The organism is Stenotrophomonas sp. PAMC25021, from assembly GCF_004795795.1.
In the GTDB taxonomy this organism is placed as follows: Bacteria; Pseudomonadota; Gammaproteobacteria; order Xanthomonadales; family Xanthomonadaceae; genus Stenotrophomonas; species Stenotrophomonas muris.
This window is the reverse complement of sequence record NZ_CP039255.1, coordinates 1126975-1238966: the sequence shown is the minus strand read 5'-3', so window position 1 is coordinate 1238966 and position 111992 is coordinate 1126975. Positions and strand designations below refer to the sequence as shown.

General features: G+C 66.1%; 110 protein-coding genes and 5 tRNA genes (2 of these 115 only partly in view). 87 read left to right on the top strand and 28 right to left on the bottom strand.

The window, feature by feature from the left end; genetic code table 11:
- Both prmC and pip read left to right on the top strand, forming a co-directional pair.
- A protein-coding gene (gene prmC / locus E5790_RS06020) for a peptide chain release factor N(5)-glutamine methyltransferase (protein ID WP_111206813.1) crosses the window boundary here: on the top strand, positions 1–266 show its end. It extends 592 nt beyond the left edge of the window; 266 of the gene's 858 nt are visible here — the last part of the coding sequence; the start codon falls outside the window, past its left edge; it ends in the stop codon at positions 264–266.
- 48 nt (positions 267–314) lie between these two features.
- Positions 315–1256 carry a prolyl aminopeptidase gene (pip, locus tag E5790_RS06015; RefSeq protein ID WP_111206814.1) on the top strand — a complete coding sequence of 314 codons (942 nt, stop codon included), beginning with the start codon at positions 315–317 and terminating at the stop codon, positions 1254–1256.
- Positions 1257–1571: 315 nt separating this feature from the next.
- Here pip and E5790_RS06010 read toward each other — a convergent pair whose 3' ends face one another.
- Positions 1572–2456 carry a LysR family transcriptional regulator gene (locus E5790_RS06010; protein ID WP_014646007.1) on the bottom strand — a complete coding sequence of 295 codons (885 nt, stop codon included), beginning with the start codon at positions 2454–2456 and terminating at the stop codon, positions 1572–1574.
- Between the two features lie 105 nt (positions 2457–2561).
- Here E5790_RS06010 and E5790_RS06005 point away from each other — a divergent pair, with 105 nt between their 5' ends.
- Positions 2562–3980, top strand: coding sequence for an MFS transporter (locus tag E5790_RS06005; RefSeq protein WP_032956978.1), 1419 nt, complete (start codon positions 2562–2564; stop codon positions 3978–3980).
- 136 nt (positions 3981–4116) lie between these two features.
- On the opposite strand, the gene E5790_RS06000 is transcribed toward E5790_RS06005, so the two are convergent.
- Genes E5790_RS06000 through E5790_RS05985 form a run of 4 tightly spaced genes read right to left on the bottom strand, consistent with a single transcriptional unit; the run spans position 4117 to position 6971 of the window.
- Positions 4117–4914, bottom strand: a complete 798-nt coding sequence (locus tag E5790_RS06000) for an N-formylglutamate amidohydrolase (protein WP_014646009.1) — start codon at positions 4912–4914, stop codon at positions 4117–4119.
- Complete coding sequence (locus E5790_RS05995; RefSeq protein ID WP_049408489.1) at positions 4907–5461, bottom strand: NUDIX hydrolase; 555 nt, start codon at positions 5459–5461, stop codon at positions 4907–4909. Before E5790_RS05995 ends, E5790_RS06000 begins: the two co-directional genes overlap by 8 nt.
- Positions 5458–6393 carry a 5'-3' exonuclease H3TH domain-containing protein gene (locus E5790_RS05990; RefSeq protein WP_014646011.1) on the bottom strand — a complete coding sequence of 312 codons (936 nt, stop codon included), beginning with the start codon at positions 6391–6393 and terminating at the stop codon, positions 5458–5460. The genes E5790_RS05995 and E5790_RS05990 overlap by 4 nt, the downstream gene beginning before the upstream one ends.
- Positions 6390–6971, bottom strand: a complete 582-nt coding sequence (locus tag E5790_RS05985; RefSeq protein WP_014646012.1) for a nitroreductase — start codon at positions 6969–6971, stop codon at positions 6390–6392. Before E5790_RS05985 ends, E5790_RS05990 begins: the two co-directional genes overlap by 4 nt.
- A 331-nt stretch (positions 6972–7302) precedes the next feature.
- Here E5790_RS05985 and E5790_RS05980 point away from each other — a divergent pair, with 331 nt between their 5' ends.
- Complete coding sequence (locus tag E5790_RS05980) at positions 7303–9624, top strand: DUF1631 domain-containing protein (RefSeq protein WP_041863077.1); 2322 nt, start codon at positions 7303–7305, stop codon at positions 9622–9624.
- Between the two features lie 52 nt (positions 9625–9676).
- Positions 9677–10756, top strand: coding sequence for an NAD(P) transhydrogenase subunit alpha (locus tag E5790_RS05975; RefSeq protein ID WP_014646014.1), 1080 nt, complete (start codon positions 9677–9679; stop codon positions 10754–10756).
- Positions 10757–10876: 120 nt separating this feature from the next.
- On the opposite strand, the gene E5790_RS05970 is transcribed toward E5790_RS05975, so the two are convergent.
- Genes E5790_RS05970 through E5790_RS05960 form a run of 3 tightly spaced genes read right to left on the bottom strand, consistent with a single transcriptional unit; the run spans position 10877 to position 12243 of the window.
- Complete coding sequence (locus E5790_RS05970; RefSeq protein WP_014646015.1) at positions 10877–11329, bottom strand: DUF3106 domain-containing protein; 453 nt, start codon at positions 11327–11329, stop codon at positions 10877–10879.
- Between the two features lie 3 nt (positions 11330–11332).
- Positions 11333–11662 carry a membrane protein gene (locus E5790_RS05965; RefSeq protein WP_032956964.1) on the bottom strand — a complete coding sequence of 110 codons (330 nt, stop codon included), beginning with the start codon at positions 11660–11662 and terminating at the stop codon, positions 11333–11335.
- Positions 11659–12243, bottom strand: a complete 585-nt coding sequence (locus E5790_RS05960) for an RNA polymerase sigma factor (RefSeq protein WP_080052964.1) — start codon at positions 12241–12243, stop codon at positions 11659–11661. Before E5790_RS05960 ends, E5790_RS05965 begins: the two co-directional genes overlap by 4 nt.
- A 98-nt stretch (positions 12244–12341) precedes the next feature.
- On the opposite strand from E5790_RS05960, the gene E5790_RS05955 reads away from it, so the two are divergent.
- Complete coding sequence (locus tag E5790_RS05955; RefSeq protein WP_111206815.1) at positions 12342–12662, top strand: NAD(P) transhydrogenase subunit alpha; 321 nt, start codon at positions 12342–12344, stop codon at positions 12660–12662.
- Entirely contained in the window at positions 12659–14119 is a 1461-nt protein-coding gene (locus E5790_RS05950) for an NAD(P)(+) transhydrogenase (Re/Si-specific) subunit beta (RefSeq protein ID WP_111206816.1), read from the top strand. Before E5790_RS05955 ends, E5790_RS05950 begins: the two co-directional genes overlap by 4 nt.
- 180 nt (positions 14120–14299) lie before the next feature.
- Here E5790_RS05950 and E5790_RS05945 read toward each other — a convergent pair whose 3' ends face one another.
- A complete protein-coding gene (locus E5790_RS05945) occupies positions 14300–14719 on the bottom strand; it encodes a hypothetical protein (RefSeq protein ID WP_046429036.1) in 420 nt (139 codons plus the stop codon).
- Positions 14720–14841: 122 nt separating this feature from the next.
- Here E5790_RS05945 and sufT point away from each other — a divergent pair, with 122 nt between their 5' ends.
- From sufT to E5790_RS05930, 3 genes are all read left to right on the top strand, one after another.
- Positions 14842–15393, top strand: a complete 552-nt coding sequence (gene sufT, locus E5790_RS05940; RefSeq protein ID WP_005415385.1) for a putative Fe-S cluster assembly protein SufT — start codon at positions 14842–14844, stop codon at positions 15391–15393.
- Between the two features lie 59 nt (positions 15394–15452).
- Positions 15453–16547, top strand: a complete 1095-nt coding sequence (locus tag E5790_RS05935) for a branched-chain amino acid aminotransferase (protein WP_014646022.1) — start codon at positions 15453–15455, stop codon at positions 16545–16547.
- A gap of 470 nt (positions 16548–17017) precedes the next feature.
- Entirely contained in the window at positions 17018–18760 is a 1743-nt protein-coding gene (locus E5790_RS05930) for a S8 family peptidase (protein WP_049440131.1), read from the top strand.
- A gap of 88 nt (positions 18761–18848) precedes the next feature.
- On the opposite strand, the gene E5790_RS05925 is transcribed toward E5790_RS05930, so the two are convergent.
- From E5790_RS05925 to wrbA, 3 genes are all read right to left on the bottom strand, one after another.
- Positions 18849–19334 carry an asparaginase domain-containing protein gene (locus E5790_RS05925; RefSeq protein WP_010481766.1) on the bottom strand — a complete coding sequence of 162 codons (486 nt, stop codon included), beginning with the start codon at positions 19332–19334 and terminating at the stop codon, positions 18849–18851.
- A 79-nt stretch (positions 19335–19413) separates the two neighbouring features.
- On the bottom strand, positions 19414–19749 hold the full coding sequence (locus E5790_RS05920) for a DUF2069 domain-containing protein (protein WP_014646024.1): 336 nt from the start codon (positions 19747–19749) through the stop codon (positions 19414–19416).
- Positions 19746–20339 (bottom strand): NAD(P)H:quinone oxidoreductase, encoded by a 594-nt coding sequence (gene wrbA, locus E5790_RS05915; protein ID WP_069118531.1) that lies wholly within the window; start codon positions 20337–20339, stop codon positions 19746–19748. Before wrbA ends, E5790_RS05920 begins: the two co-directional genes overlap by 4 nt.
- A 77-nt stretch (positions 20340–20416) precedes the next feature.
- Between wrbA and E5790_RS05910 the strand changes: the two genes are divergently transcribed.
- The gene (locus E5790_RS05910; RefSeq protein ID WP_032956948.1) at positions 20417–21691 is read left to right on the top strand and encodes a YihY family inner membrane protein; all 1275 of its coding nucleotides are present in this window, start codon (positions 20417–20419) and stop codon (positions 21689–21691) included.
- Positions 21688–22263: a TlpA disulfide reductase family protein gene (locus tag E5790_RS05905; RefSeq protein WP_014646027.1), complete on the top strand. Its 576-nt coding sequence runs from the start codon at positions 21688–21690 to the stop codon at positions 22261–22263. The genes E5790_RS05910 and E5790_RS05905 overlap by 4 nt, the downstream gene beginning before the upstream one ends.
- 492 nt (positions 22264–22755) lie before the next feature.
- On the opposite strand, the gene ppk2 is transcribed toward E5790_RS05905, so the two are convergent.
- From ppk2 to hemA, 4 genes are read right to left on the bottom strand one after another with little or no spacing between them, the layout of a single operon-like run.
- Positions 22756–23538 (bottom strand): polyphosphate kinase 2, encoded by a 783-nt coding sequence (gene ppk2, locus E5790_RS05900; RefSeq protein ID WP_049406807.1) that lies wholly within the window; start codon positions 23536–23538, stop codon positions 22756–22758.
- Positions 23539–23584: 46 nt separating this feature from the next.
- Positions 23585–25291: a tetratricopeptide repeat protein gene (locus tag E5790_RS05895; RefSeq protein WP_111206817.1), complete on the bottom strand. Its 1707-nt coding sequence runs from the start codon at positions 25289–25291 to the stop codon at positions 23585–23587.
- A gap of 5 nt (positions 25292–25296) precedes the next feature.
- Positions 25297–26379: a peptide chain release factor 1 gene (gene prfA, locus E5790_RS05890; RefSeq protein ID WP_014646030.1), complete on the bottom strand. Its 1083-nt coding sequence runs from the start codon at positions 26377–26379 to the stop codon at positions 25297–25299.
- Entirely contained in the window at positions 26357–27640 is a 1284-nt protein-coding gene (gene hemA, locus E5790_RS05885) for a glutamyl-tRNA reductase (protein ID WP_014646031.1), read from the bottom strand. The genes prfA and hemA overlap by 23 nt, the downstream gene beginning before the upstream one ends.
- 63 nt (positions 27641–27703) lie before the next feature.
- Between hemA and E5790_RS05880 the strand changes: the two genes are divergently transcribed.
- The 9 genes from E5790_RS05880 (at position 27704) to ychF (ending at position 35265) form a co-directional block, all read left to right on the top strand.
- Positions 27704–29389, top strand: coding sequence for a tetratricopeptide repeat protein (locus E5790_RS05880; protein WP_181454205.1), 1686 nt, complete (start codon positions 27704–27706; stop codon positions 29387–29389).
- Positions 29386–30045, top strand: coding sequence for a lipoprotein insertase outer membrane protein LolB (gene lolB / locus E5790_RS05875; protein ID WP_014646033.1), 660 nt, complete (start codon positions 29386–29388; stop codon positions 30043–30045). The genes E5790_RS05880 and lolB overlap by 4 nt, the downstream gene beginning before the upstream one ends.
- Positions 30042–30911, top strand: coding sequence for a 4-(cytidine 5'-diphospho)-2-C-methyl-D-erythritol kinase (ispE, locus tag E5790_RS05870; protein WP_111206819.1), 870 nt, complete (start codon positions 30042–30044; stop codon positions 30909–30911). Before lolB ends, ispE begins: the two co-directional genes overlap by 4 nt.
- An 11-nt stretch (positions 30912–30922) precedes the next feature.
- Positions 30923–30999 (top strand) — tRNA-Gln (locus tag E5790_RS05865).
- Between the two features lie 140 nt (positions 31000–31139).
- On the top strand, positions 31140–32099 hold the full coding sequence (locus E5790_RS05860; RefSeq protein WP_005415400.1) for a ribose-phosphate diphosphokinase: 960 nt from the start codon (positions 31140–31142) through the stop codon (positions 32097–32099).
- A 108-nt stretch (positions 32100–32207) separates the two neighbouring features.
- Positions 32208–32825 carry a 50S ribosomal protein L25/general stress protein Ctc gene (locus tag E5790_RS05855; protein ID WP_010481743.1) on the top strand — a complete coding sequence of 206 codons (618 nt, stop codon included), beginning with the start codon at positions 32208–32210 and terminating at the stop codon, positions 32823–32825.
- A 48-nt stretch (positions 32826–32873) separates the two neighbouring features.
- The gene (pth, locus tag E5790_RS05850) at positions 32874–33452 is read left to right on the top strand and encodes an aminoacyl-tRNA hydrolase (RefSeq protein ID WP_032956928.1); all 579 of its coding nucleotides are present in this window, start codon (positions 32874–32876) and stop codon (positions 33450–33452) included.
- Between the two features lie 2 nt (positions 33453–33454).
- Entirely contained in the window at positions 33455–34075 is a 621-nt protein-coding gene (locus tag E5790_RS22055; RefSeq protein WP_032956927.1) for a DUF4375 domain-containing protein, read from the top strand.
- 98 nt (positions 34076–34173) lie between these two features.
- The gene (ychF, locus tag E5790_RS05840) at positions 34174–35265 is read left to right on the top strand and encodes a redox-regulated ATPase YchF (protein WP_014646036.1); all 1092 of its coding nucleotides are present in this window, start codon (positions 34174–34176) and stop codon (positions 35263–35265) included.
- A 614-nt stretch (positions 35266–35879) separates the two neighbouring features.
- On the opposite strand, the gene E5790_RS05835 is transcribed toward ychF, so the two are convergent.
- Positions 35880–38618 carry a TonB-dependent receptor gene (locus E5790_RS05835; protein WP_046429053.1) on the bottom strand — a complete coding sequence of 913 codons (2739 nt, stop codon included), beginning with the start codon at positions 38616–38618 and terminating at the stop codon, positions 35880–35882.
- Between the two features lie 169 nt (positions 38619–38787).
- Here E5790_RS05835 and E5790_RS05830 point away from each other — a divergent pair, with 169 nt between their 5' ends.
- From E5790_RS05830 to E5790_RS05595, 47 genes are all read left to right on the top strand, one after another.
- Positions 38788–39807, top strand: a complete 1020-nt coding sequence (locus tag E5790_RS05830) for a cyanophycinase (RefSeq protein WP_111206825.1) — start codon at positions 38788–38790, stop codon at positions 39805–39807.
- 109 nt (positions 39808–39916) lie between these two features.
- Entirely contained in the window at positions 39917–40933 is a 1017-nt protein-coding gene (locus tag E5790_RS05825; protein WP_111206820.1) for an isoaspartyl peptidase/L-asparaginase, read from the top strand.
- A 137-nt stretch (positions 40934–41070) separates the two neighbouring features.
- Positions 41071–41156, top strand: a tRNA-Tyr gene (locus E5790_RS05820).
- A gap of 24 nt (positions 41157–41180) precedes the next feature.
- Positions 41181–41254, top strand: a tRNA-Gly gene (locus E5790_RS05815).
- Positions 41255–41303: 49 nt separating this feature from the next.
- Positions 41304–41379: transfer RNA gene (locus E5790_RS05810), tRNA-Thr, on the top strand.
- 41 nt (positions 41380–41420) lie between these two features.
- Positions 41421–42611 carry an elongation factor Tu gene (gene tuf / locus E5790_RS05805; protein ID WP_014036096.1) on the top strand — a complete coding sequence of 397 codons (1191 nt, stop codon included), beginning with the start codon at positions 41421–41423 and terminating at the stop codon, positions 42609–42611.
- Positions 42612–42713: 102 nt separating this feature from the next.
- Positions 42714–42789: transfer RNA gene (locus E5790_RS05800), tRNA-Trp, on the top strand.
- Positions 42790–42838: 49 nt separating this feature from the next.
- Complete coding sequence (gene secE / locus E5790_RS05795) at positions 42839–43252, top strand: preprotein translocase subunit SecE (RefSeq protein WP_014646044.1); 414 nt, start codon at positions 42839–42841, stop codon at positions 43250–43252.
- 10 nt (positions 43253–43262) lie between these two features.
- A complete protein-coding gene (gene nusG / locus E5790_RS05790; protein ID WP_004154362.1) occupies positions 43263–43823 on the top strand; it encodes a transcription termination/antitermination protein NusG in 561 nt (186 codons plus the stop codon).
- Positions 43824–44081: 258 nt separating this feature from the next.
- The gene (gene rplK / locus E5790_RS05785; RefSeq protein WP_004145248.1) at positions 44082–44510 is read left to right on the top strand and encodes a 50S ribosomal protein L11; all 429 of its coding nucleotides are present in this window, start codon (positions 44082–44084) and stop codon (positions 44508–44510) included.
- Positions 44511–44514: 4 nt separating this feature from the next.
- Entirely contained in the window at positions 44515–45213 is a 699-nt protein-coding gene (rplA, locus tag E5790_RS05780; protein WP_014646045.1) for a 50S ribosomal protein L1, read from the top strand.
- A gap of 386 nt (positions 45214–45599) precedes the next feature.
- Positions 45600–46136 (top strand): 50S ribosomal protein L10, encoded by a 537-nt coding sequence (gene rplJ, locus E5790_RS05770; RefSeq protein WP_010480377.1) that lies wholly within the window; start codon positions 45600–45602, stop codon positions 46134–46136.
- 63 nt (positions 46137–46199) lie between these two features.
- Complete coding sequence (gene rplL / locus E5790_RS05765) at positions 46200–46568, top strand: 50S ribosomal protein L7/L12 (RefSeq protein ID WP_014646047.1); 369 nt, start codon at positions 46200–46202, stop codon at positions 46566–46568.
- 329 nt (positions 46569–46897) lie between these two features.
- The gene (gene rpoB, locus E5790_RS05760; protein WP_014646048.1) at positions 46898–51052 is read left to right on the top strand and encodes a DNA-directed RNA polymerase subunit beta; all 4155 of its coding nucleotides are present in this window, start codon (positions 46898–46900) and stop codon (positions 51050–51052) included.
- 89 nt (positions 51053–51141) lie between these two features.
- Positions 51142–55365: a DNA-directed RNA polymerase subunit beta' gene (gene rpoC / locus E5790_RS05755; RefSeq protein ID WP_053495944.1), complete on the top strand. Its 4224-nt coding sequence runs from the start codon at positions 51142–51144 to the stop codon at positions 55363–55365.
- A 284-nt stretch (positions 55366–55649) separates the two neighbouring features.
- Positions 55650–56024 carry a 30S ribosomal protein S12 gene (rpsL, locus tag E5790_RS05750; protein ID WP_004145320.1) on the top strand — a complete coding sequence of 125 codons (375 nt, stop codon included), beginning with the start codon at positions 55650–55652 and terminating at the stop codon, positions 56022–56024.
- 12 nt (positions 56025–56036) lie between these two features.
- Entirely contained in the window at positions 56037–56510 is a 474-nt protein-coding gene (gene rpsG / locus E5790_RS05745) for a 30S ribosomal protein S7 (RefSeq protein WP_004145321.1), read from the top strand.
- A gap of 141 nt (positions 56511–56651) precedes the next feature.
- Positions 56652–58793 carry an elongation factor G gene (gene fusA, locus E5790_RS05740; RefSeq protein WP_014646050.1) on the top strand — a complete coding sequence of 714 codons (2142 nt, stop codon included), beginning with the start codon at positions 56652–56654 and terminating at the stop codon, positions 58791–58793.
- A 52-nt stretch (positions 58794–58845) separates the two neighbouring features.
- Positions 58846–60036: an elongation factor Tu gene (gene tuf / locus E5790_RS05735; protein ID WP_014036096.1), complete on the top strand. Its 1191-nt coding sequence runs from the start codon at positions 58846–58848 to the stop codon at positions 60034–60036.
- Positions 60037–60368: 332 nt separating this feature from the next.
- Positions 60369–60680, top strand: a complete 312-nt coding sequence (gene rpsJ, locus E5790_RS05730; protein ID WP_005408208.1) for a 30S ribosomal protein S10 — start codon at positions 60369–60371, stop codon at positions 60678–60680.
- An 11-nt stretch (positions 60681–60691) separates the two neighbouring features.
- Positions 60692–61342 (top strand): 50S ribosomal protein L3, encoded by a 651-nt coding sequence (gene rplC, locus E5790_RS05725; protein ID WP_004145336.1) that lies wholly within the window; start codon positions 60692–60694, stop codon positions 61340–61342.
- Positions 61343–61354: 12 nt separating this feature from the next.
- Positions 61355–61960: a 50S ribosomal protein L4 gene (gene rplD, locus E5790_RS05720; RefSeq protein WP_004145337.1), complete on the top strand. Its 606-nt coding sequence runs from the start codon at positions 61355–61357 to the stop codon at positions 61958–61960.
- Positions 61957–62256 carry a 50S ribosomal protein L23 gene (gene rplW, locus E5790_RS05715; RefSeq protein WP_004145338.1) on the top strand — a complete coding sequence of 100 codons (300 nt, stop codon included), beginning with the start codon at positions 61957–61959 and terminating at the stop codon, positions 62254–62256. Before rplD ends, rplW begins: the two co-directional genes overlap by 4 nt.
- Positions 62257–62266: 10 nt before the next feature.
- Positions 62267–63094, top strand: a complete 828-nt coding sequence (rplB, locus tag E5790_RS05710) for a 50S ribosomal protein L2 (RefSeq protein WP_004145339.1) — start codon at positions 62267–62269, stop codon at positions 63092–63094.
- A gap of 6 nt (positions 63095–63100) precedes the next feature.
- Complete coding sequence (gene rpsS / locus E5790_RS05705) at positions 63101–63370, top strand: 30S ribosomal protein S19 (protein WP_005415413.1); 270 nt, start codon at positions 63101–63103, stop codon at positions 63368–63370.
- Between the two features lie 12 nt (positions 63371–63382).
- On the top strand, positions 63383–63718 hold the full coding sequence (rplV, locus tag E5790_RS05700; RefSeq protein ID WP_004145348.1) for a 50S ribosomal protein L22: 336 nt from the start codon (positions 63383–63385) through the stop codon (positions 63716–63718).
- 18 nt (positions 63719–63736) lie between these two features.
- On the top strand, positions 63737–64471 hold the full coding sequence (gene rpsC / locus E5790_RS05695) for a 30S ribosomal protein S3 (protein ID WP_004145350.1): 735 nt from the start codon (positions 63737–63739) through the stop codon (positions 64469–64471).
- A gap of 5 nt (positions 64472–64476) precedes the next feature.
- A complete protein-coding gene (gene rplP, locus E5790_RS05690) occupies positions 64477–64890 on the top strand; it encodes a 50S ribosomal protein L16 (RefSeq protein ID WP_004154486.1) in 414 nt (137 codons plus the stop codon).
- Positions 64890–65075, top strand: coding sequence for a 50S ribosomal protein L29 (gene rpmC / locus E5790_RS05685; RefSeq protein ID WP_004154487.1), 186 nt, complete (start codon positions 64890–64892; stop codon positions 65073–65075). Before rplP ends, rpmC begins: the two co-directional genes overlap by 1 nt.
- Positions 65076–65086: 11 nt before the next feature.
- Entirely contained in the window at positions 65087–65356 is a 270-nt protein-coding gene (gene rpsQ, locus E5790_RS05680) for a 30S ribosomal protein S17 (protein WP_004154489.1), read from the top strand.
- A gap of 12 nt (positions 65357–65368) precedes the next feature.
- Positions 65369–65737, top strand: a complete 369-nt coding sequence (rplN, locus tag E5790_RS05675; RefSeq protein ID WP_010483978.1) for a 50S ribosomal protein L14 — start codon at positions 65369–65371, stop codon at positions 65735–65737.
- Between the two features lie 16 nt (positions 65738–65753).
- The gene (rplX, locus tag E5790_RS05670) at positions 65754–66071 is read left to right on the top strand and encodes a 50S ribosomal protein L24 (protein ID WP_004154490.1); all 318 of its coding nucleotides are present in this window, start codon (positions 65754–65756) and stop codon (positions 66069–66071) included.
- A gap of 11 nt (positions 66072–66082) precedes the next feature.
- A complete protein-coding gene (rplE, locus tag E5790_RS05665) occupies positions 66083–66625 on the top strand; it encodes a 50S ribosomal protein L5 (RefSeq protein WP_005415416.1) in 543 nt (180 codons plus the stop codon).
- Between the two features lie 18 nt (positions 66626–66643).
- Complete coding sequence (gene rpsN / locus E5790_RS05660; protein WP_005408209.1) at positions 66644–66949, top strand: 30S ribosomal protein S14; 306 nt, start codon at positions 66644–66646, stop codon at positions 66947–66949.
- 258 nt (positions 66950–67207) lie between these two features.
- On the top strand, positions 67208–67606 hold the full coding sequence (gene rpsH / locus E5790_RS05655) for a 30S ribosomal protein S8 (protein ID WP_005408210.1): 399 nt from the start codon (positions 67208–67210) through the stop codon (positions 67604–67606).
- Positions 67607–67624: 18 nt separating this feature from the next.
- The gene (rplF, locus tag E5790_RS05650) at positions 67625–68149 is read left to right on the top strand and encodes a 50S ribosomal protein L6 (protein WP_014646052.1); all 525 of its coding nucleotides are present in this window, start codon (positions 67625–67627) and stop codon (positions 68147–68149) included.
- An 80-nt stretch (positions 68150–68229) separates the two neighbouring features.
- Positions 68230–68589, top strand: a complete 360-nt coding sequence (gene rplR / locus E5790_RS05645; protein WP_181454206.1) for a 50S ribosomal protein L18 — start codon at positions 68230–68232, stop codon at positions 68587–68589.
- A gap of 161 nt (positions 68590–68750) precedes the next feature.
- Positions 68751–69293: a 30S ribosomal protein S5 gene (rpsE, locus tag E5790_RS05640; protein WP_005408213.1), complete on the top strand. Its 543-nt coding sequence runs from the start codon at positions 68751–68753 to the stop codon at positions 69291–69293.
- Positions 69286–69477 (top strand): 50S ribosomal protein L30, encoded by a 192-nt coding sequence (gene rpmD / locus E5790_RS05635; RefSeq protein WP_005408214.1) that lies wholly within the window; start codon positions 69286–69288, stop codon positions 69475–69477. The genes rpsE and rpmD overlap by 8 nt, the downstream gene beginning before the upstream one ends.
- A gap of 6 nt (positions 69478–69483) precedes the next feature.
- Entirely contained in the window at positions 69484–69927 is a 444-nt protein-coding gene (gene rplO / locus E5790_RS05630; RefSeq protein ID WP_004154498.1) for a 50S ribosomal protein L15, read from the top strand.
- 7 nt (positions 69928–69934) lie between these two features.
- Positions 69935–71302: a preprotein translocase subunit SecY gene (secY, locus tag E5790_RS05625; RefSeq protein WP_005415420.1), complete on the top strand. Its 1368-nt coding sequence runs from the start codon at positions 69935–69937 to the stop codon at positions 71300–71302.
- A gap of 347 nt (positions 71303–71649) precedes the next feature.
- Positions 71650–72006: a 30S ribosomal protein S13 gene (rpsM, locus tag E5790_RS05620; protein ID WP_004154500.1), complete on the top strand. Its 357-nt coding sequence runs from the start codon at positions 71650–71652 to the stop codon at positions 72004–72006.
- Between the two features lie 11 nt (positions 72007–72017).
- Positions 72018–72407: a 30S ribosomal protein S11 gene (gene rpsK / locus E5790_RS05615; RefSeq protein ID WP_004145443.1), complete on the top strand. Its 390-nt coding sequence runs from the start codon at positions 72018–72020 to the stop codon at positions 72405–72407.
- Positions 72408–72422: 15 nt separating this feature from the next.
- Positions 72423–73052, top strand: a complete 630-nt coding sequence (gene rpsD / locus E5790_RS05610; protein ID WP_004145446.1) for a 30S ribosomal protein S4 — start codon at positions 72423–72425, stop codon at positions 73050–73052.
- A 55-nt stretch (positions 73053–73107) separates the two neighbouring features.
- A complete protein-coding gene (rpoA, locus tag E5790_RS05605) occupies positions 73108–74106 on the top strand; it encodes a DNA-directed RNA polymerase subunit alpha (protein ID WP_005408216.1) in 999 nt (332 codons plus the stop codon).
- A gap of 190 nt (positions 74107–74296) precedes the next feature.
- Positions 74297–74680, top strand: a complete 384-nt coding sequence (rplQ, locus tag E5790_RS05600) for a 50S ribosomal protein L17 (RefSeq protein WP_005408217.1) — start codon at positions 74297–74299, stop codon at positions 74678–74680.
- Positions 74681–74922: 242 nt separating this feature from the next.
- A complete protein-coding gene (locus tag E5790_RS05595) occupies positions 74923–75429 on the top strand; it encodes a disulfide bond formation protein B (RefSeq protein WP_005415421.1) in 507 nt (168 codons plus the stop codon).
- 104 nt (positions 75430–75533) lie between these two features.
- On the opposite strand, the gene E5790_RS05590 is transcribed toward E5790_RS05595, so the two are convergent.
- A complete protein-coding gene (locus E5790_RS05590) occupies positions 75534–77657 on the bottom strand; it encodes a TonB-dependent receptor (protein ID WP_111206822.1) in 2124 nt (707 codons plus the stop codon).
- 216 nt (positions 77658–77873) lie between these two features.
- Here E5790_RS05590 and E5790_RS05585 point away from each other — a divergent pair, with 216 nt between their 5' ends.
- Both E5790_RS05585 and E5790_RS05580 read left to right on the top strand, forming a co-directional pair.
- On the top strand, positions 77874–79265 hold the full coding sequence (locus E5790_RS05585; protein WP_046429066.1) for a 3-deoxy-7-phosphoheptulonate synthase class II: 1392 nt from the start codon (positions 77874–77876) through the stop codon (positions 79263–79265).
- A gap of 270 nt (positions 79266–79535) precedes the next feature.
- On the top strand, positions 79536–80723 hold the full coding sequence (locus E5790_RS05580) for a mechanosensitive ion channel family protein (RefSeq protein ID WP_169411760.1): 1188 nt from the start codon (positions 79536–79538) through the stop codon (positions 80721–80723).
- A gap of 72 nt (positions 80724–80795) precedes the next feature.
- Here the strand turns inward: E5790_RS05580 and E5790_RS05575 are convergent, their stop codons facing one another.
- Genes E5790_RS05575 through typA form a run of 3 tightly spaced genes read right to left on the bottom strand, consistent with a single transcriptional unit; the run spans position 80796 to position 84786 of the window.
- Positions 80796–82418, bottom strand: a complete 1623-nt coding sequence (locus tag E5790_RS05575; RefSeq protein ID WP_032955869.1) for an amidase — start codon at positions 82416–82418, stop codon at positions 80796–80798.
- A 41-nt stretch (positions 82419–82459) separates the two neighbouring features.
- Positions 82460–82927, bottom strand: a complete 468-nt coding sequence (locus tag E5790_RS05570; RefSeq protein ID WP_032955872.1) for a DUF2127 domain-containing protein — start codon at positions 82925–82927, stop codon at positions 82460–82462.
- A gap of 11 nt (positions 82928–82938) precedes the next feature.
- Positions 82939–84786 carry a translational GTPase TypA gene (gene typA / locus E5790_RS05565; protein WP_046429077.1) on the bottom strand — a complete coding sequence of 616 codons (1848 nt, stop codon included), beginning with the start codon at positions 84784–84786 and terminating at the stop codon, positions 82939–82941.
- Between the two features lie 273 nt (positions 84787–85059).
- Between typA and E5790_RS05560 the strand changes: the two genes are divergently transcribed.
- The 6 genes from E5790_RS05560 (at position 85060) to E5790_RS05535 (ending at position 91879) form a co-directional block, all read left to right on the top strand.
- Positions 85060–85551, top strand: a complete 492-nt coding sequence (locus tag E5790_RS05560; protein ID WP_005408225.1) for a peptidylprolyl isomerase — start codon at positions 85060–85062, stop codon at positions 85549–85551.
- Positions 85552–85669: 118 nt separating this feature from the next.
- A complete protein-coding gene (locus tag E5790_RS05555) occupies positions 85670–86656 on the top strand; it encodes a malate dehydrogenase (RefSeq protein WP_004153634.1) in 987 nt (328 codons plus the stop codon).
- A 195-nt stretch (positions 86657–86851) separates the two neighbouring features.
- Positions 86852–87466, top strand: coding sequence for an RluA family pseudouridine synthase (locus tag E5790_RS05550; RefSeq protein WP_111206824.1), 615 nt, complete (start codon positions 86852–86854; stop codon positions 87464–87466).
- 710 nt (positions 87467–88176) lie between these two features.
- Complete coding sequence (gene prpE, locus E5790_RS05545; protein ID WP_111205345.1) at positions 88177–90057, top strand: propionate--CoA ligase; 1881 nt, start codon at positions 88177–88179, stop codon at positions 90055–90057.
- Between the two features lie 216 nt (positions 90058–90273).
- Positions 90274–90777, top strand: a complete 504-nt coding sequence (locus E5790_RS05540; RefSeq protein ID WP_014646066.1) for a hypothetical protein — start codon at positions 90274–90276, stop codon at positions 90775–90777.
- A 46-nt stretch (positions 90778–90823) separates the two neighbouring features.
- Positions 90824–91879 (top strand): suppressor of fused domain protein, encoded by a 1056-nt coding sequence (locus E5790_RS05535; protein ID WP_111205346.1) that lies wholly within the window; start codon positions 90824–90826, stop codon positions 91877–91879.
- A gap of 119 nt (positions 91880–91998) precedes the next feature.
- On the opposite strand, the gene E5790_RS05530 is transcribed toward E5790_RS05535, so the two are convergent.
- From E5790_RS05530 to E5790_RS05510, 5 genes are all read right to left on the bottom strand, one after another.
- Positions 91999–92610, bottom strand: coding sequence for a glutathione S-transferase N-terminal domain-containing protein (locus tag E5790_RS05530; RefSeq protein ID WP_014646068.1), 612 nt, complete (start codon positions 92608–92610; stop codon positions 91999–92001).
- An 84-nt stretch (positions 92611–92694) separates the two neighbouring features.
- On the bottom strand, positions 92695–93153 hold the full coding sequence (locus E5790_RS05525) for a cell wall hydrolase (RefSeq protein WP_004154513.1): 459 nt from the start codon (positions 93151–93153) through the stop codon (positions 92695–92697).
- A 296-nt stretch (positions 93154–93449) separates the two neighbouring features.
- Positions 93450–95480 carry an NADPH-dependent 2,4-dienoyl-CoA reductase gene (locus E5790_RS05520; protein WP_111205347.1) on the bottom strand — a complete coding sequence of 677 codons (2031 nt, stop codon included), beginning with the start codon at positions 95478–95480 and terminating at the stop codon, positions 93450–93452.
- Between the two features lie 220 nt (positions 95481–95700).
- Positions 95701–96330: a membrane protein gene (locus E5790_RS05515; RefSeq protein WP_014646070.1), complete on the bottom strand. Its 630-nt coding sequence runs from the start codon at positions 96328–96330 to the stop codon at positions 95701–95703.
- Between the two features lie 195 nt (positions 96331–96525).
- Positions 96526–97545 carry a zinc-binding alcohol dehydrogenase family protein gene (locus E5790_RS05510; protein ID WP_049408097.1) on the bottom strand — a complete coding sequence of 340 codons (1020 nt, stop codon included), beginning with the start codon at positions 97543–97545 and terminating at the stop codon, positions 96526–96528.
- A 357-nt stretch (positions 97546–97902) separates the two neighbouring features.
- On the opposite strand from E5790_RS05510, the gene E5790_RS05505 reads away from it, so the two are divergent.
- The 4 genes from E5790_RS05505 (at position 97903) to E5790_RS05490 (ending at position 100967) form a co-directional block, all read left to right on the top strand.
- Complete coding sequence (locus E5790_RS05505; RefSeq protein WP_014646072.1) at positions 97903–98994, top strand: OmpA family protein; 1092 nt, start codon at positions 97903–97905, stop codon at positions 98992–98994.
- Positions 98995–99212: 218 nt separating this feature from the next.
- Positions 99213–99719, top strand: coding sequence for a hypothetical protein (locus E5790_RS05500; protein WP_136191708.1), 507 nt, complete (start codon positions 99213–99215; stop codon positions 99717–99719).
- Between the two features lie 104 nt (positions 99720–99823).
- Complete coding sequence (locus tag E5790_RS05495) at positions 99824–100546, top strand: pseudouridine synthase (RefSeq protein WP_046429097.1); 723 nt, start codon at positions 99824–99826, stop codon at positions 100544–100546.
- 85 nt (positions 100547–100631) lie between these two features.
- Positions 100632–100967 carry a hypothetical protein gene (locus E5790_RS05490; RefSeq protein ID WP_005415439.1) on the top strand — a complete coding sequence of 112 codons (336 nt, stop codon included), beginning with the start codon at positions 100632–100634 and terminating at the stop codon, positions 100965–100967.
- 161 nt (positions 100968–101128) lie between these two features.
- Here the strand turns inward: E5790_RS05490 and kbl are convergent, their stop codons facing one another.
- A complete protein-coding gene (gene kbl, locus E5790_RS05485) occupies positions 101129–102337 on the bottom strand; it encodes a glycine C-acetyltransferase (RefSeq protein WP_041863091.1) in 1209 nt (402 codons plus the stop codon).
- A 201-nt stretch (positions 102338–102538) separates the two neighbouring features.
- Between kbl and E5790_RS05480 the strand changes: the two genes are divergently transcribed.
- Positions 102539–103234, top strand: a complete 696-nt coding sequence (locus E5790_RS05480; protein WP_014646076.1) for a TorF family putative porin — start codon at positions 102539–102541, stop codon at positions 103232–103234.
- A gap of 185 nt (positions 103235–103419) precedes the next feature.
- Here E5790_RS05480 and tdh read toward each other — a convergent pair whose 3' ends face one another.
- The gene (gene tdh / locus E5790_RS05475; RefSeq protein ID WP_032955954.1) at positions 103420–104442 is read right to left on the bottom strand and encodes an L-threonine 3-dehydrogenase; all 1023 of its coding nucleotides are present in this window, start codon (positions 104440–104442) and stop codon (positions 103420–103422) included.
- Between the two features lie 478 nt (positions 104443–104920).
- Here tdh and E5790_RS05470 point away from each other — a divergent pair, with 478 nt between their 5' ends.
- From E5790_RS05470 to purF, 6 genes are all read left to right on the top strand, one after another.
- Positions 104921–107086: a S46 family peptidase gene (locus E5790_RS05470; protein ID WP_046429104.1), complete on the top strand. Its 2166-nt coding sequence runs from the start codon at positions 104921–104923 to the stop codon at positions 107084–107086.
- Positions 107087–107285: 199 nt separating this feature from the next.
- Positions 107286–107930, top strand: a complete 645-nt coding sequence (locus E5790_RS05465; protein WP_014646078.1) for a histidine phosphatase family protein — start codon at positions 107286–107288, stop codon at positions 107928–107930.
- 41 nt (positions 107931–107971) lie between these two features.
- Positions 107972–109243, top strand: a complete 1272-nt coding sequence (gene folC / locus E5790_RS05460; RefSeq protein ID WP_111205348.1) for a bifunctional tetrahydrofolate synthase/dihydrofolate synthase — start codon at positions 107972–107974, stop codon at positions 109241–109243.
- 80 nt (positions 109244–109323) lie between these two features.
- On the top strand, positions 109324–110352 hold the full coding sequence (locus E5790_RS05455; protein ID WP_111205349.1) for an SPOR domain-containing protein: 1029 nt from the start codon (positions 109324–109326) through the stop codon (positions 110350–110352).
- A 46-nt stretch (positions 110353–110398) separates the two neighbouring features.
- Positions 110399–111178, top strand: a complete 780-nt coding sequence (locus tag E5790_RS05450; RefSeq protein WP_014036126.1) for a CvpA family protein — start codon at positions 110399–110401, stop codon at positions 111176–111178.
- Between the two features lie 30 nt (positions 111179–111208).
- Positions 111209–111992: the 5' portion of an amidophosphoribosyltransferase gene (gene purF, locus E5790_RS05445; protein ID WP_111205350.1), read on the top strand. It continues 683 nt past the right edge of the window; the window shows 784 of its 1467 coding nt (coding positions 1–784); its start codon is at positions 111209–111211; the stop codon falls past the right edge of the window.

Genomic DNA, 111992 nt, shown 5'->3' with positions numbered 1-111992 from the left:
ACGACCCGCACCTGCGACAGGGCGACTTGCGCTTCGAACCGGCCTCCGCGCTGGCGTCCGGTGTGGACGGCCTGGATGACATCCGCCGCATCATCGACGGCGGCCAGGCGCATCTGCTGCCCGGTGGCTGGTTGCTGATCGAGCACGGATGGGACCAGGGCGCGGCGATCCGCGCGCTGTTCGACGCCGCCGGTTTTGCCGAGGTGCAGACCGTGCAGGACCTGGAGCAGCGCGACCGCATCACCCTGGGCCGGCGACCGGCCTAGAATGGGGGTTCTCCTGCCCCGGCAGGGCATCACCCTGGAGCTGCAAGCATGCGTACGCTGTACCCCGCCATCACCCCCTACGACGTCGGCACCCTGAAGGTCGACGACCGCCACACGCTGTATTTCGAACAGTGCGGCAACCCGGACGGCAAGCCGGTGGTGATGCTGCACGGTGGCCCGGGCGGTGGTTGCAGCGACAAGATGCGCCAGTTCCACGACCCGTCCAAGTACCGCATCATCCTGTTCGACCAGCGTGGTGCGGGTCGATCCACCCCGCACGCGGACCTGGTGGACAACACCACCTGGGACCTGGTCGCCGATATCGAGAAGCTGCGCGAGCACCTGAAGGTCGATCGCTGGCAGGTGTTCGGTGGCAGCTGGGGCTCGACCCTGGCCCTGGCCTATGCCGAGACCCATCCGCAGCGCGTGACCGAACTGGTCCTGCGCGGCATCTTCATGCTGCGCCGCTGGGAGCTGGAATGGTTCTACCAGGAAGGCGCCAACCGCCTGTTCCCGGATGCGTGGGAGCATTACCTGAAGCCGATCCCGTCGGTGGAGCGGCATGACCTGATCTCGGCCTTCCACCGCCGCCTGACCAGCGACGACGAAACCACCCGCCTGGAAGCCGCCAAGGCGTGGGCGGTGTGGGAAGGCGCGACCAGTTTCCTGCACGTCGATGATGACTTCATCAACAGCCACGAAGACCCGCACTTCGCCCTGGCCTTCGCCCGCATCGAGAACCACTACTTCGTCAACGGTGGCTTCTTCGAGGTGGAAGACCAGCTGCTGCGCGACGCGCACCGCATCGCCGACATCCCGGGCGTGATCGTGCATGGCCGCTACGACGTGGTCTGCCCGCTGGCCAACGCCTGGGACCTGACCAAGGTGTGGCCGAAGGCGAAGCTGGAAATCACCCCGGCCGCGGGCCATTCGGCGTTCGAAGCCGAGAACGTGGACGCGCTGGTGCGCGCCACCGATGGCTTCGCCTGATCGGTAGTGCCGGCCGCTGGCCGGCAATGCCTTACCGGTCCGTTTCGCCGCCGCCCGATGTGGCTCGCCGGCCAGCGGCCGGCGCTACCGGATAGCCAAGGCCTCGGGCCATTCGGCGTTCGAAGCCGAGAACGTGGACGCGCTGGTGCGCGCCACCGATGGCTTCGCCTGATCGGTAGTGCCGGCCGCTGGCCGGCAATGCCTTGCCGGTCCGTTTCGCCGCCGGCCGATGTGGCTCGCCGGCCAGCGGCCGGCGCTACCGGATACCCAAGGGTTCTGACCCCGCCGAAACCTTCATCCACGCATGGCGTGGATTTACCAATCCCCGGCCAGCAACGCGTCGGCCAGCACCTGCAGCTTTGGCGAGTGCTGGCGCGACGGTGGGTAGATCAGCGACAGCGCGCGGCTGCGGCCTTCAAGCGGCTGCAGCACGCGTTGCAGGCGGCCGTCAGCCAGCGCGTCGGCCACCGCGAAATCCATCACCTGCACGATGCCGATGCCGGCGATGGCCGCTTCCACCAGCGGATCGCCACTGTCGAACACCATCCGCGTCGGTGGGGTGAAGTCGCGCAGTTGGCCCTCCTGCAGGAACTGCCAGTCCACCAGCCGGCCACTGCGCAGGTTGCGCACCGCCAGGCACGCGTGATCCCGCAGCGCGGCCACATCGTCCGGTGCGCCACAGCGGGCCAGATACGCGGGGCTGGCCACCGTCACCCAGCGCAGCGGACGCAGCGGGCGCGCGACGATGCGCTGGTCGGCGATGACGCCGGTGCGCAGGGCGGCATCGAAACCTTCCTCGACCAGATCGACCAGACGGTCACTGAGCACGGCCTCCACCTGCAGTTGCGGGTGCTGTTGCAGCAACGGCGCCAGCAGCGGTACCAGCACCTTGCGCCCGAACATCGAGGGCGCGCTGATCTTCAGGGTGCCCGCGGGCGTGCAGGGACGGTCGGCCAACTGGCGTTCGGCATCCTCCAGGCCACACAGCAGCGGTGCCACCTGATCGACGAACTGGCGGCCATCCGGGGTCAGCGCCACGTTGCGGGTGTTCCGCTGCAGCAGCTTCACCCCCAGCGTGGCCTCCAGCCGGCCGATCGCGCGCGACAGGCCGGACTGGCTCAGGCCCAGCTGCCCGGCGGCGACGGTGAAACTGCGGGCTTCGGCCACCTGCACCAGCATGCGCACTGCATTGAGGTCCATCGAAGTTCCATTCATGATGAAAATCATGACAGATATGGCTGGCAGGGGGTTTATTGATTCGGTCGCATCAATGAGACTGCGCTCCCCCACCGCGCCAGACCGCCGATGCCTCCCCTCAAGTACCCGCGCTGGGCGCTGACCCTGCTGGCCACTGCCCAGCTGATCATCGCCCTGGATGCCACCATCATCTTCGTCGCCCTGCACGACATGGGCCGCGCGCTGCAGATCAACGCGCAGCAGCTGCAATGGGTAGTCAGTGCCTACACCGTGGCGTTCGGCGGCAGCCTGCTGCTGGGCGGGCGCGCCGCCGACCTGATCGGCCGCCGCCGCTTCTACCGGCTGGGCATGCTGCTGTTCGCGCTGGCGTCGCTGTTCGGCGCGCTGGCGCCGAATGCCACCCTGTTGATCATCGCGCGCGCGGCGCAGGGCATCGGTGCCGCGTTGCTGTTCCCGGCCACGCTGGCGCTGATCAACACGTTGTATGCGGAAGGCCCGGTGCGCAACCGCGCACTGGCGATCTGGAGCATGGCCAGTGCGGTCGGCCTGGCGCTGGGCACGCTGCTCGGTGGCGTGCTGACCCAGGCGTTCGGCTGGCCGGCGGTGCTGGCGGTGATCGTTCCGCTGGCCACCGCCTGTGCAGTCGCGGCCGGCGCGTGGTTGCCGGCCGATGGCCCGCGTGTGCAGGGCCGTTCCTTCGATCTGGCCGGTTGCCTCACCGTCACCGCCGGCGGCAGCCTGCTGGTCACCACCCTGGTGCAAGGGCCGGAGTGGGGCTGGACGGCACGGGCCACGCTCATCTGCCTGCTGCTTTCAGCCGTGCTGTTGACGGTGTTCGTACAGATCGAAAAGCGCAGCCGTGACCCGCTGATGCAGTTTGCGCTGCTGCGCCTGCCCGGCCTGCGCGCGGCACTCGGCCTGACCTTCGCCTTCATGAGCAGCTATGGCGTGCAGTACTACTTCCTGGCGCTCTACTTCCAGGATGGTTACGGCTGGAGCCCGCTGCAGGCCGGCATGGCCTTCCTGCTGCCGACCGTGGTGTGCACCTTCGGCATCCGCATTGCCGAACGCATGCTGCGGCGCCGTTCGCCACGGCAGGTGCTGGCCTGGGGCTTCGCGGCCGGTGCCATCGGCATCACTGCGGTGGCGCTGGCGATGCCGCATGGCGCCGGTTACTGGCCGCTGCTGCCGGGCATCGTGGTGCTCAGCGTGGGCCAGGGCATGAGCTGGACGGCGATGTGGATCGTGGCCGGGCAGGGCGTGCCGGGGCCGCAGCAGGGTGTGGCGTCCGGCATGGCCGCCACCGCACAGCAGATCGGCGGCGCGTTGGGACTGGCGGTACTGGTGATGGTGGCCAACGCCGCGCGCGGCACGCAGGAGGCAACCAGCCCTGATGCGCTGCAGGGCATGGTCAATGCGCAGTACGGCGCCGCGCTGTTCGCCGCGCTCGGCGTGGTGATCGCGCTGGGCCTGCGCCCGGCGCCGGTCGAATCGGCTGCTGCCGTCTGCCCGGTCAACGAGGCATGATTGAAGGCGCTGCCGTAGGTGGATGTGCCACGCCTGCGGTGGTGCCGGCCGCTGGCCGGCAACCTCGGGGTGGTTGGATCATTGAGGTTGCCGGCCAGCGGCCGGCACTACCGATACGGGATGGGTCCAAGAGCGTTCAACCGAACGCCAGCAACTGTGGCTGCAAGGCGCTGAAGATCCGCGCCAGCCGCTCCGCCCACGCCTGCTGCCCGGCGGCATCGGCGATCAGGTCCTGGCGGATCTCCAGTTCCACGTGCACCAGGCCGCGCCCTTCGCCGTGCACCGGTACCGCGTAGTCGCTGGTGCTGCTGACCGAATACGGTTCGTTGTCACCCACCACCAGGTCGCCTTCATCGCGCAGTGCCTGCAGCAGTGCATGCGCAAAGCGCGTGTCCTGGTGGTACAGCACGCCGGCGTGCCACGGCCGCTGCGTGCCGTTCATCACTGGCGTGAAGCTGTGCATCATCACCAGCAGGGTGGGGCGGCCGGCATCGCGGCGTGCATCCAGTTCCGCGTCGATGCGCGCATGGTAGGGCGCGTGGATCGCATCGATGCGCTGCTGCCGCTGTGCAGCCGACAGCCTGGCATTGCCCGGGACCACGGTGTGGTCGCTCACTTCCGGAATCAGCGTCGGCGAGGCCAGTGGGCGGTTGCAGTCGATCAGCAGCCGCGAATAGGTCTGTTCGATCGCCCATGCATCCAGCCGTTCGGCCAGTGCGCGGGTGGTGCCGGCGATGCCGATGTCCCAGCCGATATGGCGGTCCAGCTCGGCCTGGGCCAGGCCGAGCCCGGTCAGCGCGCGTGGCACCTGCTGGCCGGCGTGATCGGCCAGCAGCAGGTACGGCGAGGCGCCCTGCGGCCGGTGGAGGGTATAGATCGCCGGGTCGTCGGCGCCCAGCAGCGCCGGCAGTACGTGCAGATCGGCGTCAGCCACGCGGGCGCCCGTCCAGGTGGTGCTCGATCATCCACAGGCCCGCCCACAGCTTGGCATCCAGCTCATAGCCTTCGCCCATCTTCTGCACCAGCCAGGCCGCCGCCTGCGCGCGCGGAATCTCGTGCACGGTGATGTCTTCGCTGTCATCGCCGCCACCGTCGCCGATCCGGCGCAGGCCGGTGGCGCGTACGAAGGCGATCTTCTCGCTGCTGGCGCCGGAGGACGTCGGGCCGATCATCAGCACTTCGGCGTGATCGGCGGTCCAGCCGGTTTCTTCTTCCAGCTCGCGCACGGCCGAGACTTCGATCGATTCGCCGGCGTGGATGTCGCCGACCAGGCCGGCCGGCATCTCGATGGTGGGGGCCTGCAGCGGCACGCGGAACTGTTCGACGAACAGCACCTTGTCCTCCGGGGTCACCGCGATGATGATCGCGGCCAGGCCACCGGCATGGGTACGTTCGCTGTATTCCCAGGTGCCGCGTACCAGCATGCGCTGGTACTTGCCTTCATAGACGACACGCGGGGCTTCGGTGTTGCGCTGGCTCATGCGGGCTCGCTGTGGGTGGGAAGAATATCGGGTACGCCGGCGGCATCGAACAGCCGGCGGCGGGTCATCGGGCCGAAGCGCAGGGTCTGGCACAGGCCGCCGAGCAGCTCGGGGTCGGCGGTCTGGCGCAGCAGGCCGGGTTGGCTGCCTTCAAGCGGCGCGTCCAGCGCGATGGTGGTCAGCTGGCGCCAGAGCAGGGCGTGCTCGCGCTGCTCGCGCAGGCGCACCGCCATCTGGGCGGCACCGCGCAGGCGCAGGAACGGCACTTCGTCCAGGCGTTCGTACAGCGCATCCAAGCTGCCGAAATGGGCCAGCAGCACGGCGGCGGACTTGCTGCCGACACCACTGACACCGGGAATGTTGTCCACCGCATCGCCGCACAGCGCCAGGTAATCGGCAATCTGGTGCGCGTGCACGCCGTGCCGTGCCTTCACGCCGGCCACGTCCCAGCGCTGGTTGCGGGCGTAGTCCCACTGTTCGTCGTGATCCAGCAGCAGCTGCGACAGGTCCTTGTCGGCGGAGATGATCACCCCGCGATGGCTGCCGCGGTGCACGTGCAGTGCGCTGCCGATCAGGTCGTCGGCTTCGTAGTCGTGGTGGGCGAGGACGGCAAGGCCCAACGCCGCGCACAGCGCCTTGCAGTGCACGAACTGGCGCTTGAGCGCTTCCGGTGCCGGATCACGGTTGGCCTTGTAGGCCGGATACAGGCGGTGGCGGAAGCCGCTGTCGAGCGCTTCGTCGAAGGCAATGGCGATGTGCCGCGGGCGCTCGCGCTCCAGCAGGTCCAGCAGGAAGCGGGCGAAGCCGTGCACAGCATTGGTCGGCCAGCCCTGCGCGTCCTGGAACTGGTCCGGCAGCGAGTGCCAGGCGCGGAACACGTAGATGCTGGCATCGACCAGGTACAGCGACGGCGGCGGTGCCGGCAGGGTCATGCCGGCGGCGTCCAGTCCTGCAGCAGGGTCGCTGGGTCGGGGCGCTCGCGCTCGGGCACGTCGGCCTTGGCGGTGCCGATGTGGATGAAGCCGGCGATGCGTTCACCCTCGACCAGGCCCAGGTGGGCCTGCACGACCGGATCGAAGGCCATCCAGGCCGTCAGCCACTGTGCGCCGAAGCCAAGCGCCTGCGCGGCCTGCAGCAGGGCGAAGCAGACGCAGCCGGCGGTCATCAGCTGTTCCTGTTCCGGCACCTTCGGGTCCGGGCGCGGGCTGGCGACCACCACGATCACCAGCGGGGCGTGGCTGAAACGCTGGCGGTCCTTCTCGAACACGGCCTCGCCGGCATGCGGGTCGCGCTGGCGGCTGCGCTTGGCCAGGAAGTCGCCCAGAGTGTGACGTGCATCGCCGGCGATCTTCAGGAAGCGGAACGGCACGCGCTTGCCGTGGTCGGGCACGCGCACGGCCGACGCCAGCATCCGCTGCAGGGTGGCCGGGTCCGGGCCGGGCTCGCCCAGTTGCCGCGAAGGCACTGAGCGGCGGGCATCCAGGGCGAGCAGGGCAGCGGGGTCGGGCATGGAGTCTGAACCGGTCATCACGGGTGTTTGATTATAGTCGGGGTGGTCAATGACGCCGTCTGTGTCGCGTCCGGCCCCTGAATACCAAACTGTGATGAACATCATGCCACTGGCGGGAAACGGACAGCCGCTTCCCCTCGCCTCGTGGGCCTTGCACGGCTTACGATACCCCTCTTGCCGGGCCGCCGGTCATGAGGTTTGAAGTGAGGACTGTTTCACTGTCCGTGACGGGCTGGCCGGCCTACCATCGACGTTCCGGTACATGGGGTGTGCCGGTCGTCGCGATGTCCATGCTGTCTGTCGTACCAGAGAAGGTGGGGAGCCTTCCCGAATGATGAGCGTGCCCACACCGATGGGATCGCCGGGCCGTGACCCGGCCCAGCTCCAGCTTGCCCGGGACATGGTCCTGCCCGCGCTGTGCCAGGCCTTCGGGGCCGCACTGGCGCGATTCGACGATGCCCTGTTCGACCGCGCCGGCAATGCCGGCTCGTCGCAGTTGCTGTTCCTGGACGCGATGCGCGAACTGCGCCGCCGCCGTGAGGAGATCGCTGCCGCCTTCGCCGGCCACCTGCAGCAGGCGTGGGCCGCATTGGCGGCCGGTGAGCCGCTGTCGGCCGAGGCGACCCTGTCGGGGCCGGCCGAGGATGGCCTGAGCCTGCTGGCCGAACACGTACTGGAATCGCGGTTGGCGGTGCGCAATTTCGCCACTGTATTGCTGCGTGACTTCAAGCCGGTGCTGGCGCGGCTGGACCGCCGCCTGGGCCGGTTGATCGGCGGCGTGGAACTGGACGCCGACCACAATCCCATCAGCCCCGAACATCTGGGCGTGGCCATCCACGAGGCCTTTGCCGGCTGCGAACTGGCCCCGGAAGTGCATCTGGTGCTGATCAAGCTGTGCGAGCGCGACCTGCGTGCACCGGTCGGCCGCATCTACGAGAAGCTGGACGAGCAGCTGGCCGCAGCCGGCGTGATGTCGCAGATGGGGGCTCCGCAGCGCCCACAACCGCCGGCACCGGATCCGCGCATGACCGGGATGCTGGATGACCTGGTCGAGCATCGCCACGGCGCGGGCGTCGATCCGGGGTTCAGCGATGACGAGCAGGCCGCACCGGCTTGGGCGCAGCGCTTTGCCGCCCGCTGGTCCGAGCGCCGCGGGCATATGCAGCAGCACCTGGGCGGCGATGATGGCGCCGCCGGCGAGGCCTACGCCGGCCAGCAAGGCATGCTGCTGGAAGCGTTGCACGAACTGCTGCAGCAGACCCGCCATGTGCGTGAGGACGCCACGTCTGCGGCACAGGTGGCGGTCGGCCAGCAGCGCCCGCTCAGCCAGCGCGAAATGATGTCGGTGCTGTCGCTGCTGCAGGCCACGCCGAGCGCGACGCTGCGTGCAGCCATCGGCGAGGACGGCGAATCGCTGGCGCAGCGGCTGAAGAGCGAAGTGCTGTCCAGCGCCACCCAGCTCGGCGTCGATCCGGGCCAGACCCGGCTGGACCCGCAGGATGAGGATGCCATCGACCTGGTCGGCATGCTGTTCGACGTGATGCTGGACGAGCGTGAACTGGAAGGCCGCTCGCGCGAACTGATCGGCCGCCTGGTCGTGCCTTTCGTCAAGGTCGCCATGCTCGACCGCCGCATGTTCGTGCAGAAGACCCATCCGGCGCGAAAGCTGCTCAATTCGCTGGCCGAGGCCTGTGAGGGCAACACCGGCGAGAGCCAGGCCGAGCGCATGCTGATGGCCAAGGTCGAGGAGATCATCGAGCGCCTGGTGGCCGAGTTCAACGAGAACCTGGCGATCTTCCTGACCCTGGAAGAAGAATTCCGCGAGTTCTTGGTGCAGCATCGCCGCCGCGTGGAAATCGCCGAGCGTCGCGCCGCAGAAACGCAGCGCGGCCAGGAAAAGCTGGAAATGGCCCGCACCCGGGCCGGTGCGGAACTGGATCGTCGCATCGGTGATGCCACCCTTCCGCCGGCCATTGCCGAGTTCCTGCGCCAGCCCTGGCAGCACCACCTGACCCTGGCGCTGCTGCGCGAGGGCGAAGAAGGCGCGTCGGTGGCCGAGGCACTGAGCCTCGGCGACGGCCTGCTGGAGGAAGTGGCCGAGGCACGCCGGCAGATTGTCGGCAAGCCATGGCTGCAGGCCTGGCAGCCGGTGCTGGCCAAGGTGTTTGCCAGCGTCGGTGTGCACGGCGATGCGGCTACCGGTGCGATCGACGCCCTGCACGACACGTTGCAGGGCATCGCCGAGTCGCGGCCGGAACTGCAGCGCGCGCTGCCCGAGCTGCCGCAGGTCGCGCTGCCGGCACCGCCGGTGGCCGAATCGCCAGCGGTGGAACTCAGCGGGCAGATCGATGCCGACGATTTCGACAACGCCGATGCCGACCGCTTCCGACGCATGGAAATCGGCAACTGGTTGGACTTCGTCGACAAGGACGGCAAGGTCCAGGCGGGCAAGCTGTCCTGGGTCAGCCCGATTTCCTCGCGCCTGCTGTTCGTCAACCGTCGCGGCGTGCGCTTCTGCGTGGCCTCGCCAGAAGAGCTGGCGGTGATGGTGCGGCTCGGCCGCCTGCGTGCCCACGTTGACGATGGCGCCTTCGACAGCGCCATGCAGGGCGTGATCGACCGCCTTGACCCGGGCAGCACCACCCTGCACTGAGTGCTGGCTGCCTGCTAGGATCGGGAAAACTCACCGATCAGCGGGGACCTGCATGGCCGTGGCGTTGCTGGGGATCAAGGAGACCGCGCCGGGTGAACGGCGCGTGGCGTTGACACCGGAAACCGCGCGCAAGCTCGGTGCCCTCGGCATTACGGTCTGGTACGAGGCCGGCGCCGGGCTGGCCGCCGGCTTCACCGATGCCGCCTATGACGACGCCGGCGCACGTGTCTTCGACGCGGGCCGCTGGGCCGAGATCGATATCCTGCTGTGCGTGCAGGCGCCTCCTGCGACGGTGCTGGAGCAGCTCAGGCCCGGTGCCAGCGTGGTTGGCCTGCTGGCACCGGCCAACGATCCGGCGCTGGCCGCGCTGGCGGCCGATGATCGCCTGCAGCTGTTCCCGCTGCAGCAGCTGCCGCGCACCACCCGCGCGCAGGCGATGGATGTACTCAGTTCGCAGGCCGGCATGGCCGGCTACAAGGCAGCGCTGATTGCCGCCGAACGCGCGCCGCGCTTCTTCCCGATGCTGACCACCGCCGCTGGCACCGTGCGGCCGGCCAAGGTGCTGGTGATCGGTGCCGGCGTGGCGGGCCTGCAGGCCATCGCCACCGCGCGGCGCCTCGGTGCACAGGTGGAAGGTTTCGATGTGCGCCCGGAAACCCGCGAGCAGATCCAGTCACTGGGTGCGCGCTTCCTCGATCTTGGCGTGAGCGCGGCCGGTGAAGGCGGCTACGCGCGTGCGTTGACCGACGAGGAGCGCGCCGAGCAGCAGCGTCGGCTGGCCGACCACCTGCGCGGCGTGGACGTGGTGATCTGCACGGCTGCCGTACCCGGTCGGCCGGCGCCGACCATCGTGACCGCCGCGATGGTGGAGGGCATGGCCACCGGCAGCGTCATTGTCGATCTGGCGGCCGAGAGCGGCGGCAACTGTGCACTGACCCAGCCGGGGCACTGCATCGAACACCAGGGCGTGACCATCGATGGTCCGCTGGGCCTGGCCAGTCGCGGCGCGACCCAGGCCAGTGAGATGTATGCGCGCAACCTGCTCAACTTCGTTGCGCTGTTCGTGCGCGAGGGGCGGCTCGGTTTCGACTGGGACGACGAGCTGCTGGCAAAGACGCGCTGGCAGGCATGAATGACGTGGGGTCAGATCCCTTTGCCTCTGGCAAAGGGATCTGACCCCGATCTCCCGCAATCTGCCAGGGGTCGGATCCCTTTGCGTCAGCAAAGGGCTCTGACCCAGTTCCCCGGGGCCTTACCGCGGCTTCGCCGGCGGCGGGTTGTCGCGCACCCAGTCCCGGCGCTGCTCCGGCGTCATCTGCGACCAGCGCTCGCGCAGCGCGTCGCGCTGTGCCGGCGGCATGTTGCGCATCTGCCCGAACAGGGCGCGTGCCTGTTCACGCTGTTCCGGGCTCATGTGCTCGAAGCGGCGCAGGCCGCGGCGGGCCTTGTCGCGCTCCTCCGGGCTCATCGATTGCCAGCGCTGGCCGTGCGAGAGCATGCGCTGGCGCTGGCCGGCATCAGCGCTGTTCCAACGGTCGCGCAGCGGCGCCAGCAGGGACTCTCGCTGGGATTCGCTCAATTGCTCCCACGCAGGCAATGGCGCGACCGGTGCGGCAGGGGCGGGCGTGGCGTTCTGCGCCAGCGCCGGAACGGCCGGCAGCAGCGCCAGGGTCAACAGCAGTGGCAGGGCAAGCAGTCGGGACATGATTTACTCCATCGCCAGGTCGGTATCGCCCAGCCACAGGTACAGATCGGGATTCTCGTCGTAGAGCGCGCCGTTGTCTTCCACTGAAGCAAGCACGGGGTCCGGCGGCGGACCCGCAAGCGTGCCATGGCCGGTGAACTGCAGGCCGATGCCCAGTGCAACCACCAGTGAGCAGGCGCTGGCCAGCCACCAGCGCCAGCGCCCACGATGGGTGGTGGCCGTGGCGCCGTGGCGAGCTTGGCGCAGCCGGGCCAGCGTTGCCGGCGACAGCGCCTGCAGCGACTGCGCGTGCAGGCGGCGCAGGGTGTCATCGGAAGGCAGGGAGCGGTTCACGGGTGGGTCTCCAGGTAGTCCTGCAGCGCCTGCCGGGCGCGTGCCAGATGGGTTTTTACCGCGCCTTCGCTGCAGCCCATGGCGCGGGCGGTGGTGGCCCCGTCCAGGTCCTGCAGCACGCGCAGGGTGAAGGCCTCGCGCTGGCGGGCGGGCAGGGTGCGCAACGCGTCCACCAGCTGCTGGTACTGCTGGCGCTGCTCATGTGCCTGTGCCGGGTCCGGGCCGGGATCGGCCCAGTCGATCTCGCCGCCTTCCGCGTCCTGGTTGTCGCGCCAGAACGGCAGGCGGAAGCGGCGCCGGCGCTGCAGGTCGATCACCCGGCGGCGCAGGATGCTCCAGAACAGCGGCGCCCATTCGGCGGCCGGCTTGTCGGTGTAATCCAGCATGCGCAGCAGCGCGTCCTGCACCGCATCCATGGCGTCTTCGCGCTGGCGCAGGCCGGCCTCGGCGAAGCGGAACGCACGCGGGCCGACGCTGGCCAGGAATGCCTCCAGCGATGCCGGCAGGGCATCGGTCTCGGCGCTCGGGGGGGCGGGGCTGCTCACCAGCACAGGGTACGGTTCCTCGCTCGGGGTCACCATCGACAACGCGTGAGCGGCGCTCCGGTTGACACCGGGTGCGCGCCGGGTTCAGCCCATGGTTATGATGGGCCGACGAAGACAGAGCAGGAGCGTTGCCGGTGAGTGACGGGTTCGTAGCGCTGTACATCTTCATGCTGGCAGCCATCGCCGGCCACGTGATCATTTCGCGGGTGCCGGTGATCCTGCATACCCCGCTGATGTCGGGCTCCAACTTCATCCACGGCATCGTGCTGATCGGCGCGATGGTGGTACTGGGGCATGCGCAGACGCCGCTGGAGAAGGTACTGGGCTTCCTGGCCGTGGTGCTCGGTGCCGGCAATGCCGCCGGTGGCTACGTGGTCACCGCGCGCATGCTGGAAATGTTCAAGCCGAGCGCGCCCAGGGGCGGCAAGGACGAACCGAAGGAGCCGCAGGCTTGAACATCAGCACCGTCGAACTGCTCGACTGGCTGGTCAAGGCCAGCTACCTGGTCGCCGCCACGCTGTTCCTGCTCGGCCTGCAGCGCATGGCCTCGCCGCTGACCGCGCGCAGCGGCATCCGCTGGGCCGGGCTGGGCATGCTGCTGGCCACCGCGGCCACCTTCTTCCTGCCCGAACTGCACAACGTGCCGTTGATCCTGGTGGCACTGCTGCTGGGTGCGGGCCTGGCCTGGTGGTCGGCCGGCAAGGTTGCCATCACCGACATGCCGCAGATGGTGGCGCTGTACAACGGCATGGGCGGCGGCTCGGCGGCGGCGATCGGCGCGGTGGAACTGCTGCGCTATGCCTTCCTGGCCCACCGCAATACCAGCCACTGGAGCGCGCAGGCGCTGGCCGACCTGGCCGCGCGCCAGCCGTCCGGCACGATGCTGCTGCTGGCGGTGGTCGGCGCGGCGATCGGCGCGGTGTCGCTGTCCGGCTCGGTGATCGCCTGGGCCAAGCTGGATGGACGGCTGGACAAGCGCGTGACCTGGCCCGGCCAGCAGGTGATGAACCTGCTGGTGGCGCTGGCGGTGGTGGTGCTGGCGATCATCGCGGCCAGTACGCTCAGTGCCTGGGCGATCGTCGCCTTCTTCGTGCTGGCACTGGCGCTGGGCGTGCTGATGACGCTGCCGATCGGCGGTGCCGACATGCCGGTGGTGATCTCGCTGTACAACGCGTTCACCGGCCTGGCAGTGTCGTTCGAAGGTTATGTGCTGGGCAACGAGGCGCTGATCATCGCCGGCATGATGGTCGGCGCGGCCGGCATCCTGCTGACCCGGCTGATGGCCAAGGCGATGAACCGGCCGATCCGCAACGTGCTGTTCTCCAACTTCGGCGGCGGTGCTGGTGGCGAAGCGCAGGCGATCAGCGGCGCGCAGAAGCCGATCGAAGCCCCGGATGTCGCGGCGATGATGGCCTACGCCGAACGCGTGGTGATCGTGCCTGGATACGGCATGGCCGTGGCCCAGGCCCAGCACAAGATCTGGGAACTGGCGCAGCGGCTGGGCCAGCGCGGGGTGAAGGTGAAGTTCGCCATCCACCCGGTCGCCGGGCGCATGCCCGGGCACATGAACGTACTGCTGGCCGAAGCGGGCGTGCCCTACGACCTGATCGCCGACATGGATGACATCAATCCGGAGTTTGCCAACACCGACGTGGTACTGGTGATCGGTGCCAACGACGTGGTCAATCCGGTCGCGCGTACTGATCCGGCCAGCCCGATCTACGGCATGCCGGTGCTGGACGTGGTCAACGCGCGCAACGTGGTGGTGATCAAGCGCGGCAAGGGCACCGGCTTCGCCGGTATCGAGAATGCGCTGTTCTACGCTGACAATACCCGCATGCTCTATGGCGACGGCGCCGAAGCGGCCGCCTCGCTGGTGAGCGAGCTGAAGGCGCTCGACGGCGGGCATTGAAGACCGGGGTCGGATCCCTTTCCGCAGGACAGGGCTCTGATCCCTTTCCCGGCCAGCGGCCGGCACTACCGGATCCGCGCGTGGTGGTTGCATCTGGTAGGTGCGGGCCTTGGTCCGCACGCTTTTGCCGGCCAGCGGCCGGCACTACCCCCCATCCGCGCGTGGCGTGGATCTACGCGCTCAGCGCGCCAGCCAGGCGCCGACGACCACGGCCACGGCCAGCCACAGCCATTCCATCGCGCCATTGGCCAGGTTGATCAGGGTCCAGGCCAGGTGCGGGCCCATCCGCGTGGTGGCGTCCCACAGGTCCAGACCGATCGAGCCGCCCATCCAGGCGCTGGCGATGGCCCAGTTGGCCACGGCGGCCACCAGCAGAGTGCCGAGCACGACCAGGGCGATGCGCAACCGGCCCGGGCCCAGTGTGCCCAGGCGCAGCATGAACACCAGTTCCAGGGCGGACACTACCGCCATCCAGCCGACCTGTCGGCCGGTCATCAGCGCCAGGACCATCCAGGCGAGGGGAGCAACAAGCAGACCCAGCAACAGCATGAGGGACCAGAGCCAGGTGACGGTCCTGGCACGCGTGGCAATGGAGGACATCGAAGCTCCCTGAAGATCACCCACAGGATACTGTGGTTTGCCGCAGTGCACCGGCGGTGCCGGGGCGGCTGGGCTAGAATGCCGTCTTGCGTGGCCCCGGCCACGGCCCCATATCGGTCCCCATGTATTCCCGTAGCAGCGAACCTGTCCACTTCGAACGCGATTGCGAGGCCGTGATGGTCCCGCAGGGCGATACCGTGACCCTGCCTGCCGGCAGCTATGGGTACATCACCCAGGCGCTGGGCGGCAGCTATTCGGTGTTCGTCGAGGGCAACCTGTTCCGCATCGCCGGCAAGGACGGCGACGCCATCGGCAAGGAGGCGCCGGCACCGCTCGAGCTGCCGGCCGACGCCACCGATGAGCAGGTGGAACAACTGGTGTGGCAGCAGCTGCGCACCTGCTTCGACCCGGAGATTCCGGTCAACATCGTTGAACTGGGCCTGGTCTATGAAGTCGAGATCAAGCATCTGGACGAAGGCAAGCGCGAGATCGACGTGAAGATGACCCTGACCGCACCGGGCTGTGGCATGGGCGAGATCCTGGTCGACGACGTGCGCAGCAAGCTTGAAATGATCCCGACGGTGGCCGAGGCCGACGTCGACCTGGTATTCGACCCGCCGTGGAACCAGCACATGATGTCCGAGGCGGCGCGGCTCGAGACCGGCATGCTTTGACCCAGGGCCCGCAGTGACGCGGGCCCGGCACTACCCGCAACCAGAACAGGAATCCTCCGGTGTCCCAGTCCATTCCCAGCTTCGCCGTCACCCGTTCGGACCACCCGCGCAGCGCTGAAGAGCGCGCCAAGATCCTGGAGAAGCCGGGCTTCGGCCTGCACTTCACCGATCACATGGTGGAAGTGCGCTGGGACAAGGATGCCGGCTGGCACAACGCCAGCGTGCGTGCCTACGGCCCGCTGCAGCTGGACCCGGCCGCGGCCGTGCTGCACTACGGCCAGGAGATCTTCGAAGGCATCAAGGCCTACCGCCATGCTGACGGCTCGATCTGGACCTTCCGCCCGGATGCCAACGGCCGTCGCCTGCAGCGTTCGGCGCAGCGCCTGGCGCTGCCGGAACTGCCGGTGGAGATCTTCGTCGAATCGCTGAAGCAGCTGATCGCCGTCGACAGCGAGTGGGTGCCGTCGGCCGACGAGTCGAGCCTGTACTTCCGCCCGTTCATGATCGGCGACGAAGCCTTCCTCGGCGTGCGCGGCGCGCACAAGGCCGGCTACTACGTCATCGCCAGCCCGGCCGGCCCGTACTTTGCCAAGGGCGTGGCCCCGGTGTCGATCTGGCTGTCCACCGAATACGCGCGCGCGGCCAAGGGCGGCACCGGCGCCGCCAAGTGCGGTGGCAACTACGCCGCCTCGCTGCTGCCGCAGCAGAAGGCGCAGGCGCAGGGCTGCTCGCAGGTGCTGTTCCTGGACCCGGTCGAAGGCAAGTACCTGGAAGAACTGGGCGGCATGAACGTGTTCCTGGTCTACAAGGACGGCACGCTGGTCACCCCGGAACTGTCCGGCAGCATCCTCGAGGGCATCACCCGCGAGAGCATCCTGCAGCTGGCGCGCGACCGTGGCATGAAGGTCGAAGAGCGCAAGGTCAGCATCGACGAGTGGAAGGACGGCGTGGCCTCCGGTGCGATCAGCGAAGTGTTTGCCTGTGGCACTGCGGCGGTGGTCACCCCGATCGGCCAGCTGAAGGGCGAGGGTTTCTCGGTGGGCGACATCAACGCGCCGGCCGGCGAAGTGACCATGTCGCTGCGCAAGGAACTGACCGACATCCAGTACGGCCGCCTGCCGGACCGGCACAACTGGCTGGTCAAGCTGGGCTGATCGCTCACGCTGAACTGTAGAGCCGAGCCCACGCCCGGCTGCGTTTCTGGAAAGCCCGTCCCTGTGACGGGCTTTCTGCGTTGTGGACAGGTGGGTGGGGTCAGATCCCTTTTCCGTGGGAAAAGGGATCTGACCCCCCACTCCGACCCCGAATCGGCGGATGCCGATGTCGGCAAAGTCATCGCAGGATAGGTGATGACCCAGTCAGGTGTGTGCAGAAGATGAGAAAGTTCCTTCACCTTCACAAACCCTCGACCCGGGAAGTCTCAGAACGAACATTTCATCTTGCTGAAAAGACGCTGAAAATCTTGTGGTGTCCGGTTTTGGTCATTAGCGTCATCTGCACGGCGGATCGATAGGGGGATCCGCTGACTCGCCGGACTTCGAACCTCGCCAACGCAAGCCAGCCCATGGTTCGGGCCGGTGCTTCTGCCGATTCCGGCATTCACACCACTAGAAAGGGAAATACGATGTCCCAGGTAACGCAACCGCGTGTGCGTCGAGTGTGGGTGGTCCTTGGTGCGTCCGTTCTGTCATCGCTGCTGCTGGCCACGCCTGCGCTGGCCGGTGACGTCCAGCTCAGCGGCCTGCAGTCTGCGCCGACGCACCAGCGCTTCATCGTGAAGTACCGCGACGGCAGTGCGCCGGTGGCCAACACCACCGCACTGGCCTCTTCGCTGAAGAGTGCCGCCGCCGGCCTGGCCAGCAGCCAGGGCCGTGCGCTGGGCCTGCAGCAGGTCCGCAAGCTGGCCGTCGGCCCGACCTTGGTCAGGACCGACCGCCCGCTTGACCAGGCTGAATCCGAGCTGCTGATGCGCAAGCTGGCCGCCGACCCGAACGTGGAATACGTCGAAGTCGACCAGATCATGCGTGCGACGCTGACCCCGAATGACACCCGCTTCAGCGAACAGTGGGGCTTTGGTACCTCCAACGCGTCGATCAACGTGCGGCCGGCCTGGGACAAGGCCACCGGCACCGGCGTGGTGGTGGCCGTGATCGATACCGGCATCACCAACCATCCCGATCTCAACGCCAACATCCTGCCCGGCTATGACTTCATCAGCGATGCCGCGATGGCGCGCGATGGCGGTGGCCGCGACAGCAACCCGAACGACGAGGGCGACTGGTATGGCGCCAACGAGTGCGGCTCGGGCATCCCGGCGTCCAACTCCAGCTGGCACGGCACCCACGTCGCCGGCACCGTGGCGGCGGTGACCAACAACAGCACCGGCGTGGCCGGCACGGCGTTCAACGCCAAGGTCGTCCCGGTGCGCGTGCTCGGCAAGTGCGGCGGCTATACCTCCGACATCGCCGATGCGATCGTGTGGGCCTCCGGCGGCACCGTCAGTGGCGTGCCGGCCAATGCCAATCCGGCGGAAGTCATCAACATGTCGCTGGGCGGGGGCGGCACCTGCTCGGCCACCTACCAGAACGCGATCAACGGCGCGGTCAGCCGCGGCACCACCGTGGTGGTCGCCGCTGGCAACAGCAACACCAACGTGTCCTCGTCGGTGCCGGCCAACTGCGCCAATGTGATCGCAGTGGCGGCCACGACCTCGGCCGGTGCGCGGGCCAGCTTCTCCAACTATGGTGCCGGCATCGACATTTCCGGCCCGGGCCAGAGCATCCTGTCCACCCTCAACACCGGCACCACCACGCCGGGCAGCGCCAGCTACGCGTCCTACAACGGCACCTCGATGGCGGCCCCGCATGTGGCCGGTGTGGTGGCCCTGATGCAGTCGGTGGCGCCGAGCCCGCTGAGCCCGGCGCAGGTCGAGAGCATCATCAAGAGCACCGCACGCCCGCTGCCGGGCGCCTGCTCGGGGGGCTGCGGCGCCGGCATCATCGACGCCAACGCGGCGGTCACCGCAGCGATCAACGGCGGTGGCAACCCGAACCCGGGTGGCAACGTGCTGCAGAACAATGTGCCGGTGACCGGCCTGGGCGCCGCGACCGGTGCCGAGCTGAACTACACCGTCGCCGTCCCGGCCGGCAGCACCCAGCTGCGCGTGGCAATCAGTGGCGGCAGCGGTGATGCCGACCTGTACGTGCGCCAGGGCAGTGCCCCGACCGATACCACCTACACCTGCCGTCCGTACCTGAGCGGCAACAGCGAGACCTGCACCATCAACAGCCCTGCCGCCGGCACCTGGTATGTGCGGGTGAAGGCGTACAGCACCTTCTCGGGCCTGACCCTCAGCGCCCAGTACTGAGCCCAAGTCCCTCTCCAAGGGCACGCCCTGGCTTCGGCCGGGGCGTTTTTGTCCGGGTGGGTGCCGACCTCGGCCGGCACGCTGTTCCTCAGACCGACTCGAAACGGTTCGCCGCCACGTTCTTGCGCACATGCTGCGGGTCGAAGATCCGCCCGTTCATCGCGATGTACACGCCGCTCGGCAGCGACTGCACCGCACCGATCGCACAACCGATGTTGAACTCCGCATCCGAGCCGCGGAAGCGTGCCGGGCTCAGCGCACCGGTCATCACGATGGTCTTGTCCGGGATCGTCGCCAGCACCTTGCCGGTCTGCACCATCGAATCGGTGCCGTGGGTCACCAGCACGTGCCGGGTGGGCTGCGCGGCGATGGTGGCGCGGATCAGCTCGCGGTCTTCGTCGTTGATGTGCAGCGAATCCTTGCGCAGGATCGGAATCACGTTGAAGCGGAACGTCACGCCCAGCTCGCGCAGGATCATGCCGATCTGCGGATCGCCGATCTGGTAGTCCGACTTGTCGTCGAAGTAGATCTTGTCGATCGTGCCACCGGTGGTGACGACCAGGAGCTCTTCCATCATGTGCATGCGCGAAACCAGGACAGGGACTGCGGCGCGGGGCCAGGAAGGCAGATGATAAGGCCCTGGGCGCGCAGCGTCAGCGCCGCTTGCCGAAGCGGGCGCGCAGGCCGGGCAGGCTGGCGCTGAAGATCACCAGCAGCGCCAGCGCGATCTCGATCAGCGCCAGCCAGCGCGTCTCCGGGTGGCTCCAGGCGCTCATCACGCCGTGGCTGAACCAGCCCAGCGCCAGCACCGAGGCCCAGAAGCCGGCCTTGCGCCAGCCCAGGCGCACGGCGATGGCCAGCGCCAGCGGTGGCGCGGTGAACACCAGCTGGGTGGCCAGCCAGTGCCTGTCATTGATGAACCAGCCTGCGAACAGCGCGGCCAGCCCCATCAGGGCCAACAGCAGGACCGTGCGCGGCGCGCGGTTCATCGGGCCAACCGCTGCGCGATGTCGGCCACCCGGCGCCCCAGCGCGCGCGCCAGAACCGCTTCGTCGTCGGTCGGCTGCGGATCGTCGGCGGCACCGGCCACGTGGCTGGCGCCATAGGGCGTGCCGCCACTGATGGTGTGGCTCAGCGCCGGTTCGGTGAACGGGATGCCGACGATCACGCAGCCGTGGTGCAGCAGTGGCACCTGCATCGACAGCAGGGTCGATTCCTGGCCGCCGTGCATCGAGGCGGTGGACGTGAACACGCCGGCCGGCTTGCCGGACAGGGTGCCATTGACCCATTCGGCGCCCAGCCCATCCAGGAAGTGCTTGACCGGCGCGGCCATGTTGCCGAAGCGGGTGGGGCTGCCGAGCAGCAGGCCCTGGCAGTCGACCAAGTCCTGCACGCTCACGTAGGGGGCGCCATCGTCGGGTACCGGTGGCTGCGCGGTCTGGGTCACGGCGGCCACCGGCGGCACCGTGCGCAGGCGCGCGGTCATGCCCGGCACTTCGCCGATGCCCCGCGCGATCTGGCGCGCCAGCCGTGCCACCGAACCGCCCCGGCTGTAGTACAGCACCAGAATCTCGCCCATCGTGCCCGCTTCTCCTCGTCGTGTGGCTACCAGTATGGCTATCCTGCCAGCATTCCGCATCGGGTACCCTTCCACCGATGGAACCTTTGGATACGCTCAACCTGTGGATGGAGCGCGCGCGGGATCGCGCACGGGCCATCAGTTTCGGCCGCTTCCTGTGGCATCGCTTCCTCGACGACCGCCTGTTCCAGGCAGCGGCGGCGCTGGCCTACACCACGGTGTTCGCGCTGGTACCGCTGGCGATCGTGGTATTCGGTGTGCTGTCGGCCTTCCCCGTCTTCGACCGCTGGAGCGATCAGCTCAGCGACTACGTATTCTCCAACTTCGTGCCCTCCGCGGCGCGTGCGGCCGAGGGCTACCTGCGGCAGTTCTCGGCCAGTGCCGGCCAGCTGACGGCGGCCGGCTTCATCGCACTGGTGGCCTCACTGCTGATCACGCTCAACAGTGTGGAAGAGACCTTCAACCAGATCTGGCGGGTCGGCTCGACCCGGCCCAAGCTGACCCGCTTCCTGGTCTACTGGACCGTGCTGACCTTGGGCGCGATGCTCGCCGCCGCATCGCTTGCGGTATCGGCGCGGGTGTTCGCGATGCCGTTGTTCGGTACCCAGGAGGGCCGTTGGTTGGCCGAGCTGGCGCTGCGGCTGGCGCCGATCCTGATCGAGTTCGTCTGCATCACGCTGATGTTCCGGGTGGTGCCGCACCACACGGTGAAATGGCGGCATGCCGTGCCCGGCGCGATCCTGGCGGCGGTCATCCTGGAACTGGTGAAGTGGGGCATCGGTGCCTATCTGGGCAGCTTCCAGTCCTACCAGAAACTGTATGGCACGGTGGCGTTCGTGCCGATCCTGCTGCTGTGGATCTACCTGTGCTGGGTGGCGGTGCTGCTGGGGGCGTCGCTGGCTTCTTCGATGGCCGCCTTCCGCTACCAGCCGGTGGAACTGCGCCTGCCGCAGGGGTATGAGTTCTATGGACTGCTGCGGCTGCTTGGCCGCTTCCAGCATGCACGGGCCAAGGGCAAGGGCCTGGCCGATGACGAGATCCTGCGGCTGGAGCCGATGCTGACCGATTCACTGCTGCAGGACCTGATCTGCAACCTGCAGGAGATCGACCTGCTGCGCCGCGACGAGCGGGGCGAGTGGCTGCTGTCGCGTGACCTGGACCAGGTCAGCCTGGCCGATCTGTACGAATGCACCCAGCTGCGCATCCCGGTGGCCGAGCAGCACCTGCCGTACCGTGATGACAGCCTGGGCCGTGCCGCACTGGCGGCGCTGGACGATCTGCGGCTGCCCCTGCGCGAACGCCTGAAGCGCAAGGTCAGTGATATCTATACCGACTCTGGAGACATGCCATGACCCGCAAGACGCCGTTGCCGCTGCTGCTCCCGTTGACCCTGCTGCTGGCCCTGGCGGCCTGCAAGCCGGCCCAGGAGCCGACACCGGCCAGCAGCCAGCCGCCGGCACAGGCGCCGACGCCGACCACTCCGGCACCGGTCGATGAAACCCCGGCCGAGCGCACCACTGCCGAATTCCCGACCTTGAAGATGAAGGCGGTGGATGGCAGCGACTACGATCTGGCCGCGCATCGTGGCAAGTGGGTGGTGGTGAACTTCTGGGCGACCTGGTGCGCCCCGTGCCGCAAGGAGATGCCCGAGCTGTCGGCGCTGCATGCGATGCGCAGCAACATCGAGGTGGTCGGCCTGGCCTACGAGGACATCGAAGTGCCGGAAATGCAGTCGTTCCTGACCAAGCATCCGGTGACCTATCCGATCGTGATCGTGGACCCGTTCGATCCGCCGGCCGACTTCGCCACGCCGCGAGGCCTACCGTTGACGCATCTGCTGGATCCGCAGGGCAAGCTGGCCCACACTTTCCTTGGCCCGGTGACCGCCGCCGACATCGAAAAGCAGATCGCGGCCGCCAAGTAGTGGGTGGGTCGGCAGGGCCTGCGGCCCTGCACCTCGGTACGCGCCATCGCATGCGCGCTGCCGCTCCCACGCTTCGCTGCGCGAACCGCGGGCCCCACTTACCAACACCCAAACCCCCGCCGCTTCGCGGCCGCCCCCTGACTCAGGGGGCTCTGCCCCAGACACGATCCGACGCCCGCCAGGCCAATGGGATTGCCGATGGGGTCAGATCCGCTTTCCGCAGGAAAACGGATCTGACCCCGGTTCCATTTCGATATCTGACAGATGTGTCGACCAAGGTCGACACCTACCAACAGCCGCAGGGATCTGTCAGAGGCGGGGCGGTTGGGTGGGTAGGACACGCCGTAGACCCGTCCATGGGGCTCGATGTCGCCATCCATGGCGCCAACGGTCGTGCCCACCCACCGCGCGGCCATCCCGCGGATGCCCGCTGTTGCTGTTGCCGTTGCCGTTGCGTTGAGCAGGTGCAGGGTGCAACCCTGCCGACCCACCCTATTCTTCGACCGGGAAATCCTCGATCGGCTTCAGCACATCGTAGTGCTCGCGATGCAGCTTGCCCTTCAGCTTCGGCAGCTCCGGCAACGGCGCATCCACCCGTGTGTCCGGCAACCGGTCCAGCAGGTTGCGCACCAGGGTCAGTCGCCCCAGCCGCTGGTCGTTGAAATCCACCAGCGTCCACGGCGCAGCCTCGCGATGCGTCGCGCGCAGCATCGCCTCGCGGGCTTCGGTATAGGCGCTGTACTTGCTGCGCGATTTCAGGTCGACCGGGGACAGCTTCCAGCCCTTCAGCGGATCGAGGTGGCGTTCGGCGAAGCGCTTCTCCTGCTGCTCCTGGTCCACGCACAGCCAGTACTTGAACAGCAGGATGCCGTCATCCACCAGCAGCTGCTCGAACACCGGTGCCTGGCGCAGGAACTGCTGGTACTCGGTTTCGCTGCAATAGCCCATCACCCGCTCGACGCCTGCGCGGTTGTACCAGCTGCGGTCCATCAGCACGATCTCGCCGGCGGCGGGAAGATGCGAGGCATAGCGCTGGAAATACCACTGCGTGGCTTCGCGGTCGGTAGGCTTGGGCAGTGCTACCACCCGGCATTGGCGTGGATTGAGATGCTGGCTGATGGCCTGGATCGCGCCGCCCTTGCCTGCCGTATCCCGTCCCTCGAACAGCACCAGCAGGCGTTGCCCGCTGAGCTGCACCCAGCGCGCCATCGCGGTCAGTTCCAGCTGCAGCGGCAGCAGCAGTTCGTCGTAGTCCTTGCGCTTGAGCTTGGCCATCGTCACACCACGCGGGGAGGAAGCCCGAGCGTAACGCAGGGGTCGCTCAGGTGCTGTCGACGCCCTGCCAGCCGTGTTCACCGGCAAGCCGCTGCAGCAGGGCCGACAGGTCGCGGGCAAACCCGGCCATGTCGAACAGGCCACTGCGGTCGCGCGCCTGCGCCAGCTCGGCGCGAAGCGAGGCCAGTGCTGCGGGGTCATTGCCCAGTGCGCTGGCGGTGGCGATGAACGCCGCATCATCGGCGACATTCATCCGGGCCAGCCCCAGATGGTGGTTGAGGCTGCCGGCCACGCGCGCGGCGAAGGTGTCGCCCGGGCAGGTCAGCACCGGGCAGCCGGCCCACAGTGCATCGGAGGCGGTGGTGTGCGCGTTGTACGGATGCGTGTCGAGGAACAGGTCGGCCAGTGGGTAGCGGGCCAGGTACTGCGGATGCGGCAGCTTGGCCATGAACACCAGCCGCGCCGGGTCCAGGCCGGCAGCCTGCGCGGCGGTGCGCAGGCGGGCGTCGGCCTGGCCGGGGCCGGACAGCAGCCACAGCACGCTGCCGGGCACGGCCTGCAACACTGCGAAGGCGCGGCCCATGCTGCGCGGGTTGAGCTTGTAGCTGTTGTTGAAGCAGCAGAACACCACGCCGTGCTCGGGCAGCCCGCACTCGGCGCGGGACGGCGACGGCTCCAGCGTGCGGGTGTTGTCCGAGGGCTGGAAGGCCCGCGGAAGGCGCAGGACGCGTTCGCTGAAGTGCGGTTCCAGCGCTGCCGGCAGTACGAATTCGTCGGCGACCACGGCGTCCAGCCAGCGCGCGCCCGAGGTGCCGGGGTAGGCCAGCCAGTTCAGCTGCAGCGGGGCCGGGCGCATCGCCAGCACTTCGGGCGTGCCGCCGCCGCCCCAGCCGCGCAGGTCGAACAGCAGGTCGATGCCCTGTGCGCGGATGCGGGCCGCGATGTCGGCATGCCGCAGTGCGGCCACCTCATGCAGCCGGGTCGCGGACTGCAGGCGTTCGCGGATGCCGCTGCCATCGGCGCGGTTCAGCGCGAACAGGTGCAGCTGCAACGCCGGGTCATGACGCAGGTGTTCGAGCAGGGCCACGGTCAGCAGCCCGGTGGGATGGGCGCCGAAGCCATTGGAAAGGAAGCCGACGCGCAACGGGCCGCGCGCGCGTACCGTCACTGCCGGCAAGGGCCGGACCGAGGCGGCGATCAGTGCGGCGCGCGCACGTGCACAGGCCAACTGCTCGCCCGCGCTGGCGTCTTCGCTGAGGAAGGCGAAGGGTTCCACCGCACCGTGGCCGGCGGCGAGCGCGGCGCGTACCTGCGCAGCCAGCGTGTCCACGTCCTGCCAGTCGCACAGGCGGCGCTGCCATGCCAGGCGCTGCGCGGCGATGTAGGGTTCATCCGGCATCAGCGCATGCGCGCGGCGATAGGCCGCTGCTGCGCCTTCGGCATCGTCGGCGTCTTCCAGCGCATGGCCCAGCCACAGCGCGATGCCCGGGTGCTGCGGGGCCAATGCCGAGGCCTGGCCAAGCAGCTTCGCCGCGTCGGCGTGCGCGCCGGCCATCCAGGCCACGCGGCCCAGGCGCGCCAGGGCCTCGGGGTGGTTCGGGCGCAGCTGCAGCGCGCGTCGTGCCGCCTGCTCGCCGGCGGCGATGTCGCCGGCTTCCAGTTCCAGGTCGGCCAGCATCACCCAGGCGACGAAATCGCCGGGCTGGCGTGCGATCGCCTGCTGCAGGTGCTGTCGCTGCTGCCAGGCCGACATCGTGCTCAGCCCGCCGACAGCTGGGCCAGGGCATCGACCTGGTGTTCGTGGCTGAGCCGCTGCAGCAGCGGGTCGAGGTCGCCGGCGAGGATGTTGGGCAGGTCGTACAGGGTCAGGCCTTCCACGCGGTGGTCGGTGATCCGGCCCTGCGGGAAGTTGTAGGTGCGGATGCGCTGGCTGCGGTCGCCGCTGCCGACCTGCAGGCGCCGCGATTCGGCCTGCGCGGCGTCCTGGCGCTGGCGCTCGGCATCAAGCAGCTGCGCCTTCAGGCGCTTCATCGCCTTGTCGCGGTTGGCGTGCTGGCTGCGCTCGGTCTGGCACTCCACCACTACGCCGGTCGGCACGTGGGTGATGCGGATGGCCGATTCGGTCTTGTTGACGTGCTGGCCGCCGGCACCGGACGAGCGGAACGTATCCACCTTCAGGTCGGCCGGGTTGATGACGATGTCATCGACCTCGTCGGCCTCGGGAATGATCGCCACGGTGGCCGCCGAGGTGTGGATGCGGCCCTGCGATTCGGTGGCCGGCACGCGCTGCACGCGATGCGTGCCCGATTCGAACTTCAGGCGCGAGAACGCACCACGGCCGACCACGCGCGCCACCACTTCCTTGTAGCCGCCATGCTCACCGGGATTGTCCGATTCGATCTCGACCTTCCAGCCCTGGCGCTCGGCATAGCGGGCGTACATGCGGAACAGATCGCCGGCGAAGATCGCGGCTTCATCGCCGCCGGTGCCGGCGCGTACTTCCAGGAACAGGTTGCCTTCGTCGCGCGGATCGCGTGGTACCAGCAGCAGGGCCAGTTCTTGTTCCAGTTCCTGCAGGCGCGCCTGCGCCGCAGCGATTTCCTCGTCTGCCAGTTCACGCAGGTCGGGGTCGGCGCGCATGCCTTCGGCGGCGGCCAGGTCGGCCTTGGCACGGGCTTCCTCGGCGAGCGCGGCAGCGACCGGTTCAAGTTGGGCGAATTCGCGCGAAAGGTCGCGGAAACGGGTGTTGTCGGCGACCACATCGGGTTCGGCGAGCAGGCGTTCCAGTTCTTCGCGGCGCTCGGCCAGCGCTTCCAGCTTACGGCGCAGGGTCGGCGTCATCGGGTCTCACGGGTGGGTGGCGGTAACCCGGCGTGGCCGGGAACAGGCGCTCGGCGGCGCGGGTCAGGTCGGCATCGCCACTCAGCGCGGCCGCGCGCAGAGCGGCGGTCGGCGGATGCAGCAGGCGGTTGGTCAGGCCATGGGCCAGCAGTTCCAGCACTTCGTCGGCGGGCTTGCCGTTGGCCAGCTGCTGCCGTGCGCGCTCCAGCAGTTCGGCGCGGGTCGCTTCGCCGAACGCACGCAGCTGCCGCAGCGGTGCCTGGTGGGCGCTGGCCTGCTGGGTCTCGATGAAACGCGACACCTGCAGGTCGATGATCGCCTCGGCCTCGGCGGCGGCCTCGCGGCGGCCACGACGGTTGTCTTCCACCGCGCGTTCCAGGTCATCGACGGTGTAGAGGAAGGCGTCGTTGAGCGTGCCGACCTCGGCTTCGATGTCGCGCGGCACGGCCAGGTCGAACAGCAGCATCGGCTTGTGCCGGCGCGCGCGCAGTGCCTTGGCCACCATCTCGCGATGGATCACAGGTTCGCGCGCGGCGGTGGCCGAGAACACGATGTCGGCCTCGCCGAGATGGCGGTCCAGTTCGGTCAGCGGCAGGGCCACGCCGCCATGGCGGCTGGCCAGTTCCTGCGCGTGGGCGAGGGTGCGGTTGGCGATCAGCAGCCGCCGCACCTTGCCCTCACTCAGGTGGCGTGCAGCCAGCTCGATGGTCTCGCCGGCACCGACCAGCAGCACGGTGGAGTCATCCAGGCGCGCGAAGGCGTTCTGCGCCAGGCGCACCGCCGCCGAGGCCACCGACACCGGGTTGGCGCCGACCTGGGTATCGGTGCGCGCACGCTTGGCTACCGAGAAGGTCTGCTGGAACAGGCGGTCCAGGCGCTGGCCGAGCAGGCCGTGGTCACGCGCGGTCGACCAGGCATCCTTTACCTGGCCGAGGATCTGCGGTTCGCCCAGCACCATCGAGTCCAGCCCGGTGGCGACCCGGAACAGGTGGCGCACGGCCTCGGCATCGGCATGCTGGTACAGGTAGCCCTGCAGGTCGCCTGCCTGGCTGTGCAGCCACTGGTCCAGCGCCTGTGCCGACTCGGCCACGGCATACAGTTCGGTGCGGTTGCAGGTGGACAGCAGCACTGCCTCGGCGATCTGCGGGGTATCGCGCAGCGAGCCCAGCGCACGCGGCAACGCCTCACCGGCGAAGGCCGCGCGCTCGCGCAGCTCCACCGGTGCGGTCTGGTGATTCAGTCCGAGCACCCACAGGGTCATTGTTCAGTTGCTTGCGATAAGCTGCTGGCCATTGGACGACATTTTAAGGCCCCGATGCCGACGATGCCCGCATTGATTCGCATCCCCAGTGTTCTGCTGCTGTCCCTGGCCTGCACCCAGGCCCTGGCGGCGGTGCCGGCCAAGGCCCCCGTGCGGGCCGCGGCCACTGAGGAACTGGCGCTGGAACCGGTGATGGCCGGTGAGTTCGCCCTGCAGGCCGGCAAGCTGGCCGAGGCCGCGCGCTGGTACCTGCAGGCCGCGCAGCAGACCGACGGCGACGCCGGCCTGGCCGAGCGCGCGACCCGTATCTCCATGCTGGCCAACGATGATGCCAGCGCCGCCAAGGGCCTGGCCCTGTGGCAGCAGCGCGCCCCGCGCTCGTTGACCATGCGCAGCGCCGCCGGTGCGCTGGCCATGCGCCAGGGCGATGTGAAGGCTGCCCGCACCGAGCTGCAGGCGCTGCTGGCCGACCCCGACGAGCGCGGCTGGAAGTTCGCCCTGGCCGCGCTGATCGGCGGTGGCCGCGACCCGGCGGTGCCGGCGCAGGTGCTCGGCGAGCTGGTCGATGCCAATGCGATTCCGCCGAAGATCGAGGCCTGGCAGGAGTTCGGTCGCCTGGCCCTCCGCATGGACAAGCCCGAGTTGGCGCGGCGCATGATCGATGAAGTGGTCAAGCGCTTCCCGGAAGAGCCGCGCGTAGCGTTGCTGCGTGCCAGCCAGCTGCAGCAGGCGGGCGAGACCGACAAGGCATTGTCGCTGCTGCACGACGTCGAGCCGAAGACCCGCCAGGACCCCGAGCTGCGCAATGCGGTGGCCATCGCCTACGACAGCCTGGGCCAGCCGGCTGCGGCCGAGCGCGTGTTGGCGTTCGGCCCGCAGGACGTACAGACCTGGGGCATGCGCGCCTCGCTGCTGGCCAAGCAGGGCGACAAGGCGGCGCTGTCCAACCTCTACAACGAGCTGTCGCGGCAGGCGGCCAAGCCGGATCCGGCGCAGCGCCTGTTGCTGGGCAGGATCGCCGAATACCTGAAGCGTTACCCCGAGGCGGTGCAGTGGTACCACAGCGTGCCCGGTGGCGATGAGCTGAGCGAAGCGCGCCTGCGCGCGGCCAATGCCCAGGCCCTGGCCGGGCGCCTGCCGCTGGCGCTGGAGGAAGTGCACGCGATCCAGTCCGACGCGGTGGTCGACGACGATGTGCGCCGTGACGCCTACCTGCTGGAAGCTGAACTGCGCCAGCGTGGTGACGACAGCGCCGGTGAACTGGATGCGCTGGCCCGCGGCCTGGCCGCCTACCCGGACGACAACGGCCTGCTGTACGCACGTGCGCTTACCTGGGAGCGCCGCGACGACATCCCGCGCGCCGAGGCCGACCTGCGCAAGATCCTGGTGACCGACCCGGAAAACGTGCCGGCGCTGAACGCGCTGGGCTACACCCTGGCCGATCGCACCGGCCGCCTGCAGGAAGCGCTGGAGCTGATCGACCGCGCCCGCGTGGCCGAGCCGGACAACGCCGCCATCGTCGACAGCTATGGCTGGGTGCTGTATCGCCTGGGCCGCAAGGAAGAGGCACTGGTACAGCTGCGCCGGGCCTGGACCCTGGCCAAGGACCCGGAGATCGCTTCCCACGTCGGCGAAGTGCTGTGGGTGCTGGGCAAGCATGACGAGGCCCGCCACTTCTTCGACGAAGCGGCCAAGCTCGACCCTGAAAACCGAGCGCTGCTGCGCGCCCGTGAGAAATTCAATCCATGAGTGGTTCCCTGATCCGGCCGCTGCTGTTGGCGACCGTGACCCTGGCGGTGAGCGCCTGTACCAGTGTCGGCACGCAGAAGACCCCGGCGCCAGCGGTGGTCGAGATTGTTTCGGCTGAAGCGGCGCAGGCCGAGGCAGCGCGCGTGGCCGCGCTGCAGGCACAGCCGGACTGGGCCTTCCAGGGGCGGGTGGCGGTCAGCAAGGGCAAGGACGGCGGCAGCGGTCGCATCGACTGGAAGCAGGACGGCCGCCGCTACGTGGTCGAACTGAGCGCGCCGGTGACCCGGCAGAGCTGGAAGCTGACCGGCGACACCCATTCCGAAGCCGGTCGCCTGGAAGGGCTGTCCGGCGGTCCTCGCGATGGCGAGGACGCCCAGCAGCTGCTGCTGGAAGCGACTGGCTGGGACATCCCGGTCAATCAGCTGCCGGAGTGGATCCGCGGCCTGGTGGCCGGGGATGCTGCCGGTCCGGAAAAGGTCGAGCGCGACGGTGAAGGCCGGCCGCGCCGCATGCAGCAGATGGGCTGGCAGGTGCAGTACCTGGACTGGTACCCGGCCGACGCCGGACGACCGGCGCTGCCGCGACGGATCGAGGCCAGCAATGGCGACGCCAAGGTGCGCCTGCTGGTGGACCAGTGGGGGCAGGGCACGCCATGAGCGCCGGGCGCGACGACGCGGGCTGGTCCTGGTGGCCGGCCCCGGCCAAGCTGAACCTGTTCCTGCACATCACTGGCCGCCGGGCCGACGGCTACCACGAGCTGCAGACCGTATTCCGCCTGCTGGACTGGGGGGACCGCATCGGCCTGCGCCTGCGTGAAGACGGTCAGGTGCGTCGGCAGGGCGAGGGCCTGGCCGGCGTGGCCGAGGCCGATGACCTGGCGGTGCGGGCCGCGCGCCTGCTCCAGGATGAGGCGAAGGGCGCGCAAGGTGCTGACATCATCGTCGAAAAGCACGTTCCTGCCGGTGGTGGCTTTGGCGGCGGTTCGTCCGATGCGGCCACCGTGCTGGTGGTGCTGAATCGGCTCTGGCGCGCCAGCCTGGACGAGGATGCCCTGGCCGCGCTGGCCCTGCGCCTGGGCGCCGACGTGCCGGTGTTCGTGCGTGGCCACAACGCCTGGGCCGAAGGGGTGGGCGAGCGCCTGCAGCCGATCACGCTGGCGCCGGCCTGGTATGTGGTGGTTGAACCGGGTGTTCATGTTCCTACGCCGGTCCTGTTTGCAGACCCGGATTTGACGCGCGACAGCCCAGTGGCGAAAATAGAGGACTTCGCTTCCGGGACCCTGGTCGGGAACGCGTTCGAACCGGTGCTGCGCCGCCGTGAGCCTGCCGTCGAGGCAGCGCTTGCCGCGTTGAGCGACATCGGCGCGGCGCGGCTGACCGGTTCGGGAAGTGGTTGTTTCGTCGAGTTCGCATCGCAGGCTGCTGCAGAGCAGGGGCGGTCGAAGTTGCCGAAGGAGTTGCGGGCAAGGGTGGCAGCGGGCGTTGCGCGTTCGCCACTGCTGGATGCACTCGAGCAACACTGATTTATCAATGCAGGGGCGTCGCCAAGAGGCCCAAGGCACCAGGTTTTGATCCTGGCATTCGTAGGTTCGAATCCTACCGCCCCTGCCAATAGCGGCTGTGTCCGCGCCTTCCAGCGCATCGCCCGCGCGGGACGTGGAAACAACCGCGGTGTTGTCAGCAGCAAGGGTCCATCGGGGTCCTTGCCGACTCCGGATCCCCGCCACTCGTCCCCGCCCGAGACAATCATGATGCAAGAGTCCCCGAACCTGCTGGTCTTTTCCGGCAACGCCAACAAACGTCTGGCGCAGAACATCTGCAAGGAACTGGGGGTCCGCCCGGGCAAGGCGTTGGTGTCGCACTTCTCCGATGGTGAAGTGCAGGTGGAAATCGAAGAGAACGTCCGCAAGCAGGACGTGTTCGTGATCCAGCCGACCTGCGCGCCGAGCGCAGAAAACCTGATGGAACTGCTGGTGCTGATCGACGCGCTCAAGCGCGCATCGGTGGCCAGCGTGACCGCCGTGGTGCCGTACTTCGGCTACTCGCGCCAGGACCGCCGCATGCGTTCCTCGCGCGTGCCGATCACCGCCAAGCTGGCGGCCAAGATGTTCAGCACCGCTGGCGCTGATCGCGTGCTGACCGTCGACCTGCACGCCGACCAGATCCAGGGCTTCTTCGATATTCCGGTGGACAACGTGTATGCGTCCCCGCTGCTGCTGGCCGACATCTGGCGCGCCTACGGCACCGAGAACCTGATTGTTGTCTCGCCGGACGTGGGCGGCGTGGTCCGCGCCCGTGCGGTGGCCAAGCGCCTGGATGACGCCGACCTGGCGATCATCGACAAGCGCCGCCCGCGCGCCAACGTCTCCACCGTGATGAACATCATCGGTGACGTCGAAGGCAAGACCTGCGTGATGGTCGATGACATCGTCGATACCGCCGGCACCCTGTGCGCCGCTGCCGCTGCCCTGAAGGCGCGCGGTGCGCTCAAGGTCGCCGCCTACTGCACCCACGCGGTGCTGTCGGGCCCGGCGGTGGACAACATCACCAATTCCCAGCTCGACGAGCTGGTGGTGACCGACACCATCCCGCTGAAGGACGCAGCGCGGGTGTGCAGCAAGATCCGCCAGCTGAGCGTGGCGGAAATGCTGGCCGAAACGATGCGCCGCATCGCCTTCGGCGAGTCGGTCAGCTCGCTGTACGTCGACTGAGTTTTCGTCCCTGCCGGCAACGGCGGGGACATACCCGGATGCTTCTGGTCGCGGAAGCATCTTCAACCGCCACGCCGCAGGGCGCGGCAACAACCTGAGTAGTCGAAAATGTCGAAGACCCATGAAATCAAGGTCACCAAGCGTGAACTGCAGCGTAAGGGTGCGAGCCGCCGCCTGCGTCACGCTGGTGTGATCCCGGCTATCGTGTACGGCGGCAACGCCGAGCCGGTCGCCATCAGCCTGGACCACAACGAAATCTGGCTGGCCCAGCAGAACGAGTGGTTCTATGCCTCGATCCTGGACCTGAACCTGGATGGCCAGGTGCAGAAGGTCCTGCTGCGTGACATGCAGCGCCACCCGTACAAGCAGCTGATCATGCACCTGGACTTCCAGCGCGTGAACGAGAACGAAGCCCTGACCGCTTCGGTCCCGCTGCACTTCGTCAACGAAGACACCTCGCCGGCCGGCAAGGCTGCCGACGTCGTGGTCACCCACGAACTGAAGGAAGTGACCATCACCTGCCTGCCGAAGGACCTGCCGGAGTCGATCGAAGTCGACCTGGGCGAGCTGAAGGCCGGTGACGTCGTGTACCTGTCCAACATCAAGCTGCCGAAGGGCGTGGAAATCCCGGCGCTGGCGCTGGGCAAGGACCACGACGACGCCATCGTCACCGCCAAGGCCGGCAAGGCCGACGAGGCTGACGAAGAAGCGGCTGCCGCCGAGTAATACCGTTACGGTGCCTGCCTCCGGGCAGGCACCGTACTGGAAGGAACCATGGCAGGACTGCGACTGATCGTCGGTCTGGGCAATCCCGGATCGGAGCACGCCCGGACCCGGCACAATGCCGGGTTTCATTTCGTTGAGGCCCTGGCGGAAAAAGCCGGTGCGCGATGGAATGTGGACAGCAAGCTGTTCGGCGAGACCGCCAAGGTCGAGATCGCCGGGCAGACGGTATGGCTGCTCAAGCCCGCCACCTTCATGAACCTCAGCGGCAAGTCGGTCACCGCCGCGCAGCGGTTCTGGAAGATCGAGCCGGAGGAAACCCTGCTGGCCCACGACGAGCTGGACCTTCCGCCCGGTGCGGCGCGACTGAAGTTCGACGGTGGCCACGGCGGCCAGAACGGCCTGCGCGATACCATCCGCCTGCTGGGTCATGGCAAATTCCACCGCCTGCGCGTGGGCATCGGCCATCCCGGCCACAAGGACCGCGTGGTGGGTTGGGTGCTGGGGCGCCCGTCCAAGGAGGATGACGTGCTGATCGCACGCGCCATCGACGATGCGATCGACGTGCTGCCGCTGGCGGTGCAGGGCGATTTCAACGAAGCGATGAAGCGGCTGCACACCCCGCGCTGACCATGACCGACCCGCGTACTCCCTGCACCGTGTGTGGCGCCATGATCCTGCTGGCGACGGCGGCCCGGAACGATGGGCTCTGCATGCCGTGCCGGAATGGCACGCGGCAAAGCATGGAAATGGCGAAGACGCGAGATCGGGAGGTTCGCGAGGAGCGCAAGCGCTTCGAGGAATCAGCAGAGGGGCGGCATTGGCATTGGTTGATCGAACAAGTCCACGGGAACGGTTGTGGATTTTCCGGATTGTCAGTGCAGGATCAGCGCTACTTTGCGATCAACGCGCTCATCAATGATGTCTATCGTGGAGGGCTTGATGCCTATTTCCAAAATTCTGCTGGCGGCTACATCGCGGAAGCGCTTGCAGGGCTTGGGGAGATGCAGCAGCTTGACGTGCGAGACATCGTGCTCGCGGCCCAGCAGCTACTGTTTGGCAATGAGGCCATGGAAGATCATCATGCGCAGAGACGCCTGCAGATCTATCGTGCCGACGGGTATCTCGACGATGAAGTCGAAACAGCACTTGATGCGCTGGATGGGCGATTCTATGCACTGGTCGACGACGGCCAGCTTGAAGAACTGCTGAAAGCGTACGCAGAACGTCACAGGTTGTACGCCGCGTTCTAGCGCGGGCTACTGGAAGGACGATTGGGGATTGAGGGCATGCCCGCAGGCGAGCCTTGAATCCCGAATCATCCACTTACACTCAAACCCGGATTCAACCCATGGGTATCAAATGCGGCATCGTCGGCCTGCCCAACGTCGGCAAGTCGACCCTGTTCAATGCGCTGACCAAGGCGGGCATCGCCGCGGCGAACTTCCCGTTCTGCACCATCGAACCGAACGTCGGCATCGTGCCGGTGCCGGATCCGCGCCTGAACGAGCTGGCGGGCATCATCAACCCGCAGAAGGTCATCCCGACCGCGGTCGAGTTCGTCGACATCGCCGGCCTGGTCGCCGGTGCCGCCAGCGGTGAGGGCCTGGGCAACAAGTTCCTGGCGCACATCCGCGAAGTCGATGCGATCACCCACGTGGTGCGCTGCTTCGAGCACGGTGACATCGTGCACGTGGCCGGCAAGGTCGACCCGATCTCGGACATCGAAACCATCGACACCGAACTGGCGCTGGCCGACCTGGACAGTGTCGAGAAGGCGCTGAACCGTGCCGAGCGTGCGGCCAAGGGTGGCGACAAGGATGCGGCGGCGCGCAAGCCGGTGCTGGCCAAGTTGCAGGCTGCACTGTCGGAGGGCAAGGCTGGGCGCTCGGCCGGGCTGGACGAGGAAGAGAAGGCGCTGGTGCGCGACCTGTTCCTGCTGACCCTGAAGCCGGTGATGTACATCGCCAACGTGCTGGAAGACGGTTTCGACAACAACCCGCACCTGGAAGCCGTGCGTGCGCATGCTGCCGCCGAAGGCGCGCAGGTGGTGCCGGTGTCGGCCGCGATCGAAGAAGAGCTGTCCCAGCTCGACGACGAAGACCGCGATACCTTCCTGGCGGACCTGGGCCTGAGCGAGCCGGGCCTGAACCGCGTGATCAACGCGGCCTACAGCCTGCTCGGCCTGCAGACCTACTTCACCGCCGGCGTGAAGGAAGTCCGTGCGTGGACCGTGCGCAAGGGCGCCACCGCCCCGCAGGCCGCGGCGGTCATCCACACCGACTTCGAGAAGGGCTTCATCCGCGCTGAAACCATCGCGTATGACGACTTCATCAAGTACAAGGGCGAAGCCGGCGCGAAGGAAGCCGGCCGCCTGCGCCTGGAAGGCAAGGAGTACCGCGTGCAGGAAGGCGACATCCTGCACTTCCGCTTCAACGTCTGATCCAGCGGCATTGGATCAACCCCGGACGCCCCGCCCTGTGCGGGGCGTTCGCGTTTCCGGTGATGGACAAAAAAACACCAGGCTGCGAAACGCTTGCGGTGTGACGTTCGCCGGTACTTGTCCACAGCAAACTCCCATCGCTTTCCACGCGTGGTGTGGAAAACCGACGAACCTGATGTAGAGCCGAGCCCATGCTCGGCTGATGCCAGCCGGAGCCGAGCGTGGGCTCGGCTCTACAAGGGGCTCGCCCGCGCGACCTGGACAAATTTTCACCGCGCTTCGAAACGCCTGCGCTGCAATGCTCGCACCCACTTGTCCACACCAAGTTCCCATTGCTCTCCACGTACCGTGTGGAAAACAATCGGGGCCGTGGACAAAGAATCACCACGTCCGGAAACGCCTGCACCGCAACGCTCGAACCCACTTGTCCACACCAAGTTCCCATTGCTTTCCACGTGCGGTGTGGAAAACCCCAGATGGCCCGCTCTGGCAGTCGCCCACCTTGGTGGGCGGGGCGAAACAGTGCCCACCAGGGTGGGCATCTACCAGAACCGCAAACAACAAGGCCCGCCAATGGCGGGCCTTGTCGTCCACGTTCTGCAATGCGGCGTGCCTTACAGCGCGCTGCCACCGAACTTGTGGGTGTACTGCAGGTTGATCGTGCGCCCCACGCTGTCGAACCAGGACACGTCGTAGTACGGGTATGCAGTGTAGGTACGGTCCGTCGGCGGCATCTTGTTGAACACATTGACCACCGACAGCGACAGGCGCGAGTGGTCGTCGAAGCGGTACTGCAGCGAGGCGTTGTAGCGATAGGTCGCCTTCACGTACGGGCTGTCGCCGCTGTCCCAGTCGAACACCTGGTCGTAGCTGTCCGAGGTCGGCAGCTTGCCCAGGCGCGAACCGTACACCGTTGCCGACCACGCATCCTTTTCCCAGGTCACGCTCAGGCTGGTCTTGGTGCGTGGGATGTCGAAGCCGCTGTTCACTGCGAACTGGTCTTCGGTACGGTCGCCCGGGTAGCGCTGGAAGTCATGCTTCTTCACCCAGGTGTGGGTGCCGTTGAAGATGAAGTCGCCGATGCCCGTCTGCAGGCGGTAGCGCAGGCCGACGTCGATGCCGGAGGTGGATTCGCGGGCGACGTTGATCGGCGCCACGCGCACGCCATACAGGCGCCCGTCGTTGCTGCGGGTGATGCGGGCGAGTGCATCCACGCAGGTCGGCGAGGTGATGTCGGCGCTGCCCAGGCGGCAGTTCGCTTCGTTGGCCAGGATCGTGCGCACGTCCATGTCCTGCACCTGGTCGCGCATGTCGATGTCGAACCAGTCCACCGACAGGTCCAGGCCGACGGCCGGCGACCAGACGAAGCCGGCACTCCACGAGGTGCTGGTTTCCGGGTCGAGCTGGCGGTTGCCGGTGCGGCTGCGGATCAGGTTGCGCTCGTAGTCGGCGCAGTCGGTGGCGCCGTCGGCGCGGCAGCTGTACAGGTCTTCGGCGGTGGTCTCATCGTTGCCCGGGCCGGCGAATACATAGTGCAGGTCCGGCGCACGGAACGCGGTGCCATACGAACCGCGCACCAGCAGCGTGTCGATCGGGCGCCATTCCAGGCCACCGCTCCAGGTCGCCTTGCCGATGGTGTGGCCGGAATAGCGGTACTGGTCGTAGCGGCCGGCCACGCTCAGGTTGACCGTTTCGTGCAGCGGCATGCGCAGCTCGGCCGCCGTAGCCCAGCGGTTGCGCGAACCTTGGCCGTCCGAATCCTTCCAGCTGTAATAGTAGTACTGGGTCGCCAGCGGATCAGGATTGAGCGAGTACGCCTGCTGGCCCACTTCCACGGTCGCGGCGAAACCGGCGTCACCGCCGGGCAGGCCGAACAGCGCGGAATTGGTCAGAGTGAATGCCGCCGTCTCCGTGCGCGACTTCGGCGTGTAGGTGGTACGCGCGGCGATCGAATCGTACTCGGCGCGGGTCAGCGGCCGGTACAGGCGTGACGGGTCGGCGTTGTAGATCGGGAAACCGTCGTCATCCACGCCCAGCTGCGGGCCGAGGAACAGGTCATTGGCCTTGGCGGCGATGATCTGCGCCCAGCTGATCCGCGACTGGTACTGCGAATGGCTCAATGCCGCTTCGTAGTCCCAGTTGCCGGCCAGGTTGCCCTTGAAGCCGGTGGTCACGCTGAAGGTCTTCTGCGTGCTGCGCACCATGGCATTGCGCAGGCCACCCATTTCCTCGGGCGAGAACTGGCGCTGCCAGAACTCGATCTCGCCGGTGGCTTCGTTGTTGAAGTAGCCCGACTCATCGCCGTTGGCGTCCATGCGGCCCCACTTGGTGACGTCGCGCATCAGCGACATCGTGTGATAGCCCAGCTGCACATCGGCGAACCACTGCTGGCCATTGTCGAAGTCGTAGCTCAGCGAGGCGTAGCCATTGGCACCACGGCGCTTGCTGAGGATGGTGCCGTAGCCGATCGAGCTGTCGCTTCCGCAGTAATAGCCATAGCGCGGGCGGTAGGCGCGGTAGGTGCTGCCCTGGTTCTGGCCGGACAGCGCTTCGCAGGTGGCCGCGCCCGGGTCCAGGTAGTCATCGTTGTAGTCGGTGCGCAGGTAGGCGCGGCGGGCGATGCGCGAACCCTCGGTGGGGCCGTCCTGGGTCGAGTCCTGGATGTCGCGCTCATAGGCCCACAGCGGCGTCTGCGACTGCAGTTCCACGCTGTACACCGCGTTGAAGTTGCCACGGCTGAAACCGCTGGCGATGCTCATGTCGAACGACTCGCCACCGCCTTCAGTGGTGGTGCCCATGCGCATGTCGATCGTGGTGCCGTCGGCCTTCTTCTTCAGGATGAAGTTGACCACGCCGGCGATCGCGTCCGATCCATAGATGGCCGAGGCGCTGCCGGTCAGTACTTCAATGCGCTCGATCATCCCCAGCGGAATGTTGGAGACATCGGTGAAGTTGCTGCGGCCCTTGAACGGCATCGGGAAGTCGGCGATACGGCGGCCATTGACCAGCACCAGCGTGTGGTTCGGGCCCAGGCCGCGCAGGTCCACCTGCTGGGCACCCGGCGAGAAGTCTGCGCCGCTGGAAGACTGCTGGCTCTGCGTCTCACCGCCGTTCTGGGTCATCGCACGCAGCACGTCCGGCACGCTGGTGAAGCCACTGGAGCGGATCTGTTCGGCGTTGATCACCGTGATCGGGGCGGGGCCTTCCACCTGGGCGCGCGGAATGCGCGAACCGGTGACCTGCACCGCGTCCAGTTGTTGTACCGGAGAGGACGCCGGAGCCTGGGCGGCCGCGGAAGCAGCCACACCCATCAACGCTAGCTGGATCGACCACGCCATCGCCTTTCTACGCATGAGGAATTCTCGGAAATGAAGCCGGCCCGCAGAGGAGGGGCCTGTCCCCCATTCAGATTTCCGGAATGGGCGCGCGCATTTAACGCTTTTTTTATGTCCTTGACTACTGGGTCCCTATCTGGCAAAGAGTGAAAACGCTTGCAAGTCGATTTTGTTCAGGGAGATCAAGATGCGACGCGTTCACCGGACCCTGCGTACCCCTGTTGCCTGGCTGGCGCTGCTCATGCTGGCCTGGCCGTCGGCCGCGCCCGCGCAGGATCTGCAGGGCCCGGGCTTTTCCTATTACGAGGTCGGCGACCTTGAGGCCCCACGTCCCGGGCCGCGTGCATCCGCGATGATGCTGATGGGCGGTGGCGAGTGGGTGCCGGATGCCTTCCAGTGGTGGTTGAAGCAGGCCGGCAATGGCCGTGTACTGATCCTGCGTGCCTCCGGTGGCGATGAACTGCAGGACCGCCTGTACCGCGAGATCGGCGGCACCACCGCGGTACAGACGCTGGTCTTCGACAGCCGCCGCGGTGCCGATGATCCAGCCGTGCTGCGCGTGGTCGCTGCGGCCGATGCCATCTTCATTGCCGGCGGCGACCAGTCGCGCTACATCCGCTTCTGGAAGGGCACCGCACTCAACCGCGCGCTCAACGCCCATGTACGCGCCGGCAAGCCGATTGCCGGTACCAGCGCTGGCCTGGCCATCCTCGGCGGCTATGCCTATGGCGCCATGGATGGCGGCAGCATCAGCTCGGCCGGTGCGCTGGCCGATCCGATGGGCAGCGCAGTCACCATGGACAGTGGCTTCCTGCAGATGCCCTACCTGCAGCGCGTGGTCACCGACACCCATTTCGACAAGCGTGACCGCCTTGGCCGCCTCATCGTGTTCGTGGCACGCGCCGCGCAGGACAGCGGCGACCCTGACATCGTCGGCATCGGCGTTGATGAGGACACCGCCCTGTGCGTGGAGCCCGATGGCCAGGCCCAGGTCTACAGCGCTGATGGCGAGGGCAAGGTCTGGGTGGTCAGCCCCGGTCGTGATGCCGATCGCCTGGTCGAGGGCGAACCATTGCGCTTCCATGCCGTTCCGGTGACCGTGGTCGCCAGTGGCAGCCGCATGCGCCTGGACGATTTCCAGGCCGAGGCCGACTACCAGGCCGTGGCCGACATCAGCGACGGCCAGATCGAGTTCACGCTTCGGTAGCGCCGGCCGCTGGCCGGCAACTCACTTTCCCTGAGCTGATGCGCCCCTTGCGGCCAGCGGCCGGCGCTACCCTGCAATCCATTCCCTTGTCCTGCTGGAGACGTACCTGATGAAACTGCGCCTGGCGCTGTCCGCGCTGCTGTCCTTGCCATTGATCGCCCAGGCCGCCCCGGCTGCGTCGCCATTGCTGGTCATCCATGGCGGCGCCGGCGTCGAACGCAAGGACCTGTCGCCGGCCGAAGAGAAGGCTGCGCGCGATGCGTTGCGCGCCGCACTGCTGAAAGGCCATGCCGAACTGGCGGCCGGTCGTCCGGCGCTTGCAGCGGTCACTGCGGCAATCACCGTGCTGGAGGACGATCCGACCTTCAACGCTGGCAAGGGCGCAGTGTTCACCCATGACGGCCACAACGAGCTGGATGCGGCGGTGATGGACGGTGCCACCCAGGCAGCAGGTGCGGTGGCCGGCGTGCAGCGGGTGCGTAACCCGATCCTGCTGGCGCAGACCGTGATGCAGAAGTCCAGGCACGTGATGATGGTAGGGCAGGGTGCCGAAGCCTTCGCGGTGGAGCAGGGCGTTGCTCTGGTTGATCCCTCCTACTTCCGCACGGAGAAGCGTTGGCAGCAGCTGCAGCGCGCGCTTAAGGAAGAGGTCAATGGCCAGGCCCATGCCGACCTGGAGACCGCAAAGCACTTCGGTACCGTCGGTGCGGTCGCGCTGGATGCGCAGGGGCAGCTGGCCGCGGGCACCTCCACGGGCGGCATGACCAACAAGCGCTATGGCCGGGTGGGGGACTCGCCGATCATCGGCGCCGGCACCTGGGCCGATGCGCGCTGTGCGGTGTCGGGCACCGGCTGGGGCGAGTACTACATCCGCACCGCGGCCGCGCACGAGATCTGTGCGCGCATGCGCTACCAGGGGCAGAGCCCGGAGCAGGCCGGCAAGGGCGTGATCAACGAGACGATTCCGCAGATGGGCGGCGACGGTGGTGCGATCGTGCTTGCCGCGGACGGCAGAATGGCCACGCCGTTCAACACCCAGGGCATGTATCGGGGCTGGATCGGCGCCGACGGAGTCCCCCATGTCGCAATTTTCGCCAGCGAGACCCTGCCGGTCCCCGGTCAATAACCTTGCGTATCAATGGGTTTGCGACAACGTGTGAAAAAGATGGAAAAAAGCGTTGACAGCCCCCCGTCCCATCAGCAGAATAAGCGGCTCACCACCACACACCGCAACGCTTCGGCGGCAACGGAATGGGGTGGTAAGGAGGGATACCCAAGCGGCCAACGGGGGCAGACTGTAAATCTGCTGGCTTACGCCTTCGGTGGTTCGAATCCACCTCCCTCCACCAGTTTCACGTTGTGACATTCCCGGCGCGGGAGTAGTTCAATGGTAGAACCTCAGTCTTCCAAGCTGATGGTGCGGGTTCGATTCCCGTCTCCCGCTCCATTGAATGAACTTTGAATCTTATCGAGTTCATGTCATAATGCAAAACTCGGCTCACGTAGCTCAGTCGGTAGAGCACTTCCTTGGTAAGGAAGAGGTCGAAGGTTCGATTCCTTTCGTGAGCACCATCTTAAGCATCACCTCTCAGACGAATTCGAGATAAGCAGCCATGGCCAAGGGTAAGTTCGAGCGCACCAAGCCGCACGTCAATGTCGGCACCATCGGTCACGTCGACCACGGCAAGACCACGCTGACCGCCGCACTGACCAAGATCGGTGCCGAGCGCTTCGGTGGCGAGTTCAAGGACTACTCCTCGATCGACGCCGCGCCGGAAGAAAAGGCTCGTGGTATCACGATCTCGACCGCGCACGTCGAATACGAATCCCCGATCCGTCACTACGCCCACGTTGACTGCCCGGGCCACGCTGACTACGTCAAGAACATGATCACCGGTGCCGCCCAGATGGACGGCGCGATCCTGGTGTGCTCGGCCGCTGACGGCCCGATGCCGCAGACCCGTGAGCACATCCTGCTGTCGCGCCAGGTCGGCGTGCCGTACATCGTCGTGTTCCTGAACAAGGCCGACATGGTCGACGACGCCGAGCTGCTCGAGCTGGTCGAGATGGAAGTGCGCGAACTGCTGAGCAAGTACGAGTTCCCGGGCGACGACACTCCGATCATCGCCGGTTCGGCCCGCCTGGCGCTGGAAGGCGACCAGAGCGATATCGGCGTGCCGGCCATCCTGAAGCTGGTCGATGCGCTGGACAGCTGGATTCCGGAGCCGGAGCGTGCGATCGACAAGCCGTTCCTGATGCCGGTGGAAGACGTGTTCTCGATCTCGGGCCGCGGCACCGTGGTGACCGGTCGTATCGAGCGCGGCGTGATCAAGGTTGGCGACGAAATCGAAATCGTCGGCATCCGTCCGGTGCAGAAGACCACCGTAACCGGCGTTGAAATGTTCCGCAAGCTGCTGGACCAGGGTCAGGCAGGCGACAACGCTGGCCTGCTGCTGCGCGGCACCAAGCGTGACGACGTCGAGCGTGGCCAGGTGCTGGCCAAGCCGGGCACGATCAAGCCGCACACTAAGTTCGAAGGCGAAGTGTACGTCCTGTCGAAGGACGAGGGCGGCCGCCACACCCCGTTCTTCAACGGCTACCGTCCGCAGTTCTACTTCCGCACCACCGACATCACCGGCGCAGCTGCTCTGCCGGAAGGCGTCGAAATGGTGATGCCGGGTGACAACGTCAAGATGGTCGTCACCCTGATCAACCCGGTGGCAATGGACGAAGGCCTGCGCTTCGCCATCCGCGAAGGCGGCCGTACCGTCGGCGCCGGCGTGGTCTCGAAGATCATCGAGTAAGCCTGCAGTACCGGTGGTTGCATAGCGCCGCCGGTTACGCGAATGGCGGGCCGGGAACCTCGGTCCGCCTTCGCCGTCTAAGGGAAGGCAAGTTTTCAACGTACGCCAGTAGCTCAATTGGCAGAGCAGCGGTCTCCAAAACCGCAGGTTGGGGGTTCGAGTCCCTCCTGGCGTGCCATCTGCCCACCTTACCCAGCGGCCTGCGCCGCTAAAGCAGACACAGCCGGATGAATAGCAAGATCGAACACTCCAAGGACAACTCCGCCAATGGTGGAGATATCGTCAAGTATGTCGCCGCATCGTTGCTGGTGCTGGCCGGTCTGTTCGTCTGGTTCTGGTTCTCCGCCGACTCCGGTCGCGCCGCCCAGCTGGGTGCGTGGGCGGGTCAGGTGCGTGCGTTGGCGGTCGTGGTCGGTCTGGTTGGCGGTATCGGCGTGTTCATGCTGACCGGCAAGGGGCGCGACACCCGCGAATTCCTCTCCGAGTCGCGCTTCGAACTGCGCAAGGTGGTCTGGCCGACGCGCCAGGAAGCCATCCGCATGACCTGGGTCGTGATCGTCGTGGTGCTCATCCTCAGCCTGCTGCTGGGTGGCTTCGACTTCCTGATCCAGAAACTGACTCAGTGGTTCCTGAGCCGCTAAGGAGAATTGCATGAAGCGTTGGTACGTCGTTCACGCCTATTCGGGCTTCGAGAAGTCGGTGGCGCAGGCCCTGCGCGATCGCATCGTCCGTGATGGCATGGAAGAGCGCTTCGGCGACGTCCTGGTTCCAACCGAAGAAGTGGTCGAGATGCGCGCTGGCCAGAAGCGCCGCTCCGAGCGCAAGTTCTTCCCGGGCTATGTGCTGGTCCAGATCGAGACCCACGAAGAAGCCGGCATTCCGCGCATCGACAACGAAAGCTGGCATCTGGTCAAGGAAACCCCGCGCGTGATGGGCTTCATCGGCGGTACCGCTGATCGCCCGCTGCCGATCGCCGATTCCGAGGCCGAGGCCATCCTGAACCGCGTTCAGGAAGGTGTCGAGAAGCCGCGTCCCAAGGTGCTGTTCGAGCCGGGCCAGATGGTCCGTGTCACCGATGGCCCGTTCAACGATTTCAATGGCGTCGTCGAAGAGGTCAACTACGAGAAGAGCCGTCTGCGCGTCTCGGTGCTGATCTTCGGTCGTGCGACCCCGGTCGAGCTCGAGTTCGGCCAGGTCGAAAAGGCCGTCTGACCTGCCTGTAGCGTCGAGCCATGCTCGGCGTCGGACCAGAAACCGGGCCTGGCCCGGTTTCGTTCGTTTACCTGCTGCTTCAGGCATGTGAAGAAAAAACCTGTTATAGTGCGCGGCTCCCTGCTGGGAAAGCCAGCAGGACGAGGCCGCCGCAAGGTGGCCTTCAGCATGATTTCAAAACGCGATGCCGGGACGCGTGATTCCCGGTCCGATGGGGAGCCTGTTGTCGAAAGGCGCTAGCACCCGGAGAGCACTCACATGGCAAAGAAAGTTGTCGGTTACATCAAGCTGCAGGTGAAGGCCGGTCAGGCCAACCCCTCGCCGCCGGTCGGTCCTGCGCTGGGTCAGCGTGGTCTGAACATCATGGAATTCTGCAAGGCGTTCAACGCTGCCACGCAGAAGCTCGAGCCGGGTCTGCCGGTTCCGGTGATCATTACGGCCTACTCGGACCGTACGTTCACCTTCATCACCAAGAGCACCCCGGCTACCACCCTGCTGAAGAAGGCCGCTGGCATCTCGTCGGGCTCCAAGCGCCCGAACACCGAGAAGGTCGGCAAGGTCACCCGTAAGCAGCTGGAAGAGATCGCCAAGGCGAAGGAACCGGATCTGACTGCCGCCGACCTGGACGCCGCCGTGCGTACCATCGCTGGCTCTGCCCGTTCCATGGGCCTCGTGGTGGAGGGTTAATAAGATGGCACAGACCAAGCGTGAGAAGGCCATCAAGGCCGCCGTCGTTCCGGGCAAGGCGTACGCCTTCGAGGACGCGATCAACATCCTGAAGACCGCCACCAAGGCCAAGTTCGTCGAGTCGATCGACGTTGCCGTGCGCCTGGGCGTCGATGCGAAGAAGTCCGACCAGCAGGTCCGTGGCTCCACCGTGCTGCCGGCCGGTACCGGCAAGTCGGTCCGCGTCGCCGTGTTCGCTCCGGCCGGTGCCAAGGCTGATGAAGCCCTGGCCGCTGGCGCCGAAGCCGTCGGTATGGACGATCTGGCCGAGAAGATGCAGGCCGGTGATCTGAACTATGACGTCGTCATCGCGACCCCGGACGCCATGCGTGTCGTCGGTAAGCTGGGCACCGTGCTGGGCCCGCGCGGCCTGATGCCGAACCCGAAGGTCGGCACCGTTTCCCCGAACCCGGGTGAAGCCGTGAAGAACGCCAAGTCGGGTCAGGTCCGTTACCGCACCGACAAGGCCGGCATCATCCACTGCACCATCGGCAAGGCCGACTTCGCCGAAGATGCGCTGAAGTCGAACCTGACCGCGCTGCTGCTGGACCTGATCAAGGCCAAGCCGGCCACCTCGAAGGGCACCTACCTGCAGAAGGTTTCGGTCAGCTCGACGATGGGCCCGGGCGTCACCGTCGACCAGTCGTCGCTGACCCTGAAGTAATTGTTTCAAGCGGTCACGGTACCTTCGGTGCCGTGACCGTGACATTTGAAGGCATCGCTGGCAGTGCATCGCCTGCGGTAGCCGTCAAAGACCGCAGGCGCGGTCGTGGCAATACCGGCGACGGGCACGGAAGCTCGATCTGGCAAGGAGTCGCCGCCGGAGCAGTCATGAGCGCTTAATCGATTCCCCGGAATCACCCTGCGTAGATGGTGCCCTTCTGGAGTTTTTCTGGTTCACGCACGTCTGGGTTTCCCAGGTTGGCCCACTCCAGGTCTAGAACGGCCCACCCCCGGAACATCATCCCGATGTTCCCGGCGTCCAGGACGGATGCCGCACAGGACCGCACACGGCAGGAGCCGTAAGCGGAGTTCAATAGGAGGAGTGCAATGGCTCTCAATCTGTCCCAGAAGCAAGAAGTAGTCGCCGAGCTGGCAGACGTCGCCGCCAAGGCCCACTCCTTGATCGCAGCCGAATACGCTGGCACCACGGTCGCCCAGATGACCGCGATGCGCAAGCAGGCTCGTGAAACCGGTGTTTTCTTGAAGGTTGTCAAGAACACCCTGGCTTCGCGCGCCGTTGAAGGCACCGAGTTCGCAGTCGCACAGGACCAGATGGTTGGTCCGCTGCTGTACGCGTTCTCGCTCGAGGAGCCCGGCGCTGCCGGTCGCCTGATCAAGGAAGCCGCCAAGGGCAACGACAAGCTGAAGGCTAAGGTCGTCGCCATCGGTGGCGAAGTGTTCCCGGCAAGCCACGTCGAAGTGCTGGCCTCGCTGCCGACCCGCGACCAGGCCCTGGCCATGCTGGCCCGCGTCCTGACCGAGCCGGTCACGATGTTTGCCCGCGCCATCAAGGCCGTTGGCGAGAAGCAGGGGGGGGGCGATGTCGCCGCCGACGCTGCCGAGCCGGCCGCCGAGACCGCCTGAGTTTCGACTTACCGTGGTTCCTGACGGAACCTCAACCCAGAAAATCATCCAAAGGTATTAATCATGTCCCTTACCAACGAACAGATCGTCGACGCCATCGCCGAGAAGTCCCTGATGGAAGTGATGGAGCTGGTCAAGGCCATCGAAGAGAAGTTCGGCGTCTCCGCCGCTGCTCCGGTTGCCGTGGCTGCTGCCGCTGGCCCGGCCGCTGCTGTTGAAGAGCAGACCGAGTTCACCGTCACCCTGAAGACCGCCGGCGAGAAGAAGGTCGAGGTCATCAAGGCCGTCCGCGCCATCACCGGCCTGGGCCTGAAGGAAGCGAAGGACCTGGCCGAAGCCGGTGGCGTCCTGAAGGAAGGCGCTTCGAAGGAAGACGCCGAGAAGATGAAGAAGGACCTGGAAGCTGCTGGCGCGACTGTCGAAGTCAAGTAAGCAGTTACCTTGCATCGTCACCGATTCACGGCGATGCAGCCAAGGCTGGGGGCGTAAGCCCCCGGCCTTTGGTCGTTGTTGCGGTACCGGTAGGGTCGACTGTTAGTCGACTGTTTCAAAAGCAGGAAAAAGCCCAACACGGGCTGCAGTCAAACCCCGGCAGGCCAGCGCACGGCGCGGCAGCGGGGGAGTGGTAGCAGACGAGTTGGCAGTTGGAAGTAGCGGGAGAAGGCGTGCTGGTGCCGGCAATACCAGCGACTTCCAACTGACAATTTCAAGTTCCCTTCGGATCGTGGGCGCACGATCCGCACAACAAGGTGGAAGACCTCATGACGTCCTATTCGTTCACCGAAAAAAAGCGTATCCGCAAGGATTTCGGCAAGCAGCGCTCGATTCTCGAAGTGCCGTTCCTGCTCGCCATCCAGGTGGATTCCTATCGTGAATTCCTGCAGGAAAACGTCGATCCGGCCAAGCGCACGGACCACGGCCTGCACGCTGCGCTGAAGTCGGTCTTCCCGATCGCCAGCTACAGCGGCAATGCTGCCCTGGAATACGTCGGCTACAAGCTGGGCGAACCGGTCTTCGACGAGCGTGAGTGCCGCCAGCGCGGCATGAGCTACGGCGCCCCGCTGCGCGTGACCGTGCGCCTGGTGATCTACGACCGTGAGTCGTCGACCAAGGCCATCAAGTACGTGAAGGAGCAGGAGGTCTATCTGGGCGAAATCCCGCTGATGACCGAGAACGGCACCTTCATCGTCAACGGCACCGAGCGCGTCATCGTCTCGCAGCTGCACCGCTCGCCGGGCGTGTTCTTCGACCACGACCGTGGCAAGACCCACAGCTCGGGCAAGCTGCTGTACAGCGCCCGCATCATTCCTTACCGCGGCTCCTGGCTGGACTTCGAGTTCGACCCGAAGGACGCGCTGTTCACCCGTATCGACCGCCGCCGCAAGCTGCCGGTGTCGATCCTGCTGCGCGCGCTTGGTTACAGCAACGAGGAGATGCTGGCCGAGTTCTTCGAGATCAACACCTTCCACATCAACCCGGATGAAGGCGTCCAGCTGGAGCTGGTGCCGGAGCGCCTGCGTGGCGAAACCCTGGGCTTCGACCTCGCCGACGGCGACAAGGTCATCGTGGAAGCCGGCAAGCGCATCACCGCGCGCCACATCAAGCAGCTGGAAGCCTCGGGCATCGCCGCCCTGGCCGTGCCGGACGACTACATCGTCGGCCGGATCCTGTCGCACGACGTGGTCGATGCCTCCACCGGCGAGCTGCTGGCCCAGGCCAACGACGAGATCACCGACGAGCAGCTGCAGGCCTTCCGCAAGGCCGGCGTTGACGCGGTCGGCACCCTGTGGGTGAACGACCTGGATCGTGGTCCGTACCTGTCCAACACCCTGCGCATCGACCCGACCAAGACCCAGCTGGAAGCCCTGGTCGAGATCTACCGCATGATGCGTCCGGGCGAGCCGCCGACCAAGGATGCCGCGCAGAACCTGTTCCACAACCTGTTCTTCACCTTCGAGCGCTACGACCTGTCCGCGGTCGGCCGCATGAAGTTCAACCGTCGCGTGGGCCGCAAGGAAACCACCGGCGAAGCCGTGCTGTACGACAGCAAGTACTTCGGTGAGCGCAACGACGAAGAGTCCAAGCGCCTGGTCGCTGCCCACGGCGACAGCTCCGACATCCTGGACGTGATCAAGGTCCTGACCGAGATCCGCAACGGTCGCGGCGTGGTCGATGACATCGATCACCTGGGCAACCGTCGCGTGCGTTCGGTCGGTGAAATGGCCGAGAACGTGTTCCGCGTCGGCCTGGTCCGCGTCGAGCGCGCGGTCAAGGAGCGCCTGTCGATGGCCGAGTCGGAAGGCCTGACCCCGCAGGAACTGATCAACGCCAAGCCGGTCGCCGCTGCCATCAAGGAGTTCTTCGGCTCCTCGCAGCTGTCGCAGTTCATGGACCAGAACAACCCGCTGTCGGAAGTGACTCACAAGCGTCGCGTCTCGGCCCTGGGTCCGGGCGGTCTGACCCGCGAGCGCGCCGGCTTCGAAGTGCGCGACGTGCACCCGACCCATTACGGCCGCGTCTGCACCATCGAAACCCCGGAAGGCCCGAACATCGGCCTGATCAACTCGCTGGCCGTGTACGCCCGCACCAACCAGTACGGTTTCCTCGAGACCCCGTACCGCAAGGTCGTGGACGGCAAGGTCTATGACGAAGTCGAGTTCCTGTCGGCGATCGAAGAAAACGAGTACGTCATTGCGCAGGCCAACGCGCTGACCGACGCCAAGGGCACCCTGACCGAGCAGTTCGTCCCGTGCCGCTTCCAGGGCGAATCGCTGCTGAAGCCGCCGGCGGAAGTCCACTTCATGGACGTCTCGCCGATGCAGACCGTGTCGATCGCGGCCGCGCTGGTTCCGTTCCTGGAGCACGATGACGCCAACCGCGCACTGATGGGCGCCAACATGCAGCGTCAGGCCGTGCCGACCCTGCGTGCGCAGAAGCCGCTGGTGGGTACCGGCATCGAGCGCGCCGTGGCGCGCGACTCGGGCGTGACCGTGAACGCCCGCCGTGGCGGCGAGATCGTGCAGATCGACGCGGCCCGCATCGTGGTCAAGGTCAACGAGGAAGAGATCGTTGGCGCCACCGACGCAGGCGTGGACATCTACAACCTGGTCAAGTACACCCGTTCGAACCAGAACACCTGCATCAACCAGCGTCCGCTGGTCCAGGTCGGTGACGTCATCGCCCGCGGCGACGTGCTGGCCGACGGTCCGTCCACCGACATCGGCGAACTGGCCCTCGGCCAGAACATGCTGATCGCGTTCATGCCGTGGAACGGCTACAACTTCGAAGACTCCATCCTGCTCTCCGAGCGCGTGGTGGAAGAGGATCGTTACACCACGATCCACATCGAAGAGCTGACCTGCGTCGCGCGTGACACCAAGCTGGGGCCGGAGGAAATCTCCGCCGACATCCCGAACGTCTCCGAGCAGGCGCTGAACCGCCTGGACGAGAGCGGCGTGGTGTACATCGGCGCGGAAGTCCGTGCCGGCGACATCCTGGTCGGCAAGGTCACCCCGAAGGGCGAAAGCCAGCTGACCCCGGAAGAGAAGCTGCTGCGCGCGATCTTCGGCGAGAAGGCTTCGGACGTGAAGGACAGCTCGCTGCGCGTTCCGCCGGGCATGGACGGCACCGTCATCGACGTGCAGGTCTTCACCCGCGACGGCATCGAGAAGGACAAGCGCGCCCGCCAGATCGAAGAGTCTGAAATCAAGCGCGTCAAGAAGGACTTCGACGACCAGTTCCGCATCCTGGAAGCCGCCATCTACATGCGTCTGCGTTCGCAGATCGTGGGCAAGGTGGTCAACGGTGGCGCTGGCCTGAAGAAGGGTGACGTGATCACCGACGCCTTCCTGGACGGCCTGAAGAAGGCTGACTGGTTCGCCCTGCGCATGAAGGACGAGGACGCTTCGGAAGCCATCGAGCGCGCGCAGAAGCAGATCCAGGCGCACGAGAAGGAGTTCGAGCGTCGCTTCGCCGACAAGCGCGGCAAGATCACCGCCGGTGACGACCTCGCTCCGGGCGTTCTGAAGATGGTCAAGGTGTTCCTGGCCGTGAAGCGCCGCATCCAGCCGGGCGACAAGATGGCTGGCCGCCACGGCAACAAGGGTGTGGTCTCCAACGTGGTGCCGGTCGAGGACATGCCATACATGGCCTCGGGCGAAACCGTGGACATCGTGCTGAACCCGCTGGGCGTGCCGTCGCGCATGAACATCGGCCAGATCCTGGAAGTGCACCTGGGCTGGGCCGCCAAGGGTCTGGGTCGCAAGATCCAGGCGATGATGGAAGCCCAGGCGGCGGTCGCCGACCTGCGCAAGTTCCTGGACGACATCTACAACCACGACGACACCAACGTGGCCAACCGTGTCGACCTGTCGCAGTTCAGCGACGAGGAACTGCTGCGCCTGGCCCGCAACCTGACCGACGGCGTGCCGATGGCTACCCCGGTGTTCGACGGCGCCACCGAAGCGGAAATCAAGCGCATGCTGGAACTGGCCGACCTGCCGAGCAGCGGCCAGACCCAGCTGTACGACGGCCGCACCGGTGAAGCCTTCGATCGCCACACCACCGTTGGCTACATGCACTACCTGAAGCTGAACCACCTGGTCGACGACAAGATGCACGCCCGTTCGACCGGTCCGTACTCGCTCGTCACCCAGCAGCCGCTGGGCGGCAAGGCGCAGTTCGGCGGCCAGCGCTTCGGTGAAATGGAAGTCTGGGCGCTGGAAGCCTACGGCGCGGCCTACACCCTGCAGGAAATGCTGACGGTGAAGTCCGATGACGTGCAGGGCCGCAACCAGATGTACAAGAACATTGTCGACGGTGAGCACGAGATGGTCGCGGGCATGCCGGAATCCTTCAACGTGCTCGTGAAGGAAATCCGCTCGCTGGCCATCAACATGGAACTGGAAGACAACTGATCCATGCCGGCGCGGCGGCCTCCGCCGCCGCGCCGCTGGCAGTCAACTGAAAGCCCATCGACACAGCATTCCTCCTTCTGGAGAACACCATGAAAGACCTGCTCAACCTCTTCAACCAGCAGCGCCAGACGCTGGACTTCGACGCGATCAAGATCGCGCTGGCCTCGCCGGACCTGATCCGTTCGTGGTCCTTCGGCGAAGTGAAGAAGCCGGAAACCATCAACTACCGTACCTTCAAGCCGGAACGCGACGGCCTGTTCTGCGCCGCCATCTTCGGCCCGGTGAAGGACTACGAGTGCCTGTGCGGCAAGTACAAGCGCATGAAGCACCGCGGCGTGGTCTGCGAAAAGTGCGGCACCGAAGTGACCCTGGCCAAGGTGCGCCGTGAGCGCATGGGCCACATCGACCTGGCGTCGCCGGTCGCGCACATCTGGTTCCTGAAGTCGCTGCCGTCGCGCATCGGCCTGATGCTGGACATGACCCTGCGCGATATCGAGCGCGTGCTGTACTTCGAAGCGTACGTGGTGACCGAGCCGGGCCTGACCGCCCTGGAGCGCCGCCAGCTGCTGACCGAAGAACAGTACCTGCAGGCCCGCCAGGAGCACGGTGACGACTTCGACGCCGCCATGGGCGCCGAGGCCGTGTACGAACTGCTGCGCACGATCGACCTGCAGTCGGAAATGACCCGCCTGCGCGAGGAAATCGCCGCTACCGGTTCGGAAACCAAGCTCAAGCGCCTCACCAAGCGCATCAAGCTGATCGAGGCCTTCCTGGAATCGGGCAACCGTCCGGAATGGATGGTCATGACCGTGCTGCCGGTGCTGCCGCCGGACCTGCGCCCGCTGGTCCCGCTGGATGGCGGCCGCTTCGCGACCTCCGACCTGAACGACCTGTACCGCCGCGTCATCAACCGCAACAACCGCCTGCGCCGCCTGCTCGAACTGAGCGCGCCGGACATCATCGTGCGCAATGAAAAGCGCATGCTGCAGGAATCGGTCGATGCGCTGCTGGACAACGGCCGTCGCGGTCGTGCCATCACCGGCACCAACAAGCGCCCGCTGAAGTCGCTGGCCGACATGATCAAGGGCAAGCAGGGTCGCTTCCGCCAGAACCTGCTCGGCAAGCGCGTCGACTACTCGGGCCGTTCGGTCATCGTGGTCGGTCCGTACCTGCGCCTGCACCAGTGCGGCCTGCCGAAGAAGATGGCGCTGGAGCTGTTCAAGCCGTTCGTCTTCGCCAAGCTGCAGCGTCGTGGCCTGGCCACCACCATCAAGGCCGCCAAGAAGCTGGTCGAGCGCGAAGAAGCCGAAGTCTGGGACATCCTGGAAGAGGTCATCCGCGAGCATCCGGTGATGCTGAACCGTGCGCCGACCCTGCACCGGCTGGGCATCCAGGCGTTCGAGCCGGTGCTGATCGAAGGCAAGGCCATCCAGCTGCACCCGCTGGTCTGCACCGCGTTCAACGCCGACTTCGACGGTGACCAGATGGCCGTCCACGTGCCGCTCTCGCTGGAAGCCCAGCTGGAAGCGCGTGCGCTGATGATGTCGACCAACAACATCCTGTCGCCGGCCAACGGCGAGCCGATCATCGTGCCGTCGCAGGACGTCGTGCTGGGTCTGTACTACATGACCCGCTCGCTGGAAAACAAGAAGGGCGAGGGCATGGCCTTCGCCAACATCGCCGAAGTGAAGCGTGCCTACGACAACCGCGTGGTGGAACTGCACGCCAAGGTCAAGGTCCGCATCACCGAGGTGGTGACCGACGAAGACGGCAACAAGCAGAACAAGACCTCGATCGTGGACACCACGATCGGTCGCGCCCTGCTGGCTGAAATCCTGCCGGAAGGCCTGCCGTTCGCGCTGGCCAACACCGAGCTGACCAAGAAGAACATCAGCCGCCTGATCAACTCCAGCTACCGCCAGCTGGGCCTGAAGGACACGGTCGTGTTCGCCGACAAGCTGATGTACACCGGCTTCGCCTACGCGACCCGCGCCGGCGTCTCGATCGGCATCGACGACATGCTGATCCCGGACGAGAAGAAGGGCATCCTCACCGAGGCCGAAGCCGAAGTGCTGGAAATCCAGGAGCAGTACCAGTCGGGCCTGGTCACCGCCGGCGAGCGCTACAACAAGGTGGTCGACATCTGGTCGCGCACCAACGAGCGCATCGCCAAGGCGATGATGGACACCATCGGTACCGAGAAGGTGGTCAATGCCAAGGGCGAGACCATCGACCAGAAGTCGATGAACTCGCTGTACATCATGGCCGACTCCGGTGCGCGTGGTTCGCAGGCGCAGATCCGTCAGCTGGCCGGCATGCGCGGCCTGATGGCCCGCCCGGACGGCTCGATCATCGAGACGCCCATCAAGGCGAACTTCCGCGAAGGCCTGAACGTGCAGGAGTACTTCAACTCCACCCACGGTGCCCGTAAGGGTCTGGCCGATACCGCACTGAAGACCGCGAACTCGGGTTACCTGACCCGTCGTCTGGTCGACGTCGCGCAGGACGTGGTGATCACCGAGGTGGATTGCGGTACCACCGAAGGCCTGATCATGACCCCGATCGTGGAAGGCGGCGACGTGGTCGAGCCGCTGAAGGACCGCGTGCTGGGCCGCGTGGTCGCCGAGGACGTGTTCCTGCCGGGCAACGACGAGGATCCGATCGTCACCCGCAACACCCTGCTCGACGAAGCCTGGGTCGCCAAGCTGGAAGATGCCGGCGTGCAGACCATCAAGGTCCGCTCGACCATCTCCTGCGAATCGGCGTTCGGTGTCTGCTCGCGCTGCTACGGCCGCGACCTGGCCCGTGGCCACCTGGTCAACATCGGTGAAGCAGTCGGCGTCATCGCCGCGCAGTCCATCGGTGAGCCGGGTACCCAGCTGACCATGCGTACGTTCCACATCGGTGGTGCGGCGTCGCGAGCTGCAGCGGTCGACAACATCACCGTCAAGACCACCGGCTCGGTCAAGTTCAGCAACCTCAAGTCGGTCGAGCATGCCAACGGCTCGCTGGTCGCAGTGTCGCGCTCGGGCGAAATCTCGGTGCTCGATGCCCACGGCCGTGAGCGTGAGCGTTACAAGCTGCCGTACGGTGCGACCATCACGTCCAAGGACGGTGATGCGATCAAGGCTGGCCAGACCGTGGCCAACTGGGATCCGCATAACCACCCGATCGTGTCGGAAGTGGCCGGCTTCATCCGCTTCATCGACTTCGTTGATGGCATCACCGTCATCGAGAAGACCGACGAGCTGACCGGCCTGGCTTCGCGCGAAATCACCGATCCGAAGCGTCGTGGTACCCAGGCCAAGGACCTGCGCCCGATCGTGCGCATCGTCGACGCCAAGGGCAACGACCTGTCGATTCCGGGCACCGACCTGCCGGCGCAGTACCTGCTGCCGCCGCGTTCGATCGTCAACCTGCAGGACGGCGCCCCGGTGGGCGTGGGCGACGTCGTCGCCAAGATCCCGCAGGAAGCGTCGAAGACCCGCGACATCACCGGTGGTCTGCCGCGCGTGGCCGACCTGTTCGAAGCGCGCAAGCCGAAGGATCCGGCGGTGCTGGCCGAGCGTTCGGGCATCATCAGCTTCGGCAAGGACACCAAGGGCAAGCAGCGCCTGATCATCAAGGACACCGATGGTTCGGAGCACGAAGAGCTGATCCCGAAGTACCGCCAGGTCATCGTGTTCGAAGGCGAGCATGTCACCAAGGGTGAAACCATCGTGGACGGCGAGCCGAGCCCGCAGGACATCCTGCGCCTGCTGGGCGTCGAGCCGCTGGCGGCCTACCTGGTGAAGGAAATCCAGGACGTGTACCGCCTGCAGGGCGTGAAGATCAACGACAAGCACATCGAGGTGATCACCCGCCAGATGCTGCGCAAGGTCGAGATCACCGATCAGGGCAGCAGCAAGTTCCTGAACGGCGAACAGGTGGAGCGTCAGCGCGTTATCGAGGAAAATGCGCGCCTGTCGGCCCGCAACGAGCTGCCGGCGCACTTCGATCCGGTCCTGCTGGGTATCACCAAGGCGTCGCTGGCGACCGAATCGTTCATCTCGGCCGCTTCGTTCCAGGAAACCACCCGCGTGCTGACCGAAGCGGCCGTCCGCGGCACCTCGGACAACCTGCGTGGCCTGAAGGAAAACGTCATCGTGGGTCGCCTGATTCCGGCCGGTACCGGCCTGGCGTACCACAGCAACCGCCGTCGCGGCGCTTCCGGTCTCACCGAGTCGGAAATGCAGACCCTGGCCGGTACCCCGGTCGCGGTCGAGGCGCCGGTGGTTGAAGCCGAAGCTGAACAGGCGTCGGGCGAAGAATGAGGTAGCCGGTCCGGCCGCAAGGCCGGACCACCCCATCGGTCCATCGATGGGATTGGGAAAGGGCAGGGGAGATCGTCCGCGATCGACCCTGTCAACCTGAACGGGGTACATGGAGGCCCCCCAGTAACGTCCCGGGATCAGGGACGGGCTTGACAGGAGGCGTTTGACTGCTTTCCTGGCAGGTTGCTACAATCGTCTGTCTCAGCAGGCCAGAATTTCGGCCTGCTTTAACATTTCCGCATCTCTGGTCGGATTTTCCGGCCACCAATCAGAAGAACCTACTGATGGCGACGATCAACCAGCTGGTCCGCAAGCCGCGGCAAGCGACCACCTACAAGAGTGCCTCGCCGGCGCTCGACAAGTGCCCGCAGCGCCGTGGCGTCTGCACCCGTGTCTACACCACCACTCCGAAGAAGCCGAACTCGGCTCTGCGCAAGGTTGCCAAGGTCCGCCTGACCAACCAGGAAGAAGTGATTTCCTACATCGGTGGTGAAGGCCACAACCTGCAGGAGCACTCCGTGGTCCTGATCCGCGGCGGTCGCGTCAAGGACCTGCCGGGTGTGCGTTACCACACCGTTCGTGGCTCGCTCGACGCCGCCGGCGTTGCCAAGCGTCGCCAGGCCCGTTCCAAGTACGGCGCCAAGCGTCCGAAGGCATAAGGAGAGAGCACTATGTCGCGTAAGGGTAATACTCCGCAGCGTTCCGTCCTGCCCGATCCGAAGCACGGAAGCGAAACCATCGCCCGCTTCATCAACATGGTCATGCAGAGCGGCAAGAAGTCCGTCGCCGAAAAGATCGTGTACGGCGCCATGGACGTGATCACCGAGAAGAACAGCAGCGCCAACGCCATTGAACTGGTGCAGAAGGCTCTGGACAACGTCGCTCCGGCGGTCGAAGTCAAGTCGCGTCGCGTCGGTGGTGCCACCTACCAGGTGCCGGTCGAAGTGCGTTCGTCGCGCAAGATGGCCCTGGCCATGCGCTGGCTGATCGACTCCGCGCGCAAGCGTGGTGAGAACACCATGCCGAAGAAGCTGGCTGCTGAACTGATCGACGCCTCGGAAAACCGTGGCGGCGCCATCAAGAAGCGCGAAGAAACCCACCGCATGGCCGAAGCCAACAAGGCATTCGCCCACTACCGCTGGTGAGTTTGACGGCCTTGTAAAACAGGCAGGGCAGCACCACTTCGGTGCGTGCTGCCTCGCGGTCCCAGAAGGGCTGCGCCAATCCGAAGGCCGCCGAAAGGCGGCGTTCGGCCATCCGAAATCCAAGAAATCTGAGAGGCTCCCGTGGCCCGTTCCACTCCCATCGAGCGTTACCGTAACTTCGGCATCATGGCTCACATCGATGCCGGCAAGACCACCACGTCCGAGCGCATCCTGTTCTACACCGGCAAGAGCCACAAGATCGGTGAAGTGCACGACGGCGCCGCCACCATGGACTGGATGGAGCAGGAGCAGGAGCGTGGCATCACGATCCAGTCCGCTGCCACCACCGCGTTCTGGAAGGGCATGGACAAGTCCCTGCCGGAGCACCGCTTCAACATCATCGACACCCCCGGGCACGTCGACTTCACCATCGAAGTGGAGCGCTCGCTGCGCGTGCTCGACGGTGCCGTCTTCGTCCTGTGTGCCGTCGGTGGCGTGCAGCCGCAGTCGGAAACCGTGTGGCGCCAGGCCAACAAGTACCACGTGCCGCGCATCGCGTTCGTCAACAAGATGGACCGCACCGGTGCCAACTTCCAGAAGGTCGTCGGCCAGCTGAAGGCCAAGCTGGGCGCGGTCGCCGTGCCGATGCAGCTGCCGATCGGCGCTGAAGACAACTTCAAGGGCGTTGTCGACCTGCTGAAGATGAAGGCCATCCATTGGGATGAGGCTTCGCAGGGCATGAAGTTCGAATACAGCGACATCCCGGCCGATCTGCAGGCGGCTGCCGAAGAGGCTCGCCAGTTCATGGTCGAGACCGCTGCCGAAGCCAGCGAAGAGCTGATGGAAAAGTACCTGGGCGGCGAAGAGCTGGCCGAGGCTGAAATCATCAACGCGCTGCGTACCCGCACCCTGGCCACCGAGATCGTGCCGATGTACTGCGGCTCGGCCTTCAAGAACAAGGGCGTGCAGGCCATGCTGGACGGCGTGATCCAGCTGCTGCCGTCGCCGGTCGACGTGCCGGACGTGAAGGGCGTGGACGTTGACGACGACACCGTCGAGATGACCCGCAAGTCGGACGACAAGGCTCCGTTCTCGTCGCTGGCCTTCAAGATCATCACCGACCCGTTCGTCGGCGCGCTGACCTTCTTCCGCGTCTACTCGGGCACCCTGAACGGTGGCGACACCGTGCTGAACTCGGTGAAGGGCAAGAAGGAGCGCATCGGTCGCATCCTGCAGATGCACTCGAACAACCGCGAGGAAATCAAGGAAGTTCTGGCTGGTGACATCGCTGCTGCCGTGGGCCTGAAGGACACCACCACCGGTGACACCCTGTGCGCCGTGGACGCGCCGATCATCCTGGAGCGCATGACCTTCCCGGAGCCGGTGATCTCGATGGCCGTCGAGCCGAAGACCAAGTCGGACCAGGAAAAGATGGGTCTGGCCCTGGGCCGTCTGGCGCAGGAAGATCCGTCGTTCCGCGTCAAGACCGACGAAGAATCCGGCCAGACCATCATCTCGGGCATGGGCGAGCTGCACCTGGACATCATCGTCGACCGCCTGAAGCGCGAGTTCAACGTTGAAGCCAACGTCGGCGCGCCGCAGGTGGCCTACCGCGAAACCATCACCCTGGCCGACGTCAAGTCGGACTACAAGCACGCCAAGCAGTCCGGTGGTAAGGGTCAGTACGGTCACGTCGTGATCGAGCTGTCGCCGATCACCGCTGAAGACCGTGCCGATCCGAAGCTGGCTCCGGCCATCAAGGACGACTTCCTGTTCATCAACGACATCACCGGCGGCGTGATCCCGAAGGAATTCATTCCGTCGGTTGAAAAGGGCCTGCGCGAAACCATCACCAGCGGTCCGCTGGCTGGCTTCCCGGTCGTGGACGTCAAGGTGAAGCTGGTGTTCGGTTCGTACCACGACGTCGACTCCTCGGAAATGGCGTTCAAGCTGGCTTCGTCGATGGCCTTCAAGCAGGGCTTCGCCAAGGCCAAGCCGGTGCTGCTGGAGCCGATCATGAAGGTCGAGATCGTGACCCCGGAGGATTACCAGGGTGACGTGATGGGCGACGTCAGCCGTCGTCGCGGCGTGCTGCAGGGTTCCGACACCACCGGTGACGGTTCGGCCAGCATCATCAACGCGATGATCCCGCTGGGTGAAATGTTCGGCTACGCCACTGCGCTGCGTTCGCAGACCCAGGGCCGCGCCACCTTCACCATGGAATTCGATCACTACGAGCCGGCTCCGACCAACATCGCCGAAGCCGTCATGAAGAAGGGCTGAGCCTCGCTCAGCCTCTCTTGAAACCACTTACGAACAATCAAGGTATAGAACAATGGCAAAGGGTAAGTTCGAGCGCACCAAGCCGCACGTCAACGTCGGCACCATCGGTCACGTCGATCACGGCAAGACCACGCTGACCGCCGCACTGACCAAGATCGGTGCCGAGCGCTTCGGTGGCGAGTTCAAGGATTACTCCTCGATCGACGCCGCGCCGGAAGAAAAGGCTCGTGGTATCACGATCTCGACCGCGCACGTCGAATACGAATCCCCGATCCGTCACTACGCCCACGTTGACTGCCCGGGCCACGCTGACTACGTCAAGAACATGATCACCGGTGCCGCCCAGATGGACGGCGCGATCCTGGTGTGCTCGGCCGCTGACGGCCCGATGCCGCAGACCCGTGAGCACATCCTGCTGTCGCGCCAGGTCGGCGTGCCGTACATCGTCGTGTTCCTGAACAAGGCCGACATGGTCGACGACGCCGAGCTGCTCGAGCTGGTCGAGATGGAAGTGCGCGAACTGCTGAGCAAGTACGAGTTCCCGGGCGACGACACCCCGATCATCGCCGGTTCGGCCCGCCTGGCGCTGGAAGGCGACCAGAGCGACATCGGCGTGCCGGCCATCCTGAAGCTGGTCGACGCGCTGGACAGCTGGATTCCGGAGCCGGAGCGTGCGATCGACAAGCCGTTCCTGATGCCGGTGGAAGACGTGTTCTCGATCTCGGGCCGCGGCACCGTGGTGACCGGTCGTATCGAGCGCGGCGTGATCAAGGTTGGCGACGAAATCGAAATCGTCGGCATCCGTCCGGTGCAGAAGACCACCGTGACCGGCGTTGAAATGTTCCGCAAGCTGCTGGACCAGGGTCAGGCAGGCGACAACGCTGGCCTGCTGCTGCGCGGCACCAAGCGTGACGACGTCGAGCGTGGCCAGGTGCTGGCCAAGCCGGGCACGATCAAGCCGCACACCAAGTTCGAAGGCGAAGTGTACGTCCTGTCGAAGGACGAGGGCGGCCGCCACACCCCGTTCTTCAACGGCTACCGTCCGCAGTTCTACTTCCGCACCACCGACATCACCGGCGCAGCTGCGCTGCCGGAAGGCGTCGAAATGGTGATGCCGGGTGACAACGTCAAGATGGTCGTCACCCTGATCAACCCGGTGGCAATGGACGAAGGCCTGCGCTTCGCCATCCGCGAAGGCGGCCGTACCGTCGGCGCCGGCGTGGTCTCGAAGATCATCGAGTAATCTGGTAGTATCTGCGCCCCGATGTTGCCTGGGTAGGGCATCGGGGCGTATCAAATGGGAAAGCAGGCACAGGATGTGCCTTGTGTTCCCCGGACCAGGAAGGGTCAATGCCATTCAGGCGGCGTCAACAGGCGACTGTTGACAGCTGCCTTGCGTGCCATTATGCTTCTACGTCTGGGCAGGCCGGGAAACTGGTCTGCCTACGTTTTTGAGGTCCATGGAGTGACCTTGTCGGCCTGCAGGACTGCGGGCCGTCCGTATTCAGGAATTTCATGGGGCAAAGCAACCCAGAGGCTTTGTCTGTCGCTCTTTTAACGAAGGAACCTACCGCCATGGCGGACCAAAAGATCCGGATCCGGCTGAAAGCGTTCGATCATCGTCTGATCGACCGTTCGGCCAGCGAGATCGTTGAAACGGCAAAGCGGACCGGCGCGCAAGTGCGTGGCCCGATCCCGCTGCCGACCAAGATCGAGCGTTACACCGTTCTCGTCTCCCCGCACGTCGACAAGGACGCGCGTGACCAGTACGAGACCCGCACGCACAAGCGCGTGCTCGATATCGTTGACCCGAATGACAAGACCGTGGACGCGCTGATGAAGCTCGAACTGGCTGCCGGCGTCGACGTTCAGATCAAGCTGACCTGAGGACTACGACCATGACGAAGAAGTATTCGTTGGGCTTCGTGGGCCGCAAGGCCGGCATGAGCCGCGTGTTCACCGAAGATGGCCGTTCCATCCCGGTGACCCTGATCGAAGCAACCCCGAACCGCATCGCGCAGATCAAGACCGTCGAAACCGACGGCTACAGCGCCGTGCAGGTGACCGTCGGCGCGCGTCGCGCTGCCCTGGTCAACAAGCCGGAAGCCGGCCACTTCGCCAAGGCGAAGGTGGAAGCGGGTCGTGGCCTGTGGGAGTTCCGCGTTGAAGACGCGCAGCTCGGCGATTTCGCCGTTGGCGGCGAAGTCAAGGCGGACATCTTCGAAGTCGGCCAGATCGTCGACGTCCAGGGTGTCACCAAGGGCAAGGGCTTCCAGGGCACCATCAAGCGCCACAACTTCCGTATGGGCGATGCAACCCACGGTAACTCGCTGTCGCATCGCGCGCCGGGTTCGCTGGGTCAGCGCCAGACCCCGGGTCGCGTTTTCCCGGGCAAGAAGATGTCGGGCCACATGGGCGCGGTGCAGCAGAGCACCCAGAACCTGGAAGTGGTCAAGGTCGACGTCGAGCGCGGTCTGATCGCCGTTCGCGGCGCCGTTCCGGGCGCGGCGGGTGGCGATGTGATCGTCCGTCCGGCGAGCAAGGCATAAGGAGAGATGACGATGGAACTCGTTATCACGGGTAGCAACAACAAGGTCTCGGTCTCCGACGCCGTGTTCGGTCGCGATTTCAGCGAAGATCTGGTCCACCAGGTCGTCGTTGCCTACCGCAACGCCGGTCGCGCCGGCACCAAGGCACAGAAGACTCGCTCCGAAGTGGCTGGTACCACCAAGAAGTCGAAGAAGCAGAAGGGCGGCGGCGCGCGTCATGGCGCACTGACGGCTCCGATCTTCGTCGGCGGCGGTGTCACCTTCGCGGCCAAGCCGCGCAGCTTCGAGCAGAAGGTCAATCGTAAGCAGTACCGTGCCGCCATGTGCGCGATCCTGTCCGAGCTGAACCGTCAGGGCCGTCTGACCATCGTGGAGTCCTTCGATGTCGAAGTGACCAACACGAAGGGTCTGATCGCCAAGCTGGCCGGCCTGGAAGTGGGCAAGCGCCCGCTGATCGTCACCGAAGAAGCGTCCGAGCACCTGTACCTGTCCGCCCGCAATCTGCCGTACGTGCAGGTGCGTGACGTCCAGGGTCTGGATCCGGTCTCGCTGGTGGGTGCCGACACGGTCGTCATCACCGCTGACGCGGTCAAGAAGGTCGAGGAGTGGCTGGCATGAACAGCAACGAAAAAATCTTCAGCGTGCTGCGTGCCCCGCGTGTCTCCGAAAAGACCGCGCGCCTGCAGGAACTCTCCAACCAGTATGTCTTCGAAGTTTCGAACGAAGCCACCAAGGCCGATGTAAAGGCCGCGGTTGAGCAGCTGTTCGACGTCAAGGTCGAAGCCGTCAACGTGGTCAACGTCAAGGGCAAGAACAAGTCCTTCCGTAACCGTGCTGGCCGCCGCGGCGATTGGCGCAAGGCGTACGTTCGCCTGGCCGACGGCCAGTCGATCGATGTAACGGCCAAGGCCTGAGGTACATCCCATGCCATTGATGAAATTCAAGCCCACTTCCCCCGGCCGCCGTTCGGCCGTGCGCGTGGTTACGCCCGACCTGCACAAGGGTGCTCCGCACGCCGCACTGGTCGAGTCGCAGAGCCGCTCGGGTGGCCGCAACCACCACGGCCGCATCACCGTGCGTCACGTCGGTGGTGGTGCCAAGCAGCACTACCGCATCATCGACTTCAAGCGCAACAAGCTGGGCATCCCGGCGCGCGTGGAACGCATCGAATACGATCCGAACCGCACCGCCCACATCGCCCTGCTGTGCTACGTCGATGGTGAGCGTCGCTACATCATCGCCCCGAAGGGCCTGAAGGCCGGTGATCAGGTGATCGCTGGTTCGGACGCCCCGATCAAGGCCGGCAACACCCTGCCGCTGCGCAACATCCCGGTCGGCACCACCATCCACTGCATCGAGCTGAAGCCGGGCAAGGGCGCTCAGATCGCTCGCGCCGCTGGTGCGGCCGTGCAGCTGGTGGCTCGCGAAGGCATCTACGCCACCCTGCGCCTGCGCTCGGGTGAAATGCGCAAGGTTCCGGTCGAGTGCTGCGCCACCATCGGCGAAGTCGGCAACGACGAGCACAGCCTGGAAAAGCTGGGCAAGGCCGGTGCCAAGCGTTGGCGCGGCGTCCGCCCGACCGTTCGTGGTGCTGCCATGAACCCGGTTGACCACCCGCACGGTGGTGGTGAGGCCAAGGCCGGCCAGGGTAACCCGCATCCGGTCACCCCGTGGGGTGTTCCGACCAAGGGTTACAAGACGCGCCATAACAAGCGCACTCAGCAGTTCATCGTCCGCGATCGTAGGGGCTAATCGACCATGGCACGTTCACTCAAGAAGGGCCCGTTCGTCGATCACCACCTCGTCAAGAAGGTGGAGGCCGCTGCGGGCAGCAAGAAGCCGATCAAGACCTGGTCGCGCCGTTCGATGATCCTGCCTGACATGGTAGGCATCACCATTGCCGTGCATAACGGCAAGAACCACATCCCGGTTCTCGTCAACGAGAACATGGTCGGCCACAAGCTCGGCGAATTTGCCATCACCCGGACCTTCAAGGGTCACGGTGGTGACAAGAAGTCGGGCAAGTAAGGAGAGATGACAATGGAAGCGAAAGCCATCCTGCGCACTGCGCGCATCTCCCCGCAGAAGGCTCGTCTGGTCGCTGACCAGGTGCGCGGTCTGCCGGCCGAACGTGCGGTCAACCTGCTGAAGTTCTCGGACAAGAAGGCTGCCCACCTGATCAAGAAGGTGGTGGAGTCGGCAATTGCCAACGCCGAGAACAACCAGGGCGCCGACGTCGACGAGCTGAAGGTTCAGACCATCATGGTTGATGAAGGTCCGACCCTGAAGCGTTTCATGGCGCGGGCGAAAGGCCGCGGTACCCGCATCCTCAAGCGCACCAGCCACATCACTGTGGTTGTGGGCGCCGCCAAGTAAGCGGATAAGGAAAAGACCATGGGTCATAAAGTTCATCCGATTGGTATCCGCCTCGGCATTTCCAAGGACTGGAACTCCAAGTGGTACGCCAACAAGGCCGAGTTCGCCGGTTACCTGGCAGCCGACCTGAAAGTGCGCGAAATGCTGCGCAAGAAGCTGGCTCAGGCCGGCATCAGCAAGATCCTGATCGAGCGTCCGGCCAAGACCGCTCGCGTGACGATCCACACCGCCCGTCCGGGCGTGGTGATCGGCAAGCGCGGTGAGGACATCGAGAAGCTGCGCAAGGAAGTGAGCGAGATGATGGGCGTCCCGGCGCACATCAACGTCACCGAAGTGCGCAAGCCGGAACTGGACGCGCAGCTCGTTGCCGAGTCGATCGCCCAGCAGCTGGAGCGTCGCATCATGTTCCGCCGTGCAATGAAGCGCTCGGTCGGCAACGCGATGCGCCTGGGTGCCCTGGGCATCAAGGTCAACGTTGGTGGCCGCCTCAACGGTGCTGAAATCGCCCGTTCGGAGTGGTACCGCGAAGGCCGCGTGCCGCTGCACACCCTGCGTGCCGACATCGACTATGGCTTCGCTGAAGCCAAGACGACCTACGGCATCATCGGCATCAAGGTCTGGATCTACAAGGGCGAGGTCTTCGATTTCTCCCAGGTTGGCCAGGAAAAGCAGGACGACACCCCGTCGCGCAACGATCGTCACGATCGCGGCGACCGTGGTGACCGTCAGCGCCCGGCCCGTGAAGCGAGGTAACGACAATGTTGCAACCCAAGCGAACCAAGTACCGCAAGGTACACAAGGGCCGTAACGATGGCCTGAGCTGGAGCGCCAACGCTGTCAGCTTCGGCGAATACGGCCTGAAGGCAACCGCACACGGTCAGCTGACCGCGCGTCAGATCGAAGCGGCCCGCCGCTCGATCAGCCGCTACGTCAAGCGCGGCGGCAAGATGTGGATCCGCGTGTTCCCCGATAAGCCCATCACCAAGAAGCCCATCGAAGTTCGAATGGGTTCGGGTAAGGGTAACGTGGAATACTGGGTGGCCCAGATCCAGCCCGGCCGCATGATCTATGAAATCGAGGGTGTTTCCGAGGAAGTGGCTCGCGAGGCGTTCCGCCTGGCCGCCGCCAAGCTCTCGGTCACCACCACTTTCGTGACCCGTACGGTGCGCTGATGGATATCAAAACTCTCCGTGAAAAGTCGGCTGACGAACTCAAGGCCCACCTGATCGACCTGCGTAAGGAACAGTTCTCTGTCCGTATGCAGCAGGTCACCGGCCAGCTGCCGAAGACCCACGACATTCGCCGGGTCCGTCGCGAGATTGCTCGCGTCAAGACCCTGCTCGGCAGCACGAAGTAAGGATGGCCGCTATGAGCGACAATACTGAAAAGAAGACGCTGCGCACGGTCGAAGGCCGTGTCGTCAGCAACAAGATGGACAAGACGGTTACCGTCCTGGTTGAGCGTCAGGTCAAGCACGCGCTGTACGGCAAGTACATCAAGCGCTCGACCAAGCTGCACGCCCACGATGCCGACAACGCCTGCAAGGAAGGCGATGTCGTCCGCGTGACCGAGATTGCTCCGATGTCCAAGACCAAGAACTGGCGCGTGGTGGAAGTCATCACGCGTGCGGCTGAATAAGGAGTCTGAATCATGATCCAGATGCAGAGCTACCTTGACGTCGCGGACAATTCGGGTGCCAAGCAGGTGATGTGCTTCAAGGTGCTGGGTGGTTCCAAGCGCCGTTACGCCGGCATCGGCGACATCATCAAGGTCACCGTGAAGGATGCGATTCCGCGCGGCAAGGTCAAGAAGGGTGAAGTGTATGACGCCGTCGTGGTGCGTACCCGCAAGGGTGTGCGTCGCGCCGACGGTTCGCTGATCCGCTTCGACGGCAACGCTGCCGTCCTGCTGAACAACAAGCAGGAGCCGATCGGTACCCGTATCTTCGGGCCGGTGACCCGTGAACTTCGTTCGGAGAAGTTCATGAAGATCGTCTCGCTCGCTCCCGAAGTGCTGTGAGCGACAGGAGATAATCATGGCTAACCGTATCAAGAAGGGCGACCAGGTTGTCGTCAACGCTGGCAAGGACAAGGGCAAGCAGGGCGAAGTCGTCCGCGTCGACGGCGACCGTGTGGTCGTCGCCAACGTGAACATCGTCAAGCGCCACACCAAGCCGAACCCGCAGGCAGGTGTTGCCGGCGGCGTGGTCGAGCGCGAAGCTTCGATCCATATCTCCAACGTGAACGTGCTGAACCCGGCTTCGGGCAAGGGCGAACGCGTTGGCTTCAAGGTGCTGGAGGATGGACGCAAACTGCGTGTGTTCCGCTCCAGCGGTGAGGCGCTCGACGCCTGAGGAATGTGAAGATGACTTCCCGTCTCGAAAAGATCTACAAGGAAGAAGTGGTGCCGGCGCTGATGAAGCAGTTCGGCTACACCAATCCGATGGAAGTACCGAAGCTCGTCAAGGTCACCCTGAACATGGGTGTCGGCGAGGCTGCCACCAACAAGAAGATCCTGGAAAACGCCGTCGCGGACATGACCAAGATTTCCGGCCAGAAGCCGGTTGTCACCAAGTCGCGTATCTCGGTTGCGTCGTTCAAGATCCGTGATGGTTGGCCGATCGGCTGCAAGACCACGCTGCGTCGCCACAAGATGTACGAGTTCCTGGACCGCCTGATCAACATCTCGCTGCCGCGCGTGCGCGACTTCCGTGGTGTTTCCGGTCGTTCCTTCGACGGCCGCGGCAACTTCAACATGGGTGTGAAGGAACAGATCATCTTCCCGGAAATCGACTTCGACGCCGTCGACGCGATCCGCGGTATGGATATCGCCATCACCACCACTGCGAAGACCGACGCGGAAGCGAAGGCGCTGCTGGCAGCGTTCAAGTTCCCGTTCCGTAACTGATCTGTCGAGGAAACCGAAATGGCAAAGACCTCCATGGTCAACCGCGACATCAAGCGGGAAAAGCTGGCCAAGAAGTACGCTGAGAAGCGTGCGGCTCTGAAGAAGATCGTGTCCTCCGTGGACGCGACCTACGAAGAGAAGATCGACGCCGCAACCAAGCTGGCCAAGCTGCCGCGCGATTCGTCGCCGAGCCGTCAGCGCAACCGTTGCGAGCTGTCGGGTCGTCCGCGTGGCGTGTACAGCAAGTTCGGCCTCGGCCGCAACAAGCTGCGCGAAGCCACCATGCGTGGCGACGTCCCGGGCCTGCGCAAGGCCAGCTGGTAATCCCAGCCGGCCCTGCGATCAGCAGCCCCTGCGGGGGCCGCTGAACCGGGGAGGGGAGGCGTTCAGCTTCCTTTCTGCGAAAAAACCCGAAGAGCCCGACGCAAGTCGGGCTCTTTTGGCGTATACTCCCGCGTCTTGCCCTGTGCAGACGGGGTTGTAGGAGTGGGCCCCGGCCCGCTGCATCAAGGGACCTGGCCCGTTTCCAGGAGACAACAGATTTTCGCGAAAGCGGATATCGGTGCACTCAAAGGTACTCATATGAGCATGACTGATCCCATCGCCGACCTGCTGGTCCGCATCAAGAATGCGGCCGCAGTTGGCAAGCAGACGGTGAAAGCCCCGTCGTCCAAGATCAAGGTTGCGATCGCCCAGGTCCTGAAGGACGAGGGTTACATCACCGACCTGCGCGTGACCCAGCTGGAAAACAACAAGTCCGAGCTGGAAATCGTGCTGAAGTATTTCGAAGGCAAGCCGGTCATCGCGACCCTGAAGCGCTTCTCGCGTTCGGGCCTGCGCCAGTACCGCGGCAAGAGCGAGCTGCCGAAGGTCATGAACGGCCTGGGTATCTCCATCATTTCCACCTCCAAGGGCATCATGACTGATGCGCAGGCGCGCCAGCTGGGCGTCGGCGGCGAAGTCCTGTGCTTCGTGGCCTAAGGCGAAAGGAGTAGAACTATGTCCCGCGTAGCCAAGAAGCCGATCACCCTGGGTAAGGTTGAACTGAACGTCCAGTCGGACAGCGTCACCGCCAAGGGCCCGAAGGGCACCCTGTCGCTGGCCAAGCCGGCCGGCATTGCCATCAACGTCGACAATGGCGTTGCCACCCTGAGCACCGAGAACGCCGAGCTGGTCGCACTGACCGGCACCGTGCGTGCGATCCTGTCCAACATGGTCAAGGGCGTGTCCGAAGGCTTCGAGCGCAAGCTGGAGCTGGTTGGCGTGGGTTACCGCGCTGCCATGCAGGGCAAGGACCTGAGCCTGTCGCTGGGCTTCTCGCACCCGGTCGTGTTCGTGGCGCCGGAAGGCATCACCATCACCACCCCGACCCAGACCGAGATCCTGGTCCAGGGCGCTGACAAGCAGGTCGTCGGTGAAGTCGCCGCCAAGATCCGTGCGTTCCGCAAGCCGGAGCCGTACAAGGGCAAGGGCGTGAAGTACTCCGACGAAGTCATCATCCGTAAGGAAGCCAAGAAGGCGTAAGTGCGAGTCCCTCGCAAGAGCCCGCACATCCATGTGCGGACTCCTCAGGGAGAAGCCCATCCTTCAGCTTTCAAGGAATAATCAAAATGAACAAGAACATCGCCCGCCTGCGTCGCGCCAAGTCGACCCGCGCCCACATCCGTGAGCTCGGCGTCGCCCGCCTGTCGGTGCTGCGCACCGGCCAGCACCTGTACGCCCAGGTCTTCACCGCTGACGGTTCGAGGGTGCTGGCTGCCGCCAACACCACCCAGACCGACGTCAAGGAAGGCCTGAAGAACGGCAAGAACGCCGATGCCGCTGCCAAGGTTGGCCGCATCGTCGCCGAGCGCGCCAAGGCCGCCGGCGTCGAGAAGGTTGCCTTCGATCGTTCGGGCTACCGCTACCACGGCCGCATCAAGGCCCTGGCAGAAGCGGCCCGCGAAGCCGGCCTGCAGTTCTAAGGGACAAGGGCAGGGGGCCGATGGCCTCCTGCCTGCCTGCTCGCCAGCCTGAGCGAGGCTGGACGGCGCCGCTCTTCTGCAGTGGCCCACCGGAACAACGCGTCACTCCACAACCATAAGCGGCCTCGAGCCGTACATACCCAAACAACCAAGGAATCAACATGGCAGAAGAGCGTCAGCAGCGGGGTCGCGATCGCGACCGTAACCGCGAAGAGAAGATCGACGACGGCATGATCGAAAAGCTGGTCGCGGTCAACCGCGTCAGCAAGACCGTCAAGGGTGGCCGCCAGTTCACCTTCACCGCCCTGACCGTTGTCGGCGACGGCGAAGGCAAGGTCGGTTTCGGTTATGGCAAGGCCCGCGAAGTGCCGGTCGCCATCCAGAAGTCGATGGAACAGGCCCGCAAGAACCTGGTCAGCGTTGACCTGAACAACGGCACCCTGTGGCACACCATCAAGGATGGTCACGGCGCAGCCCGCGTGTTCATGCAGCCGGCTTCGGAAGGTACCGGCGTGATCGCCGGCGGTGCCATGCGCGCCGTGCTGGAAGCCGTTGGCGTGAAGAACGTGCTGGCCAAGGCCACCGGTTCGCGTAACCCGATCAACCTGGTGCGTGCCACCGTGAAGGGCCTGTCTGCTGCGCAGTCGCCGGCTCGCATCGCGGCCAAGCGCGGCAAGAAGGTGGAGGAACTCAACCATGGCTAATGAGTCCAACAAGACTGTGAAGGTCCGCCTGGTGCGTGGCCTGCGTGGTACCCAGTCGCGTCACCGCCTGTCGGTGCGTGCCCTGGGCCTGAACAAGCTCAACGATGTGCGTGAACTGAAGGACAGCCCGCAGGTACGCGGCCTGATCAACAAGGTTCAGTACCTCGTCCAGGTTGAGGAGTAATCGACCATGACTCTGCGTCTCAATGAACTGAGCCCGGCACCGGGCGCCCGCACCGAGCGCACCCGCGTCGGCCGCGGTATCGGCTCGGGCCTGGGCAAGACTGCCGGCCGCGGCCACAAGGGTTCGTTCGCCCGTAAGGGTGGCGGCAAGATCAAGGCTGGCTTCGAAGGCGGCCAGACCCCCATGCAGCGTCGTCTGCCGAAGATCGGCTTCCGTTCGCCGATCGCCAAGGACACCGCTGAAGTGCTGCTGTACGCGCTGGACAAGCTGCCGGCCGGTGAGATCGATTTCGCTGCCCTGCGTGCTGCCAAGCTGGTCCCGAGCACCGCAAAGAAGGCCAAGGTCGTCGTCAAGGGCGAAGTGACCAAGGCGTTCACCCTGAAGGGTATTGCTGCCACGGCGGGTGCCAAGGCTGCAATCGAAGCTGCCGGCGGCAGCGTAACGGAGTAAGAAAATCATGGCGCAAGCTGGCATCGGTAACCTCGCGGGCGGAATGGGCAAGTTCACTGAACTTCGCCAACGTTTGCTGTTCGTCGTCGGGGCTTTGATCGTCTATCGCATCGGCTGCTACGTGCCGGTGCCGGGCGTCAATCCCGATGCCATGCTTGCCATGATGCAACAGCAGGGCGGCGGCATCGTGGACATGTTCAACATGTTCTCGGGCGGCGCCCTGCACCGTTTCAGCATCTTCGCGCTGAACGTGATGCCGTACATCTCGGCATCGATCGTGATGCAGCTGGCCGTGCACATCTTCCCCGCCCTGAAGGCGATGCAGAAGGAAGGTGAGTCCGGCCGCCGCAAGATCACCCAGTATTCGCGCATCGGCGCCGTGCTGCTGGCAGTGGTGCAGGGCGGCTCGATCGCGCTGGCCCTGCAGGGCCAGGTCTCGCCGTCGGGCGCTCCGGTCGTCTATGCGCCGGGCATGGGCTTCGTGCTCACTGCCGTGGTCGCACTGACCGCCGGCACCATGTTCCTGATGTGGGTCGGTGAGCAGGTCACCGAGCGCGGCATCGGCAACGGCGTGTCGCTGATCATCTTCGCCGGTATCGTGGCGGGCCTGCCGGGTGCGGTCATCCACACCTTCGATGCCTACCGCGACGGCAACATCCAGTTCATCCAGCTGCTGCTGATCGCCATCGTCGTGCTCGCCTTCACCTTCTTCGTGGTGTTCGTCGAGCGTGGCCAGCGCCGGATCACGGTCAATTACGCGCGCCGCCAGGGTGGTCGCAACGCGTACATGAACCAGACCTCGTTCCTGCCGCTGAAGCTCAACATGGCCGGCGTCATCCCGGCGATCTTTGCCTCGAGCCTGCTGGCCTTCCCGGCCACCCTGGCCATGTGGTCCGGCCAGGCCGCCAACCAGAGCAGCTTCGGCCAGGTCCTGCAGAAGGTCGCCAACGCCCTGGGCCCGGGCGAGCCGCTGCACATGATCGTGTTCGCTGCGCTGATCACCGGTTTCGCGTTCTTCTATACCGCGCTGGTGTTCAACTCGCAGGAAACCGCCGACAACCTGAAGAAGTCCGGTGCGCTGATTCCGGGCATCCGTCCGGGCAAGGCGACCGCCGACTACATCGACGGCGTGCTGACCCGCCTGACCGCGGCCGGCTCGGCGTACCTGGTGATCGTCTGCCTGCTGCCGGAACTGATGCGCACGCAGCTGAACGCCTCGTTCTACTTCGGTGGTACTTCGCTGCTGATCGTGGTGGTGGTGGTGATGGACTTCATCGCCCAGGTGCAGGCGCACCTGATGTCCCACCAGTACGAGAGCCTGCTGAAGAAGGCCAACCTGAAGGGTGGCAACCGCGGCGGTTTTGCCCGCGGCTGATAGGCCTGTTATACTTTCGTCTTCCTGACGTGATGGTCCCTCCGCTTCGCGGACTCTGGCCACACAAACGAAGGGCGGCCCCCGCAGCGGTTCCGGGTGGGGGTGTGATGAGGTGGTCCCGCGCTGGAGTAGCGCGGGCGGCCCCGGGGGAAACCCCAGGTCCAACCCCATCCGGCGCCGGAGCCTGGGCACACTCCCCAGGCCGGGTTCATGAAACCAATGGTTTCACGGGCTTCCATGTAAACCGGAACCTTGTTAGTATCGCTAGTTCACTTTTTTGATCCATCCTGCCGGATTGGCGTGCCCGAGGCGCGCTGTCGGCCATCACTCAGCTGGAGAACCGCGTCATGGCGCGTATTGCAGGCGTCAACCTGCCAGCCCAGAAGCATGTCTGGGTCGGGTTGCAAAGCATTTACGGCATCGGCCGTACCCGTTCGAAGAAGGTCTGCGAAGTCGCAGGCGTTGCTTCGACCACCAAGATCCGCGATCTGTCGGAGCCGGAAATCGAGCGCCTGCGCGCCGAAGTCGGCAAGTACATCGTGGAAGGCGATCTGCGCCGTGAAATCGGTATCGCGATCAAGCGCCTGATGGACCTGGGCTGCTACCGCGGCCTGCGTCACCGTCGTGGCCTCCCGCTGCGTGGCCAGCGCACCCGTACCAACGCCCGCACCCGCAAGGGTCCGCGCAAGGCGATCAAGAAGTAAGGGACTGAGAAATGGCTAAGCCCGCTGCTAAGACCAAGAAGAAGATCAAGCGCGTCGTCACCGACGGCGTTGCCCACGTCCACGCTTCGTTCAACAACACCATCGTCACCATCACCGACCGCCAGGGCAATGCTCTGTCGTGGGCGACCTCCGGTGGCGCTGGCTTCCGCGGTTCGCGCAAGTCGACCCCGTTCGCTGCCCAGGTGGCTGCTGAAAAGGCCGGTCGTGCTGCGCTGGACTACGGCGTGAAGTCGCTGGAAGTCCGCATCAAGGGCCCGGGTCCGGGCCGTGAGTCGGCCGTGCGTTCGTTGAACAACGTCGGCTACAAGATCACCAACATCATCGACGTGACGCCTATCCCGCACAACGGGTGCCGTCCGCCGAAGAAGCGTCGCGTCTAAAGGGAGCGATAAGAAATGGCTCGTTATATCGGTCCTACCTGTAAGCTCGCCCGCCGCGAAGGCGCCGACCTGTCCCTGAAGAGCCCGGCGCGTGCGCTGGACTCGAAGTGCAAGCTGGAGCAGAAGCCCGGCCAGCACGGCGCCACTGCCCGCAAGGGCAAGCTGTCCGACTACGCCACCCAGCTGCGTGAAAAGCAGAAGGTCAAGCGTATCTACGGCCTGCTGGAGCGTCAGTTCCGCAACTACTACAAGAAGGCCTCGACCAAGAAGGGCAACACCGGCGAGAACCTGCTGCAGCTGCTGGAAACCCGCCTGGACAACGTCGTCTACCGCATGGGCTTCGCCGTGACCCGTCCGGCTGCCCGTCAGCTGGTGTCGCACCGCGGCGTCACCGTGAATGGCAAGTCGGTCAACCTGGCTTCGTACCAGGTCAAGGCTGGCGACGCCATCGCCCTGTCTGAAAAGGCTGCCAAGCAGCTGCGCGTCCAGGAAGCCCTGACCGTCGCCGCCCAGCATGACCTGAGCCCGTCGTGGGTTGAAGTGGATTCCGGCAAGTTCACCGGCATCTTCAAGGCTGTTCCGGATCGTTCGGATCTGCCTGCGGACATCAACGAAGCGCTGATCGTCGAGCTGTATTCGAAGTAATTCACATTGGAGAGCCCCCGGCGACGGCCGGGGGTTCACTAGGAGAACCCGCAACATGACGGTTACCGCCAACCAGGTTCTGCGTCCTCGCGGTCCGCAGATCGAACGCCTTACCGACACCCGTGCAAAGGTCGTTATCGAACCTTTGGAGCGGGGTTACGGGCATACGCTGGGTAATGCCCTGCGTCGCGTGCTGCTGTCGTCCATCCCGGGCTTCGCCATCACGGAAGTCGAAATCGACGGCGTGTTGCATGAGTACACCACGGTCGAAGGTCTGCAGGAGGACGTGCTCGAAGTCCTGCTGAACCTGAAGGACGTGGCCATCCGTATGCACTCCGGCGACAGCGCCACCCTGTCCCTGTCCAAGCAGGGCCCGGGCGTTGTCACCGCTGCCGACATCAAGGTCGACCACAATGTGGAGATCCTGAACGGCGACCATGTGATCTGCCACCTGACCAAGGATACGGCGATCAACATGCGTCTGAAGATCGAACGTGGTTTCGGCTACCAGCCGGCTGCCGCGCGTCGTCGTCCGGACGAAGAAACCCGTGCCATCGGCCGCCTGGTCCTGGATGCCTCGTTCTCGCCGGTCCGCCGTGTCGCCTACGCCGTGGAAGCGGCGCGTGTCGAACAGCGTACCGACCTGGACAAGCTGGTCATCGATATCGAGACCAACGGCACCATCGATGCCGAGGAAGCCGTGCGCACCGCCGCCGACATCCTCAGCGACCAGCTGTCGGTGTTCGGTGACTTCACCCACCGCGACCGCGGTGCGGCCAAGCCGGCCAACAACGGCGTGGATCCGGTGCTGCTGCGCCCGATCGACGATCTGGAGCTGACCGTGCGTTCGGCCAACTGCCTGAAGGCTGAAAGCATCTACTACATCGGCGATCTGATCCAGAAGACCGAAGTGGAGCTGCTGAAGACCCCGAACCTGGGCAAGAAGTCGCTCACCGAGATCAAGGAAGTGCTGGCTCAGCGCGGCCTGTCCCTCGGCATGAAGCTGGAGAACTGGCCGCCGGCCGGCGTCGCCAGCCACGGCATGCTGGGCTGATATCGGTAATGCCTGGAGGCTCCACCGCTTGCGGTGGAGCCTTCAACGCAACACACCATGCCACGACGAACCGCAGGTTCGCGGGCAGGTCGTCCAGGACGGGCGGCCAGGACCAACCGCAGTCCGCGCAGTAACGCCAGGATGGCGACAACGATCCACACAGCCGCATCATTAACCAAGGAATATCACCATGCGTCACCAGAAGTCTGGCCGTAAGTTCAGCCGCACCAGCGCGCACCGCGAAGCGATGTTCAAGAACATGGCCGCCTCGCTGTTCAAGCACGAGCTGATCAAGACCACCCTGCCGAAGGCCAAGGAACTGCGCCGCGTTGCCGAGCCGCTGATCACTCTGGCCAAGGTCGACTCGGTCGCCAACCGCCGTCTGGCCTTCGCCCGCCTGCGCGACAACGAAGCCGTGGGCAACCTGTTCACCATCCTGGGCCCGCGCTACGCGAACCGTCCGGGCGGCTACCTGCGCCTGCTGAAGTGCGGTTTCCGCGCCGGCGACAACGCACCGATGGCCTACGTCGAGCTGGTTGACCGTCCGGTCGTGGCCGAGGAAGTGGCCGAGTAATCGGACCGCTCCAACGCGACACAGCGAAAGCCCGGCTCCTGCCGGGCTTTTGCGTTTCCAGGGGTCGGATCCCTTTCCGCAGGAAAGGGCTCTGACCCCGAGCAGGCAGCACCGCAGGTCAGATCCCTTTGCATTCGCAAAGGGATCTGACCCGCACCGTTCCGACAGGCGTCACCTGTGGCGGTTCGAACGGGGCGCGCTCTCGGTTACGCTTGGCGCCTTGATCCATTCGAGCGTTGACGATGAATCCACTGCGCTGGCCCTTCCGCGCCCAGTTCTTCCTGGGCTTCCTGATCTGCGCGGGCCTGCTCGGCTACGCGATCTTCCTGCAGCTGAAGATGGGCCTGGAGCCGTGCCCGCTGTGCATCTTCCAGCGCCTGGCTTTTGCCGCGCTGGGCCTGTTGTTCCTGATCGGTGCGCTGCACGGGCCGTCCAACCGTCCCGGCCGCGCCACCTACGGCGTGCTCGCCTTCATCGCGGCGGCCGTCGGCGTGGGCATCGCTGCGCGCCACGTCTACGTGCAGATGCTGCCGCCGGAGATGGGCGCGACCTGTGGCCCGCCGCTGAGCTTCCTGCGCGAGACCATGGGGCCGCTGGAAGTGTTCCGCACGGTGCTGACCGGTACCGGCAACTGCGGCAACATCGACTGGACGTTCCTGGGCCTGACCATGCCGATGTGGTCGGGCGTGTGGTTCGTGCTGCTGGCGCTGTGGGCACTGGTGGTGTCGCTGCGCAAGGTCAAGCGCTGAAGCAGGATGGGGTCGGATCCCTTTGCATCGCAAAGGGCTCTGACCCCATTTCCGGTGCGGGGTCAGAGCCCTTTCCTGCGGAAAGGGATCCGACCCCTGTCTCCTCAGAAGTCCTGCTGCAGGCTCAGGTAGGCGCCGCGGCGCGGTCCCCATTGCGGGGCGAACACGCCGACACCGCCGCCATCGCGCAGCTGGTAGCTGCGATCCAATGCGTTGATCACGGCCAGCTGCACGTGCAGCGGATGGCCGCTGTCGGCATTGAAATCGTGCCCGGCGCTGAGGTGCACCTGCAGGTAGGACGGCAGCTCGCCGCCGTTGGGCACGCCCTCGATATCCGAACGCAGGCCGCTGCCGAACACGTAGTTGGCACCGACCCGGTTGTGCCCGGCGAAGGCGTAGCTGAAGCCCCCCGACGACGTCAGCTTCTGGTCGTGGTCCAGGTGGATCCAGTGGTCGGCCACATAGGCCAGCGCGTCCGGATCGAGGTTGTACTGGCTGGTGATGACCTGGGTGCCGATGGCCTTGTTGTACGCCGCGTTGAAGTAGGCGCTGAACGGACCGCTGCTGTAGTCGGCACTGAACTCCAGCCCACGGATATGGCCGCGGCGGTAGTTGAACGTCGAGTAGATGTAGGCGGCGCCGAACTGGCCTTCGTCCTGCAGACGCGCGACGCGGCGGTCGTACGCGTCCAGGCCCAGGGTCAGGTGTTCACCCAGCTGCTGCGAGACGCCGATGTCGTAGTAGTCGCTGCGTTCGGCCAGCGGAATGTTGTTGCCGCCGCCCGGCTGCTGGTTGGTGGTGCCGTCGTACAGGGCGATATCGCTGCTGGCGATCAGCTCACTGGCCGGTGGCGTGAAGTAACGCGAATAGCCGGCATGCACGGTGGTGCTGTCGCTGGCATTCCAGACCGCGCCCAGGCGGGGGCTGAGCTGGCCCTCGGTGCGGCCGAAGGCCTTGTAGCGATCACCACGCAGGCCGTAGTTCACTGTCCAGTCGTCGCCGATCTTCCACTCATCCTGCACGTACACCGCCAGCGTGCTGGCGTGGAAGGCGCTGCGGTCTGGAATCAGCAGTGGCGTGGTGCTGGATTGCTGGCCGGCGCCATCGACCGGGAACACCCAGCTGTTGTTGCTGGCGCGCGCATTCTCGTAGTTGCCGTACAGGCCGTATCGCAGCGTGTGGTCGTTGCCCAGCGGGGTGGAGAGGTCGGCCTGCAGCGTGTTGGCGCGGTTGCTGCGCTGGACCTGGGAGGCGACGCCACTGAATACCAGATCGCCGATGACATCCGGGTTGAACGCCACGTCGCTGTAGCGCTGCCCGGCGGACAGCTGGTAGGCGGTGCCGCCCAGCGTGCCCTGCAGCACCAGCATGCCGAAGCGGGTGGTCTCGCGCTGGGTTTCATCCAGCTGGCTGGAGTCGAAGGTGGTCGTGTCCAGGTAACCGAACTGCGGGGTCTGCCCGGGATTGACCGGGATCTGGAAGCGATTGTTGGCAAAGCCGGCGAACACGCTCAGGCGGGTGTTCTCGTTGACCAGGTAGGTCAGGTCGGCGAAGGCTTTGCCCTGGTGCGTGTCGTCGTGCAGCGGCTTGCGCGAGCGGGTCGGGTTCTCCAGGCCGACCTCGTTCTGGTCGTAGTTGCCGGTCAGGAACCAGCTCCAGCGCCCTTGATTGCCCCACCACGAGGCATTCGGATTGATCTTGCCGAACGAGCCTGCGGTCAGACCGGCGCTGCCGCCATTGCCGAGCTCGGCGCCGCTGCGGGTGGTGATGTCGACCACCGCAGCGGTGCGCTCGCCGAACTGCGCCGGCAGCGCCCCGTCCATCAGGCGGATGCTCTTGATGGTGCGGGCATCCAGGGTCTGGCCGAAGCCGGAGATCGATTCGGGCAGCAGTACGCCGTTGATGCGGTACTGCAGGTTCGCGTGGTCGCCGCGCACGTGCACGCCACCGTAGGAATCCTGGACCACGCCCGGAGCCTGCAGCAGCACCTGGCTGAGCGGCGCGGAGGCACCCAGCGGCTGCTTCTGGATGTCCTCGGCGGTGATCTGGTACTGGCTGCTGCCGATGTCCGGCGACAGCGCATTGCGGGCCTGGTCGAGCTGGGCGCTGACAGTGACCGTGTCGAGGTCCTTCACGGGAGCGGCGGCATCGGCGGCCATAGCGAGGGTGGGCAGACTGGCCAGGGTCAGGGCGAAGGTAATGCCGGTAGCGAGCAGGGAGGGCTTCATGGCAGATAGGCTGTGGAAGGGGCCGACGGGGACGGAGTGTTACTTCGTAACAGTGCGTGGCGAATCATGCGCCTGTCCGGGCGGCCGTGACCATGCGGTTTCTGGCCGATCGCGATGCCCTTTCCCCGGCGTTCAGTCATGTGCAGGGCGTGCCCAGCCCTTTGCGCCAGCGGCTGGCTCTGCGACCATGACCGCCCCCCTCCCCGGAAGTCTGCAATGAGCCTGTCCGCCGTTCCGCCCGTCCTCGATCCTGCCGCGACCGCCGCTGGCGCTGCCTGGTCGCCGGAGAGCTGGCGCGGCAAGACCGCGCTGCAGATGCCGACCTACCCGGACCCGGTGGCGCTGGACGCCGCCCTGCACGAACTGAAGCGGCTACCGCCGCTGGTCACCTCGTGGGAGATCCTGGCGCTGAAGCAACAGTTGGCCGAGGCCCAGGAAGGCAAGCGTTTCCTGCTGCAGGGCGGCGACTGCGCCGAGAACTTCAGCGACTGCGAATCGGGCACGATTTCCAACCGGTTGAAAGTGCTGCTGCAGATGAGCCTGGTGCTGGTGCATGGCCTTCGCCAGCCGGTGATCCGCGTCGGGCGCTTTGCCGGCCAGTACGCCAAGCCGCGTTCGGCCGATACCGAGACCCGCGACGGCGTGACCCTGCCCAGCTACCGCGGCGATGTGATCAATGCGCCGGCGTTCACCGAGGCGGCGCGCCTGCCGGATCCGAAGCGGATGCTGCAGGCGCATGCGCATTCGGCGATGACCATGAACTTCGTGCGTGCGCTGATCGATGGCGGCTTCGCCGACCTGCATCATCCGGAGTACTGGAACCTGGAGTGGGTGCGGCATTCGCCGCTGGCCGCCGAGTACCAGAAGATGGTGGCGTCGATCGGTGATGCGGTGCACTTCATGGAAACCCTGGCCGGGGCCCGCGTGCACAACCTCAACCGCATCGACTTCTACACCTCGCATGAAGCGCTGCTGCTGCCCTACGAGCAGGCGCTGACCCGGCAGGTGCCGCGCCAGCAGGGCTGGTTGAACCTGAGCACGCATTACCCGTGGATCGGCATGCGCACCGCCGCGCTTGACGGCGCGCACGTGGAATACCTGCGTGGCGTGCGCAATCCGATTGCGATCAAGGTCGGCCCGTCGGTGACGCCGGACCAGCTGCTGCGCCTGATCGATGTGCTCAACCCGCATGACGAGCCAGGGCGACTGAGCTTCATCCACCGCATGGGGGCAGCGCAGATTGCCGAGAAGCTGCCGCCGCTGCTGGATGCGGTCAAGCGCGATGGCCGTCGCGTGCTGTGGGTGTGTGACGCGATGCATGGCAACACCGAAAGCACCGCCAATGGCTTCAAGACGCGCCGCTTCGACAACGTGCGTGGCGAAGTGGAGATGTCGTTCGATCTGCATGCGGCCGCAGGCACGCGACTGGGCGGTGTGCACCTGGAACTGACCGGCGAAGACGTGACCGAATGCACCGGTGGCGCGCGCGAACTGACCGAGCGCGACCTGGAACGTGCGTATCGTTCGACGGTGGACCCGCGTTTGAACTACGAGCAGTCGCTGGAGATCGCGATGGCGATCGTGCGCAAGCAGGAGCAGGTGCGGTAAGGGCGTTGCGGCAGGGCTTGCAGCCCTGCACCTGCTGACGCAACGGCAACGGCCCAAGCAACGGCAACAGCATGCATTCCGTGGGATGGCGGGGCGATGTGGGCACGGCGTCTCCCGCAACCGGACCGGCCCCGCCATCCCTCGGAATGCACGCTGTTGCTGTTGCTGTTGAGGTTGCCGGCCAGCGGCCGGCACTACCGCAGGTACAGGGCTGCAAGCCCTGCCGACCAACACGCTGCTTACGAACGACTGACGTGGCGCTCATGCGCCATGCGCGAGTCTGTCCACTTGGCTGTTCGAGTGGAGGTGGCAACGGTGCACTGGCAAAGCGCACAGGCATACGCATGGCCGTTGGGATTGGCCGTAGTGGTGGGCGGCATCGGCGCGTGGCTGATCCTGTGGATCTACCATCGGCTGAAGGGCCGCGATCGTCGGCGCGCGCGTATCGGGCGTGTGCTCGGGCTGCCGATGGCCACCGCATGGCCGCTGCTGCTGTTGATCCCTGCATTGCAGGCCACGCCGCTGCAGGATCCCGTTCTGGGCAACCTGCAACGGGTGCTGCATATCGCGCTGACCGCGTGCTTCATCTGGCTGCTGGTGCGGGCGGTGGCGGCGGGCGAACGTGCCATCCTGCGCAGCCATCCCATCGATGTCTCCGACAACCTGGAAGCGCGCCGCATCCAGACCCAGACGCGGGTGCTCAGCCGTGTGCTGATGGGCGGCATCATCGTGCTGGGCGCATCGCTGGTGCTGCTGACCTTCCCGATGGTGCAGAAGATCGGCACCGCGCTTCTGGCCTCGGCGGGCCTGATCGGCCTGGTGGCCGGTATCGCCGCAAAGCCCGTGTTCGGCAATCTGATCGCCGGCCTGCAGATCGCAGTGACGCAGCCGATCCGGCTGGATGATGTGGTGATCGTCGAAGGCGAGTGGGGGCGCATCGAGGAGATCGGCAGCAGCTATGTGGTGGTGCGCATCTGGGATGAGCGGCGAATGGTGGTGCCGCTGACCTGGTTCATCGAGAACCCCTTCCAGAACTGGACGCGGCGCAGCGCCGACCTGCTCGGCACCGCGTTCCTGTGGCTGGACTATCGTGCCCCGGTGGCAGCGATCCGTGCCGAGCTGGAACGCATCTGCCGCGGTGAAGCGCTGTGGGATGGCAGGGTCTGCGTGACCCAGGTGACCGAGACCAGCGAGCGCGCGATCCAGGTGCGCCTGCTGGTCAGTGCGCGCAGCTCCGGTGATGCCTTCGATCTGCGCTGCCTGGTGCGCGAACGCATGCTCGATTTCCTCGCGCGCGAGCATCCGCAGTCGCTGCCGCAGGTGCGTGCGCGGCTGCAGCATGCAGACGAACTGGACATGCCGCGCGGTCCACGTGCGCGCACTGCGGATGTGCGTTCGCCGGGGGCTGAAGACGGTGAGGCGGCGATCGTGCCGGTGGAGCCCGACCAGCCGCTGTAGAGCCGAGCCATGCTCGGCTGCTTTCGATTTTCCGTTGAAGCCGAGCGTGGGCTCGGCTCTACAGAAACACGATCACGGCTCGCCGGCGTCGATCAGGGTGTCGGTGTCGAAGTGCGGCGGGCGTCGCGCGCGGGTGCGCTGTTCGTAAGCGTAGGCCATTTCGATCAGCTTCGGTTCGCTCCAGGCGGTGCCCATGAACAGCAGGCCGACCGGCAGGCCATTGATCTGGCCCATCGGCACGCTGAGGCTGGGATAGCCGGCGACGGCGGCGGCGCTGTAGCTCTCGCCGGGGAAGTCGTCGCCTTCGCTGCGGATCGGCCACGCCACACCGGTGGTCGGCGCCACCAGGGCATCGAGCTGGTGGGCGGCGAGGGCGGCGTCGATGCCTTCCGCGCCGGCCAGCCGGCGCGCATCGCTGCGTGCACGGATATAGGCGGGGTCGGCCAGGCCGGCGGTAGCGTCGGCCGCCACCAGCAGTTCCTGGCCGAACAGGCCCAGCTCCTGCTTGCTGTGCGCCTGGTTGAAGGCGATCAGGTCGGCCAGGCTGCGTAGTGGCGCGCGATGGGTGCTGAAGTAGCGCTCCAGCCCGGCCTTGAATTCGTACAGCAGCACCGTGCGTTCCGCCTCGGCCCAGGCGCCCTGGTTGGGCAGCTCCACCGGCACCACGAAGGCACCCGCCCGGCGCAGCTCGGTGGCCGCCTGTTCGATCAGCGGCGGCATGCCGCGGTATTTCAGCAGCGGTGTCTGCAGCAGGCCGATGCGCTTGCCACGCAGGCCCTGCGGGTCCAGGCGCGCGGTGTAGTCGTACACCGCGCGGCCAGGCATGGTCGCCGTGGCCGGGTCGGCATCGTCGCGGCCGGCGATAGCGGTCAGCACGGCTGCAGCGTCGGCGACGCTGCGGGTCATCGGTCCTGCGGTGTCCTGGCTGAAGGAAATCGGGATGATGCCCTCGCGGCTGACCAGGCCGACGGTCGGCTTGAGGCCGACGATGCCATTGACCGCCGCAGGGCAGACGATGCTGCCGTCGGTTTCGGTGCCGATCGCCACGCTGGCCAGGTTGGCGGCGACCGCCACCGCGCTGCCGCTGCTGGAGCCGCAGGGCGAGTGGCTGAGGCGATAGGGATTGCGGGTCTGGCCGCCGCGTGCGCTCCAGCCGGACACCGAATCGTTGCCGCGGAAATTGGCCCACTCGCTGAGATTGGTCTTGCCCAGCACCACCGCGCCGGCGTCGCGCAGCCGGCGCACCAGGTAGGCGTCGTCCGGGCGGAACCCCTGCAGGGCCAGCGAGCCGGCGCTGGTGGCCATCGGGGCGGCGTTGATGTTGTCCTTCAGCAGTACCGGAATGCCGTGCAGCGGGCCGCGCAGGCGTCCATCACGGCGCTCGCGGTCGCGCGCAGCGGCTTCCTTCAGTGCATCCGGGTTGAGCTCGATCACCGCGCGCAGGCGCGGCCCGGTGCGGTCCAGGGTGGCGATGCGCTGCAGGTAGGCCTGGGTCAGGGTGGTGCTGTCCAGCTCACCGGCGCTCATCCGCGCCTGCAGGTCGGTGACATCGGTTTCGGCGTACGGGAACGGCACGTTGCGGCTCGCGGGTTCGGCCGCATGCGCGCTGGACGCGGCCGGGCTGCAGCCAGCCGAAAGCAGCGCAGGCAGCGCGGCAAGCAGGCAGGTCAGCAGAGGCGGCAAGGACGGGCGCATGGGGCGGCTTGGTCGGCTCCAATCCCCAGTGTAGCCGGTGCTCAGCGGTGGCGCTTGCGCAGGTCGCGGGCGAGGACGTAGACCACGATCAGGTTGATCGCCAGGATCGTCCACGATGGCCAGCCGGGATGGCGAATGATCGCGAAGATGTCGAAAGGCAGGTACAGGGAGGCGGTCAGGCAGCCCAGCCAGGAGGCCCAGGCCTTGGCCCGCCACAGGCCCCAGGCTTCGACCAGGTGCAGCAGGCCGTAGCCGATCATCCCCGCCGCGGCCAGGTGCACCGCGTCGGGGCTGATCATGTGCAGCAGCGAGGGAAGGGTGCCATGGTCCGGATCCAGGCTGAAACGCCGGATCAGGACCATGATGCCGTGCCGCAGCGGCTGCGGTCCGAGCACTTCCAGCCCGGTGGCGGCCAACAGCGCCAGCATCGCCTTGCTCGCTTCGAGCAGGGCGATGACGTGGAGGCCCGGATGCCGGTGCGGATCCGGGTTGTAGCCGCTCTGGTCCACGGGGTGCTGGCTCAGCCGCCGCGCGAAGCCTTCTTGCGGTCGCTTTCGGTCAGGAACTTCTTGCGCAGACGGATCTCCTTGGGGGTGATCTCGACCAGCTCGTCGTCTTCGATGAAGTCCAGGGCCTGTTCCAGCGAGTACTTGATCGCCGGGGTCAGCTGGATCGCGTCGTCCTTGCCCGAAGCGCGCATGTTGGTCAGCGGCTTGGTCTTGATCGCGTTGACGGTCAGATCATTGTCCTTGGAGTGGATGCCGACCAGCTGGCCTTCATACACGTTGTCGCCTTCGGCAGCGAAGAGCTTGCCGCGCTCCTGCAGCGGACCCAGCGAGTAGGCGGGAGTGACGCCCGGCGCATTGGCGATCATCACGCCGTTGATGCGCTTGGCGATCGCGCCCTGTTCCTTCGGACCGTAATGGTCGAACACGTGGAACAGCAGGCCCGAACCCTGGGTCAGGGTCTTGAACTCGTTCTGGAAACCGATCAGGCCACGGGCCGGGATCTGGTATTCCAGGCGCACACGGCCCTTGCCGTCCGGTTCCATGTTCTTCAGCTGGCCCTTGCGGGTACCCAGCTTTTCCATCACGCCGCCCTGGTGGATTTCTTCGATGTCCACCACCAGCTGCTCGATCGGCTCCATCATCTGGCCGTCGATTTCCTTGATGATCACTTCCGGGCGCGACACCGCCAGCTCGTAGCCTTCACGGCGCATGTTCTCGATCAGCACCGACAGGTGCAGTTCGCCGCGGCCGGAGACCAGGAACTTGTCGGCGTCTTCCAGCTGTTCGACCTTCAGTGCCACGTTGTGGACCTGCTCGCGGTCCAGGCGGTCCTTGATCTGGCGGCTGGTCAGGAACTTGCCACCGGACAGGTCCTTGTTGCCGGCGAACGGCGAGTTGTTGACCTGGAAGGTCATCGAGATGGTCGGCTCGTCGACGGTCAGCGCCGGCAGGGCTTCGGGGGTATCCGGGTGGCACAGGGTGTCGGAGATGGTCAGCTCCGGAATGCCGGAGATGGCCACGATGTCACCGGCCTCGGCCGTCTCCTGCTCGATGCGCTCCAGGCCCAGGAAGCCCAGCACCTGGGCGACCTTGCCGTTGCGCTTCTTTCCTTCACGGTCGATGACGGCGACCTGCATGTTCTTCTTCAGGGTGCCGCGCTGGATGCGGCCGATGCCGATCACGCCCACGAAGTTGTTGTAGTCCAGCTGGCTGATGCGCATCTGGAACGGGCCTTCCGGGTCCACTTCCGGACGCGGGGCGTGCTGCATGATCGCTTCGTACAGCGGGGTCATGTCGCCGTCGCGCACGGTGTCTTCCAGGCCGGCGTAGCCGTTCAGGGCCGAGGCGTAGACGATCGGGAAGTCCAGCTGCTCATTGGTGGCGCCGAGCTTGTCGAACAGGTCGAAGACCTGGTCGATCACCCATTCCGGACGCGCGCCCGGACGGTCGATCTTGTTGACCACGACGATCGGCTTGAAGCCCATCGCGAAGGCCTTCTGGGTGACGAAGCGGGTCTGCGGCATCGGGCCGTCCATCGCATCGACCAGGATCAGCACGGTGTCGACCATCGACAGCACGCGCTCGACCTCACCACCGAAGTCGGCGTGGCCGGGGGTGTCGACGATGTTGATCCGGTTCTTGATGCCGGTCTTCTTGTCTTCCCAGGTGATGGCGGTGTTCTTGGCCAGGATGGTGATGCCGCGTTCCTTTTCCTGGTCGTTGCTGTCCATCACGCGCTCGGCGAGGACGGTACGCTCGGACAGGGTGCCGGACTGCTTCAGCAGCTGGTCGACCAGGGTGGTCTTGCCATGGTCGACGTGGGCGACGATGGCGATGTTGCGAAGATTTTCGATGGACATACGAAAGGGGGCCAGTCGGCGCCGGATTTGGAAAAAGAAGTCCAACATTATACGTCGAACTTGACGATTCGCGAAAAGGTGGATTTCACGCCTGTCACGGGGCCCATTCAGCTGGGCATCCGCCGCCTCGGCCGGGGCCGCCAGGACCCGGCTGCGCGGCTCCCCGTCCGGGGGCTGAAGCGGGGCGCTTCACCAATGGTCGAAGCCGCCGCCGACACGAGGCGGGTGTAAACTAGGTGGCTAGACGCATTCCCCTTTGCATCAAGGATCTTCATGTCCCTCATCGCCACTTTCGACACCACCCAGGGCCCGATCAAGGTCGAGCTGTTCGCCGACAAGGCACCGCTGACCGTGGCCAACTTCGTGAACCTGGTCAAGCACGGCTTCTATGACGGCCTGATCTTCCACCGCGTTATCGCCGACTTCATGATCCAGGGCGGCTGCCCGCAGGGTCGTGGCACCGGCGGCCCGGGCTACAAGTTCGAAGACGAGAAGAATGGCGTGAAGCACGAGGTCGGCTCGCTGTCGATGGCCAACGCCGGCCCGAACACCAACGGCAGCCAGTTCTTCATCACCCACATCAAGACCGATTGGCTGGACGGCCGCCACACCGTCTTCGGCAAGGTCCTGGAAGGCCAGGCGATCGTCGATTCGGTCAAGCAGGGCGACGTGATCCATTCGATTACCCTGGAAGGCGACGTCGACGCCGTGCTGGCCGCCCAGGCCGACCGCGTCGCGGAGTGGAACAAGCACCTCGCCGCCTGATCCCCCTTCGAAACGGCCACCCACGGGTGGCCGTTTCCCTGTTCCCCGCCGCCCGCCAGGCCTGCGTGGCTCTGCCCGCGGCGTCCCATCAAACGCTTGCAAGCAAGAGGAAACCCCCATGAAAGCACCCGTTCGTGTTGCCGTGACCGGCGCCGCCGGCCAGATCGGTTATGCCCTGCTGTTCCGCATCGCCTCCGGCGAAATGCTGGGCAAGGACCAGCCGGTCATCCTGCAGCTGCTGGAACTGCCGGTCGACAAGGCCCAGGCCGCCCTGAAGGGCGTGATGATGGAGCTGGAAGACTGCGCCTTCCCGCTGCTGGCCGGCATGGTCGGCACCGATGATGCCGAAGTCGCGTTCAAGGACGCCGACATCGCCCTGCTGGTTGGCGCACGTCCGCGTGGCCCGGGCATGGAGCGCAAGGACCTGCTGCTGGAAAACGCCAAGATCTTCACCGCCCAGGGCGCGGCGCTGAACAAGGTCGCCAGCCGTGACGTGAAGGTGCTGGTGGTCGGCAACCCGGCCAACACCAATGCCTACATCGCCATGAAGTCGGCCCCGGACCTGAAGCCGGAAAACTTCACCGCCATGCTGCGCCTGGACCACAACCGTGCGCTGAGCCAGCTGTCGACCAAGCTCGGCAAGCCGGTCGGTGGCATGGAGAAGCTGGTCGTGTGGGGCAACCACAGCCCGACCATGTACCCGGACTACCGTTTCGCCACCGCCGATGGCGCGTCGATCGCCGATGCGATCAACGACCAGGAATGGAACGCCAACACCTTCATCCCGACCGTGGGCAAGCGCGGCGCGGCGATCATCGAAGCCCGTGGCTCGTCTTCGGCCGCTTCGGCCGCCAACGCTGCCATCGACCACGTTCGTGACTGGGTGCTGGGCAGCAACGGCAAGTGGGTCACCATGGGCGTGCCGTCCGACGGTTCCTACGGCATTCCGGAAGGCGTGATCTTCGGCTTCGCAGTGACCACCGAGAACGGCAAGTACACCCTGGTGAAGGATCTGCCGATCGACGACTTCAGCCAGAAGTACATCGACAAGACCCTGGCCGAGCTGGAAGAAGAGCGCGCCGGCGTTGCCCACCTGCTGGGCTGATGCAGGCGGTACCGGCTCGAGCCGGTACCTCTTTCATCAAGGTAGGTGTCGACCGCTGGTCGGTACATTCCCATCGAGGTAGGTACCGACCATTGGTCGGTACATTTCCATCAAGGTAGGTACCGACCGTTGGTCGGTACGCAGAACGGGGAAGCTTCGGCTTCCCCGTTTCTGTTTGGACGGATACGGAGCCGCATGATCCACCTGCATTACATCGACGACGCGCTGCTGGTGGCCGAGAAGCCGGCCGGCCTGCTGTCCGTGCCCGGCCGCGGCGCCGAGAACCAGGATTGCGTGGTCGCGCGCCTGCAGGCGCTGTACCCGGATGCGTTGACCGTGCACCGCCTGGACCAGGTGACCTCCGGCCTGCTGCTGCATGCGCGCGGCAAGGACATGCAGGTGGCGTTGTCGATGCAGTTCGAGCAGCGCCAGGTCGGCAAGCGTTATGAAGCGATCGTGGAGGGGCTGCTTGAAGGCGATGCCGGCGACGTGGACCTGCCACTGATCGTGGACTGGCCAAACCGGCCGAAGCAGATGATCGATCACGAACGCGGCAAGCCGGCGCTGACGCGCTGGCGCGTAATGGGGCGTGATGCCGAAGCGCAGCGCACGCGCGTGGCGCTGGAGCCGGTTACTGGCCGCAGCCATCAACTGCGCCTGCACATGGCCAGTCTCGGCCATCCCATCGTTGGCGATGTGCTTTATGACGCCGCGCCTGCGCAGCGCGTGCATCTGCATGCGCGCAGCCTGCGGTTCACCCACCCGGTGACGGGCGAGGCGCTCGCGTTCGAGTCCGCCACTCCGTTCTAGGGGTTCGGCAGGGCTTGCAGCCCTGCACCTGCTACGAACCGGAGCAACGTCAAAGGCCAAGGTGGCTCTGGTCTTCTGCTTGCTGGGCGGGGCGGTGTGGGTTGGCAGGACACGCCGTAACCCCCCCTCCGGGGGCCGGCCCAGCCGCTGGCGGCTGTGCGTTCGGGCGCTTGCAAAGCAGTGCTTCGCAAGCAAAGCGCCCTCACCCATGGGGGCTCGATGGCGCCATCCATGGCGCCAACGGTCCTGCCAACCCACACCGCCCCACCCCCGACAGATTTGTGCGGCGGTTGGTAACGGCTGTCGCTGTTGGTCTTGGTAGGTGTCGACCTTGGTCGACACGATTTTTCTGTCAGATATCGAATTGAATATTGAATCTGGGGATCCGACCCCGTGCTCCGACAGATCGCGGAAGTCTGTCGAAGGCGGGGTGGGTCCGGTTGCGGGGGTGTGAGCCGCATGGATGCGGCGACCGAGCCTCCATGGTCGGATTCACGGTGTCCCCCGCAACCGGACCCACCTCGCCATCCCACGGGAAACCCGCTGTTGCTTCGGCTGTTGCTTCTGAGGTTGCCGGCCAGCGGCCGGCACTACCGCGGGTGCAGGGCGCAGCCCTGCATGAAAACCCCACCCCCTACCAAGGTAGGGCGGCCCGCGCGGCAGCGCCGGACTATCCTCGAACCCATGACTTTGTCTGGGAGGGCTGCGTCATGAACTACGAGGAAACCTACCGTCGCTCGATCGACGCGCCGGAGGCCTTCTGGGGCGAGGAAGCCAAGCGCATCCATTGGCACAAACCGCCGCAGCAGGTACTCGACTACAGCAACCCGCCGTTCCGGCGCTGGTTTGTCGGCGGTGAAACCAATCTCTGCTACAACGCCGTCGACCGCCATCTGGCCGAGCGCGCCGACCAGCTCGCGCTGGTTGCCATTTCCACCGAGACCAGCAGCACCCGCGAGATCACCTATCGCCAGCTGTATCGGGAAGTGAACGACTTCGCTGCCGTGCTCAAGCACCTCGGCGTCGGTCACGGTGACCGTGTGGTGATCTACATGCCGAACATGGCCGAAGCCGTGTTCGCGATGCTGGCCTGCGCGCGCATCGGTGCGGTGCATTCGGTGGTGTTCGGTGGCTTCGCCGCGCACAACCTGGCGCTGCGCATCGACGATGCCAAGCCGAAGCTGCTGATCGCCGCCGATGCCGGCATGCGCGGTGGCAAGCTGATTCCGTACAAGCCGATGGTCGATGCAGCCTGCGCCGAAGCCACGTCGCCACCGCCGCACGTGCTGATCGTGTCGCGCGGACTGGATGCCGCCGAACCACGCGTGCCGGGCCGCGATGTGGAGTACGCCGCGCTGCGTGCGCAGATCGGTGAGGTCGACGTGCCGGTGCAGTGGCTGGAATCGAGCGAGCCGAGCTACCTGTTGTATACCTCGGGCACCACCGGCAAGCCGAAGGGCGTGCAGCGCGATGTCGGCGGCTACGCGGTGGCGATGGCACAGTCGATGGAAACCGTGTTCGACTGCAGGCCGGGGCAGGTGATGTTCTCCACTTCCGATGTCGGCTGGGCGGTAGGCCATTCCTACAATGTGTACGGCCCGCTGATCGGCGGCTGCACCTCGCTGCTGTACGAAGGGCTGCCGACCAACCCGGACCCGGGCATCTGGTGGGCGCTGTGCGAGCAGTACAACGTGCGCACGATGTTCTCGTCCCCCACTGCCATCCGCGTGCTGAAGAAGCACGATGCGGACTTCATCCATCGCCACGACCTGCGCGCGCTGAAATACCTGTTCCTGGCCGGCGAGCCGCTGGACGAACCGACCGCGCACTGGATCAGCGAAGCGCTCGGCAAGCCGATCATCGACAACTACTGGCAGACCGAGACCGGCTGGCCGGCGCTGACCCTGCTGCCGGGCCTGGAGATGAAGCCGGTGCGCTTCGGTTCGCCGGGCTTCCCCAACCTCGGCTACCGGATGAAGGTGATCGACGAGAACACCGGCGAGGAAGTCGCACCGGGGCAGAAGGGGGTGCTGGTGGTGTCGCCACCGTTGCCGCCGGGCTGCATGAGCACGGTGTGGAACGACGACAACCGTTTCCTGCAGAGCTACTTCAGCCACTTCAAGGAACTGCTGTACAGCTCGCTGGACTGGGCAATCCGCGACGCCGATGGCTACACCTTCATCCTCGGCCGTACCGATGATGTGATCAACGTGGCCGGGCACCGGCTGGGCACGCGCGAGATCGAAGAGGCCATTTCGAGCCACCCGCGCGTGGCCGAGGCTGCCGTGATCGGGGTCAAGGACGAATTGAAGGGGCAGGTGCCGCTGGTGTTCGTCACCCTCAAGCAGGGCCTGGATGGCGAGGATCCGGCGCAAGTGGTGGCCGAGATGATGGCCACGGTGACCACCTCGCTCGGCGCAGTGGCCCGCCCGGCGCACGTGCACGTGGTCAACGCGCTGCCCAAGACCCGTTCGGGCAAGCTGCTGCGGCGCTCGTTGCAGGCGCTGGCCGAGCAGCGCGACCCGGGTGACCTGTCGACGCTGGACGACCCCGGCGCGCTGGAGGAGATCCGCCGGGCGCTGGGCCGTTGATCCGGTCGTGCCGGCCACTGGCCGGCACCCCCATCCACCCCGAGGTTGCCGGCCAGCGGCCGGCACTACCCGCAGTACTTGCGCTAAGCTCGGCCTGTCATCGACCTGCAATACGCGGCTCGCGCCGGGGAACGCGCGTGCCGTCCGGAGATGGCAACACAGGGGGGCGTGCCCGCGAGGGCGCGCCGGCATTGCGCATCGAGCGAGGGGGAGGCAATGGCATTGCTGCACGCCAAGACGGCTGCTGGCCGTCAGGAAATCGAAGACCGTAGCCGGCGCCTGCCGGCGGCACTGCGTTCGATCCTGCTGATGGTCGATGGCCATCGCAACGACACCGAACTGCGTGGCCTGTTCGAAGGCCTGCGGGCACCACCGGACGCACTGGAGCAATTGTCAGCACAGGGCCTGATCGAAGTGATCGGCGGAAGCGCAGAGGTGGCGCCGGCGCGCGGCATCAGCACCGGGCGCGAACAGGACCCGGCGCTGTACCAGCAGTTGTACGACGCGATGAGCGAGGCGGTGCGCCGCCACCTGGGCCTGAAGGGCTACTTCATGCAGTTGAAGATCGAACGCTGCACCGATGCGCTGGCGCTGGAGCGCTTGTGCCCGGAGTTGCTGGCGGCGGTGGGCAAGGCGCGCAGCCCGGCATTGGCGCAGCGCTGGTGGCAGGAAACCCAGGCGGCGGTGCTGAACGCTGGCAGTGAGGTCGTGCAGGCCTGAGCCACCGCGTAAAGTGATCGGTTCACTTCCCTACAAGGAGTCCCGCGTGCAGGACGACCACGACGACACCGACACCCCAGGCTGGGACGCGATCAATGCGGCGCTGGCGCCGCTGTATGCCGGCCAGGAGCCGCGCCACTTCGGCACCGCGCTTCCGTACACGCTCGGTGGCCAGGATCCACTGGATGGCATCAGCGTGTACTGGGCGGATGCGCCGGTACCGCACTGGCATTACATCACCTACGGCTTCTCCGAGCTGTACGCCAAGGAGAGCAGTGATGCAGATGCCAGCGGTTATGGCTTCGAGCTGACCTTCCGTCTGGCTGCCGAGGCCGGTGAGAACGCCGGCAGCACCCCGCCGGTGTGGCCGATGAACCTGCTGCAGAACCTGGCGCGCTACGTGTTCGGCAGTGGCAACGTGTTCGAGGATGGCCATCACCTCAACGCCAACGGTCCGATCGCGCTGGAGACCGGCACGCGGCTGTGCCATCTGGCCTTCATTGCGGACCCGCAGTTGCCGGCGCGGGACACGGCCAACGGCCATCTGCAGTTCCTGCAGCTGGTCGGATTGACCGATGAGGAGATGGAGGCGGTCAAGCGCTGGTCGACGCGTGGCGTGCTGCAGGCGCTGCTGCCGGCGATGCCGCTGTGGATCAGCGATCTGCATCGCGACAACCTGCTGGAGGACCCTGCGCTGGCACAGCGGGTGCAGGCCGGCAGCGAACGCGAGGGTTCCAGCACCGGCATGCTGTTCATCGAGACCCTGGACTGGCGGCAGGAGGCGGGCGTCACCACGCTGGTGCTCGGCGCCGGTCAGGTCGCCAGCGTGTGCGAACTGTTGCCGCTGCGCCTGCGCCACGGCAAATCGCTGGAACTGGCCAGCCGCGACCGGCAGTGGGAATTCATCGCGAACCGGGGCGGTGAAGCGGCGGACGTATCCGCCGACAGCGCGCGCTGGTCACTGGACGAGGCGGGCCTGCAGGCCCTGGCAGGGGTGCGCGCCGAGCGCGGGGTTTACCCGGTGGCGGGGGCGCTGCGCATCGAAGTGGTGCCGACCTACCTGCGCGATGCCAAGGGGGAAGTGATCCGCCAGATCGGCTGATCGCGCGAATGATATCGAGGGGTCGGAGCCGCCTGCTGCGCAGGCGGATCCGACCCCGTCTGGTGGCCGGTGGGGTCAGATCCGTCCGCCACGCGAACGGCTCTGACCCCTGACCAAGGTCAGGCCAGGCCTTCGGCCTTCAGCGCGGCCTGCACGCCGGCATCGGCATCCATGCGTGCCTTGTAGGCGGCCAGATTGTCCAGGCCCGACAGGTCGACCTTGGTGCCGGCGGCCCAGCGCAGGGTGATGTAGAAGTACGGGTCGGCGAAGCTGCGGAAGCCGGCCAGCCAGGGCTTGTCGGCCAGCTGCCTGTCGGCGGTCTCGAACAGGCCACGCAGGCGCTTGTGCGCGGCGGCGCGGATCGCGTCGTACTGGCCTTCGTCGGCAATGAACTTGCCCGGCGCGAACAGCGGCGAGAAGGCCGGGTGCACGTCGGAATTGACGAACGCCAGCCAGCGGGTGGCTTCGGCGCGCTGGCGCGGGCTGCCGTCACCGCCGAGGCCGGCCTGCGGGAAGCTGTCGGCGATATAGCCCATGATCGCGGCGTTCTGCAGCAGCACGAAGTCGCCGTCGACCAGCGCGGGCACCGCACCGGCCGGATTGATCTTGAGGAATTCCGGACCCTTCAGGGTGTCCTTGTTCAGCAGTTCAACCTCGAACGGCTGGCCGGTCCACTGCAGGGCGATGTGGTCGGCGGTGGAACAGGCACCGGGCTTGCTGTACAGCTTCATGGGAACTCCAGGTGATGCGGGCGGGAAACGCCCACTATCCCAGAGCCTGCCGGCAGGCGGCAACGCTGCCGCCGGCACGGATCGTTACGACTGCCGCGGCTTGAGGTTCTGCACCTTATAGAAGGTGTGATCGCCGATGGTGGCCACCTGGTAGGCATTGCGCCAGTTCGGGCTGGCGATGGACAGCGCGGCGAAGTGGCTGGCACCGGGCACGATCTCGCGGCGCTCGCCGGCCGGCAGCGCCCAGTTGCGCTCGGCGTCGAAGGCCACGTTCATTGCCTCGCTCCAGGCCGCGTCGTTGCCCAACTGGGTGCCGGGGGAGACGATGGTCGGTGCGAACTGCTTGCGCGCGGTGACCACCTGGCACATCGAGTCGCCCCACAGGCCACTGTCGAGACGGCGCAGTGCGACCTCGGCGACGGCCTGCTGGCCGCGCAGGGTCTGGTCGCGGGCTTCCAGGTAAACGGTGGTGCTCAAACACAGTGAATCAGCGGCCGGCTGCGGCAACAACTGCGACAGCCAGAGAATCCAGGCCAGTTTCATATAACTCCTTGCTCCGTATGGGCCGCACTTTCCGGTTCCGGCCGCAGGGCGACAGGAGGCGGGGTACGACTTGGCGTCATGGGGAGGCGGCCATCGGGGCCGCCCCGTGGGCAGCCCCAAAAGAAACGACCAGTACCGATCGTGGGGCTGCGCCGGCTCACCGGAAACTGGCTGGTGAGCGGAAAGATGGCGCAAGGTAGGGGGGCGTAGCCGAACGCATCGTGAACCGCTCGGCTTGACATTCAGGTTCAATGAGGGTGACGGAAATCACATTCCGCCCCCCATTCAGGCGCTCATCAGAGCCCGGCGGCAACCCGGCTGCCCTGGTCGATGGCGCGCTTGGCGTCGAGTTCTGCGGCCACGTCGGCACCGCCGATCAGCTGCGCGTTGATGCCGGCCGCCTGCAGTTCGGCCTGCAGCGCGCGGTTGGGTTCCTGCCCGGCGCAGATCACCACATGGTCGACCGGCAGCAGCTGTTCGCTGCCGTCCACGCGGATGCGCAGGCCCGCGTCGTCCACGCCGAGGTACTCGACGCCACCGAGCATGCGCACGCCCTTGGCCTTCAGCGTGGCGCGATGGATCCAGCCGGTGGTCTTGCCCAGGCGCGCGCCGGGCTTGCCCGGGCTGCGCTGCAGCAGCCACAGCCGGCGCGGCGAGGTTTCAACCTCCGGCCTGGCCAGTGAGCCGCGGGCCTCGAAGGTGCTGTCCACGCCCCATTCGGCCATCCAGCGCTGCGGGTCGAGGGAGGGGGACTCGCCGGCGTGACTGAGGAATTCGCCGACATCGAAGCCGATGCCGCCGGCGCCGATGATCGCCGCACTGGCGCCCACTTCGACCCGGCCCAGCAGCACGTCCAGGTAGCTGACCACCTTGGCGTGATCGGCACCGGGGAAATCGACCTTGCGCGGGGTGATGCCGGTGGCCAGCACCACCTCGTCGAAGCCGGTCAGCTGGGCGGCATCGGCGCGGGTGCCGAGGCGCAGCTGCACACCGGTTTCGGCCAGTTTGTGGCGGAAGTAGCGCAGGGTCTCGTGGAACTCTTCCTTGCCGGGGATGCGCTTGGCCACGTTGAACTGGCCGCCGATCTCATCATTGGCGTCGAACAGGGTGACCAAGTGGCCGCGCTGGGCAGCGACGGTGGCACAGGCCAGGCCGGCGGGGCCGGCACCGACCACCGCAACCTTCTTCGGCGCAGCGGTGGGGCGATAGACCAGCTCGGTCTCGTGCGCGGCGCGCGGATTGACCAGGCAGCTGGCCAGCTTGTTCTCGAACACGTGGTCCAGGCAGGCCTGGTTGCAGGCGATGCAGGTGTTGATCGCCTCCGCGCGGCCGGCACGGGCCTTGTTCGGCCACTGCGGGTCGGCCAGCAGCGGGCGTGCCAGCGACACCATGTCGGCGCCGCCAGCGGCGAGGATGCGCTCGGCGACGTCGGGCATGTTGATGCGGTTGGTCGCCACCAGCGGCACCTTCACATGCGGCTTGAGCTTGGCGGTGACCCCGGCGAAGGCAGCACGCGGCACCGAGGTGGCGATGGTCGGAATGCGCGCTTCGTGCCAGCCGATGCCGGAATTGATGATCGTTGCGCCGGCCGCCTCGATGGCCTGCGCCTGCTGCACGATTTCTTCCCAGCTGCTGCCGTCGTCGACCAGATCCACCAGCGACAGGCGATAGATGATGATGAAGTCCGGGCCGCAGGCCTCGCGGATGCGGCGTACGATCTCGACCGCGAAGCGCATGCGTTGGCGCGCGTCGCCGCCCCAGGCATCGGTGCGCTTGTTGGTGCGCGGGGCGATGAATTCGTTGATGAGGTAGCCCTCCGAACCCATCACTTCCACGCCGTCGTAGCCGGCCTCGCGGGCCAGCTTCGCGCTGCGTGCGTAATCGGCGATATGCCGGTCGACGCCGCTGGCCGACAACGCGCGCGGGGTGAACGGGTTGATCGGTGCCTTCAGCTTCGACGGTGCCACCGACAAGGGGTGATAGGCGTAACGGCCTGCATGCAGCAGCTGCAGGCAGATCTTCGCGCCGTGCTGGTGCGCGGCGGCGGTGAGCTGGCGGTGCGGCCGCACTTCCCAGGGCCAGGACAGCTTGCCGCCGAACGGCTTCAGCCAGCCGACCACATTCGGTGCGAAGCCGCCGGTGACGATCAGGCCGACGCCGCCCTCGGCGCGCTCGGCGAAGTACGCCGCCAGCCGCGGGAAGTCGCGGGCGCGATCCTCCAGGCCGGTGTGCATCGAGCCCATCAATACGCGGTTGCGCAGTTGGGTGAAGCCCAGGTCCAGCGGGGCGAACAGATGGGGATAGGCGCTTTCGTTGGCTGGCGACATGGTCGATACGCTTGCGTACGGAAGCGCGAAGCGTGCCGCGAAACGGCGGCCGGGGCAAGGGCCGCTGGCCGGGTACGCTCGGCACATGCGTGCTGTCGCTCCCGCGTTTCGCTGCGCGAATCGCGGGCCCCACTTACCGGCCTCCACCCCCCGCGCCTGCGGCGCTGCCCCCGAACTCCGGGGGCGGTAGTGCCGGCCGCTGGCCGGCATACGGGGAAGCTCAGGGCGATTGCGGCTGCCGGGCAGCGGCGGGTACGACCGGGGGGCGGCCGATCCCAAACCAGCCCAGCGTGACGCCGCACAGCGGGCCGATCAGCAGGGCGAAGGCGAGGGTGCCGAGGCCGACATTGCCGCCCAGCCACCAGCCCAGCAGCAATACGCTGCCTTCGATCAGGCTGCGCACCTTCCAGATCGGCCAACCGGTGCGGGCATGCAGGCCAGTCATCAAGCCATCGCGCGGTCCCGGGCCGAGGCGGGCGCCGATGTACAGGCCGGTGGCCAGCGCGACCAGCAGCATGCCTGCACAGAACATCGCCAGCTGCCAGCCCACGCCGATGGCCGGTGGCAGCAGCCACAACCCGAACTGTGCGGAGGGACCGATCAGCATCACGTTGAGCACCGTGCCGACGCCCGGCTTCTGGCGCAGTGGCCACCACAGCAACAGCACCAGTGCGCCGATGACATTGGTCGCCAGCCCGAAGGACAGCGGCGTCTGTGCGGCGATGCCCTGCGACAGCACGTCCCAGGGCGCCACGCCGATGGCGGCACGGATCATCAGCGAGGCACCGAAGCCATACAGGAACAGGCCGGTGATCAGTTGCAGCAGGCGCAGGGGCAGGGCGGTAGGCATGGCGGGCTCGGGGGAGGGGATATCTGTTTCCACCGTATCCCTGATTTCCTTGAGCCCATAGATACAGATCCCAGCCAATCCGCTGGTACAGGCCGCGCCGATCCTGCAGGCGGGCGGTTGAGCAGGGCCGCGCCCGTGCTCTGCTGGTGGCGGCAGGCGTAGCAGCCTGGCGTGGGCTCGGCCTACATCACGGCGTCAGTTGTCCCAGCCCACCAGCGCCAGCTTGCCCACCGTGTGCCCGCTGGCCAGGCGCTGATGCGCGATGTCCAGGTTGGCCGCATTGATCGTGCCCAGCGTTTCACTGAGCGTGCCACGCAGCTGGCCGGCATCGATCATGCTGGCGGCGCGGCTGAGGATGCGATGCTGTTCGATGCAGTCGGCGGTGGCGAAGCGCGAGCGCGCGAACATGAACTCCCAATGGATGCCGATGCATTTGGCCTTGTACGGATCGCCGATGCGCAGTGCGCCACGCGGCTCCACGATCAGGCCGACATGGCCCTGTGGTGCCAGCAGCTGGCCCAGTTCGTCCCAGTAGTGATCGGTGTCGGCCAGGTTGAGCGCCACCTGCACTGCGTCGATGCCCAGTGCCTGCAGCTGGGGCTGCAGCGGCTGCCGATGGTCGATCACATGCGTAGCCCCCATCTGCCGGCACCAGTCGATCGAGGCCTCGCGCGAGGCGGTGGCGATCACCTCGAAGCCGGCATGGCGGGCCAGCTGGATCGCCATCGAGCCCACGCCTCCCGCACCGCCGATCACCAGCAGGTGCTGGCCGCCATGGCGGCGATCATCCAGATGCAGCGGCATGCGCTGGAACAACAGCTCCCAGGCGGTCAGCGTGGTCAGGGGTAGTGCGGCGGCTTCGGCGAAATCGAGCGTGGTCGGCTTGCGGGCGACCAGGCGCTCGTCCACCCACTGGTACTGGGCGTTGCAGCCCGGCCGGGTAACGTCACCGGCGAAGTAGACCTCGTCACCAGAGGCGAACAGGCTGGCCTCGTCACCGATGGCTTCGACCACACCGGCGGCGTCCCAGCCGAGCACCCGGGGAACCTCAAGGGTGGCCGGATCGGTAGCGGCCCGCTGCTTGCCATCGACGGGGTTGACCGATACCGCTTCGATCCGCACCAGCAGATCGCGGCCGCGAGGAGGCAGCGGCGGCGGCAGCAGGACATCACGCAGGGCAGGTGCGTATTCACGACTCAGGGCGACGGCTTTCATCACGGCTCCGGCTGGGTTCGTGATCCCATCATAAGGTTCCTCACGTTTCCGCAAACCTGCTGAACCGTGCGATGCAATGTGCTGCGCAGTATGTCGGTTTTCGCGCTTAAACCCCGTCAAACCCTTGCAGCGTGTGGGTCTTGCGGATTTTCATCATCCTGTATAGGGTTTCAACGTCGGACCGGTCGACGGTCGGGCGCAACACTTCACATGTTACGGGACTGTTAACATGGCCTTCACCCGCCTGAGCATAATGTTCGCGGCGGTGGCGTGCTGAATCGGCTGTCGTACATCGACGCACTAGTGCTGGCCCATGCCTCTACCGGTTTCATACCCCCGAAATAGGAGCTGTACTCAATGAACAAGAAGATCCTTACTGCCGCGCTGCTGGGCGGCCTGGCTTTCGCCCAGGCAGCTTCGGCGCAGGAGTTCGATGACCGCTGGTACCTGACCGGTTCGGCCGGCTTCAACTTCCAGGACAGCGACCGTCTGACCAATGACGCTCCGTTCGTGACCCTGGGCCTGGGTAAGTTCATCAGCCCGAACTGGTCGCTGGACGGTGAACTGAACTACCAGAACCCGAACTTCGACAGCAACCAGGACCTGAACTGGTCGCAGTACGGCGTCTCGCTGGACCTGCGTCGCCACTTCATCAAGGAAGGCCGCGGCTGGAACCCGTACATCGTCGGTGGCCTGGGCTACCAGAAGTCGGAAGAAGAGTACGCTGCAATCGACAACAACGGTCCGCGCCAGCGTAAGGACGGCAACGTTGCCGCCAAGCTGGGCGTCGGCCTGCAGACCACCTTCGAGAAGCGTGTTGCTGTCCGCGCCGAAGTGGCCTACCGCGCTGACTTCGACGACCAGAGCATCGCCGCCAAGGACGAGAGCTGGTTCGGCGACGTGCTGGCTTCGGTCGGCGTCGTGATCCCGCTGGGCCCGGCTCCGGTCGCGGCTGCTCCGGCTCCGGCTCCGGTTGCCCCGAGCTGCGCCGACCTGGATGACGACGGTGACGGCGTCAACAACTGCGACGACAAGTGCCCGAACTCGCAGCCGGGTCAGACCATCGGTCCGGACGGTTGCCCGGTTCCGGTCTCCATCGATCTGAAGGGCGTCAACTTCGACTTCGACAAGTCGAACCTGCGTCCGGACGCCGTGGCGATCCTGAGCGAAGCCACCGAGATCCTGAAGCGTTACCCGGATCTGCGCGTTGAAGTTGCCGGTCACACCGACTCGAAGGGTACCGACGCTTACAACCAGAAGCTGTCGGAGCGTCGCGCCACCGCCGTGTACAACTACCTGACCAAGAACGGCGTCGACGCCGGTCGCCTGGTCGGCCCGATCGGCTACGGCGAGAGCCGTCCGATTGCTCCGAACACCAACCCGGATGGTTCGGACAACCCGGAAGGTCGCGCCAAGAACCGTCGTACCGAGCTGAACGTCCAGAACTAAGTTCTGACGCTCTGCCAGTAGGACACAGCAGGACCCGGCTTCGGCCGGGTCTTGTTGTTTCTGCGGTCCGGAACCCGGCGTTTCAGGCGCGGGAGTAACCGTTCGTCGGGATTTTGCCCATAAAACCAATGAGTTGCCGTATTCATTGAAAGTGGCGCTTGAAAGCTGTCGCGGCATTGCTAAACTCGCCGCGTCACTTCCTTTCCTGGATGCCCTTCATGCTGCGCTCTGCATCGGCCGCCTTCCTGGCGCTGGCCCTGGTTCCCGCCGCCCACGCTGCGGTCGATTGCTCGGTCAACACCAGCGCCTCGCCGCTGCCGTTGCCGGCCACGACCATCGCGCCGGTGGCCGACGAGCTCTACATCCGTGGCAACCAGCTGGGCATGCCGGCCGGCGTGCTGAGCAGCAACTACGATCCGTCGCAGTCGCTGGACCAGGTGCTGCAGCGCCTGCGCATCGATGGGTGCCAGAACATCGCCAAGGCCATTCCGAGCGCACCGGCGGTGAAGCCGAACGATCCGGCGGCCTACAAGCCGCAGACCGAATTCGACAACACGCCCTGGCGCTTCGACATGAGCCAGAACGGCAAGCGCATGACCGCCGAAGAGTTCGACGCCTGGATGAAGGCGCGTGGCGTGCGTGTGGTCAAGGCGCGTCCGGCTCCGGCCGCCACTCCGGCTGCGGCCGAAGCATCGGCTGAGACCAAGCCGGTCGACAAGAAGTAAGCGCGGCGGGGAGCAGAGGCTTGCGCACGCGCCGCCCACCTGCTGCCCCCGCTGCCCGCTCCCACGCATCGCGTGGGCGTGCGGTTCCGGATGTCTCCAATGGCGTGCGCCATGGCCTGGCGCGCGTGCTGTCCAAGGCCGGCGTGTGCTCACGCAGCGAGGCCGCGCGATGGATTTCCGATGGCCGCGTGCGCGTGTCCGGCCGCATCATCCGTGATCCCGAGTTCCCGATTGCCAGTCCGCACCCGCCGATCGAAGTCGATGGCCGGCCGATGGATGCGCCGCAGCGGCTGTACCTGGTGCTCAACAAGCCGCGCGGCGTGGTGACCACGGCGCAGGACGAGCGTGGTCGCGACACGGTGTATCGCTGCTTCGATGGTGCCGGCCTGCCGTGGATCGCGCCGGTCGGGCGCCTGGACAAGGCCAGCGAAGGGCTGTTGTTGTTCAGCAACGATCCGCAGTGGGCGGCGCGCCTGACCGATCCGGAGACCGGCCCACAGAAGACCTATCACGTGCAGGTGGATCGTCTTCCCGATGAGGACACCCTGGCCGCGCTGCGCGCCGGTGTCGAGGACGAGGGCGAGTTCCTCGTCGCCCAGGCCGTGCGCGTACTGCGCAGTGGCGACAAGACCGCATGGCTGGAGGTGGTCCTCGACGAGGGACGCAACCGCCATATCCGCCGCCTGTTGGCGGCCTTCGACCTGCAGGTGCTGCGCCTGGTCCGGGTCGCGATCGGTGGGCTGCTGCTCGGCGATCTCGGCAAGGGGCAATGGCGGGTGCTGGAGGTCAGCGACCAGCAGCGGCTGGGGGCCGCTGCACCGGGCTGATCATCGCCCGCGGCCGGCAGTCGCCGGCCACCGTTCCAGGCGTAGGGGGCGCCTGGTTGCTGAATTTCCCGAACGGAGCCTGTCCATGTACCACCCGACCCTCAACCAAACCCTGCGCTGCGCAGGCCTGCTGCTGCCGATGGTGCTGCTGGCCGCCTGTGGCGGCCACAAGAAGGTGGCCAAGGCGGAAACGCCTGCCGAGACCCCGGTGGTGGAAGTGAAGACCCCGGAGCTGGATGGTCGCGGCAGTTACCGCTTCCTGATGAGCAACGGCGACAAGAAGATGACCGCCGATGAGTTCGATGCCTGGATGAAGGCCAACGGCATCCGCGTTGCCAAGGGCAACGGCCAGGACGCCGCCGCCAAGCCGGTAGTGGTGGCCAGCAAGGAAGAGCCGAAGGGCAAGAAGAAAAAGAAGTGACGCCTGGCGGTGCCGACCCTGGCCGGCACGCCCTCAGGCCACGGCGGGTGCCGACCGTGGTCGGCAGCCATCCAGCCCGGTAGGTGCCGACCTTGGTCGGCACGCTTTGACCAGCGGGGTCAGGGCCTTTTCCGCAGGAAAGGGATCCGACCCCGGCATGATCAGCCCTTGACCACGCCCAGTTCGACACCAATGCGGGTGAACGCATCGATCGCGCGATCCAGGTGCTCGCGGCTGTGCGCGGCGCTGATCTGGGTCCGGATGCGGGCCTGGCCCTTGGGCACCACCGGGAAGAAGAAGCCGATCGCGTAGATGCCTTCTTCCAGCAGGCGCTCGGCGAATTTCTGCGCCAACGGTGCGTCATACAGCATTACCGGGCTGATCGGATGCACGCCCGGCTTCACGTCGAAACCGGCGGCGGTCATCTTCTCGCGGAAGTAGGCGGTGTTCTCGGCCAGCGTGCTGCGAAGGTCGTCAGCGGCAGCCAGCATTTCGAACGCCTTGATGCCGGCGGCCACCACATGCGGCGGCAGCGAGTTGGAGAACAGGTACGGGCGCGAGCGCTGGCGCAGCAGTTCGATCACCTCGGCGCTGGCGCAGGTGAAGCCGCCCAGCGCGCCGCCCATGGCCTTGCCCAGAGTGCCGGTGATGATGTCGATCTTCTCCAGCACGCCCTTGACCTCGGCCGAACCACGGCCGGTAGCGCCAAGGAAGCCGGTGGCGTGGCATTCGTCGATGTGTACCAGCGCGTTGTACTTCTTCGCCAGCGCGGTGATCTCGTCCAGCGGCGCGATGAAGCCGTCCATCGAGAATACGCCATCGGTGGTGATCAGCTTGGTCTTGCAGCCTGCGGCATCGGCGGCCTGCAGCTGCGCTTCCAGATCGGCCATGTCGCAGTTGGCGTAGCGGAAGCGCTTGGCCTTGCACAGGCGCACGCCGTCGATGATCGAAGCATGGTTCAGCGCGTCGGAAATGATCGCGTCGTTCTCGCCGAGCAGCGGCTCGAACAGGCCACCGTTGGCATCGAAGCAGGCCGCGTACAGGATGGTGTCCTGCTTGCCGAAGAAATCGGCGATCTGCTTCTCCAGCTGCTTGTGCAGGTCCTGGGTGCCGCAGATGAAGCGCACCGAGGCCATGCCGAAGCCGTGGGTATCCAGTGCGTCCTTGGCGGCCTGGATCAGGTCCGGATGGTCGGCCAGGCCCAGGTAGTTGTTGGCACAGAAGTTCAGCACCTTGCGGCCGTCGTCGAGGGTGATCTCGGCCGATTGCGGGCTGGTGATGATCCGCTCGGACTTGAACAGGCCCTGGGCGCGGATGGCGTCCAGTTCCTCGGCGTAGTGGCGGGTCAGGGCGGAGGAGACGTCGGTCATGGCGTGGGCACGGCTCTGAACGGGGAAACCGCTGATTCTACCGGGCATCGCCGGTCATCAACCGGGCTGGATGGGGCATCGCCATGGGCAGTGCATGTTGCATCGCAATAGCAAAGTGGTTAAGAATTCGTGAACCGGAGCTGTCGCGCTCCGGCCGCTCCCGCCTTCCACGCCACGCCACCGCCCCCACCGGAGACGCTCATGAAGCACGCCCGTGCCTGCCTCGCCATTGCCGCTGCCCTGACCCTGGCCGCCCCGTTCGCCGCCAGCGCGCAGGAGAACGAATCGCCGTACAGCTGGAATGTCACCGCCGTTTCCGACTACCTGTTCCGTGGCGTGTCGCAGACCGACGAGAAGCCGACCCTGCAGGCGGGCTTCACCTACACCTCGCCGGTGGGCCTGTATGCCGGTGTCTGGGGTTCGGGCGTGGACTTCGGTCCGGGCGATCCGAACACCGAGATCGACTACCAGATCGGCTACGGCGTGGACGTCACTTCGCGCGTCAACTTCGACGTGCTGCTGAACCGCTACACCTACCTCGGTGCCAGCCACCAGAACTACAACGAGCTGGTGACCACCACCACGCTTGACGACACCTACAAGCTGACCGTGGCCTACACCAACGACCAGTGGAACAGCGGCACCGATGGCTGGTACTACGGCTTGGGCGGCAGCTGGGGCCTGCCGAAGGACTTCACGCTGAATGCCAACGTCGGTCGCAGCACCTTCGAGGACGGCATCGCCAAGGACTATACCGACTGGAACGTCGGCGTCAGCCGCCAGTTCGGCCTGTTCAACGTCGGCCTGGGCTACTACGGCACCGACGGCAATGGACGCGAGAACTCGGGCAAGCTGGCCCACAGCCGGGTGCTGCTGACCGTGGCCGTGGGCAAGTAACGCCGCAGGCGTTACGGTAGGTGCCAAGCTTGCCTGGCACGCATTGCGAAAAAGGCGCCCATCGGGCGCCTTTTTCAGTTCCGCGGTGTTCTTGATCCCATCTGGGGAAGAGCCCCCTTGTTGTTCAAGGGGGCGCGCCAAAGGCGCGGGGACAAGGAAACATGCGGGGGAATTGACCCTTCGGGTCAGTTCCAGCTGAGCACGACCTTGCCGGCCTTGCCTTCTTCCATCAGGTCGAAGCCCTTCTGGAACTCGTCGATCGGCAGCTGGTGGGTCATCACCTTGCCGAGCGGGAAGCCGGACAGCACCAGCTGGGTCATCTTGTACCAGGTCTCGTACATCTTGCGGCCGTAGATGCCCTGCACGGTCAGGCCCTTGAAGATGATCTTGTCCCAGTCGCAGCCGGCGCCCTTGGGCATGATGCCGAGCATGGCGATCTTGCCGCCGTGGTACATGCAGTCGAGCATGTCGTTGAACGCGCGCGGGTTGCCGCTCATTTCCAGGCCCACGTCGAAGCCCTCCATGTGCAGCTCCTTCATCACGTCCTTCAGCGACTGGTTGGCGACGTTGACCACGCGGGTGGCGCCCATGTCGGCGGCCAGCTTCAGGCGGAAGTCGTTGACGTCGGTCACCACCACGTTGCGCGCACCGATGTGCTTGCAGATGCCGGCGGCGATGATGCCGATCGGACCGGCGCCGGTGATCAGCACGTCTTCGCCGATCACGTCGAATTCCAGCGCGCAGTGTGCGGCGTTGCCGTACGGGTCGAAGAACGCGGCCAGTTCCGACGGGATCTGGTCCGGAATCGGCCACAGGTTGCTGGCCGGCATCACCATGTATTCGGCGAAGGCGCCGTTGACGTTGACGCCGATGCCGACGGTGTTCGGGCACAGGTGCGGGCGGCCGCCACGGCAGTTGCGGCAATGGCCGCAGACGATGTGACCTTCGGCCGAGACGCGCTGGCCGATCTCATAGCCGGTCACCGCCGAACCGAGCGCGGCAATGCGGCCGACGAACTCATGGCCGATGGTCAGGCCCGGCTTGATGGTGCGCTGGCTCCACTCGTCCCACAGGTAGATGTGCAGGTCGGTGCCGCAGATCGCGGTCTTTTCCAGCTTGATCAGGACCTCGTTCGGGCCTGGGGTCGGCACCGGAACTTCTTCCAGCCAGATGCCCTTGGCCGCTTCGCGCTTGACCAGGGCCTTCATCGTTTGCTGCGCCATCGGGGTGGAACTCATCAGGGGGAAAGCGCGGATTATAGGGTGCCGCGCGGATTTCCCATGTTGCGCTGCGGGTGCAATGGCGGAACGAAAGGCGTGCGCCGACGGGCGTTTCGAACGTGCTGCAAACAGCAGCGCCTCCTTGATTCCTGGGGAGGGGGCGTGGTCACCCTGGCCGGGACACGCAAAAGCCCATCCATGGTGCTCGATGGCGCCTTGCTCGTGCGCGCTATCCTGCGCACACGGCAAGACCGGGGTTGGGCGTCCTGCCCAACCCGCCAGTCGCATGCGCCCGGCCCATGGCGCCAACGGTCCCGGCCAGGGTGACCACGCCTCCTCTGGACGATTCCATGTGCGCGGCCGATGTGCGCATGGCAGAGCAAGAAGTAGGCCCATGACTTCCGGGGTTCGGGCCGGGGCAGGGCGGCGGGCTACAATCGAGGGTTCCACTACCAGGGGCTGCTCCATGCGCTCGAACCTGCTTGCATTCTCCATCGTCGCCAGCCTCGGGCTGGCCCAGGTCGCCCATGCCGCTGAAGGCATGTGGGTGCCGCAGCAGCTGCCGGAAATCGCCGGTCCGTTGCAGAAGGCCGGCCTGAAGCTGTCCCCGGAGCAGCTGTCCAACCTCACCGGCGACCCGATGGGCGCGGTCGTCGCCCTCGGCGGCTGCACCGCCAGCTTCGTGTCGCCGCAGGGCCTGGTGGTTACCAACCACCACTGCGCCTACGGTGCGATCCAGCTGAATTCGACCGCCGAGAAGAACCTGATCAAGGACGGCTTCAACGCGCCGAAGCACAGCGATGAACTGAGCGCCGGCCCGAACGCCCGCGTCTACGTGCTCGACCAGATCACCGACGTCACCGCCCAGGCCAAGGCCGCCATTGCCGCCGCCGGCAACGACCCGCTGGCCCGCAGCCGTGCGCTGGACGCCTTCGACAAGGCCCAGGTCGCCGCGTGTGAAGCCGAGGACGGCTTCCGCTGCCGCCTGTACACCTTCTCCGGCGGCAACACCTACCGACTGTTCCGCAACATGGAAATCAAGGACGTGCGCCTGGTCTACGCGCCCCCGGGCAGCGTCGGCAAGTACGGCGGCGACGTCGACAACTGGATGTGGCCGCGCCACACCGGCGACTTCTCGTTCTACCGCGCCTACGTCGGCAAGGACGGCAAGCCGGCCGCATTCTCGGCCGACAACGTGCCGTACCAGCCCAAGCACTTCCTGAAGTTCACCGACCAGCCGCTGGGCGCCGGTGACTTCGTGATGGTGGCAGGCTATCCGGGCCGCACCAACCGCTACGCGCTGGCCGGTGAGTTCAACGAAACCGCCAGCTGGACCTACCCGACCATCGCCAGGCACTACAACGCAGTGTTGAAGATGATCGATGAGGCGGGCAAGGCCGACGCCGACGTCAAGGTGAAGTACGCCGCCACCGCGGCCAGCATGAACAACGTGGCCAAGAACTACGCCGGCCAGCTGGAAGGCTTCAAGCGCATCGACGCTGCTGGCCAGAAGCAGGCTGAAGAAGCCGCCGTGCTGGCCTGGCTGAAGAAGCAGGGCGCCGCCGGCAAGCCGGCCTTGGCAGCGCACGCGCAGCTGGTCAAGCACCTGGATACCAGCAAGGCGACCCGCGAGCGCGATCTGTTCGTCGGCCAGTTCAACAACACCTCGGCGGTCAACGCCGCCATCGGCCTGTACCGCCTGTCGATCGAGCGCACCAAGCCGGACGCCGAGCGCGAGGTCGGCTACCAGCAGCGCGACCTGCCGACCCTGGAAGGCGGCCTGAAGCAGATGGATCGCCGCTATGTGGCGAAGATGGACCAGCAGCTGCAGACCTACTGGCTGGACCAGTACGTCGCCCTGCCGGCCGCGCAGCGCAACAACGACGTGCTGAACACCTGGCTGGGCGGCAGCGATGCCAGCGCGGTCAAGGCACTGGTGAGCAAGCTGTCGGGCACTGAGCTGGGCAGCCTGGATGCACGCCTGAAGTGGTTCAAGGCCGACCGCGCCGCGTTCGAAGCCAGCACCGATCCGGCCATCCAGTACGCGGTGGCGATCATGCCGTCGCTGCTGAAGCAGGAAGAGCAGAAGAAGATCCGCGAAGGCGAGTCGCTGACCGCACGTCCGCTGTACCTGCAGGCACTGGCTGACTACAAGAAGAGCCAGGGCGAGTTCGTGTACCCGGATGCCAACCTGTCGCTGCGCATCACTTTCGGCAACGTGATGGGCTATGAGCCCAGGGACGGCGTGGCCTACACCCCGTTCACCACGCTGGAGGGCATCGTCGCCAAGGACACCGGCGTCGATCCGTTCGATGCGCCCAAGGCCCTGCTCGACGCGGTCAAGGCCAAGCGCTACGGCGGCCTGGAAGACAAGCGCGTGGGCTCGGTCCCGGTGAACTTCCTGTCCAACCTGGACATCACCGGTGGCAACTCGGGTTCACCGGTGCTGGACGCCAACGGCAAGCTGGTCGGCCTGGCCTTCGACGGCAACTGGGAATCGGTCAGCTCCAACTGGGTGTTCGACCCGGTGATGACCCGCATGATCGCGGTCGACAGCCGCTACATGCAGTGGATCATGCAGGAAGTGGCGCCGGCGCCGGCGCTGCTGAAGGAACTGAACCTGGCGAAATAAACCCGTTGCGGTAGTGCCGGCCGCTGGCCGGCAACCCCGACCAGATAGCCGGAGTTTCCAAAACCCCGCGATCCACGTCGCGGGGTTTTTTCATGCCCGGCACGGCCCGGTGCGCCGAACGGGTATCATCCCTGTTCCGCGCACTTCACAGGATGTGAACGAAACGCGGAACCTCCTCCCCCCAGGACCCCTTGCACGCATGCGCATCCTGCTTGCCCGCCACGGCGAAACGCCGTGGAACGCCGAAGGCCGCTACCAGGGCCAGATCGACATCCCGCTTTCGCCGATCGGTGAAGCCCAGGCCCAGGCCCTGGGCGCCCGCTTGGCCTCGGTGGACATCACCCGTGCCGTCGCCTCGCCGCTGTCACGCGCGCAGCGCACCGCGCAGCTGGCACTCGGTGCCGCCCGTGCCGACATGTTGCTGACCGAGCCGGAGCTGCAGGAAATCGCCCACGGCGAGTGGGAAGGCCTGCTGGCCAGCGAAATCAACGAAAAGGACCCGTCGCGCCTGAAGGCGTGGCGCGAGGAGCCGGACACCGTGCTGATGCCCGGCGGTGAATCGCTGCGCCTGGTGCTGGAGCGCAGTTGGCGCGGCCTGGCCCGCGCCACCGAAGGCCTCGGCGAGCACGACACCCTGCTGGTGGTCGCCCATGACGCGGTCAACCGCGTGATCCTGTGCAAGGTGCTGGGCCTGCCGATCTCCCGCCTGTGGACCTTCCGCCAGGCGCCGACCACGCTCAACCTGCTCGAAGGCGCCGACCTGGACAGCCTGGAAGTGGTGCGCCTGAACGACTGTGCCCACCACACGCCGTTCTTCGGCGAAGCCAAGCACCGCGCACTCTGATCCATCCCCTCGCATCAACTGCTTCTGCTGGAACCGCTGCCGTGACCAACACCCCGACCACCCTGGCCGACTGGCTGGACTACATTGAACGCCAGCACCCGGCGACCATCGACATGGGCCTGGAGCGCGTGCGCTCCGTGGCTACGGCGATGGGCCTGGGGGCGCCGGCCCAGCGCACCATCGTGGTCGGTGGCACCAACGGCAAGGGCTCCACCGTGGCCTTCATCGAAGCCATCGCGCGTGCTGCCGGCTGGAAGGTCGGCGCGTACACCTCGCCGCACCTGCTGCGCTACAACGAGCGCGTGCGCATCGACGGCCACGATGTGGAGGATGCGGCGCTGGTCGCCGCCTTCAACACCATCGAGGCCGCGCGTGGCGATATCACGCTGACCTATTTCGAGTACGGCACGCTGGCCGCGCTGCAGCTGTTCGCCGACGCCGGGCTGGACCTGGCGGTGCTGGAAGTGGGCCTGGGCGGTCGCCTGGATGCGGTCAACATCGTCGACGCTGACGTGGCGGTGATCACCACCGTGGACATCGACCATGCCGAATGGCTGGGCGGGGACCGCGAAGCGATCGGCACCGAGAAGGCCGGCATCATCCGTGGCTGGAAGCCGGTGATCCTGGGCGAGACCGACCCGCCGTCGAGCGTGCTCGCACGTGCCTACCTGGTCGGCGCCAACGCGATCCGCGGCGGCAGCGATTATTTCTACGAACCAATCGATGCCCAGCGCTGGCGCTGGCGCGATGTCGGCCTGCGCATGGAACTGCCGACCCCGGCGCTGGCCGGCCCGATCCAGCTGGCCAACGCGGGTGCCGCCATCGCTGCGCTGCGCGCGCTGGACAAGCCGGTGCCGCGTGCGGCGTGGGCTGCTGGTGTCGCGGCGGCGCGCATCTCTGGCCGCCTGCAGGCGTTCGAGCGTGACGGCGTGCAGGTCCGTGTCGATGTCGGGCACAACCCGCAGGCGGCGGGCCAGCTGGCGCGCGCGCTGAAGGCCGAAGCGTCGGCCGGGCGCACCCTGGCGGTGTACGCCGCGCTGCAGGACAAGGACGCGGTGGGCGTTGTGCAGGCGCTGCAGGACGTGGTCGGCGAGTGGACCCTGGCCGGACTGGACGGCCCGCGCGGGCAGAGTGCTGCCCAGTTGCAGGCCCGCCTGGCCGGTACGGCGGCGGCCAAGGCCCAGCGCGCTGATACTGTCGAGCAGGCGCTGGCACAGGTACTGGCCCAGGCCGGGCGCGGTGACCGCGTACTGGTGTTCGGCTCCTTCCATACCGCCGCTGCCGCGCTGCAATGGTTGCAGGGCGCCGCCTGATCCGCGTTCAGCCAATGCCGACGCCGTCCGGTCCGGCACCCGTATAATCGACCGCAACCTCCGGACAGTTGCCGCCTCACGTGGATACGCCTCTGAAACAGCGTCTGATTGGTGCCATCGTGCTGGTGGCGCTGGCCGTGATTTTCCTGCCGATGCTGGTCAAGGGACCGGCGCCGGACAGCGGTGTGGCCTCGGTGCCGATCGCCGCGCCGGACGCACCGGCCGATGGCCAGTTCGAAACCCGTGAGCTGCCGCTGGTTGCTCCGGCCGGTGGAGCCACCGGCCTGCAGACCGGGCAGGCCAAGCCGCTGCAGGAGACGGCCGCGCCGGCTACGCCGCCGACCGTGGACACGTCTCCGGCGGTTGCCGCCGGCAACTTCGCCGTCACGTTTGGCGCCTACGGCAGCAAGGCCGACGCCGATGCGGTGATCGCCTACCTGCAGCGCTCGCAGCTGCCAGGCTTCGCCGAAACCACCACCATCAGCGGGCGCCAGGCGTGGCGTGTGCGTGTCGGGCCGTATGCCGACCGTGCCCAGGCCGAAGCCGCGCGCCTGCAGGCGGTCAAGATCCGCGCCGATGTGAAGGCAGAAGTCATCACCCTGGATGCGGTGGCAGGCAGCAGTGCGGCGGTTGCCGCCACGCCGGCGCCGACCACCAGTACCCCGGCCGCGGCCACCACGCCGTCGGCCACCAGCAACCCGGTGCGCAGCGAAAGCCTGCCGCCAAGCACGCCGACGGCGACCACCAAACCAGAGCCGCCCAAGCCGGCACCGAAGCCCGAGGCTCCGAAGCCGGACGCCAAGCCCGAGCCGAAGCCGGAGGCCGCCGCCAGCAAGCCGGCGCCTGCCACGCCGACAGCACCGGCGGCCAGTGGCGTCGGCTTCGCCGTGCAGTTGGGCGCGTTCGGCCAGGCCAACGATGCCAACGCGCTGCGCGACAAGGTCCGCGCCGCCGGCTTCAGTGCTTTCGTCGAGCAGGTACGCACTGAAAAGGGCACGCTGCATCGCGTCCGCGTCGGACCGGTGGCCAACCGCGCTGACGCCGAGCAGCTGAAGGCGCAGGTCGCCGCCAAGGTCGGCGTGGCCGGCATGGTCCGACCGCACCCATGATCCACGCGCAGGCCCGTTGCCAGCGCCGCCGAAGGAGCGGGGCGCCATGATCGACGTGGTGCTGCTGATCGTGATCGCCGCCTCGACCCTGCTCGGGATGCTGCGTGGCTTTGTTGGAATCGTCATCGGCACGCTGTCGTGGCTGCTGGCCGCGTGGGCGGCCTTCGCCTTCGGCAACGATGCGGCACGCTGGTGGGCGGCCCCGGCCGCACCCGGCGGCGAGCATTTCGTTGGCGGCTACCTGGGCGTGGGCATTGGCGTGATGATCGTGGTCGCGGTGATCGGCATGGTCATCAAGGCGATGATCCATCGCAGCATGCTGACCAGCCTGGACCGGTTGCTGGGCGGCGTGCTGGGCGCCGTGCGTGGCGGCCTGATCGCGGCGATCCTGGTGCTGCTGGCCGGCTTCACCCCGCTGACCGCCGAACCCTCCTGGAAGCGCTCGGCGGTCCGCCCGGTGCTGAACCCGGCCGTGGCCTGGATGAACGGGAAGCTGCCGCACTGGCAGGTGCCCGGCGCCGACCTGCTGCCCAAGACCTTGCCGACCGACATGCTGTCCCCATCTGCATTGATGGAGCTGGGGAAGAGCGCAGGCGCCGATCTGGGAAAGCCGGGCGCGGCAGGCGATAATGGCATCCTCAACCAGGTAGTGGCGGGCAGCGGATGGCTGCGGCCCGCGAAAGCGGAACAGGGCGACGCATACGATCCGGCCGAAGTGCGCCCGGACGCCCCAGCACTGCCAGACAGTATCGAGCCGGGCGATCCGGCCAATGTCGACCGCAGGCGCGGCGACCACCGCGGCCAGGTACGGCCACCTTCCTTGTAACTGGGCACAGCCCAGCGGAGACTTCGCACCATGTGTGGCATCGTCGGAATCGTCGGCAACCAGAACGTCGCCGGGCAGTTGTATGACGGCTTGACCGTTCTCCAGCATCGCGGCCAGGATGCCGCGGGCATCGCCACGGCCAGTGGCAGCCGCCTGCGGGTGCAGAAGGCCACCGGCCTGGTCCGCGATGTGTTCGATGCACGTACCATGTCCACCCTGGAAGGCAGCGTCGGCATCGCCCATGTGCGCTACCCGACGGCCGGCTCGGAAGGCATGGACGAGGCGCAGCCGTTCTACGTCAACTCGCCGTACGGCATCGCGCTGGCCCACAACGGCAACCTGATCAACACCGAGGCGCTGCGCCAGCAGGTGTTCGAGCAGGACCGCCGCAACGTCAACACCGATTCGGACAGCGAAGTGCTGTTGAACGTGTTCGCCTATGAGCTGGAACAGCAGCGCCAGCTGAGCCCGGAAGCCGCGATCCGCGCGGTGGCTGGCGTGCACCGCCGCTGCAAGGGCGGCTATGCGGTGGTCAGCGTGGTGCTGGGCCTGGGCCTGGTGGCCTTCCGCGACCCGTACGGCATCCGTCCGTTGGTGCTGGGCAAGCGCAGCCATGCCGAGGGCGACGAGTACATCGTGGCCTCCGAGTCGGCCGCGCTGGACGTGCTGGGCTTCCAGCGGGTGCGCGATGTGCAGCCGGGCGAAGCCCTGGTGATCACCGCCCGCGGCGAGCTGTTCTCGGAAATCTGCGCCGAGCCGGCCGAGCACACCCCGTGCATCTTCGAGTACGTGTACTTCGCGCGTCCGGATTCGA

Excerpts from the sequence above, each read along its gene's own strand:
- pip (WP_111206814.1), top strand. The coding sequence starts at position 315 with ATGCGTACGCTGTACCCCGCCATCACCCCCTACGACGTCGGCACCCTG.
- E5790_RS06010 (WP_014646007.1), bottom strand. The coding sequence starts at position 2,456 with ATGGACCTCAATGCAGTGCGCATGCTGGTGCAGGTGGCCGAAGCCCGC.
- E5790_RS06005 (WP_032956978.1), top strand. The coding sequence starts at position 2,562 with ATGCCTCCCCTCAAGTACCCGCGCTGGGCGCTGACCCTGCTGGCCACT.
- E5790_RS05995 (WP_049408489.1), bottom strand. The coding sequence starts at position 5,461 with ATGAGCCAGCGCAACACCGAAGCCCCGCGTGTCGTCTATGAAGGCAAG.
- E5790_RS05990 (WP_014646011.1), bottom strand. The coding sequence starts at position 6,393 with ATGACCCTGCCGGCACCGCCGCCGTCGCTGTACCTGGTCGATGCCAGC.
- E5790_RS05985 (WP_014646012.1), bottom strand. The coding sequence starts at position 6,971 with ATGCCCGACCCCGCTGCCCTGCTCGCCCTGGATGCCCGCCGCTCAGTG.
- E5790_RS05980 (WP_041863077.1), top strand. The coding sequence starts at position 7,303 with ATGATGAGCGTGCCCACACCGATGGGATCGCCGGGCCGTGACCCGGCC.
- E5790_RS05975 (WP_014646014.1), top strand. The coding sequence starts at position 9,677 with ATGGCCGTGGCGTTGCTGGGGATCAAGGAGACCGCGCCGGGTGAACGG.
- E5790_RS05970 (WP_014646015.1), bottom strand. The coding sequence starts at position 11,329 with ATGTCCCGACTGCTTGCCCTGCCACTGCTGTTGACCCTGGCGCTGCTG.
- E5790_RS05960 (WP_080052964.1), bottom strand. The coding sequence starts at position 12,243 with ATGGTGACCCCGAGCGAGGAACCGTACCCTGTGCTGGTGAGCAGCCCC.
- E5790_RS05945 (WP_046429036.1), bottom strand. The coding sequence starts at position 14,719 with ATGTCCTCCATTGCCACGCGTGCCAGGACCGTCACCTGGCTCTGGTCC.
- sufT (WP_005415385.1), top strand. The coding sequence starts at position 14,842 with ATGTATTCCCGTAGCAGCGAACCTGTCCACTTCGAACGCGATTGCGAG.
- E5790_RS05930 (WP_049440131.1), top strand. The coding sequence starts at position 17,018 with ATGTCCCAGGTAACGCAACCGCGTGTGCGTCGAGTGTGGGTGGTCCTT.
- E5790_RS05925 (WP_010481766.1), bottom strand. The coding sequence starts at position 19,334 with ATGGAAGAGCTCCTGGTCGTCACCACCGGTGGCACGATCGACAAGATC.
- E5790_RS05920 (WP_014646024.1), bottom strand. The coding sequence starts at position 19,749 with ATGAACCGCGCGCCGCGCACGGTCCTGCTGTTGGCCCTGATGGGGCTG.
- wrbA (WP_069118531.1), bottom strand. The coding sequence starts at position 20,339 with ATGGGCGAGATTCTGGTGCTGTACTACAGCCGGGGCGGTTCGGTGGCA.
- E5790_RS05910 (WP_032956948.1), top strand. The coding sequence starts at position 20,417 with ATGGAACCTTTGGATACGCTCAACCTGTGGATGGAGCGCGCGCGGGAT.
- E5790_RS05905 (WP_014646027.1), top strand. The coding sequence starts at position 21,688 with ATGACCCGCAAGACGCCGTTGCCGCTGCTGCTCCCGTTGACCCTGCTG.
- ppk2 (WP_049406807.1), bottom strand. The coding sequence starts at position 23,538 with ATGGCCAAGCTCAAGCGCAAGGACTACGACGAACTGCTGCTGCCGCTG.
- E5790_RS05895 (WP_111206817.1), bottom strand. The coding sequence starts at position 25,291 with ATGTCGGCCTGGCAGCAGCGACAGCACCTGCAGCAGGCGATCGCACGC.
- prfA (WP_014646030.1), bottom strand. The coding sequence starts at position 26,379 with ATGACGCCGACCCTGCGCCGTAAGCTGGAAGCGCTGGCCGAGCGCCGC.
- hemA (WP_014646031.1), bottom strand. The coding sequence starts at position 27,640 with ATGACCCTGTGGGTGCTCGGACTGAATCACCAGACCGCACCGGTGGAG.
- E5790_RS05880 (WP_181454205.1), top strand. The coding sequence starts at position 27,704 with ATGCCCGCATTGATTCGCATCCCCAGTGTTCTGCTGCTGTCCCTGGCC.
- lolB (WP_014646033.1), top strand. The coding sequence starts at position 29,386 with ATGAGTGGTTCCCTGATCCGGCCGCTGCTGTTGGCGACCGTGACCCTG.
- ispE (WP_111206819.1), top strand. The coding sequence starts at position 30,042 with ATGAGCGCCGGGCGCGACGACGCGGGCTGGTCCTGGTGGCCGGCCCCG.
- E5790_RS05860 (WP_005415400.1), top strand. The coding sequence starts at position 31,140 with ATGCAAGAGTCCCCGAACCTGCTGGTCTTTTCCGGCAACGCCAACAAA.
- E5790_RS05855 (WP_010481743.1), top strand. The coding sequence starts at position 32,208 with ATGTCGAAGACCCATGAAATCAAGGTCACCAAGCGTGAACTGCAGCGT.
- pth (WP_032956928.1), top strand. The coding sequence starts at position 32,874 with ATGGCAGGACTGCGACTGATCGTCGGTCTGGGCAATCCCGGATCGGAG.
- E5790_RS22055 (WP_032956927.1), top strand. The coding sequence starts at position 33,455 with ATGACCGACCCGCGTACTCCCTGCACCGTGTGTGGCGCCATGATCCTG.
- ychF (WP_014646036.1), top strand. The coding sequence starts at position 34,174 with ATGGGTATCAAATGCGGCATCGTCGGCCTGCCCAACGTCGGCAAGTCG.
- E5790_RS05835 (WP_046429053.1), bottom strand. The coding sequence starts at position 38,618 with ATGCGTAGAAAGGCGATGGCGTGGTCGATCCAGCTAGCGTTGATGGGT.
- E5790_RS05830 (WP_111206825.1), top strand. The coding sequence starts at position 38,788 with ATGCGACGCGTTCACCGGACCCTGCGTACCCCTGTTGCCTGGCTGGCG.
- E5790_RS05825 (WP_111206820.1), top strand. The coding sequence starts at position 39,917 with ATGAAACTGCGCCTGGCGCTGTCCGCGCTGCTGTCCTTGCCATTGATC.
- tuf (WP_014036096.1), top strand. The coding sequence starts at position 41,421 with ATGGCCAAGGGTAAGTTCGAGCGCACCAAGCCGCACGTCAATGTCGGC.
- secE (WP_014646044.1), top strand. The coding sequence starts at position 42,839 with ATGAATAGCAAGATCGAACACTCCAAGGACAACTCCGCCAATGGTGGA.
- nusG (WP_004154362.1), top strand. The coding sequence starts at position 43,263 with ATGAAGCGTTGGTACGTCGTTCACGCCTATTCGGGCTTCGAGAAGTCG.
- rplK (WP_004145248.1), top strand. The coding sequence starts at position 44,082 with ATGGCAAAGAAAGTTGTCGGTTACATCAAGCTGCAGGTGAAGGCCGGT.
- rplA (WP_014646045.1), top strand. The coding sequence starts at position 44,515 with ATGGCACAGACCAAGCGTGAGAAGGCCATCAAGGCCGCCGTCGTTCCG.
- rplJ (WP_010480377.1), top strand. The coding sequence starts at position 45,600 with ATGGCTCTCAATCTGTCCCAGAAGCAAGAAGTAGTCGCCGAGCTGGCA.
- rplL (WP_014646047.1), top strand. The coding sequence starts at position 46,200 with ATGTCCCTTACCAACGAACAGATCGTCGACGCCATCGCCGAGAAGTCC.
- rpoB (WP_014646048.1), top strand. The coding sequence starts at position 46,898 with ATGACGTCCTATTCGTTCACCGAAAAAAAGCGTATCCGCAAGGATTTC.
- rpoC (WP_053495944.1), top strand. The coding sequence starts at position 51,142 with ATGAAAGACCTGCTCAACCTCTTCAACCAGCAGCGCCAGACGCTGGAC.
- rpsL (WP_004145320.1), top strand. The coding sequence starts at position 55,650 with ATGGCGACGATCAACCAGCTGGTCCGCAAGCCGCGGCAAGCGACCACC.
- rpsG (WP_004145321.1), top strand. The coding sequence starts at position 56,037 with ATGTCGCGTAAGGGTAATACTCCGCAGCGTTCCGTCCTGCCCGATCCG.
- tuf (WP_014036096.1), top strand. The coding sequence starts at position 58,846 with ATGGCAAAGGGTAAGTTCGAGCGCACCAAGCCGCACGTCAACGTCGGC.
- rpsJ (WP_005408208.1), top strand. The coding sequence starts at position 60,369 with ATGGCGGACCAAAAGATCCGGATCCGGCTGAAAGCGTTCGATCATCGT.
- rplC (WP_004145336.1), top strand. The coding sequence starts at position 60,692 with ATGACGAAGAAGTATTCGTTGGGCTTCGTGGGCCGCAAGGCCGGCATG.
- rplD (WP_004145337.1), top strand. The coding sequence starts at position 61,355 with ATGGAACTCGTTATCACGGGTAGCAACAACAAGGTCTCGGTCTCCGAC.
- rplW (WP_004145338.1), top strand. The coding sequence starts at position 61,957 with ATGAACAGCAACGAAAAAATCTTCAGCGTGCTGCGTGCCCCGCGTGTC.
- rplB (WP_004145339.1), top strand. The coding sequence starts at position 62,267 with ATGCCATTGATGAAATTCAAGCCCACTTCCCCCGGCCGCCGTTCGGCC.
- rpsS (WP_005415413.1), top strand. The coding sequence starts at position 63,101 with ATGGCACGTTCACTCAAGAAGGGCCCGTTCGTCGATCACCACCTCGTC.
- rplV (WP_004145348.1), top strand. The coding sequence starts at position 63,383 with ATGGAAGCGAAAGCCATCCTGCGCACTGCGCGCATCTCCCCGCAGAAG.
- rpsC (WP_004145350.1), top strand. The coding sequence starts at position 63,737 with ATGGGTCATAAAGTTCATCCGATTGGTATCCGCCTCGGCATTTCCAAG.
- rplP (WP_004154486.1), top strand. The coding sequence starts at position 64,477 with ATGTTGCAACCCAAGCGAACCAAGTACCGCAAGGTACACAAGGGCCGT.
- rpmC (WP_004154487.1), top strand. The coding sequence starts at position 64,890 with ATGGATATCAAAACTCTCCGTGAAAAGTCGGCTGACGAACTCAAGGCC.
- rpsQ (WP_004154489.1), top strand. The coding sequence starts at position 65,087 with ATGAGCGACAATACTGAAAAGAAGACGCTGCGCACGGTCGAAGGCCGT.
- rplN (WP_010483978.1), top strand. The coding sequence starts at position 65,369 with ATGATCCAGATGCAGAGCTACCTTGACGTCGCGGACAATTCGGGTGCC.
- rplX (WP_004154490.1), top strand. The coding sequence starts at position 65,754 with ATGGCTAACCGTATCAAGAAGGGCGACCAGGTTGTCGTCAACGCTGGC.
- rplE (WP_005415416.1), top strand. The coding sequence starts at position 66,083 with ATGACTTCCCGTCTCGAAAAGATCTACAAGGAAGAAGTGGTGCCGGCG.
- rpsN (WP_005408209.1), top strand. The coding sequence starts at position 66,644 with ATGGCAAAGACCTCCATGGTCAACCGCGACATCAAGCGGGAAAAGCTG.
- rpsH (WP_005408210.1), top strand. The coding sequence starts at position 67,208 with ATGAGCATGACTGATCCCATCGCCGACCTGCTGGTCCGCATCAAGAAT.
- rplF (WP_014646052.1), top strand. The coding sequence starts at position 67,625 with ATGTCCCGCGTAGCCAAGAAGCCGATCACCCTGGGTAAGGTTGAACTG.
- rpsE (WP_005408213.1), top strand. The coding sequence starts at position 68,751 with ATGGCAGAAGAGCGTCAGCAGCGGGGTCGCGATCGCGACCGTAACCGC.
- rpmD (WP_005408214.1), top strand. The coding sequence starts at position 69,286 with ATGGCTAATGAGTCCAACAAGACTGTGAAGGTCCGCCTGGTGCGTGGC.
- rplO (WP_004154498.1), top strand. The coding sequence starts at position 69,484 with ATGACTCTGCGTCTCAATGAACTGAGCCCGGCACCGGGCGCCCGCACC.
- secY (WP_005415420.1), top strand. The coding sequence starts at position 69,935 with ATGGCGCAAGCTGGCATCGGTAACCTCGCGGGCGGAATGGGCAAGTTC.
- rpsM (WP_004154500.1), top strand. The coding sequence starts at position 71,650 with ATGGCGCGTATTGCAGGCGTCAACCTGCCAGCCCAGAAGCATGTCTGG.
- rpsK (WP_004145443.1), top strand. The coding sequence starts at position 72,018 with ATGGCTAAGCCCGCTGCTAAGACCAAGAAGAAGATCAAGCGCGTCGTC.
- rpsD (WP_004145446.1), top strand. The coding sequence starts at position 72,423 with ATGGCTCGTTATATCGGTCCTACCTGTAAGCTCGCCCGCCGCGAAGGC.
- rpoA (WP_005408216.1), top strand. The coding sequence starts at position 73,108 with ATGACGGTTACCGCCAACCAGGTTCTGCGTCCTCGCGGTCCGCAGATC.
- rplQ (WP_005408217.1), top strand. The coding sequence starts at position 74,297 with ATGCGTCACCAGAAGTCTGGCCGTAAGTTCAGCCGCACCAGCGCGCAC.
- E5790_RS05595 (WP_005415421.1), top strand. The coding sequence starts at position 74,923 with ATGAATCCACTGCGCTGGCCCTTCCGCGCCCAGTTCTTCCTGGGCTTC.
- E5790_RS05590 (WP_111206822.1), bottom strand. The coding sequence starts at position 77,657 with ATGAAGCCCTCCCTGCTCGCTACCGGCATTACCTTCGCCCTGACCCTG.
- E5790_RS05585 (WP_046429066.1), top strand. The coding sequence starts at position 77,874 with ATGAGCCTGTCCGCCGTTCCGCCCGTCCTCGATCCTGCCGCGACCGCC.
- E5790_RS05580 (WP_169411760.1), top strand. The coding sequence starts at position 79,536 with ATGCGCGAGTCTGTCCACTTGGCTGTTCGAGTGGAGGTGGCAACGGTG.
- E5790_RS05575 (WP_032955869.1), bottom strand. The coding sequence starts at position 82,418 with ATGCGCCCGTCCTTGCCGCCTCTGCTGACCTGCCTGCTTGCCGCGCTG.
- typA (WP_046429077.1), bottom strand. The coding sequence starts at position 84,786 with ATGTCCATCGAAAATCTTCGCAACATCGCCATCGTCGCCCACGTCGAC.
- E5790_RS05560 (WP_005408225.1), top strand. The coding sequence starts at position 85,060 with ATGTCCCTCATCGCCACTTTCGACACCACCCAGGGCCCGATCAAGGTC.
- E5790_RS05555 (WP_004153634.1), top strand. The coding sequence starts at position 85,670 with ATGAAAGCACCCGTTCGTGTTGCCGTGACCGGCGCCGCCGGCCAGATC.
- E5790_RS05550 (WP_111206824.1), top strand. The coding sequence starts at position 86,852 with ATGATCCACCTGCATTACATCGACGACGCGCTGCTGGTGGCCGAGAAG.
- prpE (WP_111205345.1), top strand. The coding sequence starts at position 88,177 with ATGAACTACGAGGAAACCTACCGTCGCTCGATCGACGCGCCGGAGGCC.
- E5790_RS05540 (WP_014646066.1), top strand. The coding sequence starts at position 90,274 with ATGGCATTGCTGCACGCCAAGACGGCTGCTGGCCGTCAGGAAATCGAA.
- E5790_RS05530 (WP_014646068.1), bottom strand. The coding sequence starts at position 92,610 with ATGAAGCTGTACAGCAAGCCCGGTGCCTGTTCCACCGCCGACCACATC.
- E5790_RS05525 (WP_004154513.1), bottom strand. The coding sequence starts at position 93,153 with ATGAAACTGGCCTGGATTCTCTGGCTGTCGCAGTTGTTGCCGCAGCCG.
- E5790_RS05520 (WP_111205347.1), bottom strand. The coding sequence starts at position 95,480 with ATGTCGCCAGCCAACGAAAGCGCCTATCCCCATCTGTTCGCCCCGCTG.
- E5790_RS05515 (WP_014646070.1), bottom strand. The coding sequence starts at position 96,330 with ATGCCTACCGCCCTGCCCCTGCGCCTGCTGCAACTGATCACCGGCCTG.
- E5790_RS05510 (WP_049408097.1), bottom strand. The coding sequence starts at position 97,545 with ATGAAAGCCGTCGCCCTGAGTCGTGAATACGCACCTGCCCTGCGTGAT.
- E5790_RS05505 (WP_014646072.1), top strand. The coding sequence starts at position 97,903 with ATGAACAAGAAGATCCTTACTGCCGCGCTGCTGGGCGGCCTGGCTTTC.
- E5790_RS05500 (WP_136191708.1), top strand. The coding sequence starts at position 99,213 with ATGCTGCGCTCTGCATCGGCCGCCTTCCTGGCGCTGGCCCTGGTTCCC.
- E5790_RS05490 (WP_005415439.1), top strand. The coding sequence starts at position 100,632 with ATGTACCACCCGACCCTCAACCAAACCCTGCGCTGCGCAGGCCTGCTG.
- kbl (WP_041863091.1), bottom strand. The coding sequence starts at position 102,337 with ATGACCGACGTCTCCTCCGCCCTGACCCGCCACTACGCCGAGGAACTG.
- E5790_RS05480 (WP_014646076.1), top strand. The coding sequence starts at position 102,539 with ATGAAGCACGCCCGTGCCTGCCTCGCCATTGCCGCTGCCCTGACCCTG.
- tdh (WP_032955954.1), bottom strand. The coding sequence starts at position 104,442 with ATGAAGGCCCTGGTCAAGCGCGAAGCGGCCAAGGGCATCTGGCTGGAA.
- E5790_RS05470 (WP_046429104.1), top strand. The coding sequence starts at position 104,921 with ATGCGCTCGAACCTGCTTGCATTCTCCATCGTCGCCAGCCTCGGGCTG.
- E5790_RS05465 (WP_014646078.1), top strand. The coding sequence starts at position 107,286 with ATGCGCATCCTGCTTGCCCGCCACGGCGAAACGCCGTGGAACGCCGAA.
- E5790_RS05450 (WP_014036126.1), top strand. The coding sequence starts at position 110,399 with ATGATCGACGTGGTGCTGCTGATCGTGATCGCCGCCTCGACCCTGCTC.